Source organism: Rhodoferax sp. GW821-FHT02C08 (genome assembly GCF_059421805.1).
Window position 1 is genome coordinate 1 of record NZ_JBWKVR010000019.1, and the last position, 114,406, is coordinate 114,406.

At 63.1% G+C, this 114,406-nt stretch carries 102 protein-coding genes and 1 pseudogene; 45 read left to right on the forward strand and 58 right to left on the reverse strand.

All coding sequences use genetic code 11. The annotated features are described in order from the left end of the window. Positions 1 to 313: transposase (locus AC07VY_RS19850; protein ID WP_495099053.1), on the forward strand; the 313-nt coding region annotated here is incomplete at its 5' end. Positions 314 to 321: 8 nt separating this feature from the next. On the opposite strand, the gene AC07VY_RS19855 is transcribed toward AC07VY_RS19850, so the two are convergent. The 11 genes from AC07VY_RS19855 to AC07VY_RS19905 all read right to left on the reverse strand — a co-directional run bounded on the left by AC07VY_RS19855 (position 322) and on the right by AC07VY_RS19905 (position 13,387). Next, on the reverse strand, positions 322 to 672 hold the full coding sequence (locus tag AC07VY_RS19855; protein ID WP_495099052.1) for a hypothetical protein: 351 nt from the start codon (positions 670 to 672) through the stop codon (positions 322 to 324). An 80-nt stretch (positions 673 to 752) separates the two neighbouring features. Beyond that, entirely contained in the window at positions 753 to 2,213 is a 1,461-nt protein-coding gene (xylB, locus tag AC07VY_RS19860) for a xylulokinase (RefSeq protein WP_495099051.1), read from the reverse strand. Between the two features lie 146 nt (positions 2,214 to 2,359). Further along, positions 2,360 to 3,289: an AraC family transcriptional regulator gene (locus AC07VY_RS19865; protein ID WP_495073995.1), complete on the reverse strand. Its 930-nt coding sequence runs from the start codon at positions 3,287 to 3,289 to the stop codon at positions 2,360 to 2,362. A 16-nt stretch (positions 3,290 to 3,305) separates the two neighbouring features. Further along, positions 3,306 to 4,097, reverse strand: coding sequence for an L-iditol 2-dehydrogenase (locus AC07VY_RS19870; RefSeq protein WP_495099050.1), 792 nt, complete (start codon positions 4,095 to 4,097; stop codon positions 3,306 to 3,308). Next, entirely contained in the window at positions 4,094 to 5,503 is a 1,410-nt protein-coding gene (gene dalD / locus AC07VY_RS19875; protein WP_495099049.1) for a D-arabinitol 4-dehydrogenase, read from the reverse strand. Before dalD ends, AC07VY_RS19870 begins: the two co-directional genes overlap by 4 nt. A 13-nt stretch (positions 5,504 to 5,516) precedes the next feature. After that, a complete protein-coding gene (locus tag AC07VY_RS19880; RefSeq protein ID WP_495099048.1) occupies positions 5,517 to 6,560 on the reverse strand; it encodes an ABC transporter ATP-binding protein in 1,044 nt (347 codons plus the stop codon). Positions 6,561 to 6,570: 10 nt separating this feature from the next. Continuing rightward, entirely contained in the window at positions 6,571 to 7,383 is an 813-nt protein-coding gene (locus tag AC07VY_RS19885; protein WP_495074221.1) for a carbohydrate ABC transporter permease, read from the reverse strand. A gap of 17 nt (positions 7,384 to 7,400) precedes the next feature. Beyond that, positions 7,401 to 8,258, reverse strand: a complete 858-nt coding sequence (locus AC07VY_RS19890; RefSeq protein ID WP_495099047.1) for a carbohydrate ABC transporter permease — start codon at positions 8,256 to 8,258, stop codon at positions 7,401 to 7,403. Between the two features lie 112 nt (positions 8,259 to 8,370). Beyond that, positions 8,371 to 9,681, reverse strand: a complete 1,311-nt coding sequence (locus AC07VY_RS19895; protein WP_495074000.1) for an ABC transporter substrate-binding protein — start codon at positions 9,679 to 9,681, stop codon at positions 8,371 to 8,373. A gap of 592 nt (positions 9,682 to 10,273) precedes the next feature. Then, positions 10,274 to 11,299 (reverse strand): LacI family DNA-binding transcriptional regulator, encoded by a 1,026-nt coding sequence (locus tag AC07VY_RS19900; protein ID WP_495099046.1) that lies wholly within the window; start codon positions 11,297 to 11,299, stop codon positions 10,274 to 10,276. 132 nt (positions 11,300 to 11,431) lie between these two features. After that, entirely contained in the window at positions 11,432 to 13,387 is a 1,956-nt protein-coding gene (locus AC07VY_RS19905; RefSeq protein ID WP_495099045.1) for a beta-galactosidase, read from the reverse strand. A gap of 340 nt (positions 13,388 to 13,727) precedes the next feature. On the opposite strand from AC07VY_RS19905, the gene AC07VY_RS19910 reads away from it, so the two are divergent. The 8 genes from AC07VY_RS19910 to AC07VY_RS19945 all read left to right on the forward strand — a co-directional run bounded on the left by AC07VY_RS19910 (position 13,728) and on the right by AC07VY_RS19945 (position 25,463). Beyond that, positions 13,728 to 16,115: a beta-galactosidase gene (locus AC07VY_RS19910; RefSeq protein ID WP_495099044.1), complete on the forward strand. Its 2,388-nt coding sequence runs from the start codon at positions 13,728 to 13,730 to the stop codon at positions 16,113 to 16,115. Continuing rightward, complete coding sequence (locus AC07VY_RS19915) at positions 16,103 to 17,227, forward strand: ABC transporter ATP-binding protein (RefSeq protein ID WP_495099043.1); 1,125 nt, start codon at positions 16,103 to 16,105, stop codon at positions 17,225 to 17,227. The genes AC07VY_RS19910 and AC07VY_RS19915 overlap by 13 nt, the downstream gene beginning before the upstream one ends. A gap of 23 nt (positions 17,228 to 17,250) precedes the next feature. Further along, positions 17,251 to 18,459 (forward strand): maltose/maltodextrin ABC transporter substrate-binding protein MalE, encoded by a 1,209-nt coding sequence (gene malE / locus AC07VY_RS19920; protein ID WP_495099042.1) that lies wholly within the window; start codon positions 17,251 to 17,253, stop codon positions 18,457 to 18,459. Between the two features lie 45 nt (positions 18,460 to 18,504). Continuing rightward, positions 18,505 to 20,016 (forward strand): maltose ABC transporter permease MalF, encoded by a 1,512-nt coding sequence (gene malF / locus AC07VY_RS19925; RefSeq protein WP_495099041.1) that lies wholly within the window; start codon positions 18,505 to 18,507, stop codon positions 20,014 to 20,016. A 2-nt stretch (positions 20,017 to 20,018) separates the two neighbouring features. Beyond that, on the forward strand, positions 20,019 to 20,909 hold the full coding sequence (malG, locus tag AC07VY_RS19930) for a maltose ABC transporter permease MalG (protein ID WP_495099040.1): 891 nt from the start codon (positions 20,019 to 20,021) through the stop codon (positions 20,907 to 20,909). 90 nt (positions 20,910 to 20,999) lie between these two features. Then, positions 21,000 to 22,259 carry a maltoporin gene (locus AC07VY_RS19935; protein WP_495099039.1) on the forward strand — a complete coding sequence of 420 codons (1,260 nt, stop codon included), beginning with the start codon at positions 21,000 to 21,002 and terminating at the stop codon, positions 22,257 to 22,259. A gap of 200 nt (positions 22,260 to 22,459) precedes the next feature. After that, a complete protein-coding gene (locus AC07VY_RS19940) occupies positions 22,460 to 24,388 on the forward strand; it encodes a glycosyl hydrolase 53 family protein (RefSeq protein WP_495099038.1) in 1,929 nt (642 codons plus the stop codon). A gap of 82 nt (positions 24,389 to 24,470) precedes the next feature. Continuing rightward, complete coding sequence (locus AC07VY_RS19945; protein WP_495099037.1) at positions 24,471 to 25,463, forward strand: glycoside hydrolase family 53 protein; 993 nt, start codon at positions 24,471 to 24,473, stop codon at positions 25,461 to 25,463. A 58-nt stretch (positions 25,464 to 25,521) separates the two neighbouring features. On the opposite strand, the gene AC07VY_RS19950 is transcribed toward AC07VY_RS19945, so the two are convergent. After that, the gene (locus AC07VY_RS19950; protein ID WP_495099036.1) at positions 25,522 to 26,568 is read right to left on the reverse strand and encodes a histone deacetylase family protein; all 1,047 of its coding nucleotides are present in this window, start codon (positions 26,566 to 26,568) and stop codon (positions 25,522 to 25,524) included. Positions 26,569 to 26,693: 125 nt separating this feature from the next. Between AC07VY_RS19950 and AC07VY_RS19955 the strand changes: the two genes are divergently transcribed. After that, positions 26,694 to 27,188, forward strand: a complete 495-nt coding sequence (locus AC07VY_RS19955; protein WP_495099035.1) for an Lrp/AsnC family transcriptional regulator — start codon at positions 26,694 to 26,696, stop codon at positions 27,186 to 27,188. 64 nt (positions 27,189 to 27,252) lie between these two features. Here the strand turns inward: AC07VY_RS19955 and AC07VY_RS19960 are convergent, their stop codons facing one another. From AC07VY_RS19960 to AC07VY_RS19985, 6 genes are all read right to left on the reverse strand, one after another. After that, positions 27,253 to 28,095: an EamA family transporter gene (locus tag AC07VY_RS19960; RefSeq protein WP_495099034.1), complete on the reverse strand. Its 843-nt coding sequence runs from the start codon at positions 28,093 to 28,095 to the stop codon at positions 27,253 to 27,255. A 40-nt stretch (positions 28,096 to 28,135) separates the two neighbouring features. Further along, complete coding sequence (locus AC07VY_RS19965) at positions 28,136 to 28,465, reverse strand: CcdB family protein (protein WP_495099033.1); 330 nt, start codon at positions 28,463 to 28,465, stop codon at positions 28,136 to 28,138. Further along, positions 28,465 to 28,713, reverse strand: coding sequence for a type II toxin-antitoxin system CcdA family antitoxin (locus AC07VY_RS19970; RefSeq protein ID WP_495099032.1), 249 nt, complete (start codon positions 28,711 to 28,713; stop codon positions 28,465 to 28,467). The genes AC07VY_RS19965 and AC07VY_RS19970 overlap by 1 nt, the downstream gene beginning before the upstream one ends. Positions 28,714 to 28,799: 86 nt before the next feature. Next, on the reverse strand, positions 28,800 to 29,504 hold the full coding sequence (locus tag AC07VY_RS19975) for a hypothetical protein (RefSeq protein WP_495099031.1): 705 nt from the start codon (positions 29,502 to 29,504) through the stop codon (positions 28,800 to 28,802). Between the two features lie 136 nt (positions 29,505 to 29,640). Further along, the gene (uvrA, locus tag AC07VY_RS19980; protein WP_495099030.1) at positions 29,641 to 35,553 is read right to left on the reverse strand and encodes an excinuclease ABC subunit UvrA; all 5,913 of its coding nucleotides are present in this window, start codon (positions 35,551 to 35,553) and stop codon (positions 29,641 to 29,643) included. An 88-nt stretch (positions 35,554 to 35,641) separates the two neighbouring features. Next, positions 35,642 to 36,481, reverse strand: coding sequence for an IclR family transcriptional regulator (locus AC07VY_RS19985; RefSeq protein ID WP_495099029.1), 840 nt, complete (start codon positions 36,479 to 36,481; stop codon positions 35,642 to 35,644). A gap of 151 nt (positions 36,482 to 36,632) precedes the next feature. Between AC07VY_RS19985 and AC07VY_RS19990 the strand changes: the two genes are divergently transcribed. From AC07VY_RS19990 to AC07VY_RS20050, 13 genes are all read left to right on the forward strand, one after another. Continuing rightward, positions 36,633 to 37,394, forward strand: coding sequence for an SDR family oxidoreductase (locus AC07VY_RS19990; protein ID WP_495099028.1), 762 nt, complete (start codon positions 36,633 to 36,635; stop codon positions 37,392 to 37,394). 40 nt (positions 37,395 to 37,434) lie between these two features. Then, complete coding sequence (locus tag AC07VY_RS19995; RefSeq protein ID WP_495099027.1) at positions 37,435 to 38,958, forward strand: sugar ABC transporter ATP-binding protein; 1,524 nt, start codon at positions 37,435 to 37,437, stop codon at positions 38,956 to 38,958. A 33-nt stretch (positions 38,959 to 38,991) separates the two neighbouring features. After that, positions 38,992 to 39,993 (forward strand): ABC transporter permease, encoded by a 1,002-nt coding sequence (locus tag AC07VY_RS20000; RefSeq protein WP_495099026.1) that lies wholly within the window; start codon positions 38,992 to 38,994, stop codon positions 39,991 to 39,993. Positions 39,994 to 40,102: 109 nt separating this feature from the next. After that, positions 40,103 to 41,047 (forward strand): ABC transporter substrate-binding protein, encoded by a 945-nt coding sequence (locus tag AC07VY_RS20005; protein ID WP_495074011.1) that lies wholly within the window; start codon positions 40,103 to 40,105, stop codon positions 41,045 to 41,047. Positions 41,048 to 41,113: 66 nt separating this feature from the next. Beyond that, positions 41,114 to 41,968: a fumarylacetoacetate hydrolase family protein gene (locus AC07VY_RS20010; RefSeq protein ID WP_495099025.1), complete on the forward strand. Its 855-nt coding sequence runs from the start codon at positions 41,114 to 41,116 to the stop codon at positions 41,966 to 41,968. A 1-nt stretch (position 41,969) separates the two neighbouring features. Then, a complete protein-coding gene (locus tag AC07VY_RS20015) occupies positions 41,970 to 43,265 on the forward strand; it encodes an L-fuconate dehydratase (RefSeq protein ID WP_495099024.1) in 1,296 nt (431 codons plus the stop codon). An 82-nt stretch (positions 43,266 to 43,347) separates the two neighbouring features. Further along, a complete protein-coding gene (locus AC07VY_RS20020) occupies positions 43,348 to 44,118 on the forward strand; it encodes an SDR family oxidoreductase (protein WP_495099023.1) in 771 nt (256 codons plus the stop codon). A gap of 26 nt (positions 44,119 to 44,144) precedes the next feature. Further along, positions 44,145 to 45,740 carry a methyl-accepting chemotaxis protein gene (locus AC07VY_RS20025; protein WP_495099022.1) on the forward strand — a complete coding sequence of 532 codons (1,596 nt, stop codon included), beginning with the start codon at positions 44,145 to 44,147 and terminating at the stop codon, positions 45,738 to 45,740. A gap of 2 nt (positions 45,741 to 45,742) precedes the next feature. Further along, positions 45,743 to 46,081: an L-rhamnose mutarotase gene (locus AC07VY_RS20030; protein ID WP_495099021.1), complete on the forward strand. Its 339-nt coding sequence runs from the start codon at positions 45,743 to 45,745 to the stop codon at positions 46,079 to 46,081. Positions 46,082 to 46,206: 125 nt separating this feature from the next. Then, the gene (locus AC07VY_RS20035; protein ID WP_495099020.1) at positions 46,207 to 47,766 is read left to right on the forward strand and encodes an oleate hydratase; all 1,560 of its coding nucleotides are present in this window, start codon (positions 46,207 to 46,209) and stop codon (positions 47,764 to 47,766) included. Positions 47,767 to 47,835: 69 nt separating this feature from the next. Further along, entirely contained in the window at positions 47,836 to 49,308 is a 1,473-nt protein-coding gene (locus tag AC07VY_RS20040) for a CYTH and CHAD domain-containing protein (protein ID WP_495099019.1), read from the forward strand. A gap of 134 nt (positions 49,309 to 49,442) precedes the next feature. Then, positions 49,443 to 50,474 (forward strand): zinc-dependent alcohol dehydrogenase, encoded by a 1,032-nt coding sequence (locus AC07VY_RS20045; protein WP_495099018.1) that lies wholly within the window; start codon positions 49,443 to 49,445, stop codon positions 50,472 to 50,474. Between the two features lie 13 nt (positions 50,475 to 50,487). Then, complete coding sequence (locus tag AC07VY_RS20050) at positions 50,488 to 51,120, forward strand: hemerythrin domain-containing protein (RefSeq protein WP_495099017.1); 633 nt, start codon at positions 50,488 to 50,490, stop codon at positions 51,118 to 51,120. Here the strand turns inward: AC07VY_RS20050 and AC07VY_RS20055 are convergent. Continuing rightward, positions 51,105 to 52,784, reverse strand: coding sequence for an MFS transporter (locus AC07VY_RS20055; protein ID WP_495099016.1), 1,680 nt, complete (start codon positions 52,782 to 52,784; stop codon positions 51,105 to 51,107). The two genes, AC07VY_RS20050 and AC07VY_RS20055, sit on opposite strands and share 16 nt — an antisense overlap. Positions 52,785 to 53,011: 227 nt before the next feature. On the opposite strand from AC07VY_RS20055, the gene AC07VY_RS20060 reads away from it, so the two are divergent. Together AC07VY_RS20060 and AC07VY_RS20065 are read left to right on the forward strand one after the other, a co-directional pair. Beyond that, positions 53,012 to 53,320: a DUF485 domain-containing protein gene (locus tag AC07VY_RS20060; RefSeq protein ID WP_495074022.1), complete on the forward strand. Its 309-nt coding sequence runs from the start codon at positions 53,012 to 53,014 to the stop codon at positions 53,318 to 53,320. Then, positions 53,317 to 55,044: a cation acetate symporter gene (locus AC07VY_RS20065; protein WP_495099015.1), complete on the forward strand. Its 1,728-nt coding sequence runs from the start codon at positions 53,317 to 53,319 to the stop codon at positions 55,042 to 55,044. The genes AC07VY_RS20060 and AC07VY_RS20065 overlap by 4 nt, the downstream gene beginning before the upstream one ends. 9 nt (positions 55,045 to 55,053) lie before the next feature. On the opposite strand, the gene AC07VY_RS20070 is transcribed toward AC07VY_RS20065, so the two are convergent. From AC07VY_RS20070 to AC07VY_RS20115, 10 genes are all read right to left on the reverse strand, one after another. Then, positions 55,054 to 55,692, reverse strand: a complete 639-nt coding sequence (locus AC07VY_RS20070; protein WP_495099014.1) for a 2-hydroxychromene-2-carboxylate isomerase — start codon at positions 55,690 to 55,692, stop codon at positions 55,054 to 55,056. A gap of 26 nt (positions 55,693 to 55,718) precedes the next feature. Continuing rightward, complete coding sequence (locus AC07VY_RS20075) at positions 55,719 to 57,575, reverse strand: DUF3857 domain-containing transglutaminase family protein (protein WP_495099013.1); 1,857 nt, start codon at positions 57,573 to 57,575, stop codon at positions 55,719 to 55,721. An 87-nt stretch (positions 57,576 to 57,662) separates the two neighbouring features. Then, positions 57,663 to 57,818, reverse strand: a complete 156-nt coding sequence (locus AC07VY_RS20080) for a DUF1289 domain-containing protein (protein WP_495111365.1) — start codon at positions 57,816 to 57,818, stop codon at positions 57,663 to 57,665. Positions 57,819 to 57,877: 59 nt separating this feature from the next. After that, the gene (locus tag AC07VY_RS20085) at positions 57,878 to 58,384 is read right to left on the reverse strand and encodes a YbaK/EbsC family protein (protein ID WP_495099011.1); all 507 of its coding nucleotides are present in this window, start codon (positions 58,382 to 58,384) and stop codon (positions 57,878 to 57,880) included. Beyond that, positions 58,384 to 59,292 (reverse strand): hydroxymethylglutaryl-CoA lyase, encoded by a 909-nt coding sequence (locus AC07VY_RS20090; RefSeq protein WP_495099010.1) that lies wholly within the window; start codon positions 59,290 to 59,292, stop codon positions 58,384 to 58,386. The genes AC07VY_RS20085 and AC07VY_RS20090 overlap by 1 nt, the downstream gene beginning before the upstream one ends. Continuing rightward, positions 59,293 to 60,213 (reverse strand): 2-hydroxyacid dehydrogenase, encoded by a 921-nt coding sequence (locus AC07VY_RS20095; protein ID WP_495099009.1) that lies wholly within the window; start codon positions 60,211 to 60,213, stop codon positions 59,293 to 59,295. A gap of 57 nt (positions 60,214 to 60,270) precedes the next feature. Then, the gene (locus AC07VY_RS20100) at positions 60,271 to 61,344 is read right to left on the reverse strand and encodes a hypothetical protein (RefSeq protein WP_495099008.1); all 1,074 of its coding nucleotides are present in this window, start codon (positions 61,342 to 61,344) and stop codon (positions 60,271 to 60,273) included. A gap of 152 nt (positions 61,345 to 61,496) precedes the next feature. Beyond that, positions 61,497 to 62,675 carry an FAD-dependent oxidoreductase gene (locus AC07VY_RS20105; protein ID WP_495099007.1) on the reverse strand — a complete coding sequence of 393 codons (1,179 nt, stop codon included), beginning with the start codon at positions 62,673 to 62,675 and terminating at the stop codon, positions 61,497 to 61,499. Positions 62,676 to 62,805: 130 nt separating this feature from the next. Further along, the gene (locus AC07VY_RS20110) at positions 62,806 to 62,970 is read right to left on the reverse strand and encodes a rubredoxin (RefSeq protein WP_495099006.1); all 165 of its coding nucleotides are present in this window, start codon (positions 62,968 to 62,970) and stop codon (positions 62,806 to 62,808) included. A 221-nt stretch (positions 62,971 to 63,191) separates the two neighbouring features. Beyond that, a complete protein-coding gene (locus AC07VY_RS20115) occupies positions 63,192 to 63,677 on the reverse strand; it encodes a rubrerythrin family protein (RefSeq protein WP_495099005.1) in 486 nt (161 codons plus the stop codon). A gap of 198 nt (positions 63,678 to 63,875) precedes the next feature. Here AC07VY_RS20115 and AC07VY_RS20120 point away from each other — a divergent pair, with 198 nt between their 5' ends. Both AC07VY_RS20120 and AC07VY_RS20125 read left to right on the forward strand, forming a co-directional pair. Beyond that, the gene (locus tag AC07VY_RS20120) at positions 63,876 to 65,057 is read left to right on the forward strand and encodes a helix-turn-helix transcriptional regulator (RefSeq protein ID WP_495099004.1); all 1,182 of its coding nucleotides are present in this window, start codon (positions 63,876 to 63,878) and stop codon (positions 65,055 to 65,057) included. A 173-nt stretch (positions 65,058 to 65,230) separates the two neighbouring features. Further along, on the forward strand, positions 65,231 to 66,958 hold the full coding sequence (locus AC07VY_RS20125; RefSeq protein ID WP_495099003.1) for a hypothetical protein: 1,728 nt from the start codon (positions 65,231 to 65,233) through the stop codon (positions 66,956 to 66,958). A 65-nt stretch (positions 66,959 to 67,023) separates the two neighbouring features. On the opposite strand, the gene AC07VY_RS20130 is transcribed toward AC07VY_RS20125, so the two are convergent. Then, positions 67,024 to 67,686: an HAD family hydrolase gene (locus tag AC07VY_RS20130; protein WP_495099002.1), complete on the reverse strand. Its 663-nt coding sequence runs from the start codon at positions 67,684 to 67,686 to the stop codon at positions 67,024 to 67,026. Between the two features lie 114 nt (positions 67,687 to 67,800). Between AC07VY_RS20130 and AC07VY_RS20135 the strand changes: the two genes are divergently transcribed. The 3 genes from AC07VY_RS20135 to AC07VY_RS20145 all read left to right on the forward strand — a co-directional run bounded on the left by AC07VY_RS20135 (position 67,801) and on the right by AC07VY_RS20145 (position 72,655). Next, positions 67,801 to 68,493, forward strand: coding sequence for a response regulator (locus AC07VY_RS20135; protein ID WP_495074040.1), 693 nt, complete (start codon positions 67,801 to 67,803; stop codon positions 68,491 to 68,493). After that, on the forward strand, positions 68,490 to 69,929 hold the full coding sequence (locus tag AC07VY_RS20140; RefSeq protein WP_495074041.1) for a sensor histidine kinase: 1,440 nt from the start codon (positions 68,490 to 68,492) through the stop codon (positions 69,927 to 69,929). The genes AC07VY_RS20135 and AC07VY_RS20140 overlap by 4 nt, the downstream gene beginning before the upstream one ends. 179 nt (positions 69,930 to 70,108) lie before the next feature. Continuing rightward, a complete protein-coding gene (locus AC07VY_RS20145; protein WP_495099001.1) occupies positions 70,109 to 72,655 on the forward strand; it encodes a bifunctional diguanylate cyclase/phosphodiesterase in 2,547 nt (848 codons plus the stop codon). Positions 72,656 to 72,746: 91 nt separating this feature from the next. Here the strand turns inward: AC07VY_RS20145 and AC07VY_RS20150 are convergent, their stop codons facing one another. After that, on the reverse strand, positions 72,747 to 73,055 hold the full coding sequence (locus AC07VY_RS20150) for a Dabb family protein (protein WP_495099000.1): 309 nt from the start codon (positions 73,053 to 73,055) through the stop codon (positions 72,747 to 72,749). Continuing rightward, positions 73,052 to 74,053, reverse strand: a complete 1,002-nt coding sequence (locus AC07VY_RS20155) for a Gfo/Idh/MocA family protein (protein WP_495098999.1) — start codon at positions 74,051 to 74,053, stop codon at positions 73,052 to 73,054. The genes AC07VY_RS20150 and AC07VY_RS20155 overlap by 4 nt, the downstream gene beginning before the upstream one ends. A gap of 106 nt (positions 74,054 to 74,159) precedes the next feature. Between AC07VY_RS20155 and AC07VY_RS20160 the strand changes: the two genes are divergently transcribed. Next, positions 74,160 to 75,173, forward strand: a complete 1,014-nt coding sequence (locus AC07VY_RS20160) for a LacI family DNA-binding transcriptional regulator (RefSeq protein WP_495098998.1) — start codon at positions 74,160 to 74,162, stop codon at positions 75,171 to 75,173. Further along, complete coding sequence (locus AC07VY_RS20165) at positions 75,160 to 76,407, forward strand: YbiU family protein (RefSeq protein WP_495098997.1); 1,248 nt, start codon at positions 75,160 to 75,162, stop codon at positions 76,405 to 76,407. Before AC07VY_RS20160 ends, AC07VY_RS20165 begins: the two co-directional genes overlap by 14 nt. A gap of 71 nt (positions 76,408 to 76,478) precedes the next feature. On the opposite strand, the gene AC07VY_RS20170 is transcribed toward AC07VY_RS20165, so the two are convergent. From AC07VY_RS20170 to AC07VY_RS20200, 7 genes are all read right to left on the reverse strand, one after another. Beyond that, on the reverse strand, positions 76,479 to 77,594 hold the full coding sequence (locus AC07VY_RS20170) for an ABC transporter ATP-binding protein (protein ID WP_495098996.1): 1,116 nt from the start codon (positions 77,592 to 77,594) through the stop codon (positions 76,479 to 76,481). 4 nt (positions 77,595 to 77,598) lie between these two features. Beyond that, complete coding sequence (locus tag AC07VY_RS20175) at positions 77,599 to 78,459, reverse strand: carbohydrate ABC transporter permease (RefSeq protein ID WP_495098995.1); 861 nt, start codon at positions 78,457 to 78,459, stop codon at positions 77,599 to 77,601. After that, positions 78,452 to 79,318, reverse strand: coding sequence for a carbohydrate ABC transporter permease (locus AC07VY_RS20180; protein WP_495074049.1), 867 nt, complete (start codon positions 79,316 to 79,318; stop codon positions 78,452 to 78,454). Before AC07VY_RS20180 ends, AC07VY_RS20175 begins: the two co-directional genes overlap by 8 nt. 85 nt (positions 79,319 to 79,403) lie before the next feature. Further along, entirely contained in the window at positions 79,404 to 80,642 is a 1,239-nt protein-coding gene (locus AC07VY_RS20185) for an ABC transporter substrate-binding protein (protein WP_116608833.1), read from the reverse strand. Positions 80,643 to 80,938: 296 nt separating this feature from the next. Next, entirely contained in the window at positions 80,939 to 81,940 is a 1,002-nt protein-coding gene (locus AC07VY_RS20190; RefSeq protein WP_495119501.1) for a GlxA family transcriptional regulator, read from the reverse strand. Between the two features lie 18 nt (positions 81,941 to 81,958). Then, on the reverse strand, positions 81,959 to 82,909 hold the full coding sequence (locus AC07VY_RS20195; RefSeq protein ID WP_495098993.1) for an alpha/beta hydrolase: 951 nt from the start codon (positions 82,907 to 82,909) through the stop codon (positions 81,959 to 81,961). Positions 82,910 to 82,924: 15 nt separating this feature from the next. Further along, positions 82,925 to 84,112, reverse strand: coding sequence for a gamma-butyrobetaine dioxygenase (locus tag AC07VY_RS20200; RefSeq protein ID WP_495098992.1), 1,188 nt, complete (start codon positions 84,110 to 84,112; stop codon positions 82,925 to 82,927). A gap of 298 nt (positions 84,113 to 84,410) precedes the next feature. Between AC07VY_RS20200 and AC07VY_RS20205 the strand changes: the two genes are divergently transcribed. The 4 genes from AC07VY_RS20205 to AC07VY_RS20220 all read left to right on the forward strand — a co-directional run bounded on the left by AC07VY_RS20205 (position 84,411) and on the right by AC07VY_RS20220 (position 87,844). After that, positions 84,411 to 85,352 carry a choline ABC transporter substrate-binding protein gene (locus AC07VY_RS20205; RefSeq protein ID WP_495098991.1) on the forward strand — a complete coding sequence of 314 codons (942 nt, stop codon included), beginning with the start codon at positions 84,411 to 84,413 and terminating at the stop codon, positions 85,350 to 85,352. A 100-nt stretch (positions 85,353 to 85,452) separates the two neighbouring features. After that, positions 85,453 to 86,343: a 3-dehydrocarnitine:acetyl-CoA trimethylamine transferase CdhC gene (gene cdhC / locus AC07VY_RS20210; protein WP_495098990.1), complete on the forward strand. Its 891-nt coding sequence runs from the start codon at positions 85,453 to 85,455 to the stop codon at positions 86,341 to 86,343. Positions 86,344 to 86,382: 39 nt separating this feature from the next. Further along, positions 86,383 to 87,348, forward strand: a complete 966-nt coding sequence (locus tag AC07VY_RS20215; protein ID WP_495098989.1) for an L-carnitine dehydrogenase — start codon at positions 86,383 to 86,385, stop codon at positions 87,346 to 87,348. Between the two features lies 1 nt (position 87,349). Continuing rightward, positions 87,350 to 87,844: a thioesterase family protein gene (locus tag AC07VY_RS20220; RefSeq protein ID WP_495098988.1), complete on the forward strand. Its 495-nt coding sequence runs from the start codon at positions 87,350 to 87,352 to the stop codon at positions 87,842 to 87,844. Here AC07VY_RS20220 and AC07VY_RS20225 read toward each other — a convergent pair. The 7 genes from AC07VY_RS20225 to AC07VY_RS20255 form a co-directional block, all read right to left on the reverse strand. Further along, the gene (locus AC07VY_RS20225; protein WP_495098987.1) at positions 87,841 to 90,042 is read right to left on the reverse strand and encodes a beta-glucosidase; all 2,202 of its coding nucleotides are present in this window, start codon (positions 90,040 to 90,042) and stop codon (positions 87,841 to 87,843) included. The two genes, AC07VY_RS20220 and AC07VY_RS20225, sit on opposite strands and share 4 nt — an antisense overlap. A gap of 148 nt (positions 90,043 to 90,190) precedes the next feature. Further along, entirely contained in the window at positions 90,191 to 91,321 is a 1,131-nt protein-coding gene (locus tag AC07VY_RS20230) for a helix-turn-helix transcriptional regulator (protein WP_495098986.1), read from the reverse strand. 328 nt (positions 91,322 to 91,649) lie between these two features. Further along, positions 91,650 to 92,720 (reverse strand): ABC transporter ATP-binding protein, encoded by a 1,071-nt coding sequence (locus tag AC07VY_RS20235; RefSeq protein WP_495074052.1) that lies wholly within the window; start codon positions 92,718 to 92,720, stop codon positions 91,650 to 91,652. Positions 92,721 to 92,730: 10 nt separating this feature from the next. Further along, positions 92,731 to 92,919 carry a hypothetical protein gene (locus AC07VY_RS20240; protein ID WP_495098985.1) on the reverse strand — a complete coding sequence of 63 codons (189 nt, stop codon included), beginning with the start codon at positions 92,917 to 92,919 and terminating at the stop codon, positions 92,731 to 92,733. A gap of 46 nt (positions 92,920 to 92,965) precedes the next feature. Further along, on the reverse strand, positions 92,966 to 93,820 hold the full coding sequence (locus AC07VY_RS20245) for a carbohydrate ABC transporter permease (protein WP_495098984.1): 855 nt from the start codon (positions 93,818 to 93,820) through the stop codon (positions 92,966 to 92,968). Continuing rightward, positions 93,810 to 94,691, reverse strand: coding sequence for a carbohydrate ABC transporter permease (locus AC07VY_RS20250; protein WP_495074054.1), 882 nt, complete (start codon positions 94,689 to 94,691; stop codon positions 93,810 to 93,812). The genes AC07VY_RS20245 and AC07VY_RS20250 overlap by 11 nt, the downstream gene beginning before the upstream one ends. Positions 94,692 to 94,864: 173 nt before the next feature. Then, on the reverse strand, positions 94,865 to 96,115 hold the full coding sequence (locus AC07VY_RS20255) for an ABC transporter substrate-binding protein (protein WP_495074055.1): 1,251 nt from the start codon (positions 96,113 to 96,115) through the stop codon (positions 94,865 to 94,867). A 263-nt stretch (positions 96,116 to 96,378) separates the two neighbouring features. On the opposite strand from AC07VY_RS20255, the gene AC07VY_RS20260 reads away from it, so the two are divergent. Continuing rightward, positions 96,379 to 97,005, forward strand: a complete 627-nt coding sequence (locus AC07VY_RS20260) for a lysophospholipid acyltransferase family protein (RefSeq protein ID WP_495074056.1) — start codon at positions 96,379 to 96,381, stop codon at positions 97,003 to 97,005. Beyond that, positions 97,002 to 97,991, forward strand: a complete 990-nt coding sequence (locus tag AC07VY_RS20265; RefSeq protein ID WP_495098983.1) for a phosphatidate cytidylyltransferase — start codon at positions 97,002 to 97,004, stop codon at positions 97,989 to 97,991. The genes AC07VY_RS20260 and AC07VY_RS20265 overlap by 4 nt, the downstream gene beginning before the upstream one ends. A gap of 47 nt (positions 97,992 to 98,038) precedes the next feature. On the opposite strand, the gene AC07VY_RS20270 is transcribed toward AC07VY_RS20265, so the two are convergent. From AC07VY_RS20270 to nac, 12 genes are all read right to left on the reverse strand, one after another. Then, complete coding sequence (locus tag AC07VY_RS20270; protein ID WP_495098982.1) at positions 98,039 to 98,881, reverse strand: ABC transporter substrate-binding protein; 843 nt, start codon at positions 98,879 to 98,881, stop codon at positions 98,039 to 98,041. Between the two features lie 52 nt (positions 98,882 to 98,933). Further along, positions 98,934 to 99,668, reverse strand: a complete 735-nt coding sequence (locus tag AC07VY_RS20275) for an amino acid ABC transporter ATP-binding protein (RefSeq protein ID WP_495098981.1) — start codon at positions 99,666 to 99,668, stop codon at positions 98,934 to 98,936. Between the two features lie 23 nt (positions 99,669 to 99,691). Then, positions 99,692 to 100,441, reverse strand: coding sequence for an amino acid ABC transporter permease (locus AC07VY_RS20280; protein WP_495098980.1), 750 nt, complete (start codon positions 100,439 to 100,441; stop codon positions 99,692 to 99,694). A gap of 2 nt (positions 100,442 to 100,443) precedes the next feature. Further along, positions 100,444 to 101,145 (reverse strand): amino acid ABC transporter permease, encoded by a 702-nt coding sequence (locus AC07VY_RS20285; RefSeq protein WP_495074061.1) that lies wholly within the window; start codon positions 101,143 to 101,145, stop codon positions 100,444 to 100,446. Positions 101,146 to 101,182: 37 nt separating this feature from the next. After that, positions 101,183 to 101,935 (reverse strand): SDR family oxidoreductase, encoded by a 753-nt coding sequence (locus tag AC07VY_RS20290; protein ID WP_495098979.1) that lies wholly within the window; start codon positions 101,933 to 101,935, stop codon positions 101,183 to 101,185. A 212-nt stretch (positions 101,936 to 102,147) separates the two neighbouring features. After that, positions 102,148 to 102,921 carry a LamB/YcsF family protein gene (locus AC07VY_RS20295; protein ID WP_495098978.1) on the reverse strand — a complete coding sequence of 258 codons (774 nt, stop codon included), beginning with the start codon at positions 102,919 to 102,921 and terminating at the stop codon, positions 102,148 to 102,150. Positions 102,922 to 102,934: 13 nt separating this feature from the next. Further along, the gene (locus tag AC07VY_RS20300; protein WP_495098977.1) at positions 102,935 to 103,360 is read right to left on the reverse strand and encodes an acetyl-CoA carboxylase biotin carboxyl carrier protein; all 426 of its coding nucleotides are present in this window, start codon (positions 103,358 to 103,360) and stop codon (positions 102,935 to 102,937) included. A gap of 268 nt (positions 103,361 to 103,628) precedes the next feature. Next, positions 103,629 to 104,609, reverse strand: coding sequence for a 5-oxoprolinase subunit C family protein (locus AC07VY_RS20305; RefSeq protein ID WP_495098976.1), 981 nt, complete (start codon positions 104,607 to 104,609; stop codon positions 103,629 to 103,631). Between the two features lie 258 nt (positions 104,610 to 104,867). Beyond that, positions 104,868 to 105,551 (reverse strand): 5-oxoprolinase subunit PxpB, encoded by a 684-nt coding sequence (gene pxpB, locus AC07VY_RS20310; protein WP_495098975.1) that lies wholly within the window; start codon positions 105,549 to 105,551, stop codon positions 104,868 to 104,870. Continuing rightward, entirely contained in the window at positions 105,548 to 106,924 is a 1,377-nt protein-coding gene (gene accC / locus AC07VY_RS20315) for an acetyl-CoA carboxylase biotin carboxylase subunit (RefSeq protein WP_495098974.1), read from the reverse strand. The genes pxpB and accC overlap by 4 nt, the downstream gene beginning before the upstream one ends. A gap of 2 nt (positions 106,925 to 106,926) precedes the next feature. After that, positions 106,927 to 107,394 (reverse strand): acetyl-CoA carboxylase biotin carboxyl carrier protein, encoded by a 468-nt coding sequence (gene accB / locus AC07VY_RS20320; RefSeq protein ID WP_495098973.1) that lies wholly within the window; start codon positions 107,392 to 107,394, stop codon positions 106,927 to 106,929. 155 nt (positions 107,395 to 107,549) lie between these two features. Further along, positions 107,550 to 108,500 (reverse strand): nitrogen assimilation transcriptional regulator NAC, encoded by a 951-nt coding sequence (gene nac, locus AC07VY_RS20325; RefSeq protein ID WP_495098972.1) that lies wholly within the window; start codon positions 108,498 to 108,500, stop codon positions 107,550 to 107,552. A gap of 231 nt (positions 108,501 to 108,731) precedes the next feature. Between nac and AC07VY_RS20330 the strand changes: the two genes are divergently transcribed. The 7 genes and pseudogenes from AC07VY_RS20330 to AC07VY_RS20360 all read left to right on the forward strand — a co-directional run. Then, the gene (locus AC07VY_RS20330; protein ID WP_495098971.1) at positions 108,732 to 109,952 is read left to right on the forward strand and encodes an aspartate transaminase; all 1,221 of its coding nucleotides are present in this window, start codon (positions 108,732 to 108,734) and stop codon (positions 109,950 to 109,952) included. Between the two features lie 36 nt (positions 109,953 to 109,988). Continuing rightward, positions 109,989 to 110,660, forward strand: coding sequence for an RraA family protein (locus AC07VY_RS20335; RefSeq protein WP_495098970.1), 672 nt, complete (start codon positions 109,989 to 109,991; stop codon positions 110,658 to 110,660). A gap of 12 nt (positions 110,661 to 110,672) precedes the next feature. After that, entirely contained in the window at positions 110,673 to 111,674 is a 1,002-nt protein-coding gene (locus AC07VY_RS20340) for a 2-hydroxyacid dehydrogenase (RefSeq protein ID WP_495098969.1), read from the forward strand. Between the two features lies 1 nt (position 111,675). Continuing rightward, positions 111,676 to 112,245 carry a gluconokinase gene (locus tag AC07VY_RS20345; protein ID WP_495098968.1) on the forward strand — a complete coding sequence of 190 codons (570 nt, stop codon included), beginning with the start codon at positions 111,676 to 111,678 and terminating at the stop codon, positions 112,243 to 112,245. Further along, positions 112,242 to 113,015 (forward strand): glucose 1-dehydrogenase, encoded by a 774-nt coding sequence (locus AC07VY_RS20350; RefSeq protein WP_116608811.1) that lies wholly within the window; start codon positions 112,242 to 112,244, stop codon positions 113,013 to 113,015. The genes AC07VY_RS20345 and AC07VY_RS20350 overlap by 4 nt, the downstream gene beginning before the upstream one ends. A gap of 11 nt (positions 113,016 to 113,026) precedes the next feature. Further along, complete coding sequence (locus tag AC07VY_RS20355) at positions 113,027 to 114,061, forward strand: L-idonate 5-dehydrogenase (protein WP_495098967.1); 1,035 nt, start codon at positions 113,027 to 113,029, stop codon at positions 114,059 to 114,061. Between the two features lie 52 nt (positions 114,062 to 114,113). Beyond that, a pseudogene (locus AC07VY_RS20360) lies at positions 114,114 to 114,406 on the forward strand (NAD(P)(+) transhydrogenase (Re/Si-specific) subunit alpha); the annotation flags it as partial.

Genomic DNA, 114,406 nt, shown 5'->3' on the forward strand with positions numbered 1-114,406 from the left:
GGCGCTGCAGGCACTGCAGCGCTGTAAACCGGCCCTCAGCAAGGTGCAAAGCCTGCTATGTGACAGCGGCTACGTGGACAAACCCTTTGCCCAGGGCGTAGCAGACATCCTGGACGAGCACGTGGGAGTGCAGATAGCCAAACGCAGTGAGCTCCATACCTTCAAGGTCATGCCCCAGCGCTGGGTGGTGGAGCGCAGCTTCGCGTGGCTGGAGAAGAACCGGCGGCCGTGGAAGAACTGCGAGAGGCTCTTGAACACCAGCTTGCAGTTCATTCATCTAGCATTCCTGGCTCTGCTTCTCAAAATATTTTGAACAGGCTCTTAGCGCTCCACCTCCAGCGTGGAGTCGCAGCCCACGCCAGCGGCGATCCAGCGCCGAGCCCAGCGGCCTAGCCAGGGTACCGCCCAGTGCATGCGTGGACCCAGCACATCGGCGGGCTGGCTGATGGCGCCGCACAGATAGCGCGCCTGCGCATCGTCCCAACGCAAGGCCGCGCAGGCACCTTTACGCCGCCCCGACAGCAGAATGCCCAAAGGGCAAGGGGCTGACAGGCAGCACACACCACAGCCATTGCAGGACGCACCTAGCGCCGGCTTGGCCGGTGCCCCGGGATGGATGTGCAACACCTGCCATTCGGCAGTGGGGGCACGCGAATGCGAAGCTTGGGGCATGTGGGCAATTGCTATCTATTCAATAGCTACCTGCGAAGGTGATACCTGCGCTAGAGGCCTAAAACACATATAAACTTTTGTCAAGCTGGGAAGCTGCTGCGCAGGGTTTGGTACAGCGCCCGGAAACGGGCGTAGCGGGCCACTGCCGCCTCGGTCTGCGCCACGGGCTCGAAGCGCTGGGCGACGGGCGGGCTGGGGCAAACATCGGACTCAGTGCCGCCATCCGCCAGCCAGGCCAGGCGCGCTGCGCCCAGGGCGCCGCCAGTAGCGCCGCCTTCCTGCGTGACCAGAGAGACACCCAGGGTATTCGCCAGCTCTTGCGACCACCAGGCGCTGCGGGCGCCACCACCCACCACAGAAAGGGCATGCACCGGCTGGTCGGCGGCCAGCGTGCGCCAGCCGTCACACAGGCCAAAGTTCACGCCCTCGACCACGGCGTAGGCGAGTGCCGAGGCATCCACGCTGTGCGTCAAACCAAACAGTACGCCCTGGGCGTTCGGGTTGTTGTGGGGCGAACGCTCGCCCGACAGATAGGGCAAGAACAGCGGCGCCTGGGCCCGGGCCTGGGGCGACAGCTGGGCAGCCGCGGCCAGCAGCGCGGCTTCGTTCTCGAACTTGAGCAATTTGGTGGCCCAGGTCACGGCGCTGGCGGCCGACAGCATCACCGACATCTGGTGCCAGCGGTTTGGCAGCGCGTGGCAAAAGGCGTGCACGGCCTGCGCCGGGTTCGGGCGGAAACTGTCGGTGGCCAGGAACACCACCCCCGAGGTGCCCAGCGAGACAAAGCCCTGCCCCGGCGACACCACGCCCATGCCGACCGCGCTGGCCGCGTTGTCGCCGCCGCCGCCCGCCACTGGCAGGCCGGCGCGCAGGCCCCAGCGTTGGGCCAGGGCCGCAGACAAACCGGCAGACACCTCGCTACCCTCCACCACACGGGGCATATGCGACTCGGACAGGCCACAGGCGTCCAGCAGCTTGGGTGACCAACGCCGCGCGCCCACGTCCAGCCACAGCGTGCCCGAGGCGTCGGAGCAGTCGGTCACGGCCTCGCCGGTCAGCAGCAGGCGCAGATAGTCCTTGGGCAGCAACACGCGGGCGGTCTGGCGGTAGATATCGGGCTCGTGCTCACGCAGCCACCACAACTTGGGGGCGGTGAAACCGGGCATGGCCAGGTTGCCGGTGATCTGGCCGACTTCGGGCACGGCCCGGGTCAGGGCCTCGCAGGCAGCGCCGCTGCGGCCGTCGTTCCACAAAATCGCCGGGCGCAGCACCTTGTCCTGCGCATCCAGCAGCACGGCACCATGCATCTGGCCGGACAGGCCGATGGCCCGCACGGCGGACAAGTCGGCCCGGTGGCCAGCGGCCAGTTGGTCCATCACCGACTCCAGCGCCAGCCACCAGCTGTGCGGGTCCTGCTCCGACCACAGGGGCTTGGGCTGCTGTACGGTGAGCTGCGCATGGGCTACGGCGACCACGCGGTGGTCGTCGGCCAACAGCAAGGCTTTGAGTTCAGAGGTGCCTAAATCGAGTCCAAGATACATGGCATTGCCTTATGGATAGAAAGTACGGGGGAAAGTAGGAATTGGGTGACCTGGCTGCCTGGGGCTTGGCGCACCGCTTTAGTTCTAAGGACAAACTAACTCTACCGCATATTCTTCCTGCGCAAGCAGCTATGTTTTATATAGCACTAGGGGTTTTTACCACCAAATCGGGCTTCGGCCTGGCGGCGAAATTCCTTCGGCGTCATACCCTTGATCTGCATGAAACGGCGGTTGAAATTGGCCACATTATTGAAGCCCACGTCGTAGCACACATTGTTGATGTAGCGGTCTGTCTCCATCAACAGCTGGCAGGCGCGGTTGATGCGCAGGCGGTTCACGAAGTCGGTGAAAGTATTGCCGGTAGCGCGGCGGAAATAGCGCGAGAACTGGCTCTCCGTCATATTGACGCGGGCCGACACCTCGGCCATGGTGAACTGCTCGGCACTGTGTTCGGTCAGGAAGCTGACGATGCCGCTGATCTGCGCCAGCGAGGCGTCGTCGTCAAAGCTCTGCATCTGCACCGTGGACAGCAGCCGGTAGTCGGTGCAGCGGGCCAGCTTGTCCAGCAGCATCAGAAACTCGCCAAACCGGGCCAGGCCATGGCTGTGCTTGATGCGGACCAGGGCATCGCGCGCCATCTCGCTCATATCGAAGAACTCGATGCCGTGGCGGGCCCGCTCCAGCAGGGGTAACACGGCTTGCAGCTCCCCCACCTCGCTGCCGATCTGGCGCAGTGGTGCTTCGGAGAACTGCAGCACCATGTCGCGCAGATGCACCACCTTATCGGGGTCGTCGCCGGAAATCCAGTTGTGCGGCAGGCGCGGCCCGGTCAGCACCAGGTTGCCAGGTTCGAAGTGGCCGATGTAGTCGCCCACGAACAGCTTGCCCCGGGTCTGCACGATCAGGTGCAGCTCGCATTCCTCGTGCTGGTGCCAACGCACCAGCGGCGTGGGTATGCCGTGCTCCAGATAGCGCAAGCTGCTGTGGCTTTCATGCGGCTCGTAACCCAGGGTCGGGTCGCGGCCCATGTCATGCTCCAGCTCCGGTTCGCGGGCGCGTTGGCGCAGGCTGACCATGCTTATCTCCTTTGACTTAGCTCATCACATTACCACCGTCCACGTTAAGCGTCTGGGCGGTAATGTAAGAAGCCTCGGGGCTGGCGAGGAAAACCGCGGCCCGGGCCACGTCTTCGGGTGCGCCCATGTAGCCCAGTGGCACGGCCAAGCCCACGGCCTTCTTCTTCTCACCGATCTGCAGGCCTTCGGCTTTGGCGAACTGGGCGTCCACGTCTTTCCACATCGGGGTGTCGATCACGCCCGGCGAGATGCCGTTGACGCGGATGCCGTGCGGTGCCATGGCCAACGCAGCCGACTGGGTGTAGCTGATGACCGCGGCCTTGCTGGCGCAGTAGTGGGCGACCAGCGCCTCGCCGCGGCGGCCGGCCTGCGATGCGAGATTGGTAACGCTGCCCTTGCAGCCATCGGCCACCATCTGCTTGAGCACGGCCTGCATCACGAAGAACATGCCTTTGACGTTCACATTGAAGATCACCTCGTATTGCTTCTCGGTGATCTGCAAAATATCGCCCAGGCTGAACACGGCCGCGTTGTTCAACAACGTGGTGATGGTGCCAAACTTGGCCCGGGCAGCGGCCACCATGGCGTCTATGCTGTCCTGGCGCGACACGTCGGCGCTCAGGTACTGAAATTGATCGGGGTACTGCGCCTGCAGGGCTTGCAGGGCGGCCGAGGGCGTGGCAGCCAGATCGACGGCGGTGCAATGCGCGCCTTCGCGCAAGAAGGCGGTGGTCGCAGCCAGGCCAATACCGCCGGCGGTGCCGGTCAGCAAAGCATGTTGTCCAGCCAGGCGTTGGAGGGTGCTCATTTTTCGTCCTTGGTGAATTGCTTGACTTGGGTCGCGGCGTTATGCAGGGCAGCGACCAGGCGCGGATCACCGGCCAGCTCGCCCCAGAAGGGGACGTTACCCGCCAGTGCGAGGACCGGGTCAGCCGCCTCGCACATGGCGTGCGCCACGGCCGGGTCCATGGCCTGGTCCTGGTAAACATAAGACAGCTCGCCACGGTGCCAGCGCTGCAAAAAGGCCAAGAACAGCGCCGGTAGCACGGCCACGGCGTCGATCGTGGCGCCACGCACCAGGCACTCGCGCACGGTGGGGGCGATGAATCCGGGAATCTTGGAGAAGCCGTCGGCCGCCACGCGCTGGTTGGTGTCCAGAATGGCGGCGTTGCCAAAACGGTCCAGCACGGTATCGCGGTAGGCCGCCAGGTCCAGCGGGCTGGGGTGTGCTGGGGTGTCCAGACAGGGCATGACGTCGGTGGTCACGTAGTCATAGGCCATCTTGCGGATACGCGGGTCATGCGTACCTTCATGGATGTACTGGTAGCCGGCCAGCGTACCCGCCCAGGCAATGCAGCTGTGGGTGGCGTTCAGCAGGCGGATCTTGGCCTCTTCGAACGGCGCCACGGACGCCACCATCTGCACGCCCACCGTTTCCCAAGCGGGGCGTCCGTTGGCGAAATTGTCTTCAATCACCCACTGGATGAAAGATTCACCCATGATGGGCGCGGCATCGTCCCAACCAGTGGCGGCAAACACGCGCGGGCGCAGCTCGGGCGCCGGGCGCGGCGTGATGCGGTCTACCATGGCATTCGGGCAGGTGGTGTTGGCCTGTACCCAGGCGTGCAAAGCGCTGTCGCCCGCCAGTTGGATGAAAGACAGCAAGCCCTTGCGCACCCGGTCGCCGTTATGGCGCAGGTTGTCGCAGTTCAGCAGGGTCACGGCACCGCTGCCACGGCGCATGCGCTCGCGCAAGATGGCGGTCAGCGCGGCATAAATGCTGCCACCGGGTTGGCCTGCTTTGGCGCGCTGCAGATCGGCAGCCAGGTCGGCCACGCTGAGGTCGAGCGCGTCATGCGCATCCAGGTAGTAACCCGCCTCGGTGACGGTAAAGGAAATGATGCGGGTGCTGGCCGTGGCCCCTACGTCGATCAGGCCCGCCAGGCTGGGGTCGTAGGGCAGGATGCGGCGTATGGATTCGATGCGCTCGTAGCTGCGCTCGTTGGCCGGGGTCACGGTCTCCAGCGTATAGGCTCCACCCTGGGCTGCCAGCGCGGCCATGGTCTCCGGCATGTCGGGGCGGGTATTGCCACCGGCCAGCGACCAGCGCGTGTCACCGGAGGCCCGCAGGCGGTGCATATACAAAGCCTGGTGGGCGCGGTGGAACGAGCCCACGCCCAGGTGCAGCATCACATAGTTTTCGGTAGAAGACATGGCCACCACCTCCTTACGCCAGAGCGACCATGCGGCCGGCCTTGTCGAAGCAATGCAAGGTGTTCAGGTCGAACTCCAGGGACACGGGGTCGCCAATATGCAAGCTGGTGCGTTCGGCCTGGCGCGAGATCATGGGCGTGCCCATGACGTCCACGTGGATCAACGTGTCGGCACCCAGGGCCTCGATCAGTTCCACCTTGCCCGGTACACCAGCACTCCCCACGGGCAGCACCCGCACACCCTCGGGCCGCACGCCAATCAGGCCGTCTGCCGGAACCCGGCCCGCGGCCTGCCCGGCCAGCGCGCCAAACTGCGACAGCTGGGCCGCCTTGACGATGTTCATCGACGGCATGCCGATGAACTGCGCCACAAACTGGTTGGCCGGCTTGTCGTACAGCTCCAGCGGGGCACCTACCTGTTCGATAGCGCCGTCGCGCAGCACCACCACACGGTCGGCCAGGGTCATGGCCTCGACCTGGTCGTGGGTCACGTAGATGGTGGTCACGCCGAGCGCGCGGTGCAGCTTGTGGATCTCGACCCGGGTCTGGCCACGCAGGGCCGCATCCAGGTTGGACAGGGGTTCGTCGAACAAGAAGATCTTGGGTGCACGCACGATGGCGCGGCCAATCGCGACGCGCTGGCGCTGGCCACCGGACAACTCCTTGGGTGTGCGCTTCAAATACGGCGTGAGGTTCAGCTTCTCGGCCGCGCTCTCCACTTTCTGTTTGATTTCAGCAGCCGGCACCTTGGCGAGCTTCAGCGCGAACGACATGTTGTCGTACACCGTCATGTGCGGGTACAGCGCATAGCTTTGGAACACCATTGCCAGATCACGCTGTGACGATGGCAGGTGGGTGATGTCACGGCCGTCCACATGCAGCGAGCCGCCGTCTATGCTTTCCAGCCCGGCAATCATGCGCAGCAGGGTGGACTTGCCGCAACCGGAGGGGCCGACGAAAACAATGAACTCGTTCTTGTTGATATCGAGATCAATACCCTTGATGGCGCGGTGGTCGGCGAAGAATTTTTCAACGCCTCGGAGTTGTAAAAATGACATGGTGGTTCCTTTACTTGACGGCGCCGAAGGTCAAACCTTGGACGAGTTGCTTCTGGCTGAACCAGCCGAACACGATGATGGGGGCGATGGCCATCAGCGACGCTGCGGACAACTTGGCCCAGAACAAGCCCTCAGGGCTGGAGTACGAGGCGATCAGCGAAGCCAGCGTGCCCGCATTGGCAGAGGTCAGATTCAAAGCCCAGAAGGCCTCGTTCCATGACAGCACCAGGCACAGCAGACCGGTGGAGGCGATGCCTCCCATGCACAGCGGCAGGATCACCCAGCGGAACTCTTCCCACACCGTGGCGCCGTCCAGGCGCACGGCCTCCAGAATGTCCTTGGGCACTTCCTTGAACGCGCTGTACAGCATCCACACCATGATGGGCAGGTTCGACAGCGTGAACACAATGACCAGCGCGGTCAGCGAATCCAGCATGCCCACGGTCTGTGCCATCACATACACCGGCACCAACGCTCCCACGGCGGGCATCATCTTGGTAGACAGCATCCACAGCAGAATGTCGCGGGTCTTCCTGGTCGGGAAGAAGGCCATCGAGTAGGCCGCCGGCACGGCAATCAGAATGCCCAGAATGGTGGAGCCCAGGCTGGTGATCAGCGAGTTCTTGGCGAACAGCAGGTAGTCGCTGCGCACCTGGACTTCGACAAAGCTGGCAAGTGTGGGCGAGAAGAACAGCTGCGAGGCAATCGCCTGGCCTTCGGTCTTGAATGCCGTCAGCGTGAGCCAGAACAACGGGAAGAACAGGAACAGCGCTACGCCCCAGGCACACACGGTGCGGACGATGGGAAAGGGTTTGGTTTTCATCATGGTCGTGCTCCCGTTCAGTCCAGGTTCTTGCCTACCAGGCGCACCAAAAATACGGATGCGATGTTGGCCAGAATCACCGCAAACAGTGCGCCTGCCGAGGCTACGCCCACATCGAAGTTCATCAGTGCCTGTTTGAAAATCAGGAAAGCCAGGTTGGTACTTTCATTGCCCGGGCCGCCGCCGGTGGTGGTGAAAATTTCAGCGAACACACTCAGCAGGAAAATCATCTCGATCATGATCACCACTGCAATCGAGCGCCCCATATGGGGTAGCACCAGGTAGTAAAACTTGTCAAAGGCGTTGGCACCGTCCATGCCCGCGGCGTCCATCTGCTCACGGTCCAGTGACTGCAGCGAGGTGATGAAAATCAGGCAGGCAAACGGCAGCCACTGCCAGGACAGCATGATGATCACCGACAGCAACGGGAAGTCAGTCATCCAGTCAATCGGCGTGCCACCAAAGAACTGCCACACGTGGGCCAGCACACCGTAAATCGGGTTCATCATCATGTGCTTCCACAGCAAGGCATTCACCGTGGGCATAACGAAGAAGGGCGAGATCAGCAGCACCCGCACAATGCCCTGGCCAGGAAACGGCTCGTTCACCAGCAAGGCCAGACCTACGCCCAAGACCACGGTGATGACGATCACGGAGCTCAGCAGCTGCAGGGTGTGCAGCACCGAAGGCCAGAAGTCGGGGTCGGTAATGAAGTAAGAAAAGTTCTCCAAGCCGACGAAACCGGTCTCGCCGGGCTGCATCAAGTTGTAGTGGATGACGGAGAAATACAGCGTCATCACCAGTGGAACAATCATCCACAGGAACAGCGTGATGATGCTGGGCGCCATCAACGCACGGGGAATAAATCGGTTCATGGTGTTGCTTTCAAAAGCGGAGATAGGCCATGAAATCCCCATCCCTCAGGCGCAGTGGCGCAAGCGCCCTCTTCCGCGCGCGGAAGAGGGCTGGGGCGGGGGGCGATGGAGCCTACTTCTTGTAGTAGCCGCCCTTGGTCATTTCACGTTCAGCAGCGGTTTGCGACGTCTTCAGTGCGGCGTCTACCGTGACCTTGCCAGACAAGGCAGAGCTCATTTGCTGGCCGACAGCAATACCGATGGCCTGGAACTCAGGAATCGCAGCGTATTGCACGCCCACGTACGGCGACTTGGGCAAGGTGCTGTCGTTGGGGTTGGCGCTGTTGATGGCCTTCAGCTCTTCGGTCGCAAACTTGGCCACCTTTTGGAACTCAGGATTGGCGTAGGTGGATTTGCGGGTGCCGGTAGGCACGGCGTTCCAGCCTTCTTCCTTGGCCACCAGGTTCACGTAGTCCTTGGAAGTTGCCCAAGTAATGAACTTCTGCGCAGCGTCCGTCTTCTTGGAAGAAGCAGGGATCGCCAGGTTCCAGGACCACAGCCAGTTGGCGCCCTTGGCGGTCACGGCGGTGGGGGCCTGGGTGAATGCCATCTTGTCAGCCACCTTGGATTGCTTGGGGTCGCTGACGAAAGAAGCGGCGATCGTCGCGTCGATCCACACGCCGCACTTGCCTTCGTTCATCAAAGCCAGGTTTTCGTTGAAGCTGTTGGCGGAAGCACCGGGAGGGCCGTACTTCTTCATCAGGTCCACGTACTGGCTGATCGCGTCATGCCAAGGCTTGGTGTCGATCTGCGGCTTCCACGACATGTCGAACCACTGGCCGCCATAGGTGTTGACCATGGTGCTCAAGAAAGCCATGTTGTCGCCCCAGCCCGGCTTGCCGCGCAGGCACAGGCCGTACACGCCCTTGGCTGGATCGTGGATCTTGGAGACGATGTTGGCCATCTCGGTCCAGGTAGGATTGGCAGGCATGGTCAGGCCGGCGGCCTTGACCAGATCCGCCCGGTACATGGTCATCGAGCTTTCGCCGTAGAACGGCGCGGCATACAGCTTGCCGTCCAGCGTCAGGCCGTTACGGATGGCGGGCAGCATGTCGTCCACGTCATAGGCCGCATCGGTAACGATCGGTGCCAACCAGCCTTTCTTGGACCAGATGGGTGCTTCGTACATGCCGATGGTCATCACGTCAAACTGGCCGCCCTTGGTGGCGATGTCGGTGGTGACGCGCTGGCGCAGCACCCCCTCTTCCAGAGTAACCCACTTCACCTTGATGTCTGGATTGGCGGCTTCGAAGTTCTTGGTGAGCTTTTGCATGGTGATCATGTGGCCGTTGTTCACGGTCGCAATCACCAGTTCGGTTGCAGCGTATGCGCCGACGGATCCCAGCATCGCGACAACGGCGGCTGCGCAAATTTTCATTTTCATGGAGTGTCTCCTGAGGTTTTTGGACTAATCCCGCTAGCGCATTGATTGCACTGGATCGGTGCCGTGATCGTAGGAGTTAGCCCATGCCGCCAGCGATACCCAAAAGGAGACTTGTTGTACTTTGTTGCGGAACAAGGCTAGTAAAAACCCTTATTACCCAACTAAAAGTATCTGAATTTGATGCCTGCTCGGAGCCCTATGCTTCGCCGCACTCAGCCTCGCGCAGGCATATTTGACGGCAAGCCATCAAGACCCGTCCGATAAACTAACAGAAAAGGCGCCGGCACCGGCAAGCCGCTGCCGGCATTCAACCGCAGTACCTCGACTCAAGAACGCATACCCAGTGACCTCCGGGTTGAAGATTTTTCTCGCCCGCACGGGCATTTCCAAACCCCGGACCTGGGGAGATGCAGCCCTCTTATCTGCCTTCATGTGGCACCAGGCAGGCATTTATTTTTTGCTGAACATGGCAGAGGACCCGGCCTGGCTGGCCTGGGCCTTCTGCTGACGGGATATCAAGCCTAGGCAAACGACGCGTCTTTGTACGTACCTATACGCAGCCTGTGCTATCTATCGTTGATCCGCGCCGTATTTATCGAAGCACCGGCGCCCGCCCCGTAGAAGCGCGTACCACCAAACGGGGCGCGGAGGTGATCTTCATCTGGGGCGCGGTGCCGCTTTGCTGGTGAATGACATCCATCAAAATCGACACCGCCAGTTCTGCGGCCTCTCCAATCGGCACGGCGACCGTGGTGAGCGCCGGGCGCATCTGGTGCGCCAGCTGGATATCGGTGATGCCAATGACCGACAAGTCCGTGGGCACCTGCAGCCCCAGATCGGCGGCGGCTTGCAGCACGCCAATCGCAGGCAGGTCGTTGGAGGTAAAGATGGCGCTGAGGTTGGGCACACCTGCCAACAAGGCATGGGCCGCACTACGCCCGGCATCGATACTGTCACGGCCAAAGCGTGCTGACTCTGGACCATGCGGCACGCCTGCGCGCTCCAGGGCATCACAAAACCCCCGGTAACGCCAGATGTGGTTGCCGCTGGGCTCGCTACCCACCACCGCGCCAATCCGCTGGTGGCCCAGTTTGAGCAAATGCTCGGCAGCAATGGCGCCTGCCTGGTAGAAGTCCACGGCCAGGCAAGGAAGGTCCGGCGGTTCGCTCGGGCGCTCCCACATACATAGCACTACAGGCACGCCCCGCTTGCGCAAAGCCCGCAATTCATCCAACTGTACAAAGTCGGCATTCATCACCATCACGCCGTGGGCCAACGAGCCGCCCACGGCATCCAGGTAGGCGACTTCCTGCGCGGGATCGTCGTTGGTATTGCACACAAGCAAAAAGTAGCCCAGCTTACGCACGGCCTTTTCCACCTCCAGCGCAAACTCCGGATAAAACGGGTTGGCAATGCTGGAGACGATGAGCGCAATCGTCAGTGGCCGCCCTTCCACCAAAGCCCGCGCCGTCAGGTTCGGGCGGTAGCCCAGCTCCTGCACTGCAGCCAGCACCCGCTGGCGGGTTTTTTCGCCCACCTTGCCACGAGCACGGAGTACGTTGGAAACAGTAGCGGCCGTAACACCGGCTTTCAGGGCAACTTCAGCAAGCGTGGTCATAGGCAGCAAAAAATCAACAAGGTAGCCATTGCGCGCAGGTTGTGGGGTGGAGGGGGAAGGCTGGTCTGATCAGACCCCACTGTACCGTGGCTGGACTGCAGGACCGGTGCTTCCGGCACGCCAGTACGCGGCTCAACCAGCACAACGCCAAGCTGCCACACCCGCAGGCGCCAATTGGGCAGATCCCAGAATGAACTCAGCACCCGGCGGAGCCGGCACCTGAACCTCACCGGGCCCGTAGTGGACGGCAAACTGCACATCGCCTCGGCGCCGCAACCGCAAACCCCGTGGCAAAGCCTGTGGATGCAAGCCTGCATCCTCCGTGGCTTGGCGCAACAGGCTCTGCAACAATGGCGCATCCATCCAGCCCGCGAAATAGCGCATGCGCTCCAGGCGAAGCACCGCAGGGTTTCCGTCGCTGAATGCGGCATCTACCTGCACCCCGTCGCCTGGCTCCACCAGATCGCGCCAGCGCGTGCAGTAGCCCTGGGCCGCGCCATTGCCCAGAACGGCCTCTTGCACCCCTGGACGCAACGCATCGACACGCCATACCCGCAGCGGGAACAGACGGCTCAGTGGCCCGGGTGGCAGCGTAGCAGGTATCGCAAAGTCGCCAGTTTTACTGCCCGTGCGCGGGCCAAAAACAATGTGTGCAGAACAGTCTTGCAAGCGCTGCACCAGCGCGTCGTCCACCACCGCCAGGCTGGGAATCACCACCAGGGCATAGCCCGTCAGCGGGGCCGACGCCGGCAGGATGTCCACATCCAACCCCAACTGGCGCAGCCCGCTGTAGTAGGCGAACACCAGGGCCTGGTAATCAAAATCCGCTCCTTGTGGCTGGATGCCGAAGACCCACTGCGAGCTGTAATCCACGATGAGGGCCACGCGGGCCTGTTGCATCGCCGAGTGCGGCATCTGGATCAGCTCCCGAGCGACCTGCGCGGCCTCTTCACCGCCCATATCCAGCCGGTTGTCTGGCGTGTTCAGGCCGGAATGCATTTGCTCTTGCGCATAGGGCACTTGCCGCCAACGGAAGTAAGACACAAGCTCTGCGCCATGGGCAAAAGCCTCCCAGGTCCAGGCGCGCACCATGCCGGGCAAAGGGGCGGGATTCCACTGCGCCCAGTTCACCGGACCAGCCTGTTGCTCCATGACCCACCAGCGCCCACGGCACATGCCGCGCATCAGGTCATGGTGGAAAGCGGGAATGTCCGGGTGCCCGGTTCGCGCCCATAGCACGCGCTCATCATCGGGGATGAAGCGCGTGCTGTCCGTCAAGCCCAGCGGGTAGCTATCCCAGCTAGCAATGTCCAGATCAGCGGCAACTTCATGGTGCTCAAAGTCGGCATAGAAACCCATGAAGTTGTGCAACACATCACGTCCTGGCGCATGCTGACGCAGCAAGTCCACCTGCATGCGGTTGTAGCGACGCACGGTGTCAGAGGCATAGCGGCGGAAATCCAGTGCATGGATGGGGTTGACCTGCGCGGGCAGCCCCACCGGAAGCACCACATCTTCAAATCGGTGGACCTCCATGCTCCAGAACACATTGCCCCAGGTTTGGTTCAATGCGGCCACAGAGCCATAGCGCTCCGCCAGCCATAGCTGGAAGCCCTGCAACGCAGCAGGCGAGTAAGACAGCACGGTGTCATGGCAACCGTATTCATTGTCAACCTGCCAGGCGACCACCGCAGGATGCCGACCATAGCGTGCAGCCATGGCCACCACGATGGTGCGACTCGCATCAAAGTAGACGGGACTGGAAAAGTCGTAGTGGCGGCGCGACCCAAAGCCTTTGACCCGCCCCGCCGCGTCCACAGGCAGTATCTCGGGGTGGTGGGCGACCAGCCAGTGCGGCGGCGCTGCCGTGGGCGTACCCAGCACCAGCTTCAGCCCGGCATCGGCCAGCGTTTGGATAGCCCGATCCAGCCAAGTCCAGTCGTATTGGCCTGGCGCCGGTTCCATGCGGCTCCAGGCAAATTCGGCAATACGCACCACTTGGATGCCCAGTCGAACCATGTCCGCAGCATCCGTGGCCCATTGGGATTCCGGCCATTGCTCAGGGTAATAACACACACCCAGCTTCATTGAAATTGTCTCCTTGCACAGGGTTGTTTGGTGATTTTTGCCATTCATTTTTACAAAAAATTAATCGATTAACCATAGATTTCCAAAAGCCACAAAAAGTTCGCCCATCGAATAATAGGGATTTCCCCAGTGATAAAAGTGTAAAGCTGCGTGACCCCATAGGGATTTCACTGATTACACCGATCACATCGTGCCATGAGAATTCATTTAAGTTAAACGCTTAATCTAATTTCATGTGCCACTTTGACAGCTGCTTTTGCTTTGCCCCTGCTTCCATCCAGCAGGTGTTTTTTGGACGTGCCATGCTGCCGCGCAAGGGCCTGTGATGCAGGAAACCGCTGTGACCGTTCGCCTGCCATCCACGCCTGCCGCCGTGGAGCGCGACTACCTCCACCTGGGGCAGTACCCGTGCACGGGCCGCTCCTTGCAGATCAATAGCAGCTACCTGGAACGCGATGGCCAGGCCTGGCTGCCCATCATGGGCGAGTTCCACTTCTCGCGTTATCCCGAATCGGAGTGGGAAGAAGAGTTGCGGAAGATGCGCGCTGGCGGCATTGACATCGTTGCCAGCTACGTCTTCTGGAACCACCATGAAGAAGTGGAAGGCAGCTTCAACTGGGCCGGCCAACGCAATCTGCGCCGCTTTGTAGAGCTGGTCAAACAGGTCGGCTTGGACTTCTATCTGCGCCCCGGCCCCTGGGTTCATGCCGAATCGCGCAACGGTGGCTTTCCGGACTGGCTACAACACGGCGGCGCACTGCGCTGCAATGACGCGCTCTACCTGCAACGCGTAGCCGGCTTCTACGACCAGATCGGCGCGCAACTGCGTGGACTGATGTGGTGCGATGGCGGCCCGGTGATCGGCGTGCAACTGGAAAACGAATACGACCGCATCGGGCCAGGCTGTGGCGCGGAGCACATTTCAGAACTCAAACGCCTGGCGATTGCGGCTGGCTTGACCGTGCCCCTGTACACCGTAACGGGCTGGCCCACGCTGGACATTCCGCCACAAGAGGTCGTGCCTGTGTCCGGCGCGTATGCCGATGGTTTCTGGAGCGGCTCCAGCGAGGCACTGCCCGCCTCCGGCGTATTTCTGTTCAACACCAGCCGCAGCATCGGCGAAATGGGCAATGTGGGAGGTACCCCTGCCACGGCCTTGATCGACAAGCGGCATTACCCCTTTTTCCTGGCCGAAGCCGGTGGCGGCATGCATGTGTCCTACCACCGTCGCCCCGCGGTCAGCACCGACGACGTGGTCGCCACGGCTCTGGTACAGATTGGCTCCGGAGCCAATCTGTATGGCTACTACATGTACCACGGCGGCACCAACCCGCACAGCGCACACGGACGCCTGAACGAAACGCAGGACACCGGCTACCCGAACGATGTACCCGTACTCGGCTATGACTTCCGCGCGCCGCTAGGCCAGTACGGACAAAGCCGGGCCTCGTACGGTCGTCTGCGTGCCTTGCATTCCTTTACGGCCGCATTCGGCGCCATGCTGGCCCCAATGGAAGCCGTGGTGCCGACAGATGCACCCGTGGACCCCGCAGACCGCATGCATTTGCGCGTTGCTGCCCGGGGCGCTGGGCGCACAGGCTTCGTGTTTGTCAACAACCATGTGCGCCACCACCCCATGCCAGCGTTCAACGCGGTGCAGCTGCAGGTTACGTACGCGGACACCATGGTGCAGTTCCCCAAGGTACAGGTGCCGAGCGGCGCCAGCTTCATCTGGCCCGTGGGCCTGGACATGGGCAAGGCGGTATTGCGCTACGCCACGGCGCAGCCACTAACACGCTTGCAAGAAGATGGAAGCCACACCTTGGTGCTGTTCAGCCACCCGGATATTCCAGCGGAGCTGTGCTTCGACCGCCTTAGCGTGCAGCATGTGGAAGCCCCGGCCACCTGGCTGTCGCAGACCGCCGATACCTGGGTGGTGCGGCCACCCGCCTCCACGGCACCCCAATGGATCAAGCTGGTAGATGCGGACGGTGTGCGCCATCGCGTACTTTTGTTATCTCGCACCCTGGCCGACCAATGCCAACGCCTGTGCTTGCTGGGTCGCGAACGCCTGGTACTGTGTCCACACAGCCTGTATGTGCAAGAAGACGCGCTGGTGTTCTCATTGCCGCAAACGGCCACCGCCCACGTCAGCGTCTATCCCGCCAATGACTTGGGCGCAACAGCGAGCGATGGCTTCGTGGACTTCGTAGGCAGCGAGCCCTTGCGCCAGGTTTACAGCGCACAGGCCGAGTTGCTGCATCTCAACCCCCACCCGCCCACCGTGCGCATGGGGCCTCACATCTCTTGGCGGCAAGGCCCTGTGCCCCTGGCGCCAGACGATGCCGAGTTCGCAGAGGCCAGCCAATGGCGCTTGCATCTGGATGCCCAACTGCCCACAACGTCGGGTCGCGTCCTGCTGACCCTGGACTACGTGGGCGATGCCGCCCGGCTGTACGCCGACGGCGAACTGGTGGACGACCATTTCAACGATGGCGAGCCCTGGTCCATCGGACTGGACCGTTTTGTGCAGAACGGCCGTTGGCCTGCACTGACTTTGCGTGTGATTGCGGCCAACCGCGCACTGCCCATCTTTATGGAGGACTCTGCCTGGCAACGTCTGGCCGATAGCCCGGACAACGTGGCCCTACAACGCATACAGCTGGCCTGCATGCACACGGCACGGCTGGCATTCACCGCAACAGGGAGTTCCACATGGCTGGCGTAAGTCTGCGCGGCATTACCAAGGCATTCGAAGGCGCCGCACCGGTGGTACGTGATGTGTCCCTGGAGATTGCCGATGGCGAATTCTGCGTTTTCGTCGGCCCCAGCGGCTGCGGCAAATCCACACTGCTGCGCATGGTCGCCGGCCTGGAGGAAGTCGGCAGTGGCGAGCTGCACATCGGCGGGCAGCGCGTCAACGAGCTGGCACCGTCCGAGCGCAACATCGCCATGGTGTTCCAGAACTATGCGCTGTACCCACACATGGACGTGGCCAGCAATATCGCCTTCGGCATGCGCCTGGCCGGTTATCCCAAGGGTGAGATACAGGCCCGCGTGCAGCGCATCGCGGAAGTCCTGCAAATAGAGCCTCTACTGCAGCGTCTGCCACGTGCCCTGTCCGGCGGCCAGCGCCAGCGCGTCGCCATCGGCCGGGCCTTGGTGCGCGACCCCGGTGTATTCCTGTTCGACGAGCCGCTGTCCAACCTGGACGCCGCGCTGCGCACCCAGATGCGGGTAGAAATTGCAAAGCTGCACCGCGCCTATGGCAAGGCCAGCACCATTTACGTCACGCACGACCAGGTAGAGGCCATGACCCTGGCCGACAAGATCGTGCTGCTGCACAGCGGCGAAGCCACCGCCCGTTATGGCAGCGTGGCCCAGATTGGCGCGCCGCTGGAGCTGTATGCACGGCCCAAGAATCTGTTCGTGGCCAGCTTCATCGGCTCGCCCAAGATGAACTTCATCAGCGCGGTGGTGGACGAGATCACCCCGGATGGCGTGCAGGTCCGCACCGCAGACGGTCGCTTGTTGAAAGCCGCTGTAGGCGCAGGCGCCCTGCAGCCGGGCGCAGCCGTGACCCTGGGCGTGCGCAGCGAACACCTGCAGCTGCAAAGCGGCCCCGGCCACAACACCCTGTCCTGCCGCGTGCAATGGGTGGAGCGCCTGGGCGACATGACCTATGCCTACCTGGAAAGCCCGCAGCAAGCCCCGCTGACCGTTCGACTGGAAGGCGACAGCGCCGTCGTGGTGGGTGATGCGGTGCACCTACGGGTGCCCGCCATCGGTTGCCACTTATTTGACGCGGATGGCATGGCGCTGCCCGCACGCACTGCATAAACAAAACCCATAGGAGACATGACATGAAGCACACATCCCCCCGCCGCACTGCGGTTCGTAACCTGCTGGCATTGGTCGTTGCCACGCTGGGCGCCAGCGTGCCCGTACATGCCGCAGAAAAAGGCAGCCTGCTGGTCTGGATCAATGGCGACAAGGGCTACGAGGGCGTGGCCAAGATTGCGGAGAAGTTCACCAAGGACACCGGCATTCCCGTGAAGGTGGAGCATCCCGAGGATGCCATCGCCAAATTCGAACAATCCGCTGCCGCTGGCAAGGGCCCAGACATCTGGATCTGGCCCCACGACCGCGCCGGCAGCTGGGTCTCCGCTGGACTGATCTCCGCCGTCACGCCCACCAAGAAGACCGTGGACTCCATCGACCCGCTGGCCTGGAAGGCCTGGAACATGGGCGGCAAGACCTGGGGTTACCCATTGTCCATCGAAGCCGTGGCCCTGCTCTACAACAAGGCCTTGGTGCCTACCCCGCCACAGAGCTGGGAAGAAGTCATTGCCCTGGACAAGAAGCTCAGCGCCCAGAACAAGCGCGCCATCATGTGGCCCATGACCGAGATCTACTACTCCTACGGTCTGTTTTCTGCGGGCGGTGGCTACGCCTTCAAACGCAATGCCGATGGCACCTATGACCCCAAAGACACCGGCATGAACAATCCGGGTGCGGTGCGCGGCATGGAAACTCTGATGTCCCTGATCAAGGGCGGTGTCATGCCCAAGACCGCCAGCTACGCCGAGGCCGAAGCCGGCATGAACGAAGGCCGCATCGCCATGATGCTCAACGGCCCCTGGAGCTGGAACAACCTGAAAAAGAGCAAGATCGACTTCGGCGTGGCGCCCTATCCCAAGATCGACGGCAAACAGGGCGGCCCCTTTGTAGGCGTGCTGGGCGCCATGCTCAGCAGCTCCACCCCCAACAAGGAAGTGGCCAACGAATTCATGGAGAACTACCTGCTCTCCATGGAAGGCCTGAAAGCCATGAACGCCCACGTCCCACTGGGCGTACCGGCCAACAAGGCCTACTACACCGAGCTCAAGTCCGACCCGCTGATCGCCGGGACCATGGCCGCCGCCCAGAGCGGAACGCCCATGCCCAACAACCCGGAAATGACACGCTTCTGGACCGGCATGCAGGCCGCCCTGCTCAACATCACCCAAGGCCGCGAGACCGTGAAGGAAGGCCTGGACCGCGCTGCCAAGCGCATCCGGGGTACGGAGTAATCGGCGCAGCGTCGCCCACATTTGGTATTCAAAGAAAGTCGCGCCGTGAAGAAACGTTCCCTCCTGCACTTCGCCCTGGCCGCCCTGGGTGGTCTGGCTTTGTTGGCAGTGCTGGCCTTGGTGGTAGTGATGGTGATGGCCCGCCAGCATTGGCTGGCGGCCATCACCCTGGCCTTGCTGGGAGCGGCTGTGCTGGTGTACCTGTCACCCCGCCTGTATGCCTGGCGGTATGTACTGCCCGGCCTGCTGGCGGCGCTGGTGTTCATCGTGGTGCCCATGGGCTACACACTGGCCATCAGCTTCACCAACTACAGCTCGGCACATCTGCTGTCGTTTGAACGCTCCACCGAAGTCCTGCTGGGCAAGACCGAAAGCACGGGCGACACCCTGGGCGTGCAACTGCAGGCCCAGGGCGAACGCCACCGCCTGGTATTCACGACCGAAGACGGCGTGGTGTACGCATCGGACTACCTGCAGCTGGGTTCGGACTTGCGCGCCGCCTTGCAGCCCCTAAGTGAAGGCGCCGTGCAGGACGCACTCAGCCTGAAAGACATGATGGCCTTGCAGGGCGCCTTGAAGAAAGTCGTGGCGGTGCTGCCTGACGGTACCGAGCTGCGGCAAAGCAGCCTGCGCCGCTTTGCCGCCATGCGCCCCAGCTACCAGCGCGCCGCCGATGGAACCCTGCTGGACACCGCGGACCACAGTGTGCTACGGCCGGACTTTGCAGCCGGCTACTGGGTCCGCGCCGATGGCCAGCAGATAGAACCCGGCTTTCGCGCCGTGGTGGGTTGGCAGAACTATGTGCGCATCTTCACCGAGCGCAAGTTTCTGGACCCTTTCCTGCGCGTGTTTGCCTGGACCGTCAGCTTCGCAGGCCTGAACACATTGTTCACCTTTGCGATTGGCGTGGTGCTGGCCGTGGCCCTGAACTGGGACGCACTACGGTACCGCAACTTCTACCGCATGATGCTGTTCCTGCCGTATGCGGTGCCGGCCTTTATTTCCATACCGGTATTTCGCGGTCTGTTCAACGAAAACCTGGGTGAGATCAACATGATTCTGGATGCCTTGTTTGGCATCCGACCCGGCTGGTTTTCCGAGGCTAATCTGGCACGCGGCATGGTGCTAGTGGTGAACACCTGGCTAGGCTACCCCTACATGATGATTCTGGCCATGGGCCTGATCAAAGCCATTCCCGGCGAACTGTACGAAGCCTCGGCGCTGGCCGGTGCCGGTCCGCTGACCAACTTCTTCCGCATCACCCTACCCCTGATTGCCAAGCCGATTGCGCCCTTGCTGGTGGCCTCGTTTGCCTCCAACTTCAACAACCTGACGCTGATCGCCCTGCTGACCGGCGGCGCACCAGACTACCTGGACACCCAGGTGCCGGTGGGCGCCACCGACCTGCTGGCGTCCTACACCTATCGCATCGCATTCCAGGACTCGGGGCAGAACTACGCCCTGGCCTGCGCCATCTCCAGCATCGTATTCCTGCTGGTGGCCACCCTCGCCGTGGTGAATCTGCGGCTGTTCAAAGTCGGTAAAGAGGCAGTTTAAAAATGGCCATCGTCATCAAAAAATCCCAACGCTGGCGTGTGCTCATGGCGCACCTGGGTTTGCTGGCCTTTATCGCGCTCACGGTGTTTCCGTTCCTGATGATTTTGTCGATCTCGCTGCGCCCCGGCAACTTTGCCGGCGGCCACCTGATCCCCCGCAGCATCAGTTTTGAGCACTGGAAGCTGGCGCTGGGCATGTCCTATCTGGACGCGGATGGCCAGCTGGTCAAGCCGCCGTTTCCGGTGTTGCTGTGGATCTGGAATTCGCTCAAGGTATCGCTTATCTCGGCCACCGTGGCCCTGCTGCTGTCCATCACCAGTGCGTACGCCTTTGCCCGCCTGCGCTTCAAGGGGCGGGCCGCCATGCTTAACGGCCTGTTGCTGTTGCAGATGTTCCCCTCGGTACTGGCACTGGTGGCGATCTACGCCTTGTTCGACCGAATCGGCGAGTTCATCCCCTGGCTGGGCCTGAACAGCCACTGGAGCCTGGCCCTGGCCTACACCGGCGGTGTGGCCCAGCACATCTGGCTCATCAAAGGCTATTTTGAAAGCGTGCCGCGCGAGTTGGAAGAAGCTGCGGCGGTGGACGGTGCGTCGCCCTTCCAGGCCTTTGTGTATGTGCTGCTGCCCATGGCGGTGCCGATCCTGGTGGTCGTGTTCGTACTGGCCTTCCTGGGCGGAATGATCGAGTACCCGGTGGCCTCCGTACTGATGAACAACGAAGAAAACCTGACCCTGGCCATTGGCTCACGCCTGTTCCTGTTCAACCAGCGCTACCTCTGGGGCGACTTTGCCGCCACCGCCATCCTGGCCGGCCTACCGCTGACGCTGCTGTTTCTGGTGACCCAACGCTGGCTGGTCTCGGGACTGACCTCGGGCGCAGTCAAAGGCTGATTATTTTTTACCACAAGGTTAAACGCTTTACCCCACAGAGAGCCTCTCTGTAATACCACCCAGGCCGCTAGGCCCATAAGGAGACTGAAGATGAAGAAGAAGACCATACCCATGCGCGCCAGCGCAGCTGCAGTTCTGGTGCTGCTGACGGGCGCCGCCCAGGCCCAGTTCAGCACCGACGGCTACTTCCGGGCCGGCACCGGCGCCGGCGTCAAAGACAGCCCCACCAGCTGCTTTGGACTGGCAGGCGATGGCCTCAAATACCGCCTGGGTAACGAATGCGATAACTATGGCGAAATTAACCTGAAGAACACCGTCAAGGTCGGCGATCTGCAATTCAGTGGCAATCTGATGCCCGTGTACTGGAGCGCCGCCCAGGAGACCGCCAACCCTACCAGCCTGGGCCAGGCCTTCGTGGAAGGCAAAGGCTTTGACATCCTGCCCGAAGCCAACTTCTGGGCCGGCAAGCGTTACTACGGCCGTACCGATGTGCACATCACCGACACCAAGTACACCAAGCTCGACGGCACCGGCGGTGGCGTGGACAACATCGCCGTCGGCGGCGGCAAGCTGGGCTTTGGCTACTTCCGCCGCGACAAGGGCACCTTCGCCGGCTGGGGCACCGCAAGCCGTGTGAATGCCGAGTTCAGCACCAGCAAGATCAATGATGGCGGCTGGCTGCGCATCCTGGGCACCGTGGTGAGCAGCGAAGAAAGCGCGGACAAGGACAGCAACGCCCTGGAAGGACACAGCGGCATGGCCCTGACCATCCAACATGCCCAAGACAACCTTTTCGGCCTGGGCGGCGGCAACAACCTGTGGGTGCAGTTCGCCAAGGGTTCCGCGGGCCTGGACGGCAACTTCTCCAACGCCTACACCGGCACAGGCAACGACTGGGTCGCCAGCGACGCCAGCAGCAGCGCCACCTGGAGCGAGGTCCACAGTGGCCAGAACAGCTTCCGCGTGGCCGACGCACTGAGCTTCCAACGGGGCAACTGGGGCGGCCAGGTAGTAGGCCACATCCAGAAGGATCACCTGCTGGGCTATGAAACCACCCGCACTTCCATCGGCGGACGTGTGGCCTATGCCTTCACCAACAACTTCAAGCTGGTCAGCGAGCTGGGCTTGTCGCGCAAATCCCCCACCGGAGGCGATGCACAAACCCTGACCAAGTTCACCATTGCACCCACGCTGAGCACCGGCCGTGGCTTCTTCGAGCGGCCTGAACTGCGCCTGTTCTACACCCGCGCCAGCTGGAACACAGCCGCTGGCGCCGACACCAGCAACGGCCTGCCCAGCGGTCGCACCAGCGCCAACCGTTTTGGCCTGCAAGCCGAGTACTGGTGGTAACTAGGCTCACCCCCAGGCTGCGCTGCGCTTCGCCAACCCCCTTGCAGGGGGCGATACCAGCGGCCCGGTAAAGCCGGTTCCGCGGTATCCCTGGCGCAGACAGGCCAGCCAACCACCAGTGTTGGGAAACAAGTTGATTTGAGGTGCTCTTCCCCGGCGGAGGTGGTTTTATCCGCCGGGGTTTTTTCTTGGGACATGCCATGCATATTTTGAAAATCGGGGTGGCGGCCATCGCTACGGTGTGGGGCCTGACCGTGCACGCTGCGGGTGCCATCACCGTGCAGCCGGTCGCCGAGCTGCGCAACGACTTCGTGATGGGTGCCGACGTTTCCATGCTCGACCAGATGGAGCGCAACGGAGCCCAGTTTTCCGATGTGCAGGGCGTGCGCAAGGATGCGCTACAGATCCTGCATGACAACGGCGTCAACTGGATCCGCCTGCGCCTGTGGAACAACCCGGTGAATGACAGCGACGTGATCGAAGGTGGCCGCACCATCTCACGCCGGGGCGATCCGGTGGGTGGCGGCAACAACAATCTGGCCACCACCGTGCGCCTGGCCAAGCGCGCCAAGGCCATGGGTTTCAAGCTGCTGCTGGACCTGCATTACAGCGACTTCTGGGCCGACCCCGGCAAGCAGACCAAGCCCGCCGCCTGGGCCAAACTCAGCGGCACGACGCTGGAGCAAGAGGTCTACCGCTACACCAGCCAGGTGCTGGACAGCCTAAAAAAAGCCGATGCATTTCCCGACATGGTGCAGGTGGGCAATGAACTCAACGGCGGCATGCTCTGGCCCGACGGCAAGACCTGGAAGGAAAAACCGGGTGAAGTCATTGGCGGCGACGATGGCTTCGTGGCGCTGATGAACCAGGGCATCAAGGCCGTACGCGACGCCGACGACAAACGAGGTACGCCCGAGCACATCAAGGTGGCCGTACACCTGGCTGACGGCGGCAAGAACGAGCTGTACCGCCGCGTATTCGATCTGTTCAGCCAGCGCAATGTGGACTACGACATCATCGGCCTGTCCTTCTACCCCTACTACCACGGCCCGGTGGAAGACTTGCAGGCGAACATGGACGACATCTCGGCCCGCTACGGCAAAGAGGTGCTGGTGCTGGAAACCGCCTACGGCTACACCACGGCCAATGGCGACAGCTGGCCCAATCTGTTCAACGCCGACATGCAAAAAAGCGTGGGCTACAAGGCCAGCGTGCAGGGCCAGGCCAGCATGGTGCGCGATGTGATCCAGGCCGTGGCCCAGGTGCCCGGCGGACGCGGTCTGGGCGTGTTTTACTGGGAGCCCGACTGGTACCCCGTGCCGGGCGCCGGCTGGCGCACCGGTGAGGGCAACGCCTGGGACAACCAGGCCATGTTCGACTTCAACGGCAAGGCGCTACCGTCCCTGGAAGTATTCAAGCGCGTGCGCGACGCCGGCACCCTGGCCGACACCCCGCAGGTGCTGGATCGCGGCCCCATCCCGCTGAATGCCTTTGTGGGTGAAGTCTGGACGCCGCCTGAGTCCGTCAAGCTGGCCTACAGCGACGACGCCGAACGCAAGGTCTATGTGCAATGGAACGACCTGCCCGCCAACGCCCTGGCGCAGCCCGGACACTTCCGCCTGCAGGGCGAAGTCAGCGGCCAGCCGATCAAATTGGTGGCCGAGGTCAACGTCGTCCCTAGGCGTAACCTGGTGCAGGACCCCAGCTTTGAACGCGGCGACTTGAAGAACTGGACCATCACCGGCAACACCGCCGCCGCCAGCAACGAACGCAACCCTGGCAATGCGCACAGCGGGCTGCATTCGCTGCACTACTGGAGCGGCGACCCGTTCAAGTTCGAGGCGGTCCACACCTTCAGCGGCATACAGAACGGCAGCTACACCCTCAAGGGCTGGGCGGCTGGTGGCGGCGGCGAAAAGGCGCTGGAGCTGTTTGTGCGCGACTGCGGCCCCCAATCTCCCTCGGCCCGCTGGACCAACACCGGCTGGCAGAAGTGGTCGCAGGCCGCACTGCGCGGCATCAACGTGACCCAGGGCAGCTGCACCATCGGCCTGCGGGTAGACGGTGCTGCTGGCAACTGGGGCAACCTGGACGACATCGAGTTCATGCGCGAGGAAGGCAATCCCTGAACGCGTTCCAGCGCTAGGACGGCGGGCCCCACACGGCCCGCGTGGATGCAAGTGGTAGCAACAACATAACAGGAGACAGACCATGCAATTCAAAGCAATCATTCGCACAGCAGGCACCGGCATTGCCGGCCTGTGCCTGGCAGTGGCGGCCCAGGCCGCCACCTTCGCCAAAGGGGCTGACGTTAGCTGGGTAGACCAGCAGGAGTCGGCCGGCTATTCGTTCTACAACAGCAGCGGGGTCAAGACCGACCCGTTTGTACTGTTAAAGAACATTGGCGTGAATGCCATCCGCCTGCGTGTCTGGGTCAACCCCTCGGGCGGCTGGTGCAACGCGGCAGACACCTTGTACAAGGCCAAGCGCGCAGCGGCCCAAGGGCAACGCATCATGATCGACTTCCACTACAGCGACAGCTGGGCCGACCCCGGCCAGCAAACCAAGCCCGCCGCCTGGAGCAGCCACACGGTGGCCCAACTCAACACCGATGTGTATGCCCACACGCATGACGTGCTCAACTACCTCAAGAGCAATGGCATCAGCGTGGAATGGGTGCAGGTTGGCAATGAAATCAATGGCGGCATGCTGTGGCCGCAGGGCAGCACGTCCAACTTCAGCCAACTGGCAGGCTTCATCAACAACGGCTACAACGCCGTCAAGGCGGTGTACCCCAACGCGGAAGTGGTGCTGCATCTGGCCAATGGCTACGACAACGCTGTGTTCCGCTGGTTCTTTGACGGCGTGAAAGCCGCTGGCGCCAAATGGGACGTCATCGGCATGTCGCACTACCCGACGGCCAGTAACTGGGCCAATCGCAACATCAGCATCGCGAGCAATATGTCCGACATGGTCTCGCGCTACGGCAAGCCGGTGGTCATCTCCGAGGTGGGCATGGACTGGCAGCAAGCCAGTGCCTCCAAAAGCATGCTCAGCGACCTGATCAACCGCGTCTCGGCACTGGGCGGAAACGGCCTGGGCGTGTTCTATTGGGAGCCGCAGGCCTACCCCGGCTGGCAAGGCTACACCTTTGGCGCGCTGGACAGCTCAGGCCGCTTCACCATCGCCCTGGATCCATTCTGAAAAAACAGACTCTGGCGCAGGATACACCTGCGCTAGCAGCTATACATTCAATAGCAGGCTAACCCGCATGCTGGGCAAAGCCGTCCAGCACATTCACCGCGTTCACCCCCACCTCATCCACCGCGTAGCCGCCCTCGAACACAAACACCGTGGGCAGGCCGGTGGCAGCTAGGTCGGTGCCTACGCGCAGATAGTCTTCGCTGCGCAAATGGAAGCCCGAGATCGGGTCGCCCTCAAAGGTATCCAACCCTAGCGACACCACCAGCGCCTGGGCACCGCTGCAGGCTATCGCCTGCAGGGCCTGGCCCAGGGCTGCGCGCCAGCGTGCAAAGTCTGTGCCGCGCGGCAGCGGCAGGTTCAGGTTGTGGCCCGCCCCTGCGCCAGCGCCGGTCTCGTCGGCGTAGCCCAGGAAGAACGGGTATTCGGTGTGCGGATCACCATGCACGCTGGCAAAGAACACGTCACTGCGCTCGTAGAAGATAGCCTGCGTACCGTTGCCGTGGTGGTAGTCGATATCCAGCACCGCCACCCGCTCAGCCCCCGCGTCGCGCAAGGCCTGGGCCGCTACCGCCGCATTGTTCAGAAAGCAGTAGCCACCAAAAAAGTCAGCCCCCGCATGGTGGCCCGGCGGGCGGGTCAAGGCAAAAGCCGAACGTGCACCGGTGCTGACCAGTTGCGCCGCCGTCACCGCGCACTGCGCACCCGCATAGGCGGCTGCCCAGGTGCCTGCTGTCAACGGCGTGCCAGCGTCGTACGAGAACAAGCCCATGCGCGCAGCAAAGTTGGCGGGCAGTATGTCGGAGCGAAAACTGCGCACCGGCCATACCGACGGCAGCGCATCGCGCTCGGCATTGGTCGGGTCCAGCGCCACCCACTCGTTCCAGGCGCTCGCCAGAAAGTCCAGGTAGCGTGGGCTGTGCACCCGCTGCAAGACCTCCAGGCCATGGTCCTGCGGCGCACGCACATCGCCCTGGCCGCGCCGCTGCAGCTCCTGCAGCACGTAGTCCGCGCGCGCGGGCACTTCGAAACACGGCACCAACTGGCCGCGGTACATCTCGACTTTGCCCTGGTGCAGGGCGTGCTGGTGGTTGTAGACGGTGATCATGCGAAAGCTCTTTCCAAGCAGAAGTGAATGCTCGAAAGTATGCCGCTCCAGCGCTGAAATAGCTTTGCTTTATGCCCCCGCTTCAGGCTAGTATGCGCACAGAAACAAGTTTTTTATCGCACATCATGAGCACAAAATTACCCATAACCACGCTAGACAGCACAGATCGCACTATTTTGCGACTTCTGCAAAAAGACGGCAACTTGTCCACCCCACAGCTGGCCGAGCAACTGGCCCTGAGCACCACGCCCTGCTGGCGCAGGCTGAAGCGGCTGGAGGATGCCGGCTTCATCACCGGCTACGAGGCCCGGCTGGACCGGCGCAAGCTGGGCCTGGACATCCTGGCTTTTGTGCAAGTCACCTTCGGCGTGGTGACCGGCAGCGCCATCCAGCAGTTTGAAGACACCATCGCCCAGCGGCCCGAGGTACTGTCCTGCCACAAGGTGACTGGCCAGGCCGACTACCTGCTGCAAGTGGTGGCCCCCAGCCTGGATGCCTACAGCGACTTCGTGGAAACCGTGCTGCGCAGCCTGCCCGGCATCAGCCTGATCCATTCCAGCCTGGCGCTACGCGAGATCAAGGCATCGGGCCAGCTACCTGTACCCGCAGTCAATTTATAAGTAACAGACCGCTAACGCAGATAGTGCCTGCGCAAGCAGCTATGTTTTAAATAGCAAATCAGACTCAGTGGTACAAGCCCAGCACCATCGCCCCGGCGGTGATCAACACACAGGCCAGGCTGCGGCGCAGGGTCAGCGGTTCGCCCAGGAACAGCGCGCCGATCAGCGCGGCGAACAGCACCGAGGTTTCGCGCAGCGCCGACACCGTGCCCATGGGCGCACGCGCCACGGCCCAGATCACGATGCCGTAGGACGCCAGCGACATCGCTCCGCCGCCCAGCCCGGTCCAGACGGCGCGAGCCCCCAGATCGCGCGGCCAGGCGCGGTGCTGCCACCAGTACAGCAGCAGCATGGCCAGGCTATCCAGCACAAACAGCCAGCCCGCATAAGCCAGCGCATCGCCCGCCGCCCGCGCGCCCAGCCCGTCCACCACGGTGTAGGCGGCGATAAAGGCGCCGGTGGTCACCGCCGTCAGCGGCCCGGCCAGCGCCATGCCCCGGCGCAGCTCCGCCAGGCTGAAGATGCCCACCGAGATCAGCACAACACCCAGCCAGACCCACAGCCCCATGTTCTCGCCCACAAACAGCGCCGCGCCAATGGACACCAGCATGGGCGACGAGCCGCGCGCGATCGGGTAGGACTGACCAAAGTCGCCCACCTTGTAGGCCCGCACCAGAAACACGTTGTAGCCCACGTGCAGCGCCACGCCCAGCGCCACGTAGACCCAGCTGGCCGGCAGCGGAAACGGCCGCAGCAGCGCCAGCGGCAGCCCGCCCAGGCCTGCGCCCACCATCATCAGGGTCAGCACCGCCTTGCGGTCGGTACTGGCACTGCTTTTCAGCAGCGCATTCCAGCTGGCGTGGCAGAGCGCGGCGCAGAGCACCAGGAGGATGACGGTGGGGGTCATGGAATCTTTGCCGAAAGAAGCTATAGAGGAAGAATGGCGTTCATCCCCAGGACCGCGTGAGCAATTCGTCCAGCGCGTCGGCGATAACCTGCCCCTGGTCGGCCAACGAACCGACGTGTTCACCCAACTGGTCCAGCGCGACTGACACCATGTCCAGGGGATGCAACACCACGTCCAAATCCTGCACCCTGAACGCGGGGTTCATGCGAGATCCCACGGTCGGCGAGCTACCCGGCAAAGCACTGCGCAACACCAGCGGTACCACCATGCGTCGGCGGTAGCGATCAAATTGCGCTGACTGGACCAGAACGACAAATGGAATAGAAGCCCGCAACGCCCCTTTGTTGCGGTGCACGTCAAACTGGGCCATCAGAGCGTAGAGTGCTCGTCGGCAAACGAACCAATAGCCGCATGTACGGCATTCCAGTCCGCCGCGCAGTTATCTGCGAGCTGCTGGTGTGCACGGTGGGCTTGCTGCTGGCTCTCCACGTAACCGGCCAGCAAAGACTCCATGGTGGCGGAGAGATTGCTGGTGTAAGCCTTGGCCTGGGAGACCAGGTCTTCACTGAGGGTCAGATTTACGGGACGCTTGCGAGAAGTGGCGGCTACGGCGGGCATGGTGACGTCTTTGCAACATTAACTATGCGCACATTATGCGCATGAATCACATCCTACACACCATCAGAATCCATGCTCCCAAATACTTATGTACCTTGTTCTCGATAGAGCTCATTTACCAAGTCCGTCACGATCTCAAACGTCCGCAGCACAGAGGAGTGGAGCATGGCGCTGCCATGGGCATAGGTATTGCGGATACCCGGCAGAGCTTCTTCAAAGATGCCCAGCCAGTCATGCACATAATCTTCTGGCTGAGTTTGGATCGCTGATTCGTCATACTCAATTTGAGACAACCCGCTGACCTGCAGCTCCCGCATCCGCTCCATGGAAACCCGTTCGCGAGCATGCTGCAAAGCAAATATTTCCGTTGAGCGCTGGCCTTCATTCGTGATCAGCCGTTCCTTCCTCGCTCTAGCAAACAATGCCCGCAAAGTCGGATGCCTCTTTGCAGTCAGACCAAATTCCTCGGGGTACAAGTAGGTGAGTTTTTCGCGCAAAGCGAATTCAAGTGTTGCCAGCACATGTTTTTCCGCCACGGGGAAAAATCGATAAACAAACCAAGCATAGAGATAGAGATTCTTCGCAGTTTCAAAATGGACTCGAACATCCAATGGCACTGCATCGACCAGCACAAAATGGTTTATCAAATCATGTCTGTCGGCCAAATTAACTTGAGCGAACGCCCCATCAGGCCGCATGATTGATGTAGAGCCAGAGCGCGCATCTGGCAAAAACACTGACTCAGAATTGCGCAACTGGTCTGAGGCGCTCAGCTTCTCAAAATCGGCCATTCAAACTTCCAATTGATTCTGCAATGCAGACGTTATCCCGGTTTTTGCCCCCCACGCCAAGTCAAACCATCACTACAAAAAGGCTCCCAGCGCCTAATCCATAAGCGCCAAAAGCTACATTTAGCATAGCAACCAACTAACGCGCCAGCACCGGCTTCAGCGCCACGCCCGTCGCCGTGCCCAGCGCCACCACCTGCTCCGGCGGCGCGGCCGCCACGATGCGGCCGCCGGCGTTGCCGCCGTCCGGGCCCAGGTCGATGATCCAGTCGGACTCGGCGATCACGTCCAGGTCGTGCTCGATGACCACCACGCTGTGGCCGCCATCGACCAGGCGGTGCAGCACGCGTATCAGCTTTTCCACGTCGGCCATGTGCAGGCCCACGGTGGGTTCGTCCAGCACGTACAGGGTGTGCGGAGCCTTCTGGCCGCGGCGGGTGATGTCGTCGCGTACCTTGGCCAGCTCGGTCACCAGCTTGATACGCTGGGCCTCGCCGCCGCTGAGCGTGGGCGACGGCTGGCCTATGGTCAGGTAGCCCAGGCCCACGTCCTTCAGCAGCTGCAGCGGGTAGGCGATGACGGGCATCACGGCGAAGAAATCGACGGCTTCATCGACCTCCATCTGCAGCACATCGCCGATGCTCTTGCCGCGCCAGGTGACGGCCAGGGTCTCGGGGTTGAAACGTGCGCCCAGGCAGGTTTCGCACTTCACCTTCACATCGGGCATGAAGCTCATGGCAATGGTGCGCAGGCCCTGGCCTTCGCAGCTGGGGCAGCGGCCGTCGCCGGTGTTGAACGAGAAGCGCGCCGGGCCGTAGCCGCGAGCCCGCGCCTCCAGCGTATCGGCGAACAGCTTGCGGATGGTGTCCCAGAAACCGATGTAGGTGGCCGGGCAACTGCGCGGGGTTTTGCCGATGGGCGTCTGGTCCACTTCCAGCACGCGGTCGATGGCGGCAAAGCCGGCCACATCCGCACAGCCCAGCCAGGCCGGGCGCTGGCCGGCGGCCCAGCTGTCACGCCCGGCCTTGGTACTGCGCTGGACCACGGCGGTCTGCACATTGGCCAACAGCACGTCGCGCGCCAGCGTCGACTTGCCCGAGCCGCTAACGCCTGTGACCGCCACCAGGCGCTTGAGCGGAATCTGCAGGCTGACGTTCTGCAGGTTGTGCATGGTGGCGCCGCTGACGGTCAGCCACTGCAGCGGCTCGGCGATGGCCACGGCATCAAGGGCGGTGTCTGCTGCAGCCTTCTTCTTAGCTGCGGCCTTGGTCTTGGCCGTGGGTGCTTCGTAGGGCAGATCGGCCACCGGTGCCGCCACGGCGGCCGGGTCGAACGCCTCCACTGCACGCCGCGCCTTCAAGGGATGGCGCATGGCGTGCAGCAGGTAGCGGCCGGTCACGGATTCGCTGGCATCGGAAATATCGGCCACCTTGCCCTGCGCCACCAGCCGGCCACCGCGCTTGCCGGCGCTGGGGCCAATGTCGATGATGTGGTCGGCACGGCGGATGGTGTCTTCGTCGTGTTCCACCACCACCAGGGTGTTGCCCTTGCTGCTCAGGCTATGCAGCGCGTTCAGCAGGATGTGGTTGTCGCGCGCATGCAGGCCGATGGTCGGCTCGTCCAGGATGTAGCACACGCCTTGCAGATTGCTGCCCAGCTGGGCCGCCAGCCGGATGCGCTGGGCCTCGCCGCCGCTGAGCGTGGGGGCGCCACGGTCCAGCGTCAGATAGCCCAGGCCGACTTCTTCCAGAAACTCCAGGCGGCTCTGGATCTCGGGCACCAGGTCGCGGGCGATGTCGGTTTCGCGCTGGCTCATTTCACCGGCAACCTGCAGCGCCTGCACCCACTGGCGGATGTCGGTCACGCTGAGGCGCGCCAGGTCGGTGATGCCGACGTTGGCAAAGCGCACGGCCCGGGCCGTGGCGTTCAGACGCGTGCCCTGGCAGGTCGGGCAGGCCACGTCGTGCAGGTCTTCGACTTCGGGCTCGGCAAAGGTCTGCTCGCGGCCGCCCTGGTCGTCGGCACGTACCGAGTCGTCGAACACGGCGCGCTGGTCCTTGGTCAGCTTCACGCCCGTGCCCACGCAGTCGGGGCACCAGCCGTGCTTGCTGTTGTAACTGAACAAGCGCGGGTCCAGCTCGGCATAGCTGGTGCTGCACACCGGGCAGGCGCGCTTGCTGGAGAACACCATCACCTTGCCGATATGGGCGGTTGGCAGGCCGTCGGCCATGGCCTCCTTCAGGCCGTCGATGCCGACCAGCACATGGACCACGCCCTTGCCATGCTCCAGCGCCGTGGCCAGGCCTTCGCGCAGCCGCGCCTCGTTGCCGGGGCCGACATCCAGGCTCAGCACCGGCAGCTCTACCGTGTGCTCCTTGAAGCGGTCGATGCGCGGGAAGCCGGTGGTCGGCAAGAAGTCGCCGTCCACCCGCAGGTGGCTGTAGCCGCGCGGCCGCGCCCAGTCGGCCAGCTCGGTGTAGACGCCCTTGCGGTTGATGACCAGCGGCGCCAGCAGGCCTATGTGCTGGCCGCGAAAGGTTTTCAGCAGCTGGGCGGCGATGCTGTCCGGCGTTTGCGGCTGTACCGCCGCACCGTCTTTCACGCAATGCTGTATGCCCAGCTTCACGTAGAGCAGGCGCAGGAAGTGCCAGACCTCGGTGGTCGTGCCCACGGTGGACTTGCGGCCGCCACGGCTCAGGCGCTGCTCGATGGCCACGGTGGGCGGAATGCCGTAGACCGCATCCACCTCGGGCCGGCCCGCGGGTTGCACGATGCTGCGCGCATAGGCGTTCAGCGACTCCAGGTAGCGGCGCTGGCCCTCGTTGAACAAGATGTCGAAGGCCAGCGTGGACTTGCCGGAGCCGCTGACGCCGGTGACCACATTGAACTGGCCGCGCGGAATGTCCACGCTCAGCGACTTCAGGTTGTGCTCCTTGGCGTTGACGATCTGGATCGCATTCGGCGGCACTACGCGCGCCGCCTGCTTCGCCAGCCAGGCCGGCGTCTTTTCTTTCACCACCTGGGCGCCGGTGCCCAGCGTCGACTCGTACTCGCGCAGCGCGGCACCGGTGTGGGAGGTGGCGTGCAGGCGCACCTCCTCGGGCATGCCCTGGGCGACCACCAGGCCGCCGCCATAGCCGCCCTCGGGACCCATATCGATCAGCCAGTCGCTGGCGCGGATCACGTCCAGGTTGTGCTCGATCACCACCATGGAATGCCCGGCGTCCAGCAGCTTGCGCAGCGCGCGCATCAGCTTGGCGATGTCGTCAAAGTGCAGGCCGGTGGTCGGCTCGTCGAACAGGAACAGCGTGCCCTTCTTGGCCACCGGCTGCCGGCCATTGCTTTTCGCCGCCTCGGCCAAAAAGCCGGCCAGCTTCAGGCGCTGGGCTTCGCCGCCGCTCAATGTAGGCACCGGCTGGCCCAGCTTCACGTATTCCAGGCCTACATCCACAATCGGCTGCAGCGCACGTATGACGTCGCGGTCACCTTCAAAAATAATAGCAGCCTCGGCCACCGTCAGGTCCAGCACATCGGCCACGTTCAGCTGGACCAGGCGGGCATCGGCCACGGCACGGCGCTCTATCGTCACCTCCAGAATCTCCGGCCGATAGCGCTTGCCATCGCAGTCCGGGCAGCGCAGGTACACGTCGCTGAGGAACTGCATTTCCACATGTTCAAAGCCCGAGCCGCCGCAGGTGGGGCAACGCCCGTCGCCGCTGTTGAAGCTGAACTTGCTGGCCGTGTAGCCGCGCTGGCGCGACAGCGCGGCGTTGGCAAAAATCTCGCGGATGGCATCCCAGGCGCCCACATAGCTGGCGGGGTTGGAGCGCGCAGTCTTGCCGATGGGTGACTGGTCCACAAACACCACTTCGCTGAGGTAGTCGGCACCCAGCAGCCGGTCGTGCAGGCCCGGGGTTTCGGTGGCCTTGCCAAAGTGGCGCATCAAAGCCGGGGCCAGCACGTCCTGGATCAGCGTGGACTTGCCCGAGCCGCTGACGCCGGTGATGCACACCAGGCGCTGCAGCGGGAATTCAACCGACACGTTCTGTAAATTGTTTTGCCGCGCGCCTTCCAGCACCAGGCGCGGCGTGGCGTCGGTCACCAGCTTCTTGAAGCCCATGCCTATGGTCTTGCGGCCGCCCAGGTAGGCACCGGTCAAGGTGTTGGCGTGGCGCAGGTCGTCTGTCGAACCATCGAAGACGATTTGCCCACCGCGCGCGCCGGGGCCCGGGCCCATGTCGATCATGCGGTCGGCGGCCAGCATCACCGCCGGGTCGTGCTCGACCACCACCAGGGTGTTGCCGGCATCGCGCAGGCGCTGCATGGCTTCGATGATGCGGTGCATGTCGCGCGGATGCAGGCCGATGCTGGGCTCGTCCAGCACGAACAAGGTGTTCACCAGCGAGGTGCCCAGCGCCGTGGTCAGGTTGATGCGCTGTACCTCGCCGCCGCTGAGGGTGCGGCTTTGCCGGTCCAGCGTCAGGTAGCCGATGCCCACGTCGCACAGGTATTTGAGACGGGTGGTGATTTCATCGAGCAACAGCTTCAGCGCCTGCTCGTCACCACTTTGGCTGCTGCGCTCGGTATGCATGCCCAGGATGCGCTCGGCCTGCAGATCAAAGAAGCGGCGCAGCCGGTCTATGGGTAGCAGCATCAGGTCGTGCAGGCACAGGCCGGGCAAGGCCTCCAGCTGGGCGCGGCTCCAGGACACGCCCTGGGGCAGATGGCGCTTGGCGGGGTCTAACACCGCATTCGCATCCTCCACACTGCCCAGGCGCCACAGCAGGCTCTCGGTCTTCAGCCGGGCGCCCGCGCAGGCAGAGCAGGTGGTGTAGCTGCGGTATTTGGACAGCAGCACCCGGATGTGCATCTTGTAGGACTTGGTTTCCAGGTATTCAAAGAAGCGCTTCACGCCGAACCAGTGCTGGTTCCACTTGCCGTTCCAGTTGGGTGACCCGTTGATCACCCAGTGCTGGTGCTCGGGTGTGAGCTTGTAGTACGGCGTGTCGCGCGGGATGCCGGCCGCCTCGGCGTGGCGCATCAGGTCGTCCTGGCATTCCTGCCAGGCGGGGGTCTGCATGGGCTTGATGGCGCCGGAGCGCAGGGTCAGCTTGTCGTTCGGGATCACCAGGCCGTAATCCACGCCGATCACGCGGCCAAAACCCTTGCAGGTCTCGCAGGCGCCCACCGGCGAGTTGAAGGAGAACATCGACGGGATCGGGTCGGTGTAGCGCACATCGCTTTCGGCGCAGTGCAGGCCGGTAGAGAACTTCCACAGCTGGGGTTCAGCGCCCTCCTCGGGCGGCAGCACATACACATTCAGGCGGCCGCCGCCGCGCTTGATGGCCACCTCAATCGCTTCCAGCGCACGGGACTTCTCGGCGCCAGCAATGCGAAAACGGTCGGCCACCACGTCCAGCACCTTGCGGGTGGCCGGGGCCACGGCCTTCTTGCTGGGTTTGGCGGGCGTGGCAGGCGCCTCCACCGCCACTTCACGCTCGGCCTGCACGCGGGTGAAACCGCTGGCCGACAGCCATTGGGCGACTTCTTCGGCCGTTGTATTGCCCGGCAGCTCCACCGGGAAAGTGAGTACCAACCGAGGGTCTTGTGCCGCCGCCGCGCGTTCACACAGTTCGGCGTAGATGCTCTCTGGCGTGTCGTGCCGCACCGGCTGCGCGGTCACGCGGTCAAACAGGTTGCCGGCACGGGCGAACAACAGCTTCAGATGGTCGTTCAGCTCGGTCATCGTGCCGACGGTGGAGCGGCTGGAGCGCACCGGGTTGGTCTGGTCGATGGCGATGGCCGGGGGCACGCCCTCGACCTTGTCCACCGCCGGCTTGTCCATGCGGTCCAGGAACTGGCGCGCGTAGGCCGAGAAGGTCTCTACATAGCGGCGCTGCCCCTCGGCGAACAAGGTATCGAACACCAGGCTGGACTTGCCTGACCCGCTGGGGCCCGTGACCACCGTGAGTTCACCGGTGCGGATGTCCAGGTCGATGTTCTTCAGATTGTGCTGGCGCGCACCGCGAATGCGGATGGTTCCCTGGGTCATAAGTGGGTGCTCGGATGGGTAAGGCGGACCATTGTAGGGAGCGCCCGACACGCAGCGAGACCAGGGGGTTATTGCCTTAAAAAACCCACTAACGCACCATGCCCTGGGTGAACGACAAGGCCTGGGCGGCCTCGCGCAAATATTCGCGCACATCATCCAGACCAGGACCTACGTGGCGGTCGATACGGCGGATGTACGGACATGTCAGCGTGGCCAGCGCGGTGTAGTCAGGCCCCAGGATAGGGAAAGAAATATCCACCACGCCGAAGGACTGGGCACTTTCGCGCTCCAGATAGCCCCGTTCGCGGATGGCAGCCAAGGTCTGCGCCAGGTTGTCCGCAGAGATGGGCACCTCTCCATCCAACGGAGTGTGCTCGGCCAGCATGGCATTGAAACGCCCCTCGTCCGCGTAGGCCAGCAGCAAATGGCCGGAAGCCGTGTCCAGCAGGCCCACGCGTGCGCCGCGCTGCACTGCAAAGCTCCAGCCGCTGGGACTGTTGATTTGCGCGCTGATGAGCACATTGCCCCGGTCGTACACCCCCATGTGGCAAGACTGCTCGGCACGGCGGGTGAAGTCGTCCATGATGGGCAAGGCCTGGTTGATCAGACGGCTTAGCGGCGGGTGCATGTTCGCCAGGGCAAACAGTTTCAGGCTCAAGGCGTAGCGGTCGCCCGAGGGCGTGCGCATCACGTACTGGCGCACGACCAGCCGCTCCAGCATGCGGTAAATCTCACTGGCACTGCGGTCCATTTCTTTCACGATTTCAGCGCGCGTGAGACCATGCGGCTGGGTAGCCAGCAACTCCAGAATATCCAGGCCCTTGTCCAGTGCGGGCGCGCGGTAGCGCTCGTCGGCGCCCGGGCCTGCATCTGGGACTTCTTCGACTTTGGGACGGCGGCCGCGGGGTTTGCTTGCTGTGGCGGACATGGGGTGATCTTTACATGGGCTGACGGTTTTTATAGCAGACGCCACAAGCCCTAGGGAAACTACCAGGGCTGCCGAGGCGTAACATGCCTATCATTATTCTTCATATATGAATTGTTTGTTCATATTTGAATTAAATAAAACGGAGCGAAAAATGGGTCAAGGCAGACTGCAAGGCAAAACCGTGCTGATTACCGCAGCAGCGCAAGGCATAGGGCGTGCCAGTGCTCTGGCGTGTGCGGCCGAGGGCGCCCGCGTGATTGCCACGGACATCAACCAGGCCCTGCTGGACAGCCTGGCAGCCGAACACAGCAGCATCCAGGTAGAGTTGCTGGACGTACGCAGCGATGCCGCCGTGACCGCGCTGGCCGCCCGCACACCCGCGCTAGACGCCCTGTTCAACTGCGCCGGCATGGTGGCCAATGGCAGCATGCTGGAATGTACCGAGGCCGACTGGGACCTGAGCTTTGACCTGAATGTGAAAAGCATGTTCCGCATGACCCGCGCATTTCTGCCAGCCATGCTGGCCAAGGCCGAAGCCACACAGGGCAGCGTGTCCATCATCAACATGGCCTCCATGGCGTCCAGCATCAAGGGCTTTGCCAACCGCTGCGCCTATGGCACCACCAAGGCGGCAGTGATCGGCCTCACCAAATCACTGGCAGCCGACTATGTGAAAGCCGGTTTGCGCGCCAATGCACTCTGCCCCGGCACGGTGGACACGCCGTCGCTGCGCGGTCGGATCGCCAGCGCAGCCGACCCGGTACAGGCCGAAAAAGACTTTATAGCCCGCCAGCCCATGGGGCGCTTGGCCAGCGTGGACGACATCACGCCCACGGTGGTCTACCTGGCCAGCGATGAATCGCGCTTCGTCACAGGGCAAACCCTGCTGGTAGATGGCGGCGTAACCATTTAAATCGGGTGTCTACACCCTCGGCCACGCAGCAAGGCATACCGTGACACCTCTGGTTTCCGTCAACAATCTCAGCAAATCCTTCCCTGGGGTCAAGGCACTGGACAATGTGCGCTTCGACCTGCTGGCGGGTGAAGTGCATGCCCTGATGGGAGAAAACGGCGCGGGCAAATCCACGCTGATGAAAATTCTGGCCGGCGTTTACAGCAAGGACAGCGGTGAAATGCTGCTGGACGGCAAGCCGGTAGACATACAGAGCCCGGCACACGCGCAATCTCTGGCGATTGGCATCATCCACCAGGAACTGCACCTGATGGGCCACCTGACCGCCGCACAAAACATCTACCTGGGGCGCGAACCGCGCAAGGCGGCCGGACTCTTCCTGGACGAGAACAAGCTCAACCAGGATACGCAAGCGCTGTTCAGCCGTATGAACCTGGCGCTGGCACCGACCACACCGATTGGCGAGCTGACGGTGGCCAAGCAGCAAATGGTGGAGATTGCCAAGGCGCTATCCCATAAATCGCGCGTGCTGATCATGGACGAGCCCACCGCCGCACTGAACAATGCGGAGATTGACGAGCTGTTCCGCATCATCCGCCAGCTCAAAAGCGAGGGCGTGGGCATTGTCTATATCTCGCACAAGATGGACGAGATCCAGCGCATCGCCGACCGCATCACCGTGATGCGCGACGGCACATATATCAACACCGTGCCCGCGGCCACCCCCATGTCGCAGGTGATCGCCATGATGGTCGGCCGCAACCTTGAGCAAGCCGAAAAAAGCATCCCCGATACCAGCGCCAACGAGGTGCTGCTGGATGTACGCGGCCTGAACCGTGGCCGGGTAATACGCGATGTGAGCTTCAACGTGCGCCGCGGAGAAATCGTCGGCTTCGCCGGCCTCATGGGCGCCGGGCGCACCGAGGTCGCCCGCGCGGTGTTTGGCGCAGACCCCATCGATTCGGGCGAGGTGCGGGTACGCGGCCAGGTCATACGACTGAACTCACCGGAAGACGGGGTACAGGCCGGCATTGGCTATTTGTCCGAAGACCGCAAGCACTTTGGCTTGGCCACCGGCATGGACGTAGCCGCCAACATCACCCTGCCCAGCCTGCGCCGCTGGCTGAAATGGGGCGTGTTTCTCAACCAGTCGGCCATCCGTAGCATTTCACAGCAGATGGTCGAGAAGCTGCGCATCAAAACCCCGTCCATCACACAAACCGCCAAGCTGCTATCGGGCGGCAACCAACAGAAGGTGGTGATTGCCAAATGGCTGGTACAAGACTGCGAAATACTGATTTTTGACGAACCCACGCGTGGCATCGATGTAGGCGCCAAAAGCGAAATTTACAAGCTGCTCAACGAGCTGGCAGCCCAGGGCCGCGCGATTGTGGTGATCTCCAGCGAGCTACCCGAGGTGCTGCTACTGAGCCACCGTGTGCTGGTGATGTGCGAGGGCCGCATTACAGGCGAAGTACGCGGTGACGAGGCCACCCAGGAAAGCCTGATGGCACTGGCCACAAGACGCGAGACGGATGCCAGCGCCCAAGCCGTATTGCACTGACCCACCACCGATTCATAAAAACCAGGTCCATCCATGTCTGAACCCACTTCCTCTGCATCCTGGGTGGCACGCCTCACGGGCGGACAAGCCAAACAAAAGCTGCTGGCGTTTGCCAGCCTGATTGCACTGCTGGCCATCTTCACGGCCCTCAAACCCGATGCCTTCATGACGCAGGACAACATCATCGGGATTCTGCAGTCCACCACGGTCATTGGGGTGCTGGCCATCGCCAGCACGTTCATCATCATTACCTCGGGCATCGACCTGTCGGTCGGCGTGCTGATGACCTTTTGCGCCGTGATGGCCGGCATATTTCTGGTCAACCTGGGCATGCCCCTACCGCTGGGCATTCTGTGCGCTCTGGCCATGGGCGCCTTATCAGGCTGTATTTCAGGTCTGGCCATCACCAAGCTCAAAGTGCCTCCTTTTATTGCCACGCTGGGCATGATGATGCTGCTCAAAGGCGTGTCGCTGATCATCACCCACACCCGCCCCATCTACTTCAATGATGTGGAGGGTTTTGACCAGATCGCGCTGGGCTCGCTGATCGGCGACCTGATCCCCAGCCTGCCGATTCCGAATGGCGTGTTGATCATGTTTCTGGTGGCAATCGTGTGCGCCGTGATACTGAACAAGACCGCCCTGGGCCGCTACACCTTTGCCCTGGGCAGCAACGAAGAAGCCGTACGTTTATCCGGCGTGAATGTGGACCGCTGGAAGGTCATCATCTACACATTCAGTGGCGGTATCTGCGGCATTGCCGGCCTGCTGATTGCATCCCGCCTCAACTCGGCGCAACCCGCGCTGGGCCAAGGCTATGAACTGGATGCAATTGCTGCCGTTGTAATTGGCGGCACCTCGCTCAGCGGTGGTGTGGGCACGATTCTGGGCACCATCATCGGCGCCTTCATCATGAGCGTGCTCATCAATGGCTTGCGCATCATGTCGGTCGCCCAGGAATGGCAGATGGTGCTGACTGGACTGATCATCATTTTGGCCGTCTACACCGATAACCTGCGGCGCAACAAGAAATAAGGAGATTGCCCGACACCCACCACCGACCTTACGCCCGGCTTGTACTGGACACCGTTTCGTTTCGCTTCATTCATTTTTACAACCACACCGTTCCATCAGGAGACAAACCATGAACGCAAAGAGAAAACTGCTCGCATTGACCGCTGGCTTGGCATTGGCTGGCTTCAGCAGCTTCGCATCGGCCCAGGAAATCTACATCCCCCTGATCTCCAAGGGCTTCCAGCACCAGTTCTGGCAAGCAGTCAAACAGGGCGCAGACCAGGCCGGCAAGGATTACAAGGTGAAGGTCACCTTCGAAGGCCCGGAAACAGAGCAACAGGTGGACAAGCAAATCGACATGCTGTCTGCCGCACTGGCCAAGAAGCCAGCAGCCATTGGTTTTGCCGCACTGGACAGCAAGGCCGCCATTCCATTGCTGAAAAAGGCCCAGGCTGCCAAGATTCCGGTGATCGCATTTGACTCGGGAGTCGACAGCGACATCGCGCTGACCACGGCACAGACCGACAGCAAAGCCGCTGCGGCACTGGCGGCCGACAAGATGGCCGAAAAAATTGGCGGCGAAGGCGAAGTCGCCGTGATTGGCCACGACCAGACCAGCACCACCGGCACCGGCCGACGCGACGGTTTTGTGGACCAGATCAAGGCCAAATACCCCAAGATCAAAGTAGTGGACATCCAGTACGGCGGTGGCGACCACCTCAAGTCGGCTGAAATCGCCAAGACCTTGCTGCAAGCCCATCCCCAGCTGAAGGGCATCTTCGGCACCAACGAAGGCTCGGCCATTGGTGCCGGCAAGGGTCTGAAAGAAGCCAAGAAAACCGGCGTGATCATCATCGGCTTTGACTCAGGCAAGGCCCAGAAAGACATGATCAACGACGGCACCATCGCTGGCGCCATCACGCAAAACCCGGTGGGTATTGGCTACAAGACGGTGGAAGCAGCCGTGAAGGCGCTCAAGGGCGAGAAGCTGCCGAAGATCATCGACACCGGCTTCTACTACTACGACAAGAGCAATATGAAAGACGCCAAGATCGCGGCCGTTCTTTACGATTGATTCGTCTGTGGGCAAGCGGATGCGGGGGCATCCCTTGCCCATTTTTTTGACTGCAAAGGAAGCACAGTGAAACTTTTACGCTACGGATTGCCAGGCCAGGAAAAGCCTGGCGTATTGGACAGCCAAGGCCGTGTGCGCGATCTGTCGGACGTGATCGCCGATGTCGCAGGTGCAGCCTTGCTGCCCGAAAGCCTGGCGCGTCTACGTGGCGTGAACCTGGACAGCCTGCCCTTGGTAGCGGGTATGCCCCAAAAAGACCTGCGCCTGGGCCCCTGCGTGGGCAGCGTAGGCAAGTTCATATGCATTGGCCTGAACTACTCGGACCATGCTGCCGAAAGCGGCATGCAAGTACCACCGGAACCCGTGGTATTCAACAAATGGACCAGTGCCATCGTCGGACCGAATGACCAGGTGGAGATTCCGCGCGGCTCGGTCAAGACAGATTGGGAAGTCGAGCTGGGCGTCGTCATAGGCCAAGGCGGTCGCTACATCAGCGCAGCGGATGCCCTGTCGCACGTGGCCGGCTATTGCGTGGTCAACGACGTGTCCGAGCGCGAATACCAGCTGGACCGCAGCGGCACCTGGGACAAAGGCAAAGGTTGCGACACCTTCGGCCCCATCGGCCCCTGGTTGGTCACAGCAGATGAAGTACCTGACCCACAGGCCCTGAAGATGTGGCTGGAAGTGGACGGCAAGCGCTACCAGAACGGCAGCACATCGACCATGGTCTACGGCGTACAGTTTTTGATTGCCTACCTGAGCCGCTTCATGAGTCTGCAGCCCGGCGACGTGATTTCCACGGGCACCCCACCCGGCGTAGGCATGGGGCAGAAGCCTCCCGTGTATCTACGCGCTGGGCAATCCATCCACCTGGGCATTGATGGCCTGGGCACCCAAACACAAGTCACCGTACAAGCCTGACATGAGCAAAGTCACCAATCTGCGCGTCCTGGACGTGCGCTTCCCCACCTCGCAACACCTGGATGGCTCGGATGCCATGAATCCGGACCCGGACTATTCCGCGGCCTACGTTATTCTGGAAACCGACCAACCTGGCCTGGAAGGCCACGGCCTGACCTTCACCATTGGCCGAGGTAACGAAATCTGCTGCGCCGCCATCGAGGCCATGCGGCATCTGGTGGTGGGCCTGGACATGGACTGGGTCGCCGAGGACATGGGGCGCTTCTGGCGCTACATCACCTCCGACAGCCAGCTGCGCTGGATTGGCCCGGACAAGGGCGCCATCCACCTGGCCACCGGTGCCGTGGTCAACGCGGTCTGGGACCTGTGGGCCAAGCAAGAAGGCGTGCCGGTATGGAAACTGGTTTCGCGCATGAGTCCCGAGGAGTTGGTCAAACTGATCGACTTCCGCTACATCACCGACTGCATCACACCCGAAGAAGCGCTGGCGCTGTTGAAGAAAAAAGCCGTCGGAAAGGAAGAACGCTGGGCCACGCTGGAGCGCGAAGGCTACCCCTGCTACACCACCTCGGCCGGCTGGTTGGGCTATGACGATGACAAGCTGCGTCGCCTGTGCAAAGAGGCCACCGACGCGGGCTTCAACCACATCAAGCTGAAAGTCGGCCGCGACAAGGCTGACGATATCCGCCGCCTGCGTATTGCCCGCGAAGCGCTGGGACCAGACCGCCACCTGATGATTGACGCCAACCAGGTCTGGGAAGTCAATCAGGCCGTGGAATGGGTACGCGAACTGGCATTTGCCAAACCCTGGTTCATTGAAGAGCCGACCAGCCCCGATGACATCGAAGGCCACCGCGTGATCCGCGAAGGCGTGCACCCGGTCAAGGTCGCCACCGGCGAGATGTGCCAGAACCGCGTCATCTTCAAGCAGCTCATCATGCGCGGCGCCATCGACGTGGTACAGATCGACTCCTGCCGCCTGGGTGGCGTGAACGAAATCCTGGCCGTGATGCTGATGGCGGCCAAGTACAACTTGCCGGTGTGTCCGCATGCCGGCGGCGTGGGCCTGTGTGAATACGTGCAGCACCTGTCCATGATCGACTACCTGTGTATCGCAGGCACCCGCGAAGGACGTGTCATCGAGTATGTAGACCATCTGCACGAGCACTTCCTGGAGCCCTGCGTGATCCAGAACGCAGCCTATATGCCACCCCAGGCGCCAGGTTTCTCCATCGAGATGAAGGCGGCCTCGTTACAAGAGTACCAATTCAAGCCCAAGGCCCGCACCACGGCCTGATGCAGCGCAATGCCTGCCGCAGCCAAAGCCCACAAGCAAGGGCCACGGCAGCGGCCCAACGACAACTGGATAAAGAACGCATATGGATTTGCATCTGAAAAACAAGGTAGTCATCGTGACCGGTGGCGCCAGCGGCATAGGCGCAGCCATATCACTCACGCTGGCACAGGAAGGCTCCATTCCGGTGATCTTCGGCAAAAGCCCCATGCCGGCCGACTTTGCAGCGCAGCTGCAGGGCCACACGCATGCATTCTTCCAGGTAGAGCTATCCGACGACGCAGCCTGCAAGAACGCGGTCGCGCAAACCCTGGAGCGCTTTGGTCAACTAGATGGACTGGTGAACAACGCAGGCATCAACGACAACATCGGACTGGACGCCGGGCGAGACGCCTTTGTGGGCTCGCTGGAACGCAACCTGATCCATTACTACGTGATGGCCCACTACTGTGTGCCGCACCTAAAGGCATCCAAAGGCGCCATCGTGAACGTGTCGTCCAAAACTGCCATTACCGGCCAGGGCAATACCAGCGGCTACTGTGCGTCGAAAGGTGCGCAGCTATCGCTGACGCGCGAATGGGCGGCCGCTTTGCTAAACGACGGCGTGCGGGTGAATGCGGTCATTCCGGCCGAGGTAATGACGCCGCTATACGAGCGCTGGATCAGCAGCTTTGACAATGCGGCCGAAAAGCTGGCGTCCATCACGGCCAAGATTCCGTTGGGCCACCGCATGACCACATCCGAGGAACTTGCGCGCATGACCGTCTTCCTGCTGTCCGACGCCTCATCCCACACCACCGGACAATGGATTTTCGTGGATGGCGGCTACACACATCTGGACAGAGCCCTGTCCTGATACCTGCGGTCAAAGGAGCCTGTGCCATGAAAGTGTCGAATGCGAAAATCTCCCACATCCTGTTCGCCGGATTTGGCCTGATGCTGCTGGTGTACCTGCTCTCCAGCGCATTGAATGCAACGATGATGCGCAGAATGCAGGCGAATCTGGAGACCATGGAAAAGCACAACAATGTGCAGATTGCCATCGCATATGACCTCTACAAATCGGTGGCAAAAATCAGCCTGTCGGTGCGCAAAATCATCTTGCTCAACAGCGACGCCGAGATTGCCGAGGAAATCAAAGCCTACAAGAACGAGCTGGACCACTACCAAGCCATCCGTCAGCGACTGAATGCTTCCAGCCAGGGCGCGGACATTGATGCCTCCTGGAAGACGGTGGACGCGGCCTTTCAGAAGTCGGCGCCACTGCTTGCCAGCCTGTATGCCAGCGTGCAGGAACACAAGGACTCCGAAGCCATCAAGACACTTGATCTCGTAGGGAATGCGATAGACGCCTGGCAGCAATCGCTGGACGCGGGCATGCTGCACCAGCAGCAGGAAAACGCAACCGCATTCAAAAGCTCCAGTGACGCCTACCAGGCCGCCCTGATCCAATCCTTGTCGGTGTGCGTGGCCAGTATCGTCATTGCCCTGGTGCTATCAGTTGGCATCGTCCGCCTGCTGTCGTCACAACTGGGCGGTGAACCCAAGGAAGCCACTTCAGTGGCGGTGCGTATTGGTGCCGGGGACCTGACCCAGGCCATCCCCGTCCAGGCGACAGATACCCGCAGCCTGATGGCGGCCATGGACGGTATGCAGGCCAGCCTGACGCAGGTGGTGGTCAGCGTGCGCAATGGAGCGGAATCGGTCGCTATGGCCAGTACAGAAATAGCCAAAGGCAACCAGGACCTGAGTACCCGCACCGAGCGGCAAGCCAGCGCCCTCGAAGAAACCTCGGCGTCCATGGAAGAGCTGGACTCCATCGTCAAGCAAAACGCCGAAGGCGCACGCGAAGCCAATCGCCTGGCACAGCAAGCCTCCACTGTCGCCTCGGAAGGCGGTGCCGTGGTAGGCCAAGTGGTAGAGACCATGCGCGGCATCAACACGGCCTCACGCAAGATCGAGGACATCATTGGCGTGATCGATGGCATCGCCTTTCAGACCAATATCCTGGCGCTGAACGCGGCAGTGGAAGCCGCGCGGGCCGGCGAGCAAGGCCGGGGCTTTGCCGTGGTGGCATCCGAAGTGCGCTCGCTGGCCGGGCGCTCCGCCCAGGCCGCCAAGGAAATTAAAAGCCTGATCGGCTCTAGCGTAGAGCGCGTGGCAGTAGGCAGCCAGCAGGCAGACAAGGCCGGCGCCACCATGGAGCAGGTTTTGACAGCTATCCAAAGAGTCACGGGCATCATGGCCGAAATCAGCGCCTCCAGCGCGCAGCAAAGCCAGGGTGTGTCGCAAATCGGCGAAGCCATCCGCGAGATGGACCAGGTCACGCAGCAAAACGCGGCCCTGGTAGAGCAGATGGCGGCGGCGGCCAGTAGCCTGCAAAACCAGGCCAGCGATCTAGTGGGAACCGTTGCACAGTTCCAGGTCGTCTCCTCCGAGCCCGACCGCCAGTACGCATTGCTGACGCACAAGCTGTAAGCATGCGCTACGCCCTGGCACTGGACCTGGTGGACGATGCCGAGCGCATTGCCGAGTACGAACGTGCCCACGTAAAAATCTGGCCAGAAGTCCACGCACACTTGCGCACCCAGGGCGTGCTGGGCATGGAGATTTACCGCCTGGGCACCCGCCTCTTCATGGTGATGGAGGTGGACCCAGCGGTCTACAACGCAGAGCGCATGGCGCAGGCATCTCTGACCAACCCAGCCATCGTGCGCTGGGAAGAGCTGATGTGGACCTACCAGGCCCCCACACCCTGGACGCCAGCGGGCGAAAAATGGGTGCCCTTGGCGAGAATATTCGACCTGGCCAGCCAGTAGAAACAGCGGCTTACCCTCAGTTGCCAATACGCAGATGATTGGCAATCGTATTGCTTGACCTTTCTCAATGGATCTGGCGCCCAGCCTGGCTAGCATGACTCCTTGTCAAAAGAGGAAGCATGCGTATGCAAGCATATTTTGTCGGCGGCGGTATTGGCTCTCTCGCCGGGGCCGCGTTCATGGTCCGAGATGCGAAAGTCCCCGGCTCCCGCATCACCATCTTCGAGAGCACCCCGCTGCTAGGCGGCAGCCTGGATGCGGCCCTCCGCCCCGAGTCGGGCTACTCGCTGCGCGGCGGCCGCATGCTCACGACCGACCACTATGAATGCCTGTGGTATTTATTAAAGACGATACCGTCACTCGATCACCCGGGCGAATCGATCTACAGCGAAACCGTGCGCTTCAATCAGGCGCACCCTGCCCACTCGCGGGCGCGTTTGGTAGACCACAACCGCTTCAAACAAGATGTGTCTTCCATGGGCTTCAGCAACGCAGACCGCATTGAGCTGCTGAGACTGGCCGAAACCTCCGAGGAGACCCTCGGCACAAGCCGCATCACCGATTGGCTTTCGCCGTCCTTCTTTCAAACCAATTTCTGGTGGATGTGGCAAACCACGTTCGCCTTCCAACCCTGGCATAGCGCCGTTGAACTCAAGCGCTATCTGCACCGCTTTATGAACGAGTTCCCGCGCATCGCATCGCTGGCCGGCGTAAAGCGCACCGTCTACAACCAGAACGACTCCATCGTGCAGCCGCTGGTGACCTGGCTGCGCAAACAAGGTGTGCGCTTCGAGCATGGCACGACCGTCACCGACTTCGACCTGCACGATGCAGCGGGCAAGGTCCACGTGCAAGGCATGACACTGCGCAATGCCCAAGGCGTGCAGCAGCTGGCCGCCGGGTCCGATGATCTGGTGTTTTTCCAGAATGCATCGATGACCGATGCCTCCAGCACTGGCTCAATGGATGCACCAGCGCCGCGGCTCACCAAGGCGGATAGCCATGGCTGGACATTGTGGGAAAAAATTGCGCGCGGCCGGCCCGAGTTTGGCAACCCGGCGGCTTTCAACAGCAGTATCAGCGAATCCTACTGGGCCTCGTTTACAGTGACCTGCACACAACCCGCCTTCTTTGACCGCATGGAGGCGTTTTCAGGCAACGCCGCGGGTACGGGAGGGCTGGTGACCTTCAAGGACTCGCGTTGGCAGATGTCTATCGTGCTCTACCACCAGCCGCACTTTCGCGACCAGCCAGCGGACCAGCAGGTATTCTGGGGCTACGCACTGCAGCCCGACCGCATCGGCGACTTTGTCGCCAAACCCATGAGCGAGTGCAGCGGTGCAGAGATACTGCAAGAGTTGCGCGGCCATCTGAACTTCGACCCAGAGGTTTTAACCGGTGCCAACTGCGTGCCTTGCCGCATGCCCTACATCACCAGCATGTTTATGCCTCGTGCCAAGTCCGACCGCCCCTTACCCGTGCCACTTTGCTCGCACAATCTGGCTTTTGTGAGCCAGTTTGTCGAAATTCCCGACGACGTGGTGTTTACCGTGGAGTATTCGGTGCGCGCGGCACAGATGGCGGTGTACCAACTGCTGAAAGTGCAACGCGCTGTGCCGCCCGTCACGCGCCACGACCACTCGCCCAAGGTTCTGCTGGATTCACTGGCGCAATCATTTAGCTGACCGGCGCCGCGCACGGCGGGAGTGCTGTGGCCGCAAAATACAGCTCCCGCACAGCCGCCACAGCATCCCATGGAAATCGAACTCAAACTCGCTCTGCCCTGCGCCGACCCGGAAAACCTGGCGCAGCGCCTGGCCCGCACTCCACCTCTGGCACGACGCAAACCCCAGATACTGCAGCTGCACAACGTCTACTACGACACACCCGACCAGCGCCTGCGCCAACAGCGCATTGCCCTGCGTATTCGCAAAGTAGATGGAAGCGGCACGCCACAATGGCTGCAAACGCTGAAAACTGCCGGCAACAGCGCCTCCGCCCTGAGCCAGCGCGGCGAATGGGAAACGCCCGTGCCAGATGAAAACCTGGTACGCGCCGCACTGAACAACACGCCCTGGCCCGAGCTGGACCCGGACGACAGCCTTTTCGCTGCGCTGCAGCCCTGCTTCGCCACGACCTTCGAGCGCACGCTGTGGACCGTACGCCAGCGCGACGGCAGCGTGGTCGAAGTAGCCCTGGACCGTGGCAAAACCATAGTCAGGGACCAGCAAGCTCCCATTTGCGAACTGGAGCTGGAGCTGCTTGCCGGCCCGCCACAAGCGCTGTTCGACCTGGCAAGGAAAATTGCCCATACGGTAGCGGTATTGCCGTCACAAACCAGCAAAGCCGCACGCGGCTACCAGCTCGCCCAGAACGCGCACGACGCCCCGCTACGTGCCAAGCCCCTGGCACTGTCAAAAAACCAGCCCGTTGGCGAAGCCGCTCGCCAACTGCTACGCGAAATGCTGGGCCAGTGGATGGCCAACCTGGACGCGCTGCGCCGCAGCGATGATCCAGAGCTGGTCCATCAGGCGCGGATCGCTTGGCGCCGCTTCAACAGCTTCTGGCGGCTGTGCAAAAAACAGTTCCCAACCGAAGCCGTACCCTCATGGGCAGCATTGCAGCCCCTGGTGGCCACCCTGGGGCGACTGCGCGATCTGGACGTGGCCCGCACCAGCAGCTTGCCGGCATTGCACACCACATACACCCAGGGCCACGCACGGCGCACACCCGGCTGGCTCAAACTGATGTCGGACCTGGAACAAGCCGCACATGTGCAGCGCCAAGCCGCACGAAAACTGCTGGAAGACCCGCGCACGGGCGCCTGCCTGCTAGCCATGGTGGAGTGGTTGGAAAGCCCCTCCCATCCAGTGGAGCCCATGGCAAAACCTGCCCCACCCCTGTCCGGCTGGGCCCGCAAGCGCATGCAGCGCCTGCACAAGAAACTGGAACAAGCCCAACAAGCCCCATCCACGCTGGACGGCCAGCACCGTCTGCGCATTCTGGCCAAGCGACTGCGCTATGGCATCGAAGCATTGCGCAGCGTGCTGCCGGCTAAACGGGCGCAGCAATGGCACGCACGAGCCCTGCAACTGCAAAGCCGATTGGGCGCCGCGCGCGACGTGGCGCAAGCTGTGACGCTCGCGGAACAGTTGCAAGCAGACCCCGTACTGCAGGCTTTTTTGCACGGCGTGGTTGTAGGCCAGACGACCGCATCGCAGCTCTGAGAGCCTGCTCAAGGTCTTTTCATGGTCTAAACCTTGATCCAGCGCAAAGCGCTGCTCGCCTGACCGGCCTAAAGTGGGCCATATGCCACCGGACTAGCACCGGCTGGCGTCCCTTGCCGCAACAGGAGCCCGCCATGCGCACCATGAAAGCTGCCGTAGTCCATGCCTTTGGACAGCCTCTGCAGATCGAAGAAGTCGCCATTCCCGAGGTGCCCGCCGGCCAGGTGCTGGTCAAGGTCGTCGCGTCTGGTGTATGCCATACCGATTTACATGCCGCCGAGGGTGACTGGCCGGTGAAACCCAGCCTGCCCTTCATTCCCGGCCACGAAGGCGTGGGCTTTGTCGCCGCCGTGGGCGCGGGCGTCAAGAACATCCGGGAAGGCGACCGCGTGGGCGTACCGTGGCTGCATACCGCCTGCGGCCATTGCGAGCACTGCATCACCGGCTGGGAAACCCTTTGCGACAGCCAGCAAATGACCGGCTATACGGTCAACGGCGGCTATGCCGAATACGTATTGGCCGACCCAGGCTACGTGGGCCATCTGCCAGCCAATGTAGGGTTCGCAGAAATCGCTCCGGTGCTGTGCGCAGGAGTCACCGTTTACAAGGGTCTCAAGGTACTGGATTGCAAGCCCGGCGACTGGGTCGCCATCTCCGGCATAGGCGGGCTGGGGCATCTGGCGGTGCAATACGCCAAAGCCATGGGCTTCCATGTGATTGCGGTGGACATCGATACAGCCAAGCTACAGCTTGCCGAGCGTCTGGGCGCCGACATGGTGATCCATGCAGCACAGCAGGACCCGGTACAAGAGGTGCAGCGCGCACTGCGCGGCGCACACGGCGTGCTGGTCACGGCCGTGTCCCGCTCCGCTTTCGCACAGGGTCTGGGCATGCTGCACAAGCGCGGCACCATGTCCCTGGTCGGCCTGCCTCCCGGAGATTTTGCCCTGCCTATTTTCGACATGGTGCTCAACGCCAAGACCGTGCGCGGCTCCATCGTCGGCACCCGCATGGACCTGCAGGAAGCACTCGCCTTTGCCGGCGACGGCAAGGTCCGGACCATTTACTCAGAGGACAAGCTAGACAATATCAACGCTGTATTCGACCGCATGCGCAGCGGCAATATCGAAGGCAGGATCGTCATGCACATCGCCGATGCCACCTGAGACGGAGTCTCGCGTGCCACAAGAGATGGGTGAATACCGGCTGCCCCCCAGCCTGCAGATGCTACGCAACGAACATGCGGAACTAGCATGCGTTCTGCGTGCCATGAAGCGCCTGCTCGACCGCGGTCCGCAGGACGAGCCCGAGCGCTTTTTCGACCTGCTGCGTGCCATGCTGTTTTATATCGACGAACTCCCGGAAAAACTGCACCATCCCAAGGAGTCGGACTTTCTGTTTCCGCAACTGCTGCGCGTGGCGCCGCAACTCTTCCCGGACGTAGAAAAGCTGGAGAAAGAACACGTTCGCGGTGACGCCCTGGTGCGCTCACTGCAGCACACCCTGATCGCCTGGGAAATAATGGGAGAGCCACGCAGTGCCGCTTTCAATGAAGCCGCCTACGAGTACATCGCGTATTACCAGGCGCATATGCAGCATGAGGAGCGCGTGATCTTCCCGGCTGCCGCCCGCCTGCTACGTGCAGAGGACTGGAAACATATCGATACGGCCTTTGGCCTGGGCTACGCACCGCTGTCAGGCAAGCCCCCAATGCAAAGCGGCTACGAGCGCCTTTACTTCAAAATCATGGCCGGTGCAGCAACAGAGCCGCACCGGCCGGAGCTGGCTACGCAGTCTCAATCGTTGGCGTAAATATCCACGTCCTTGGTTTCCTTGACGAACAGCATGCCGATCACAAAGGTGCCGGCTGCGACCACCACGGGGTACCACAGACCATAGAAGATATCGCCGGTGGCCGCCACCATGGCGAAAGCCGTGGTCGGCAGCAGGCCGCCAAACCAGCCATTGCCGATGTGGTAGGGCAGGCTCATCGAGGTGTAGCGGATGCGGGTCGGGAACATCTCCACCAGCATGGCCGCGATCGGGCCATACACCATGGTCACCAGGATCACCAGGTAGACCAGGATCAGCAGCATCATTGGTTTGTTCATCGCGGCGTTGTCGGCCTTGACGGTCAACCCAGCGGCCTTGGCGGCATCCACCACGGTCTTGCGGAAAGTATCGATTTCCTTCTTGCTGTCGGCCGAGAAGGCGTCGCGCTTCTCGTTCAACGCACCGGTGACTGACGCGATTTCCTTGTCACCCAACTTGATGTTGGCCGTGCTGCCTGGCGCGCCATTCACATTCGTATAGGGAATGTAGTTTTGCGTCAAAGTGCGTTTGGCGATGTCGCAGGAACTGGTGAAGTCGATGTCGCGCGCGATCGGACTGCCCTGGAAGGAGCACTGCGCCGGGTCGGCTGTAATCACCACCGGAACCGACTTCTGTGCGGCCACCAACGCGGGGTTGGCGTACTGCAGCAGGGCCGGGAACACCGAGAAATACGTCACCGCAGCCAACAGGCAGCCACCCATGATGATGGGTTTACGGCCCACTTTGTCCGACAACGCACCGAAGAAGATGAAGAACGGCGTGCCAATCAGCAGAGCCACGGCGATGAACAGGTTGGCCGTGGTCGCGTCCACCTTGGCGATGGTCGTCAGGAAGAACAGTGCATAAAACTGCCCGGTGTACCAGACCACAGCCTGGCCAGCAGTCAGGCCAACCAGGGCCAGGATCACGATCTTCAGGTTCTTCCACTGGCCAAAGGATTCGGTCAACGGCGCCTTGGAAGTCTTACCCTCGGACTTCATCTTCTGGAAGGCGGGTGATTCGTTCATGCTCAAACGGATCCACACCGACACACCCAGCAGCAGAATGGAAACCAGGAAGGGCACGCGCCAGCCCCAGGTATCAAAGTCCGCGCCCAGGGCTTCCCGGCAGCCCAGGATCACAATCAACGACAGAAACAGACCCAAGGTCGCCGTGGTCTGGATCCACGAGGTATAGGCACCGCGTTTACCGTGCGGTGCATGCTCGGCCACGTAGGTGGCGGCTCCCCCGTACTCACCGCCCAGCGCCAGGCCCTGCAGCATGCGCAAGGCTACCAACACGATGGGAGCGGCAATGCCGATGGATGCATAGCTGGGCAGCAGCCCCACAATGAAGGTGGACAAGCCCATGATCAAAATGGTGACCAGGAAGGTGTATTTGCGCCCGATCATGTCGCCCAGACGGCCGAACACAATCGCCCCGAAAGGCCGCACCAGAAAGCCCGCGGCAAACGCCAGCAGCGCAAAGATGTAGCCAGAGGTGGGGTCCAGCCCACCGAAGAATTGCTTGGCGATGATGGCCGCCAAAGAACCGTATAGATAAAAGTCGTACCACTCAAACACGGTACCTAGCGACGAGGCGAAGATGACCTTCTTCTCTTCACCTGTCATGGGCCTGGGTGTTGCTCCCGCGATTGTTGCCATAGCTTGTCTCCTTTGTTGTGCGGACCTCCTCCAAGGGTGGTCTCGAAGCATTTTTCGAATACCACCTGACCATTTCCTTACAAAAGCACACATCCGGGGATAAACCCTGAGCGAAGCTGCGCAGCCGAAAAAGTCAGTTCCCGGTCAGCCCCTCTGCCCACACTCCGCAGCGCTGACATATATCCCCTCACCCTGGTGCGGGCCACAAAGAACCACTGGAGACCAGCATGACAGACCCCGTCGTGGCCCGTATCGAGGCCAATCCCAAGTACCACGAACTGCGGCGCAAGCGCGGCAGCTTCGGCTGGACACTCACCGCACTAATGATGTTGGTGTACTACGGCTACATCGCCCTGATTGCTTTCGACAAGCCTTTCCTCGCACAGCCGATAGGCAACGGCGTCACCACCCTGGGCATTCCCATCGGGCTGGGCGTGATTGTCTTCACCATTCTTATCACTGGCTTGTACGTGCGCCGAGCCAACAGCGAATACGACCGCCTGACCGCCGAAATCCTGAAGGATGCAGCCCAATGAAATCCCTGCTCAAAACCTTCTGCGCCTTCGCGCTCATGGCAGCAACCGGTGCGGTACTGGCTGCTGGCGCAGACCTGGGTCAGGTGGACAAACAACCCACCAACTGGGTGGCCATCACCATGTTCGGCATCTTTGTGGTGGGCACGTTGTTCATCACCAAATGGGCTGCCGCCAAGACCAAATCGGCCTCTGATTTCTATACCGCCGGCGGCGGCATCACGGGCTTCCAGAACGGCTTGGCGATTGCGGGTGACTATATGTCGGCCGCTTCCTTCCTCGGTATTTCTGCCGCCGTGATGGCATCAGGCTATGACGGACTGATCTACTCCATCGGCTTTCTGGTGGGCTGGCCGGTCATCACCTTCCTGATGGCCGAGCGCCTGCGTAACCTGGGCAAATTCACCTTTGCCGACGTGGCGGCCTACCGCTTCCAGCAAACGCCGATCCGCATGTTTGCCGCCTCCGGCACGCTGGTGGTGGTGGCGTTCTACCTGATCGCGCAGATGGTGGGCGCTGGCGCACTGATCAAGCTGCTATTCGGTCTGGACTATTGGCTGGCAGTGGTGATCGTCGGCGCGCTGATGATGGTTTACGTGCTGTTCGGCGGCATGACGGCCACCACCTGGGTGCAGATCATCAAGGCCTGCATGCTGCTGGCCGGCGTGACCTTCATGGCCGTGATGGTGCTGGCGCAATTCGGCTTCAGCCCCGAAGCCCTGTTTGCCAAAGCGGTGGAAGTGAAAACACAGATTGCCGCCAACGACGGCAAGATGCCCGAAGAGGCCGCCAAGATCGGCCTGGCCATCATGGGCCCGGGTGGCTTCGTGAAAGACCCGATCTCGGCCATCTCCTTCGGCATGGCGCTGATGTTCGGCACCGCCGGCCTGCCCCACATCCTGATGCGCTTCTTCACCGTACCAAACGCCAAGGAAGCGCGTAAATCCGTGCTGTGGGCCACCACCTGGATCGGCTACTTCTACCTGCTGATCTTCATCATCGGCTTTGGCGCGATCACCCTGGTGCTGACCAACCCCGAGTTTGCCGACACCATCAAGGGCGTCATCAAAGGCGGCGGCGGGTCCTCCAACATGGCTGCGGTGCTGGTCGCCAAGGCGGTGGGCGGCAACATCTTCTTCGGCTTCATCTCGGCCGTGGCGTTTGCCACCATCCTGGCCGTGGTCGCGGGCCTGACGCTGTCGGGCGCCTCTGCCGTGTCGCACGACTTGTACGCCACGGTGTTCAAAAAGGGCAAGGCCGACAGCGCCTCCGAGCTGAAGGTATCGCGTATCACCACCGTCGCCCTGGGCATCGTGGCCGTGGCCCTGGGCATCGCCTTCGAGAAGCAGAACATTGCCTTCATGGTCTCGCTGGCATTCGCTATTGCGGCCTCGGCCAACTTCCCGGTGCTGTTCATGTCGGTGCTCTGGAAAGACTGCACCACGCGCGGCGCGGTCATTGGTGGCTTCATGGGCCTGATCTCGTCGGTAGGCCTGACCGTGGTGTCGCCATCGGTCTGGGAAGCCACCTTGGGCCACGCCAAGGGCTCGGCGCTGTTCCCCTACACATCGCCGGCACTGTTCTCCATGACCATCGGCTTCATCGGTATCTGGCTGTTCTCGATACTGGACCGCAGCCCGCAAGCAGACAAGGAGCGCGACGCGTTCAAGGCGCAGCAAGTACGCTCGGAAACCGGCCTGGGCGCATCCGGCGCATCTGGCCACTAAGCAACTGCGTTAACCTTTGCCAGCCGCCTGCGCCACGCGGCTGGCAGCCTCCCACGCGGGGCCGTCGAACCAGGCGTCCCCCGCACAGTAAGCGCGCAGCATGGGCAAGGCATCCATGCCCCAGAACAGCTTGTCATCCACTTCAAAAGTGGGCACACCAAACACCCCTTTTTGCAGTGCCGCATCGGTGGCCTGTTTCAATGCAGTCTTGACCTCGCCCCCCATCGGGTCGCGCAGCAGCGGCCGTTGCTGCTGCAACGCGGCAAAGCGGACTGGATCGGCCGCATCCGCACCACCGCACCACACGTGCTGAAACACAGCCTCGGTCAGATGGCGGCTAGGCAGCCCCTGCGGGTCGCAGGCCAGAGCCAGGCGCAGCAGCGGCAGCGGGTTGAATGGGTGCACCACCGGCAGGTCCAGCGCAATGCCCTCGGCATGCGCCAGCCACTGCACATGGCGGTACAGCCAGTCACGCTTGGCCGGCACCTCGGCCGGGCCGCGCACGCCGTGGTACTGCAGCAACCCGCCCAGAAACACCGGCTGGTAGGCGACGGAATAGCTCAGGCCCTGCAGCGCCCGTGGCAGCTTGTGAAACGCCAGGTACGCATAGGGAGAGACGACATCGAAATAAAAGGTAATGTGCTTCATCGCATCCCGAGACCGCCAGTGGAGGCCTATTGCTGGTAGATCAGCTGTTGACGCAGGTTTTTCGCAATCGCCTGCATGGAGGGCTTGCGCTGGGCATACAGAGCAACATCGCACACCATGGACGGATTGCGATCCACAAACTCGCGGTCGCCTTGCAGCACCTGCTTGTCCAAACTGTAGTGGGCGTTAAAGCGCAGTCCCTCTCCCTCGAAGGCCAGATCCTTGGGTGGATGCTGCAAGGTAAACAAGGGATCAAACTGCAGCTTGAATTCTTCGCGCACCCACTTGGGCAGACAAGGCATGGCAAAGCGCCGCTGCTCCGTGCTGAAATTCCCCAGGTTGTCCAGGATATACACCTGCAGATTCGGGATGCTCGGGTTGGCACGCAGACTGCCCGCTTCCGGGTTCGACACGTAGTGCGGAATCAAAATGTCCAGCTCCAGCGTCTGCTCGGCGCGATCCCGGTCCAATGGCGGGTATCGCAGGGTGCCGGTGCCGGTGATCTTTGCCGCCTCCAGCCAGCCTCGCACCGCTTCGCCTTCTTTACCCGCAGGTATCTGCGCCAAACGGTCTTGCAACCACAGCGCGGCCTGCCCGCTTGCGGCAATATGCACAGAGCCCTGGAGCGCGCCCTCCGCACTGATCTGAAAGTCGCTGCGGCTTTCCATCCGGTTGCGCTCGGGGGTCAAAACCGGTGTCTGCCCCACGCTGCTGCCCTGTACGCGCGCCAGCAGCACCGGTTTGCCATACACGCCCCTGGGCAAGGAGCCGAAAGGCACCGAGGTGCCCGTGGGGTCCAGATAAAGATCCTGCGCAGGCACGTACACGATGACATGGTTGAAACCCGCCGCGACCGAGTTCAGCGTGTAGTCGCCCCCCGTATTGATCAATGCGGGAACGGCCTCCACGTCCACCGCCTTCAACAAACCGATCAGCAACAGCATATGGTCTTTGCAGTCGCCGTAGCGGGTATCCAGAATATGCGCCATGTCGTTGGGCTCCCAGCCACCGGCCCCCAGGTAGACGGCGTTGTAACGGATGTTCTTGCGCACCCAGTCATACAGTGCCTTGGCCTTCTCCGCGGGCTCGGTCAGCCCTTTCGTCTCGCGCTCGGCAATGTCGCGCAGTGCGGAATGGGGAGCCAGCTTGGGCTGCACCACCCGGGCAAAGCGATCCGCCAGCGCCTCATTGCTCACCAAGGAAGACACCAGCACCCGCGCCACGGTGGTAGACGCATTGCTGGTGCCCGGGTCGTAGGCCCTGGCGGCTACCTGACCGGTAAAGCGCTGGATTTGCAAACCATCCGCCTCGCTGCGGCTGACTTCAACACCTTGCGTCTCTACCGCCAGGGCCAGGTCCTTGGGTGCCTGCACTTCGACCAGCAACTTTTCCGTGTTGACGTTGTAGTTGGCAAACCAGCTGAAGCTGCGCCAGCCAGGTAACAGGGGCTTCAGCTGCGTCTGCTTGTGGTGCAGCACAACGCGGTCGCCCACTTGCACATCGGGGAATTTCAGCTGCCAGACCCGCAACTCGGGCCAGGTCATGCCTGTGCTGCCTCCCAAAGCGCCACTTTGCTTCTGAATGGCATCTGGTGACACCGGCAGGCGCCGACCATCAGGCTTGAGGGTGTATGCCTCCACCAGCTCGAGGGCCTGCCAACCGTCCTGGTAACTCAGTGGGACGCTGCTGATACTTTGCGCGCCCTCGGGCGACAGCACCCGGTACACCAGGCGCTGCTCCAGCACACTGGTGTCATCCGCCAGAAAGCGCCAGGTTTGCCGGTCTTCCTCTATCACCAGCTTGCTGGCCTGCGCACGGGCTCCTTGGCACACAAGCACCAGGCAGAAGATGCTGAACACGTGAAACAACCGGTGGAGATGCATGGCGAGCCCGTGGCAATGTATTCAAGAGGCGCATCATACGAGTGCAAGCCCAGCCCCGCACACCCCCGTGACCTGGTGCCCCGGACTTTACAAACCCGCCGAGGCCAGCCGCACCCAGACCGCGCGCTTGGCCGCAACATCCATGCTGCTCCAGGCGGCAATCTCGTCCAGGGTGCGCAGGCAGCCTATGCACAGGGCACCTGCTGTGTCCAGCTGGCAGATGGACACGCATGGAGATTCCACATCAAATTGGCCGCTGGCGCAGATAACACCTGTGCGAGCAGCTATCAAATCCGCAGCATTCACACCACAGACTCGGCCAGTGCCACATCGGCCACCGGCGCACCAGTGAGGTGCCGCAGGTCCGCCGGAGCCAGCGCGAACACCGCGTGCGGATGGCCGGCGGCGGCCCATATTTCGGCAAAGCGGAACAGGTCCTGGTCTATCAGTGTCACCGGGGGCGTGGCATGGCCCAGTGGCGCCACACCGCCGATGCTGAAACCCGTGCGCGACTTCACAAATGCCGCATCGGCCCGGCCCACCGCGCCGACCAGTGCCACCACCTTGGCTTCGTCCACACGGCGGTCGCCCGAGGTGACGACCAGCACCGCCGCATCGTCCGACAGGCGGCGGAAGATGATGCTCTTAGCGATCTGCCCCAGAGCAATGCCCAGCGCATCCGCCGCCTGCTGGGCCGTGCGCGCGGCGTCCTCCAGCATGCGCGGCATATGCAAGTGGCCCTGGGCCTGCAGCGCGGCGGCCACCCGTTGCACGCCCTCGGGCAGGGGTTTGAGTTCAGCTCCACACATCACGCCGTCCTTTTATTCCATAAAGCCGTGGCCGCGCGCGACTGCGATTTGCGGCCCAAAAAATCACTGATGTAAACACCCGCATCGACCAAGCCATCCAGGTCAATACCGGTATCTATGCCCATGCCATGCAACATATAGACCACGTCCTCGGTAGCCACGTTGCCGGTGGCGCCCTTGGCATAGGGGCAGCCGCCCAGGCCAGCCACCGACGCGTCAAACTGCCACACACCCAGCTGCAGCGCGGCCAGCGTATTCGCCAGTGCCTGGCCGTAGGTGTCGTGGAAGTGGCCAGACACGGCGTCCAACGCGAAATGCTGCAAGGCTGCCTCCAGCGCGCGCTGCACCTTCAGCGGCGTGCCCACGCCAATCGTGTCGGCCACACCCACGTGCTGCACACCGATCTCGCGCATCAGCCGCGCCACCATGGCCACGCGCTCGGGCGCCACTTCGCCCTCGTAAGGGCAGCCTACCGCACAAGAGATGGCGCCGCGCACCGCCACGTTCTGCGCCAGCGCCGCCTGCACCACCGGGCGGAAGCGCTCTATGCTTTCTTCGATGCTGCAGTTGATGTTGCGCTGGCTGAAGGCCTCGCTGGCGGCGGCAAACACCACCACCTCGTCCGGCCGGGTCGGCAGGGCCGCCTCCAGGCCACGCAGATTGGGCACCAGCACGCTATAGCGCACACCGGGCTTGCGCACGATGCCGGCCATGACCTCGGCGTTGTCGGCCATCTGCGGCACCCACTTGGGGCTGACAAAGCTGGTGACTTCGATCTCGGTCAGGCCGGCCTGCTGCAGGCGCTGCACCAGTTCGATCTTGACAGCCGCCGGCACCGGCTGCTTTTCATTCTGCAGCCCATCACGTGGGCCGACATCGACGAGTTTTACGCGGGATGGCAAAGACATTCAATAACCTCTTTCGCGTTCCACCACGCCCGCCACGGGCAGGCCTTGCAGCAGGGCCTGCAGCTTGGCGATGATCTGCGCCAGGCTGTCGGGCAGCAGGGTGCGAGCTGAAATATGCGGGGTGATGTGGATCTGGGGGCGGCCCCAGAACGGGTGTTGCGATGGTAGCGGCTCGGTGCGGAACACGTCCAGCGTGGCGCCGGCCAGGTGGCCGCTGTCCAGCAGGGCCAGCAGGTCGGCATCCACCAGGTGGGCGCCGCGCGCCACGTTGATCAGATAGCCGCCAGGCTTCAGCTGCGACAGGGTGTGCCGGTTAAGGATGTTCTCGGTATCCTGCGTGAGCGGCAGCAGGCACACCAGCACCCGGCTGGCGGCCAGAAACGCATCCAGCTGCGCTGTACCGGCAAAGCACTGCACGCCGTCCACCGCCCTGGGCTGGCGGCTCCAGCCCCGCACCGGGAAGCCAAAGCCGTGCACCGCCTGCGCCACCTGCGTGCCCAGCACGCCCAGGCCCATCACGCCCACCGGGAAATCGCTGCGCAACGCGGGTTCGCGCCGGACCCAGCGGCCGGCCCGGGCATCGGTCTGATAGCCATCCATATCGCGGAACAGGCGTAGCAGCGCATGGCACACAAACTCCACCATTTGCGCGGCCATGCCGGCGTCGTCCAGCCGCACCACCAGGGTCTGCGGCGGAATGCGCAGGCGCATCAGCGCGTCCACCCCGGCGCCCAGGTTGAACACGGCTTTCAGCCCCGGCTGTTCGTCAAAAAATGCCTGCGGTGGCGCCCACACCAGTGCGTAGTCGGCCGGCGGGCTGCCGGGCTCCCACAGTGCCACTTCGGCCTGCGGCCACACGGCGTGCAAACCATTTATCCAAAACTCCAGCGGCCCATCCGGCTGGTACAAGGCAATCCGCATCCACGTCCCCTCTTGTCTGAAAAACCTATTGTGTATGCGGACAGACCGGGCCGAGGTTCAGGGGGCTTTCGCGGGTGTCGCAGGCTTGGCGGGGGGTACCCAGACCACCACGTTGTCCACGGCGTACAGCTGGCACGGCGTCTGGCTGGCACGGCGGCAGCGGGCCAGGGCGCGCTCGGCCGGGTCGTGCGGCTCGGAGGCATCGTCGGGGTCGCGGCCCACGCTGTAAATCACTTTCTGGCTGGACAAGACGAACGCGCGCGGCAGGGGTTGGCCCAGCCAGTCGCGGTAGGCCTTGCGCACGTGCTCGGCGTTGTAGGGCAAGGCGTCCAGATCGTCCAGCTTGGCATAGCCGGATGCGCGGTAAGGCACGACGACCCGGCTGTCATCGGCAGACGCGGCCGGTACCGGGGCAATCGCCTGGGTAGGCTCCGCCACCACAGCACGCGCCGGAATGGGCGGCAGCTTGACCTCGGTGCTGCGCTTCTCCATGAAGCCGCGCAGCAGGTCGGGCAGCTGCTTGGCCCAGGCGATCATTTCTTCGTCGTTCTCCACGGCCTGGGCGGGCACGAACACCCGCACCCGGCCGTAGTCATTGCGGCCGTACTTGGTGTAGACCACTTCGTAGGCGGCGCCGGGCGGCGAGATGGACTGCGCCTGCAGCCATTGCTGTGCCTGGATGTAGAACTCACCCTGCGTGCCCAGCAAATGGCCGGACCGCTGGAAGACCTGCAGGCATTCCGATTCCTTCCAGTTGCTGCCAAAGCTGTCGCTGAACAAGGGGTTGCGCAGCTTGCAGGTCTCGGCATCCCAGTCGGCACCGGCCACGCTGCGGGCCGGCATCTCCAACACCACACCGGCACGCATATGGCCGGCCTGCGCATCCAGCGCATAGGCGGCAAACACAGCCAGCCGTGGCGGCGGGCCGCGCTTCACGCTCCACTGGGCCTGGGCTACGTAAGTCCAGTTGCCGTCGGGCAGTTGCAAGGTGCGGGAGCCTATGCTGAGCTGCTTGTCGGCCACCGGCTGCGCGGGTGGTCCGGCGGTCACGTCGATGGCGAACGCGGGCACGGCCAGCGCCGCCAACCCCAGCGCGCACAGCCAGCGCGGGATGTTTCTCACAATGTCCATGGTGTCTCCAGATATTCTGGAGGGCGAGTATCCCACCGGCCAGCAGCCCGCCTGGGTGCGACGCAGGCAATCCAGGCGTTTGCTATATTTTCAGGAGCTGCCAGCGCAGGTATCTTCTGCGCTGGCGGCCGATTTCATTACAAACCCTAGCTTCAGGCCGCAGCCGCCATTTGCTTTACCAACGCCATGCGCTTGCTGGTGTGGCTGCCGGTAAGCACAAAGCCGTGGTGCGTGTCCGCCGTCTCGGCCGAGGCGAACCACCATTCGCCCAGTACCTGCTCCACCCACTGGCCCAACTGGCCGGGTGCGGGCGGATGCGCCACGATGGGCAGGGCCGGGGTTTTGATGGCCACGGGCATGGCCTGGAATGCCAGCGCGGTGTCGGTGCCATGGAGGTTGGCGGCCAGTGCCTTGGCGGCCGCCATGATGGGCATCACATAGGGCAAGGTGCGGCCAGTGGGTGCGCCTGGGCTGGCGGCGCTGGCGTACTGGGCGGCATCGCCCAGGGCCCAAACATGGGCGGCGCTGGTGCGCAGCTGCTTGTCCACCAGAATGCCGCGCTCCACCGCAATGCCGCTGGCCTGGGCCAGCGCCATGTCGGCGCGCAGGCCGACGGCGCTGAGCACGATGTCGGCGCCGAGCGTCTGGCCGTTCGAAAGCCCCAGGCGCAGCCCATCGGTGGCGACATCCACGCTCTGCACCGTAGCGCCCAGCTGCCACTGCACCGAGAGTTCGGATAGGGCGGCCTGCAGCTGCGTGCTGGCCGTAGGCGGCAGCAAGGCGGACAGGGGCCGGTCGGACGGGTCGATCACCGTCACCCGGTAGCCCGCGCCGGCCAGGTCGTTGGCAAACTCGCAGCCGATCAGACCGGCGCCCATGATCGCCACACGCGCGCCCTCGCCCAGCGCGGTCAGGCGCTGGTGGAAGACGGCAAAGTCGTCCAGCGAGTTGACCGACAGCACGCCATCGGCTGCATCACCCTGCAGCGGTATGCGGATGGGCTGGGCGCCGGTGGCCAGCACTAGGTCGCGGTAGGGCAAGGGGCCGGCGCCGGTGTGCAGCGTCTGCGTGGCCGTGTCGATGGCCGTGACCTGGGTATGGGGCAGCAGCGTGACGTTCAGCGTCTGGGCAATGCTGACGGCCGGCGTGGTCACCAGTTGGGCTGGGCCGCGCTTCTGGCCAAAGGCATTGGACAGCGTGGGTTTGGCATAAAAGTCACCGGAATTTGCCGTCACCAGGGTGATGGGCGTGGTGGTGTCGAGCTTACGGAACTCGCGTGCGGTTTGCCAGCCGGCCAGGCCGGCGCCAATGATCAAAACGGGATGGGACATAGGGCTTGGATATGGAAAAGGCTTGCTGCCGCGACTGCCGGCGAAACACACGGCGCAGAGCGGGGGAATAAAAAATGGCTGCAGGGGTAAGCACCACCAGCAGCCATTTTCGCTTGCGGAAGCTGGATTCTTAAATCTCTACCGCTTCAAAGTCGGCCTTGGCCACGCCGCATTCCGGGCATTCCCAGCTGGCAGGCACGTCGGCCCACAGGGTGCCGACGGCAATGCCGTCTTCCGGGCGGCCGGTGGCCTCGTCATAGATGAAGCCGCAAACAATGCAGATATAGGTTTTCATGGTGGTTTCCTTATTGTTCACCCCCAGGCTACAGTGCTGCGCACTTTCCGCCTCCCCCTTTGCAGCGGGCAACACCAGCAGCCTGGCAAAGCCAGCTCTGCGGTGTTTTTGGTGGGCGTGCGTCTCAGCTGAAGACTGGGTTGGTGAAGTTGGTTAATGGTCTGTAAAAATGCCTCTAGCGCAGATAAATCGAGCGCAAGCAGCTATGAAAAATGCAGCAATTATGCCGCCAGCGTGGCCAGCTGCGCCTTGTAGTGGTTGGCGTGGCGCTCCTCCACCTTGGCCAGGGCGGCAAAGCGTTTCTGGGCTTTTTCCAGCACGGCCTTGAACTGGGCGGCATGGACCTTGGACTCTTCGATCTGCTCGTCCATCTCGGCCACGGCAGCGGCGTTGCCCTCGGCTTCGGCGGTCGCGCGGAAGCCGGGGTACATCTCGCTGTACTCATAGGTTTCACCGTCGATGGCGATCTGCAGCGCCTTGGCGGGCGTCATGCTGGCCTTGGGGTAGAGCAAGTCCAGGTGGCCGAAGGCGTGCATCACTTCCTGGTCGGCAGTGGCTTCAAAGGCCCGGGCCGTAGCCTCGTCACCGGCTTCGCGCGACAGCTTGGCGAAGTAGCGGTACTTGATATGGGCCATGGATTCGCCAGCGAAGGCGGCTTCGAGGTTGGCGAAGGTCTTGATTTCGGGGCGTTGGGCGGGCGTGGTCATCGTGGGCTCCTGTAGGTTGGTATTGCGATACAGGAGCAATCTTACGGGTCACGCGGCAAAAAAGACAATTGATAAAACAAAATCGATTGATAGGAACTATTTAGACATCCCCAGCCCTGGCCTGCAGCATGTACGAAAACATATCTGATTCGTAACAGACTCATTACAATTCCCAGCGTCTTTGCCTATGGAAGCCAGATGACTGCACGCTCGCTTGCACTACTTAACGATTTGCTGGGCCGCCTGTATGACGGCGTCATGACATCCGAGGGCTTCCAGTCCTTCATCGAAGCGCTGCGGGAGCTTTTCCAGCTCAAGGGCGTATCGCTGATGGTGCGGCATGCAGAAACGCAGGAAATTCGGGGCATATGGCTTTGCGGTATCGCCCAGTCGGAGATAGAAAGCTACGTCCTGGAATATGCGGACGAAGACATGCTGGCGCAACACATCATGCGCTCGCCCGTGGCCCACTTCTACGCCAGCAACCTGGATGTACCCCACCCCGAACGCATTCCGGAAAGCCGCTTCTACAAAGAGTGGGTGATCCCGCAAGGCATGGCCTATGCTGCTGGGGCGATTGTGTTGCAAGAGGGTCCCTGGTCCACCCTGCTATTTGTGCAAAAAGCGCCATCGCACCCGCCTTTCGTCCGTGCGGAAATGGAGGAACTCAACCTGCTGATACCGCATCTGCAGCGCGCCATCCAGATGCGCCAGCGCTTCACCGAGCTGCAGCTGGGTCAGAACTTCCTGATCGCAGGCCTGGACGTGCTGGCCATGCCCACCTTTTTGCTGGCGGAAGACGGCCTGGTGGTGCACCACAACCGCAGCGCGACCACGATGCTGGCGACGCTGCCGGACATACGTATAGACCAGGGACACCTGCAAACCAACGACCGGGCCACCAACCGCAAGCTCAACTGGGAAATTGCCCAGGCCGTACGCACGCGCCTGGACCACCGCAATGAAATGAATGGCGTGGTGTTGATGCCCCGCAGTGGCCACCAGCCGCTGATGCTCATGATTACCCCGCTACCGCTGCCGGAACCCTCCACCGTGCGCGGTGCGGCACTGATGTTTGCCTTCAACCCCGAGGCCACGCCCCGCGCCACGCTGGACCTGGTGCGGCGGCTGTTCACGCTCTCCAACGCCGAGGCGGAACTGGCCGTCGCCCTGTGCAGCGGCAAGGCGCTGGACGATGTGGTGGAGGACCGAGGCACCTCCATCAACACGGTGAAGAGCCAGCTCAAGAACATTTTTCTCAAAACCGGCACCAAACGCCAGTCGGAACTGGTCGCCCTTCTGCTGTCCAGCCCCGCCTATTTTCTGGCGACCGAGTACCCCGCGCTTCCCGCGCAAGCCATCTTGGCGGCCGGGTTCTAGATCCATCTTTTTAAGGGCCACTCACCCGTTCGGGTGATAGCGCGTTCGCGCCCGCTGATACACACTTGGTTACATGTGAGCCATCCCCCTGGGAATAGCTCCATCGGGCGACTGCAACCGCCCGTTCCAAGAGGGCATAGCGCGCCCGGATATCTATCTAAAAAGGACACACGATGCATCTTTCTCGCAAGCAACTCGGTCTGGCCCTGGCCTCCTCAGCGCTGCTGGGCCTGGCCGCCTGTGGCGACGGTGGCAGCAGCCCTACCACGGCTGCAGCGACCACGACAACCTTCAGCGGCACCGCCGCCACCGGCGCCGCCATGGCAGGCGCCACGGTTTCCATCAGCTGTGCTGCCGGCTCCGGCACCGCGATCACCTCCACCACTGGCAGCTATACCGCCAGCCTCACGGGCGTAACGCTACCCTGCGCCGTCAAAGCCACCAGCAGCGATGGCAATACCGTGCTGTATTCTGTTGTCGCGCCCGGCACCAGCACCACCCAGGTGGCCAATATCACGCCTCTGACGCAGCTGCTGGTCGCCAGCCTGGCCGGCACCGACCCCGCCAGCTTCTTCAGCAACTTCAGCAGCAGCGCCAGCACAGTGACAACCAGCAGCGTCAGCGCCGCCCAGACCGCGGTACTGACCACGCTGAGCAACGCCGGCCTGGATGTCTCCAGCCTGACGGATCTGCTGACCGGCACCTTGGTGGCAGCGACCTCCAGCACCAGCGGCAATGCCTACGACCAGGTACTGGACGCACTGAAGACCCAGCTCACCGCCAGCGGCACCACCTTGGACACACTGACCACCACCGTGGCCGCGGCATCGCCATCTGCCAGCACCACGACAAACGCCAGCAACAACATTGCCAGCCTGCCTGCCGCCCTGCTGCTGAAGGCTGCAGATAACAACTGCTCGGCATTGCGCAGCGGCGACTACTGGGTCTTCAGTCCCACCATGAATGGCAGTATCAGCGACCAGATCGCCAGCGGCAGTTTTGACGCCACCAGCCAGACCATGACCAACCTGGTCGGCAGCTCAACCGTGCTCAGCGCCAATGGTGCCAGCTGCCGCTATCTGGCGGCCGACGGAGTCAGCGACGTAGTCGTGTCCCAGGCCGGCGTGCTGATGGCCAGGGTGCTGAACAATGGCGTTTACCGCCTGCGCTTCGCCATCCCCAAGCAGACCATTGCCGTGTCTGACCTGGCCGGCAACTGGAACGGCCTGGGTTTTGAGCTCAACAGCGGGGGAACAGCCTACGCCACTGACACTTTCACTGCCACCGTCGACAGCAGCGGTGTATTCAGCTCGGTCCTGGCCTGCGACGGCGCCAATAGCAGCGCCACCTGCACCAGCAACGCCAGCCCGTCCATACACTTCAGCAGCAATAGCGCAGGCGGGTTCGACCTGGCCAGCACGGCGGCGAACGATACATGGACCGACCGTGCGTTCGCCTACCGCGCCGGCAATGGTGACCTGATGCTGGTGCAAATCGCCGGCGACGGCAGCGTATCGACCTGGACGCACAAGCGCACTCTGAGCCTGCCTGCCGTGAACTCCGTAGGCCCTGCCGGCTGGTCGGTGCGCGCCAGCAACACCCTGGTGGCGAACACCTTGTCCTCCGACGTGGGCTACACCGTCACCGCCGTCGATAGCGCCACCAGCAGCGTCACGCGGACCCTGCTGGTCAGCGCCAGTGGCACCGACACCTTCCAGCAAACCATCGTGCAGAACAACCCGCGCGATGGCTACAACTTCCGCGCCGCCACCACGGCCACCAGCGCGGCCAATGCCAGCGTGACGGTACGTGAGCGCACCAGCCTGAACCTGCGCGGCATGGGCGTATCGGTGCAGTCGGTACCCAACTTCAATGCCTTCCAGATCAGCATAGACCAGTAAGGTCAGCGCAAGCTCTATCCAGGCCCGGCCCGCTCAGGCGCGCCGGGCCTGGCTGTTTTTGCACCTCAAACCAGCAGCTCCGCCAACTGATCCATGCCCGTAAAAGTGACTGCAGCCCCCGCCTCACGCAAGGCCTGGGCATCCACATGGCCAGAGGTGTCTGGCGCATAGCCGAACACCGTGGCCCCAGCCGCCACCCCGGCACGCACACCGGTCACCGTGTCTTCCACCACCGCACAGTGCGCGGGCCTGGCTTGCAGGGCTGCGGCCGCCGCCAGGTAGACATCGGGCCATGGCTTGGACCGGGGCATTTCATGGCCGCTGAAGACGCGGCCCTCGAAGTATTCAATCAAACCCACCTTGCGCAGCTGCAACTCCACCTTGATGCGGTCTGCCCCGGACGCACAGGCGATGCGGCCGGCGTAGCCTGTGTGGATGGCGTGTACCGCCGTGTGGATATGGGGCACGGCCTCCAATTGGTCTTGCAGAGCCTGGTTGCGCCGGGCGCGGAACTCCGCCATCCAGGCTTCGGTCACAGCTTGGCCGGTGTTGGCCTGGATCGCGGCGACCTCGTCCATCACCGCCTTGCCCACAAAGAAGCGCATGCACTCCGCCGCCGTCATCTCCCAGCCCTGGGCCGCCAGCATGTCGCGCAGCACGCCATTGGTCAGTGGCTCGGAATCCACCAGCACACCATCACAGTCAAACAACACCGCTTCAAATTTCATGGTTTCGCTCCTTGCGGGCGATGGTAAACGCGCTGGCCAAGAGGCGTAACCGACCGGCTAGTGCCACGGGCAAGCCTGGGGGGAATTCCAGCCACATTCATTTATGCTCGGGACATGGCCCATTTATTGATTGTGGAAGACGACGATTTGCTGCGTGACGGCCTGGCCGCCCAATTGGGGCAGGCTGGCCACCAGGTGGCCACGGCCGCCAACGGCGCTCTCGGACAAACCCTGCTGGAAAGCACACGCTTTGACGGCGTCGTGTTGGACCTGGGGCTGCCGGTGATGGACGGCATGCACCTGCTGCGCTGGATACGGCAACGCCAACTGGCCCTGCCAGTGCTGATACTGACCGCACGCGACGGTGTGGAAGACCGGGTGGAGGGCCTGAACGCCGGCGCCGACGACTATCTGACCAAACCCTTCAGCATGGCCGAGTTGGAAGCCCGCCTGGGCGCCATGCTGCGGCGCTCTCGCCTGCCGGCATTCGGTGGCTCGCTGGAAATGCCCACCGGGCGCCTGCGCCTGGACGCCACCCAGCCTCTGGCCTGGCTGGACGACGAACCGCTGGAGCTGACCCAGCGCGAATGGTCCCTGCTATCGCTGCTGGTCGCCAATGCCGGCCAGGTGGTGGGCCGCGAGGAGGTGCTGGCCGTGTGGCAGTCCGACCCCAACGACGGCACCAACACCGGGTCCAACGCGCTGGAGGTATACGTGCACCGCCTGCGCCGCAAGCTGGCCGATTCGGGCCTGAACATACGCAACGTACGCGGCCTGGGCTACATGCTGGAAACCACGGCACCATGAGCCTGCTGGGTTTACCCCCAGGTCTGCAAAAAGACAAAGCCCCTGGTCTATCGCTGAAACGCCAGCTCCTACTGTGGCTGCTGCTGCCCCAGCTGGTGCTCTGGCTGGTGGGCGGGCTGCTGGCCTACCGCATTGCGCTGAACTACGCCGAAAAAGGTATAGACCAGTCGCTCACCCAATCGGTGCGCTCGCTGGCGCGCCAGGTCAAACCTATGGGCTCGGGCCTGCTGGTGGACTTCCCGCGGGCCGCGCGCGACATAATTGAACAGGACCCGAACGACCGGGTCAGCTATATGGTGTCCTCACCGCCGGGCCAGTTCGTGCTGGGCAACAGCCAACTGCCCGACCCGCTGCTGGACGTGCATGTGGAGCCAGGCGAACCGCTGATCTACGAAGCTCTTTTGGACAAAAAGCCGGTGCGGGTAGCCCTGCTGGAAGTCAACTACGGCGACGCCGACGCCCCGCAGCGCCTGCGTGTGCAAGTGGCCAAAAGCCTAGCCGTGCAGCAGCGCATCGCGCGTGAGCTGGTAGCCGATATGCTGCTCCCCCTGCTGCTGCTGGGGGCGCTGCTGGGCATCGTGGTGTACATCGGCGTGGGCCGCGGCCTGCAGCCCCTGAATCGACTGGAGGCTCTGCTGGGCGACCGCACCCAGCGCAGCTTCACCACCCTGTCGCCGATCGAACTCACCCAGGCGCCGCAAGAGGTCCACTCCCTGGCCGAGGCCGTGAACCATATGCTGGCCGCCGTACGCCGCAGCCTGGGCCAGGAAAAGCGCTTCATCAACGACGCTGCCCACCAGCTGCGCACACCGCTGGCCGGCCTGATCAGCCAGACCGAGCTGGCCCTGACCGAGCGCGACCCGCAGGCCTTGCAAGACCGGCTGACCAAGGTGCACGCCGGCGCCTTGCGCAGCGCCCACCTGGTACACCAGCTGCTGTCGCTGGCCCGGACCGAGGCCGACATCCAGCAGCGGCCACTGGACGTTGCCGCCCTGGCGCGCGAGGTGGCCCGCGAATGGACGCCACGCGCCATCGCGGCCGGTATCGACCTGGGATTTGAAGGGGACGACAAACTGCTCACCCAAGGCGAGAAACTGTTGCTACGCGAAGCCCTGAGCAACCTGATAGACAACGCACTGCACTATGCAGGCCGTGGCGCCACCGTCACCTTGCGGGTGCAACAGTTGCACAACCAGGCGGTGGTGGAAGTGGAGGACAACGGCCCTGGCCTGCCGGAGCTGGCAGAAGCCGACCTGCCCCGCGTATTCGAGCGTTTCTGGCGTGCCAGTGAGATACCCGGTGGCTGCGGCCTGGGCTTGTCCATCGTGGCAGAAATCGCCCTGCGCCATGGCGGCTCGGCACAGGCCTTGAACGTGCTACCCCGGGGGTTGTGCGTACGCCTAAGCCTGCCGCTGGCTGAGCCAGCTCCGACATAGGACCTGGAATAGGTTCTCAGGCGGCCCGGCAGCGCAATTTATGGCCTCATGAGCGACCTGCGTGTGGGATACTGAATTTTGACGGGACCGTCGGCGGACGGTGGCCCCACACATCCCGACCTGCAACCGACGGCCACAGCAAACCTATCGACGCAAGCCCCGTTCCCCTAGATTTGTACATGCGTATTTTTCGCCCATCCCTCAGAGTCGCGATCACCGTGCCGTTTGCGCTGATCCTGGTGGTGACCGTGGCCCTGCAGGCGCTGACGCAACAAGAAAACACCGCCAGGCTAATCGACAAGACCAGCACCCGCATACTGGATGCCCTGATGGTGGCCGCAAGCAATCGGCTGGCCAGCTTTTTAGACGAGCCGTTTCGCATCCAAGCCGATATTGCCGACGCGATCAGTCGCCACGGGCTCTACACCCCCAATGACATGGGCCCCATCTACCGCCATTTGCGCGGCGTATACCAAGACCGCTACATGGACCAGACGCAGATGAGCGTGTTGGACTTTGGCAGCGAGGCGGGTGAGCTCGCCGGCATGCGCCGCGAAGGCGCCGGAGCCAATTTCGCGCTGATGCTCAAAGACGCCTCGACCCAGAACAAGCTGCTCATTTACAAAGGCGACCACCCGGACAGCGAAGTCATCGCGTCCTACGACAAATACGATCCCCGCGTGCGTCCCTGGTACGCGCCGTTTGCCCAGTCCGGCAAGGCCGGCTGGTCCGACATCTATGCCAACTACGACGAGCGGGCCGAAATCACCATCTCGGCGGCAAGCCCCGTCAAGGTCGGCACGAAGCTGATCGGCGTCATAGAAGCCGATGTCAAGTTGGACGGTCTGAACCATTTTCTACACGAAGAGCCTCTGCGCGGCACCGGCATCATCGCCATTACCGATGTTGAGGGGCGCCTGGTGGCGCATTCAGAACCCGGCTCGGTGCTGGCGGATGGCAACAACGGCACACCCCGCGGCGAACGCATGCGTCTCCAGGAGGCCGACAACCCGGTGCTGCGCGCCGCCGCACCGGCCGTTGCGCAAGCCCCCAAGGGAAGCGCCACAGGCTTTCAGCTAACGGTCAACGGCCAGCTGTACATCTGCCGGGTGGCGCCGTATTCGGACATCCGCGGGCTGAACTGGCGCATCGTGACCCTGGTGCCGGAGTCCGATCTGCTGGGCGACATCCGTGCTTCGAGCCAGCGCAGCCTGGTAGGGATTGCGGGCTTTGCCACCCTGGGCTTCCTGCTCGGACTATGGGCGATCAACTGGATTACCCGCCCCATCCACCGCACCGCGCAGGCAGCCAACCAGCTCGCGCTAGGCCAATGGGATACCAAGATCGACAAAGGCAGCGCGGTCCAGGAAACCGACACCTTGGTGCAGGCCTTCAATGCCATGGCCCAGCGCCTGCAACACTCCTTCAACGATATGCGCAAGCAGTTGCGCTACGACCACCTGACGCAGCTGCTGACGCGCCAGGGCTTGCTGGAAGAAGTGAACTGGAGCGATGCCCGGCCTGCGGTGCTGTGTCTGGTCGGGCTGGATGGTTTCCGGGCAATCAACGACAACGTGGGGCATGCCACTGGCGACCACTTGCTGCAAGCCATCGCCGAGCGCATGCGGACCCGCTTCCCCGCCCCAGTGCTGCTGGCGCGCGTGGGCGGCGACGAGTTCGTCTTGCTGCACTGGGGCACCCTCCACTCCGCAGCCGAGATGGGCGTACAGATAGGACATTTGTTCACCACCCCGTTCGCCTCGGGCGGCGACGAGGTCAGAGTCACCGCCTCGGTGGGCGTGGTCCAGGGGCGCTTGCTGGCGGATGGCCTGCCCGAATGGCTGCGCAATGCGAGCGTGGCGCTGGGCGAGGTCAAGCGCCGCAGCCGCGGCGCCTGCGTGGTGTTCGAGCCCGGCATGATGGAGCAATCGCTGGAGCAGGCGCGGCTGGCCAATGAGCTGCGCCAGGCACTGGAGCGCGGCCAGTTTCTGGTGCACTACCAACCCGTGATCCATATGGCCACGGGCAGCGTCAGCGGCGTCGAAGCCTTGGTGCGCTGGCAGAGCCCGACACGCGGTATGGTGCCCCCCGGCATCTTTATCCCGATCGCCGAGACCTCCGACCTGATCCTGGCGCTGGGAGACTGGGTGCTGCGCACAGCCACCCGCGACATCGCCCAACACCTGACGCAATTGCCAGCCAACTTCGAGCTGCACGTGAACGTATCGGCGCGCCAGCTGATCCAGTCCGACTTCAGCGCCACATTGCAACAGGCCTTGCGCGACAGCGGCCTGCCGCCACACCACCTGACGCTGGAGCTGACCGAATCGGTGCTGATCGAACAAGACGGCCAGACCGAAGAGCGGCTGCGCGAAATCCGCGCCCAGGGCGTGAAGATCGCCATCGACGATTTCGGCACCGGCTACTCCTCGCTGGCCTACCTGGGCCTGCTGCCATTCGACTGCCTGAAGATCGACCGAAGCTTTGTACGCAACCTGTGCAACTCCAGCCAGGACGCGGCCATCGTGGCCGCCGTGCTGCACATGGCCGAGGGCTTTGACGTCACCGTCGTGGCCGAAGGCGTGGAAACCGAGGCCCAGGCACAACGCCTGCGGCACATGGGCTGCAGCCACGCGCAAGGCTATTGGTTTGGCCGCCCGGTGCCGTGGGAAAGCCTCGACTGGGGAACGCGGCACCTGCCACAGGGCGACGCCGGTGCGGCCTAGACCGCCACAGCCATGTGCTTGAATCCATAAAGAAAAACGGCCTCTAACGCAGATATTACCTACGCTAGCAGCTATCAAATACGCAGCATACTCAGGTATCCAGGTCAAACACCATCAAGCCCTGCACACCGCCCTGCGCTGCCTGCACCAGCTTGGCGCCAGTAGCCTGGTGGGCCGGATGGGCCTGGTAAGCGGCCAGCGCCCGCTGGTCGTCGAACACTGCGATGAAGCCATCGGCAAACCCGTGGTCCAGGTCTTCATAGCGGGCATTGGCACCGGCGCGCACCTCGTGCAGGCCGGGTATTACGCCCACCAGCGCCTGCAGCTCGGCCCACAAGGCCTGCTTGGTAGCCGCGCTGATCTCGGGCCGGAAGCGGATGAAAACGCTGTGGTGGATCATGCTGCGGCCCCCGGGTACTGCACCGCCACGCTGCGGCCGGTCTGCGCACTCTCCAGCACCGCCAGCGCTACGGCCAAGGAACGCACGCCCGCCGGGCCGTCGGCCATATCGTGGGGCTGCCCCTTTACCGCCAGATGGAAGTTCTGCACGCCACGGCTGTACAGATCTACCTGGTCCAGCGGCAAGGCCTGCTCGCCCTGGGCGTTCTTGAAGTCGAGCCGACCGTCCGGCCCCTGGTGCAGGACGCCCACGCCTTTCAGCGAACCCTGGGTGCCGTGGACTTCCAGCCCTACATCGGCGAATGGCGTATTGAAGCCCTGGTGGGTGAAAGCGGTCAGCCCGCTGGGGAAACGCCAGACCGACATGGCGTTGTCTTCCATGCCTTCGGCCATGCCGCTGTTGCTGGTCATGGCGACCACCTCGGTCGGGTACTCGCCCAGCAGAAAGGCCAGCGAATCGGCGTTGTGCACCGCGATGTCCAGCACCACGCCGCCGCCCGCGCCCTTGTCCTTCAAGCGCCAGCCCTGCAGATGCGCCGGCAGGTACACCGAATGGTTGACGCGCGCCGACACCAGCCGGCCCAGTGCGCCCTGCTGGATCTTGTCGCGCATCTGCCGGTGCGCGCTGTTGTGGCGCAGATGGTGGTTGGTGCCCATCACCACGCCGGCTCTGGCGCAGGCCTGCACCATGCGCTGGGCTGCGGCCAGCGAGGTTGCCAGCGGCTTCTCGCACAGCACATGCAGCCCCAGGCTGGCGGCGTGCAGCACCGAGGCCTCGTGCTTTTCGTTGGTGCTGGAGATGTAGACCGCGTCCACGCCCAGGCTGGCCAGCGCGGCTTCGTCGTCGGTGGCGTGGGCGATGCCGTGGCTGTTGGCAAAAGCCCGGGCCCGCGCCAGATCGCCGGAGACCACGACCACCACCTCGTCGCCGACGGAACGCACGGCGGCCACCATCCACTCGCCAGCAATCGTGCTGGCTCCGATAAATGCCCAACGCATAAGGTCTCCTGTATTTTTTAAAATCAAAATGATAACGTTTACATTTAGCCGAGTCAAAGCTTGACAAGCCATGTACACGTTTACATAATTTGCACCAGGAGACAAGATGCAAGCCAGAAAAGCCAGTATTACCACCTTGGCCAAGGCCACCGGCCTGTCGTCGGCCACGGTGTCGCGCGCCCTGGCCGGCCTGCCCAGCGTGCTGCCCGAAACCCGCGACAAGGTGCTGCAGGCCGCCCGCGAACTGCACTATGTACGGGACCGCGCGGCGGTGCGGCTGAAGACTGGCAAGACCCATACCCTAGCCTTCATCCAGGACCGGCAGGACGCCACCCAGCTGGGCTTCAAGGACTTTCTGCTGGGCCTGGGCGATGCGCTGCAAGACACCGACTACCACCTGATCGTGCTACCCCAGCTGGCTGGCCACGACGCGCTGGACAGCGTGCAGTACGTGATCGAGCGCGGCCTGGCCGACGGCCTGGTGCTGTCCTATACCGCGCCGCAGGATGCGCGTGTGCGCTGGCTGCAGCGCATGGACTTTCCTTTCATCAGCTATGGCCGCACCCAACTGCCGGCGCACGACAGCGTGGACTTTGCCAACGAGCGCTTTGCCGACATGGCGGTGGAAACCTTGGTGGCGCAGGGCCGCAGGCGCCTGGGTATCCTGCTGCCGGCGGCAGACGCCAGCTTCCACCAGCATTTGGCCGACGGTTTCGCGCAGGCCTGCGTGCGCCTGGGCGTAGCCGGTGAATGCATACAGGCCATCAGCCTGGACGACCCGCCGGATGCCATCTACCAATGGACCCGCGCCCACGCCAGCGCATTCGACGGCCTGGTGCTGACACGCGAGGCGCCCATCCTGCCCCTGCTCAGCGCCCTGGCCGACAGCGGCCTGCAGGTCGGCCCGGGCGCCAGCCAGCCAATGGAGCTGGTCCTGCGCTACAGCAGCCCGCTGCCGCAGTACATACGCCAACCGTTCTGGGCCTGTTTTGAAGACATGCACCGCGCCGGCCACGCGCTGGGCAGCCGCATGCTGGCGCGCTTTGCCCAGCCCGATCTGGCGCCCCGCCAGCAACTTTTCACCCCGCCACCTCTGGAGCTATTCCATGCAACAAGCTGACACCAACCTCGACTTCCAAAGCCAGATCATTGCCGCCAAGCGCCAGCTGCGCGCCCAGATTCCCGACCTGAAAGAACGCTTCGAAGCACTGACGCGCAATATCGAAGCCCAGGTGGAAGCGATAGAGCGCGAGCGCGCCCAGGGCCTGCAGCCCGTACCCGAGGTGCAGTTCAGCCAGCTCGACACGCTGGACGCGGCGCAGATCGCCCGCATCAAGCAGCGCGGTTGCGTGGTGATACGCGGCGTGTTCGATCCGGCCCGCGTGGCCCAATGGAACGCGGACCTGGCCAGCTACATCAGCGACAACCACTACCTGGACAAACAGGTCAGCAAGCGCGGCATCGACAAGTACTTCAGCGCCCTGGCCAGCTCCAAGCCGCAGATCTACGGCATCTACTGGTCCAAGCCGCAAATGGATGCGCGCCAGTCGGTCGAGCTGGCCCAGACCCGGCGCTGGCTGAACCGGCTTTGGAACAACCTGCATGACGGCAAGCCGGTGTTCAACCCCGACCAGGAATGCACCTACTCCGACCGCGTACGCCAGCGCGAACCGGGTGACGCCTCGCTGGGCTTGTCACCCCACATGGACGGCGGCTCCATCGAACGCTGGATCGACCCCGGCTACCAGAACGTCTTCCGCCACGTGTTTGGTGGCGACATTAGCCAGTACGACCCGTTTGCCGCGGCCTACCGCACCGAAACCCACGAGATCCCCTCGCCCGCCGTGTGCAGCATGTTCCGCACCTTCCAGGGCTGGACTGCGCTGACGCCGCAAGGCCCGGGCGACGGCACGCTGAACCTGGTACCCATCGCCAACGCCATGGCCTGGATGCTGTTGCGCGCGCTACAGGACGACATCGCTGAAGACCAGTTGTGCGGCGCCCGCGCCGGCCGCGCCCTGGTCGCATCGCCCGAACACCACGCGCTGCTGCTGCGCGCCTACGGCCCCATCCCCAAGGTCAACGCTGGCGACACCGTCTGGTGGCACCCCGACACCATCCACGGCGTGGAAGACAAGCACTTGGGGCAGGGCTACAGCAACGTGATCTACATCGGCGCCGCCCCCGACTGCGCCAAGAACCAAGCATTTCTGGCCAAGCAGCGGCCGGCGTTCGAGGCCGGCAAGTCGTCACCCGACTTTGCGCCCGAAGACTACGAAGTGGATTTTGAAGGGCGATTTACACCCGCGGATTTGACACCACTGGGGCGCAGGCAAATGGGGTATGGCAGCTGAAATACTACAGAATTGATAGCTGTCAGCGCAGGTACTACCTGCGCTGACAGCTTATTTAGTTCGCAATTTCTTCACGCAATCAGTTGCTCGGTCTGCACATCGAAGCAGACCAGCTTGCCCAGATCGACCAGGAACTGCGTCTCCTGGCCCGGCGTCAGCGGCGCGTCGGGCTCGACCCGGGCGGTGAACTCATGGCCGCCCACATTCAGCACCACCAGGGTGTCGGCGCCGGTGGGCTCTATCACTTCGACACGAGCCTGCACCAAACGGTGCATGGCATTCTGGGTCGCGCCGTCGCGCACCAGGTCGATCGCCTCGGCGCGGATGCCGGCAATCACTTCCTTGCCGCGGTAGGCGTTCAGTCCGGCCGGCACCGAGGGCAGAGCGATGCGCACTGTCGGGCGGTCGCCCTGCTGTATCTCCAGCGCCAGGCCGGCACCGTCTTCCAATACACGGGCCTTGGCCAGGTTCATGCGCGGCGAGCCCATGAAGCTGGCGACAAAGGTATTCGCTGGGCGGTTATAAACCTCGTGCGGCGTACCCAGCTGCTGGACCACGCCGCCCTTCATCACCGCGATGCGCGTGGCCAGGGTCATGGCCTCGATCTGGTCGTGGGTCACGTAGACGATGGTGGCTTTCAGGCGCTGGTGCAGCTTCTTGATTTCGGTGCGCATGTCGAGTCGCAGCTGGGCATCCAGGTTCGACAGCGGTTCGTCAAACAAATACAGCTTGGGCTCACGCGCCAGGGCCCGGCCGATGGCCACGCGCTGGCGCTGGCCGCCTGACAGCTGGCGCGGCTTGCGCTCTAGCAGGTGCTCTATCTGCAGCAGCTTGGCGACGCTGGCGACGCGCTCGGTGCGCACGTTCTTCGCCACCTTGCGCATCTCCAGCGGGAACTCGATGTTTTTGGCCACCGTCATGTTTGGGTACAGCGCATACGACTGGAACACCATCGAGATGTTGCGCTCGGCCGGTGCCACCTGGGTGATGTCCTGGCCGTCCAGGCGCAGGCTGCCGGCAGTCGGGTCTTCCAGGCCGGCGATGACATTCATCAGCGTGCTCTTGCCGCAGCCGCTGGGGCCGACCAGCACCAGGAATTCGCCATCGGCCAGCGAGATGGTGATGTCGTGCAGTATCTGAACGCTGTCGAAACTCTTTTTGATGTGAACCAGATCTAACGAAGCCATGTGATTAACCTTTGACAGACCCGGCCATCAGGCCGCGGACGAAATATTTACCCGACACCAGGTAGACGATGAGCGTGGGGATCGCGGCGATGAAGGCGCCGGCGAAATGCACGTTGTATTCCTTGACCCCGGTGGAGCTGCTCACCAGGTTGTTCAAGGCCACCGTCAGCGGAAACGAGGTGTAGTCGCTGAACGAAGCGCCGAACAAGAACTCGTTCCAGATGTTGGTGAACTGCCAGATCACCGTGACCACGATGATGGGCGTGCTGTTGGGCAACAGGATGCGCCACAGCACGCCGAAGAAGTTGGCACCATCCATGCGCGCCGAGCGGATCAGCTCGGCCGGAAAGGCCGCGTAGTAGTTGCGAAAGAACAGCGTGGTGAAGCCGATGCCGTAGACCACGTTGACGAAGATCAACCCCTTCACCGTGCCGGCCAGGCCCAGAAAACCCAGGGTCTTGGCCATCGGGATCAGCACGATCTGGAACGGAATGAACACCGAGAACAGCATGGCCGCAAACAGCGCGTGGGCAAAGCGCATCTTGAACTGGGTCAGGATGTAGCCGTTCAACGCGCCGATCAGCGTCGAGATCACCACTGCCGGAATCACCAGCAGAAACGAGTTGATGAAATACGGCTTCAAGCCCGTGGCCTGCACGCCGATCTGCGCCGTGCTCCAGGCGCTGCGCCAGGGCGCCAGCGTCCAGTCCATCGGCAAAGACATCAGATTGCCGCTGCGGATTTCGTCCAGTGGTTTCAGCGAATTCACCACCATCACATACACCGGCAAGATGAACAGCAACGCCGTCCCGACCAGCACCACGTACAGCGCAATGCGCAGAAAGCGCGACAAGGTTTTATCCATTTTTGACCTTCCGCATTTCGCCGTACAAGTACGGCAGCACGACCACGCCGATGGCGATCAGCATCAGCACAGAGCTGGCCGCACCGACGGCCATTTCGTTGCGGGTAAAGGTGTACTGGTACATGAATACCGAGGGCAGCCAGGTCGAGCGGCCGGGGCCGCCATTGGTCAGCGCGATTACCAGGTCGTAGGACTTGATGGCCATGTGCGCCAGGATCACAAAGGCCGAGATGAACACCGGTCCGAGCTGCGGAATGATGATGCGCTGGTAGATCTGCCAGCTCTTGGCGCCGTCCAGGCGGGCGGCGTTGATCTGCTCAGAATCAACCCCGCGCAGGCCGGCCAGAAACATGGCCATCACAAAGCCGGTGGTCTGCCAGACGGCGGCAATCACCACGCAGTAGATCGCCATCTCCGAATCCTTGATCCAGCCGAAAGTGAAGTTGCTCCAGCCCAGGGTCTGCATGGTGTGCTCCAGGCCCACGCCGGGGTCGAGCAGCCACTTCCACGCCGTGCCGGTGACGATGAAGGACAGCGCCATCGGGTACAGAAACACCGAACGCAAGCCGCTCTCGGCACGCACTTTCTGGTCGATCAGAATCGCCAGGGTCAGGCCCAGTGCCATCGCAATCACGATGTACAAAGACGCGAACACCCACAGATTGGACAAGGCTACCGACCAGTTCTCCAGCCCCATCAGGCGGACGTAATTGGCCGTGCCCACCCAGTCGTACTGTGGCATCAGCGTTGAGGCGGTGAACGACAGATACACCGTGAACATGATGTAGCCGTAGACGCAGACCAGCACCAGCAGGGCACTGGGCGTGATCAGCAGCTTGGGTAAAAAACCAGCTTTCATTCCGAACCTTACGAAGGAAATGGAAAGGCCGACGCTAGCGCGTCGGCCCGCACAAGCACAGGGCGAAAACCCGCCCTGTCAGCGCTTAGGACTTGGCTGCAGCGGCCAATTCAACAACGGCCTTTTTCGAGTCGATCTGGCCGTTGAAGTGGCGCGTGATCACGTCGTAGAAGGCGTTCTTGATGGAAGCCGGCACGGCGTGGCCGTGGGCCATGGAGCCGACCAAGGTGTTCTTGGTATTGGCTTCGGCGAAGTCTTTCATGCCCTTCTTGCCGCAGTCGTCAAAGTCCTTGTCGGACACATCGGTACGCGCAGGCACCGAGCCCTTGACCACGTTGAAGGCCGACTGGAAGCCAGGGTCCATGATGGCCGAGGCCAGCTTGGTCTGGGCCGCCACCTTGTCGGCGCCAACCTTGAACATCGCAAACTGGTCAGAGTTGAACGACACCACGCCTTGCGTGCCGGGTACGCGGAAGCAGGAGAAGTCCTTGCCCGGCACCTTCTTCGCGCCGATGAATTCGCCCTTGGCCCAGTCGCCCATAATCTGGAAACCGGCCTTGCCGCTGATCACCATGCCGGCAGCCACGTTCCAGTCGCGGCCGGAGAAGTCTTTGTCGACCAGCTTGCGCAGCTGTGCCATGCGGTCAAAGGCCTTCAGCATGGTCGGCGAATTCAGCGATTTGGGGTCCAGGTCGATGAAGGCCTTGCGATAGAAGTCCACGCCGCCGGTGGAGATGACCACGCCGTCGAACATGGTGGCCTCTTGCCAAGGCTGGCCACCGTGGGCCAGGGCGATGAAGCCGGCCTTCTGCAGCTTTTCGCCGTCGGCAATGAATTCGTCCCAGGTCTTGGGGTCGGCGGTGATGCCGGCCTTGGCCAGCACTTCCTTGTTGGCCCAGACCCAGTTGGTGGAGTGCACGTTCACCGGTGCGGCCACCCACTTGCCATTGAATTTGGAGAAGCGTTGCAGCGCGGCGGGCACGGTCTTGTCCCAGCCTTCTTTGGCGGCCACGTCGTTCAGGTCGGCCAGCACGCCTTGCTTGGCCCAGTCCTGGATGTCGAAGCCCAGCATCTGCACGGCGGTGGGCGGATTGCCGGCGGTGACGCGGGCGCGCACGGCCGTCATGGCTTGCTCGCCGCCGCCACCGGCGACCGGCATGTCATTCCACTTGATGCCCTGCTTTTCCAGGTTGCCCTTGAGCACGCCCAACGCCGCCGCCTCGCCACCCGAGGTCCACCAGTGCAGCACTTCCACGCTTTGTTGTGCCATGGCCGGAACGGCAAAGGCCGCGGTGACCGCCAGCCCGATGAGTGTCTTCTTCATGCCTTGTCTCCTATCTCGTTATGGTGAGGGCACAGCACAGGCGGCGCCCGTTGGATCCGGGCTTGCAATGCAGCGCCGAACTCATTCATTGTTCATTAATTAACACCAGCAGCAGCAAGTGTTTTCCCTGTAAATGCGGCAATTTCGCCCGCGAGTACTACCGCCCCTTTTCCAGCACCTGCACCACTACACCGCCAGCCCCCAAAACATTCGCAAAAATATGGCTGACCGTCTATCTGTAGCCATCGCCCCCGCACCAGCTTGCACCAGATGCAGCGCAACCAGTTGCCGCAGATTCAACGCCGCCCAGACAATTGACTGCCGCCGCGGTCGTCCTTGGGGCTGACGGCAAAACGGGTGCGATACGCCCGCGAAAAATACGAAGGCGACTCGAATCCACACGCCACGCTGATGGTCAAAATGCCCATATCGGTCTGCTGCAGCAATTGGCGAGCGCGGTCCAGCCTCAAGCACAGATAGAAATGCGAGGGGGTGTCTTTGAGGTGGGTGCTGAACAACCGCTCCAGCTGCCGGCGCGTCACACCGATGGCCGCGGCCAGGGCATCCGCCGACAGCGGCTCCTCGATATGCTGCTCCATCACACCGATGACCTGTATGGTCTTGGGATTGTGGACACCATAGCGTGCGGCAATCTGCATGCGCTGGTGGTCCGAGGGGTTGCGTATACGCCCCAGCACAAACTGCTCGGACACAGCCGTGGCCAGGGCATGCCCGTGGCGGCGCCCCATCAGGTCCAGCATCATGTCTATGCATGCCGTACCACCCGCGCAGGTGATACGCCGCCCGTCGATCTCAAACAACTCCTGCGTCACCACCCGCCCTGGGAAACGCTCGTGAAAAGCCGATATCGCCTCCCAATGCAGTGTCAGCTTTTGGCTCTTCAGCAATCCGGCTTCGGCCAAGATAAAGCAGCCGGTGTCAATAGCCCCCAAGGTGGTACCCGCCCGGTCCAACAGACGCAGCCAAGCCCCTAGTGCCGGGGTGTAGTGGTCCATGGGATTAAAAGCAGAAACCACAAACAGGGTTTCTGCCTGCTCAACCGATGCAAATGCGCCGTCAGCATGCAGGGACATGCCGTTGCTGGCCGTCACCGGGCCACCATCCGCACTCAAGATATGCCAACGGTACAAGGGGCCACGGAAGCGGTTGGCCACCCGCAGCGGCTCCAATGCGGACACAAAGCCCATCATGGAGAATTCCGGCAGCAGCAAGAAGTGGATTTCCTGCGGAGAGGTGGATGGCATGACCATAGCCGTATTTTGTAGCAGGTAGTCCATGGGACAGGTCAGAAAAGATCAAACCGGCTTCGCCTGAAAGCGGGCTATCGCGGCGACCAATGCCGCGTACAAATCGTCCACTGCGCCACACGCTCCGCGGGCACGCAGGCAGCCATGTACCAGCCCTGCGCCCCAATACAGTTCTGCCCTGCCTCCCGCATTCTGCAAGTGCTCTACGTAGGCCACACCTTCATCGCGCAAGGGGTCAAACTCGGCAACAGCCACAAAGGCCGGCGGTAAGTCCACATAGGAAGCAGCGGCCAACGGTGCGGCCCGTGGGTCATTCCGCATCGTCAAATCGGGCAGATACAGCCGTAAAAAATCGACCATGTCCGCAGCCCGCAACAGCGGTGCATCCGCGTGCTCGGCATAAGACGGCTGCGTGCAAGGGCCGACCAGCGCCGGATAGAGCAGCGCATGCCCGCAAGGGCCGGGCAATCCCTCCCGGGCCAAGGCCAGGCACAGAGCCGCAGCCAGATTGCCGCCAGCGCTGTCCCCGGCCACCACCACGCGCCGCGGGTCCAGGCCCAGTTCATCATGCCCGGCGTGCACCGCCAGCCATGCGGCATAGCTGTCTTCAAAGGCCGCAGGAAAAGGGTGCTCCGGCGCCAGTCGGTAGTCCACGGCAATCACCATGGCTTGCAGGCTGGCGGCCAACGCAGCTGTCAGGAACTCATGAGAATCCAGTCCGCCCAATACCCAGCCGCCCCCATGAAAGTACAGCACGCAGGGCCAACCCGAATCAGGTGCGGCTCCCTCTGGAACATAACGACGGACCGCCACGGCGTGCCCTGCCGCGGCCAGTATCTGGTCCGTGGCAATAACACCGGCAGGACGCGGCGGCGTGAATACCTCGCACATGCGTTGGTAGGCCGCGCGCTGTGCAGCCAGGTCGTCGGCATCGGAAGTCAAGGCCTCGGTACGCGCCACGAATTCGGCCAAACCAGGGGCTAGCAAATATGCGGACATGGTGTATCCAGAAACTCAGGACGCCCGTTGCTGGGCACGCTCCAGTATGCGGATACGCGACAGCAACTCGTCCCGGTCCACATAGCAGCCCTGCAAATGGCGCGCACCGCTTGCCGGGTCGAATGCGGTGCGGGCATGCAGCACACGCCGATTGTCAAACACCCACATATCGCCAGGCTGCAGGCGCCGGCTGACGCAGAACCGTGGCTCCCGCGCCAGCTGGGTGAAACGGCGGTAAGCCCGGTACAGCACGGGCATCTGCTCGGCAGGCACATCGAACGGGGCGCGCAGAAAATTGGCACACCGGACTTCCACAATCGTGCCAAACGGGTCCAGCTGGATGATGGGCGCGGTGCAGCGGTAGTCGGTATGCGGCTCCTTGTTGCGAAACTCCACCGGCGTACCGCTCAGCACCGCGAAATCGTCCGCATGGTGCTCCCGCAATGCGCTGGCGACCGCAAAGCCATCGACAAACAGACTGTCGCCGCCCACCGCCCCATTCACCAGGCAGTGCAGAAACTGCAAACCCGGCTGCAGCTCGCGTGTCGGCAAATCGGTGTGCGGCGGCAGATTGAAGGAGGTGTAGGCATTGCTGTCCGGCTTGGGCTTGGACGCCACATCGAACAACAAGCCGAAATTGCTTTCCCGGATAAAAGAGATACGTTTTGCGGCACGGCCTACCGTGCCCAGCTCGGTCGGGCAGCCGCGCAACAAACACAGGCCCACATCACGCACGGCCAGCAACCATGCGTGTAGCGCGCTGTCGTCCTGCATGATCTCCTGGAAATCGAAGCATGGCAAAGACTGGTTGCGCTCCGCACCCCAGAGCTGCCGGGAAGCCACGGCCCGACGCCGCTCGGCGCGCGATTCGGCATCGTAGGCATGTGCACGCAGCCAGCCGACATGGAAGGCACTGGCATGGCCATCCTCCCACGCAATCTGCAGCCCACCCTGGGCATCTAGCGACACCTGGCGAGGAAGCAAGTCTTCGGGCATATCCGGCACCTCGAAAACCTGCTCGCGTGTCACCGGATAAACGCAATGCGCACAGGGACAGTTGTCGCGCAGCCAGACAAAGTGGAATGCGCTGGAGCGCCCGTCCGTCCACCGCACCCGCGCTGCATCTCCCTCCACGGTTACGTCCGCCACGGCATGCGTCACGGGATAGGTCCGCCAATCGGCCACGGTGGCTACTGCTTGCATTTCGCTACTCCTTCCAGGTTGAGGACTGCAAGGTACGTTGCCTGGCCGCGGCTTGTTCGCCCGATAGCGACCTTTCGTAGCCTTGGTGCGACGCTGGAGGGGAAATGAGAGGATGCCTTGTTGACGATTGCGCATACGGGTCGCACCAGGGCTACGAAGGGTCGCTATGGAGCGATGCCAAAGGCGCTGCCCCCCTTACCTTTAGGCCAACGCGGTCGACATTGAAGAAACGCGTTCCCCCCGTTGGGGCTTTACCACCCAGTTCCTGCCAAACCCTTGTTATTTCTACGGAGCAATTATGAAAACGCTTACCCGGTATGCCTGTTTCCTGTTCACAGCTCTGCTCACCCTGCCAGCCTTGGCGGATGAGCCGGAAAGCTGCCGCAACGTACGCTTTGTCGATATAGGCTGGAGCGACATCACCGCCACCACCGCCCTGGCCAGCACGGTATTTGAAGGCCTGGGCTACAAGCCCAGCAAGACAATGGCATCGGTGCCGATTTCTTTCGCCGGCCTGAAAAGCAAGCAGATCGATATTTCCCTGGGCTACTGGAGCCCCATCCAGACCCAGATGGTGGAGCCATTGGTGCAGTCCAAAAGCCTGCTAGTGCTGGACCCACCGAATCTGGTCGGCGCCAAGGCCACCCTGGCTGTGCCTGCCTATGCCGCCGATGAGGGGCTGAAGGACTTTGCCGACATTGCCAAGTTCCAGAAAGAGCTCGACGGCAAGATCTACGGCATAGAAGCCGGCAGCAGTGCGAATGCGCACATCCAGGCCATGATTGACAAGAACGAATTTGGCCTGGGTGGGTTTAAGCTGGTGCAGTCCAGCGAGGCCGGCATGATGTCCGAGGTGACCCGCGCGGTCCGGCAAAAGAAGAAAATCGTCTTTGTGGGCTGGGAACCGCACCCCATGAATATCGAGTTCAAGATCAGCTACCTCAGCGGTGGCGATGCGGTATTCGGCGCCAACTTTGGTGAGGCCAAGGTCTACACTCTGGTGGCCACAGACTATCTGGACCGCTGCCCCAATGCGGGCAAGCTGGTCTCCAATCTCCAGTTCAGTACCGATATGGAAAGCCGCTTGATGATCCCCATCATGGCCAAGGTCAACCCGTCGACCGCCGCCAAGGACTACCTCAAAAAGAACCCGCAGGTGCTAGATAAATGGCTGATCGGCGTCAAAACCGTGGATGGCAAAGACGGCCTGCCCGCTGTCAAAACCTATCTGGGCCTTTAAGCCACAGCTGAACTTCCCCGTCGGCAAGCCCGCCGACCATCCCCCATATCAACACGGCAGCCAGGGCCGGCTCCGGCCAGCTGCCAATGGAGAGTATTCCGTGAACCATGAAATCATCGTCACCTGCGCCGTCACAGGCGCAGGCGACACTGTAGGCCGCCATCCGGCCGTGCCCGTGACCCCCCGGCAGATTGCCGATGCCGCAGTAGAGGCGGCCAAGGCAGGAGCCACGGTCGTGCACTGCCATGTGCGCGACCCCGAGACCGGCAAGGGCAGCCGCAATCCAAACCTGTACCGCGAACTTGTGGACCGCATCCGCTCTTCAGGCGTGGACATGGTGCTGAACCTGACCGCAGGCATGGGTGGTGACCTGGAAATTGGCGCGGGTGAAGACCCCATGCACTTCGGCAAGGGCACGGACCTAGTCGGCGGCCTGGCGCGGCTGATCCATGTGGAGGAGCTGCTGCCCGAGATTTGCACACTGGACTGCGGAACCCTGAATTTTGGCGATGGAGACTACATCTACGTGTCCACGCCAGCCCAGCTGCGCGCTGGCGCCAAGCGCATCCAGGAGCTGGGCGTGAAGCCAGAGCTGGAGGTGTTTGATACCGGGCATCTCTGGTTTGCCAAGCAGCTGCTGAAGGAAGGCCTGCTGGACGAACAGCCCTTGTTTCAGCTCTGCCTGGGCATTCCCTGGGGTGCCCCGGCCGACACTACCACCATGAAAGCCATGGTGGACAACCTCCCCCCCGGGGCGATATGGGCAGGCTTTGGCATAGGCCGGATGCAAATGCCCATGGTGGCCCAAGCCATGCTGCTGGGCGGCAATGTGCGCGTGGGCCTGGAAGACAACCTCTGGCTGGACAAGGGCGTCTACGCCAGCAATGGCAGCCTGGTAGAGCGCGCAATAGACATCATCCAGAAACTGGGCGCACGCCCTCTGACACCCGAAGAAGGCCGCAAGAAACTGGGCCTCAAAAAGCGCGGCTGAACCACCTTGCCGCCCCCGCAACCCTTGGAAAGTCACCGCATGACCGTCATCACCTCCATCAAGACCTTTGCCGCACTGGGCGTAGGCGTTATCGGCAGCGGCTGGGTCGCTCGCGCCCTGGCCCACGGCCTGGACGTCACTGCCTGGGACCCGGCCCCCGGCGCAGAACAGCAGCTGCGCAGCAATATTGCCAATGCCTGGCCTGCATTGGAGCGCGCCGGCCTGGCCCCGGGTGCATCGCCCCTGCGGTTGCGCTTTGTGGACACCATCGCAGACTGCGTGAAAGACGCCGACTTCATCCAGGAAAGCGCCCCCGAGCGCGAAGACCTGAAGCGCCATTTGCATGCGCAAATCAGCGCCGCAGCCAGGCCGGACGCCATCATCAGCTCCTCCACCTCGGGCCTGCTGCCGTCCGACTTCTATGCCGATGCCCTGCACCCGGAACGCTGCGTGGTAGGCCACCCGTTCAACCCGGTTTATCTACTGCCCCTGGTGGAGGTGGTGGGCGGCCAGCGCACGGCACCGGAAACCATCGCCGCTGCTATCAAAATCTATAGCACGCTAGGCATGCGTCCTCTGCATGTGCGCAAGGAAGTGCCCGGCTTTATTGCTGACCGGCTGCTGGAAGCCCTGTGGCGCGAGGCCTTGCATCTGGTCAACGAAGGTGTGGCCAGCACTGGCGAAATAGACGACGCCATCCGCTTCGGTGCGGGAATCCGCTGGTCCTTCATGGGCAGCTTTCTCACCTATACCCTGGCCGGTGGCGATGCCGGCATGCGGCACTTCATGGCCCAGTTCGGCCCGGCGCTGCAACTGCCATGGACCAAGCTGGTGGCGCCTCCGTTGACAGATGCCTTGATCGACAGCGTGGTCGAAGGCACGACGCAACAGCTGGGCGAGCACTCCATCAAGCAACTGGAACGCTACCGGGACGACTGCATCCTCAGCGTGCTGGACGCGGTGGCCGCCGCCAAGTCACGCCACGGCCTGCGCAGCGGGGAGTGAGATGGACAGTCTTGCAGCCGCCCCCCTGCCCCTGCTCACACAGACGGTCCAGCCTGAATGGGTGGACTACAACGACCATTTGCGCGACGCCTTTTACCTGCTGGTCTTCAGCTATGCCAGCGATGCGCTGATGGGCCAACTGGGGCTGGATGCCGCCGGCCGGGAGCGCCTGCACAGCAGCATCTACACGCTGGAGTGCCACATCAACTACCTGCACGAGGTCAAGCTGGGCAGCGAGCTGCAGGTGGACATGCAGCTGCTGGCGCATGACAGCAAGCGCCTGCACATCTATTTCAGCATGTACCGACCGGACCTGAGCGAGCCGGTGGCCGTGAGCGAGCAAATGCTGCTGCATGTGGACACCCGGGGCCCCAGGTCCGCCCCCTTCAGCGCCGAGGTGCTGGCGCGTGTGCAGGCCCTGTACGTCGCGCACCGCCAGCTGCCCCGGCCCCGCCATGTGGGCCGGACCATGGGCCTTCCCCCGCAAGCCACCTAGCTGCGCACCAGCACCGTGGACTGCGGCGTGTCGCGCGAGGAGCCGCCCACCAGGAAGTTGTAGCTGCCGCTAGGGATTTGCCAGCGGTGGGTGGTGGCGCTCCAGATGCTCAGGCGCTCGGGCTTGAAGGTAATGCTGACGGCCTTGCTCTCGCCGGCTGCCAGTTGCACCTTTTCCCAGGCCACCAGGCGTTTGGGCGGCTCGCCGACCGCTGCCGGCAGGCCGGCGTATACCTGGGCCACCTCGGCGCCGGCACGCGCGCCGGTGTTCTTCAGCGTGAAGCCTACCGTCACCGAGCCGTCGCTGTTGGAGCGGGTGCTGATGCCGCTGTAGCTAAAGCTGGTGTACGACAGGCCATGGCCGAAGGGGAACAGCGGCGTGATGTTCTGCGCGTCGTACCAGCGGTAACCCATCTTCAGGCCTTCGCTGTAGTTCACCGTCAGGTCGGTCGCCGAAATGGATGCCTGCAGCAGGTCGCTTTCGCTTTGCGGGAAGGTCAGCGGCAGCTTGCCCGAGGGGTTGACGGCGCCGAACAACACGTTGGCAATCGCCGGGCCGCCCTGCACGCCGGGGTACCAGGCCTCGACCACCGCGTTCACATTCGCCAGCCAGGGCATGGTGACGGCGGTGCCGGTTTCCAGCACCACCACGCTGCGCTTGGCGGCGGCGGCCACGGCAGTGATCAGGGCGTTCTGGTCATAGGCCTGGTTGGCCGGGTCAGCAGCGTTGTTGGGCAGGCTCAGGTTCGGTAGGTCCACGCCTTCGGTTTGCCACTGGGTAGCAAAAACGATGGCCACGTCAGCCGCTGCGGCTGCGCTAGCCGCAGCGGCGGGGTCGCTGCCGTCCAGGTAGGTGACTGTGGCGTTGGGAGCCATGGCCCGGATGGCGGCCAGCGGTGCGGACTTGTACCAGACGGCACACGAGCCGAACGTGCTGGTGTTGGGCACCAGGCAAGTGACGGCATTGCCATCGCGGGCGGGCACCGCGCCGGAGCCGCCGCCCGAGATCACGCCCGCATCCGCATGGCCGCCAATGACCACAATGGTTTGCGCCGCCGTGGTACTCAGCGGCAGCACATTGGCCGTGTCGCCGCTGGCCACTGCGTTCTTCAGCAGCACCATGGACTGTTCGGCGACCTTCTGGGCCACGGCATTGCCTGCGGCCTGGTCAACGGTACCACCGGCCTTGGGGGGCGATGCCATTACACCGCTGGCGTACAGGGTGCGCAGCTTGCGCAGAACCATATCGTCCAGGCGGGCCAGCGGCACGGTACCGGCTTGGACGGCGGCCTTGAGCTTCTGGTTGAAGCTCGTGGCAGGCAAAGCGAAACTGCCAAAGGAGGTAGGGGTGTAATCGTCGGCACTGCCAGCTTCTTCTTCGTCCAGCCCGGCGTTGGCGGCACGCACGGTATCGGTCACCGCAAAGAACCAGTCGGACTGGACGATGCCTTTGAAGCCCCACTCGGTCTTGAGCACATCCGTCAGCAGATACGCGCTTTCGCAGGCTTTGACGCCGTTGAGCAAGTTGTATGCGCACATCACGTTACCGGGCGCGCCATCTTTGACACCCATCTCGAAGGGCAGCAGGTACAGCTCGCGCAAGGTGCGTTCGTCAATCACCGAATTGGAAGTGAAACGGTTGGTTTCCTGCTCGTTGCCTGCGAAGTGCTTGATGGTGGCAATCACTTTTTGCGACTGCGTGCCCAACGTGCGCTGCGTAATCATGTTGCCCGCCAGTACCGGGTCTTCGCCCATGTACTCAAATGTGCGGCCATTGCGCGGCTCACGTGCCAAATTCACACCGCCGCCCAGGCCTTCGGCAAAGCCCAGGGCCCGCAGTTCGGTGGCGATGGCGCTGCCGTAGCTGTGGGCCAGCGTTGGGTCCCAGCTGGCGGCCAGGGCGATGGGGGCCGGATACGGCGTAGCGTTCGAGCCCACCACGTTGACCCCGCCGGCCGAGTCGGCATTGGTCAGATTGGGTATGCCCAGGCGGGGAATACCTTTCACCACGCCTGCGCCGCCGAGAGCGTCCGGCACGCCATAACCCTCGCCGTGGACCAGCTGGATTTTTTCGTCCAGCGTCATCTTGGCCAGCAGCGCAGCGGCTTGTTGGTCTACGGTGGGGGCATCGTCGCCGCCGCAGCCGTAGAGTAGTCCGGCGGTAACAAGGGCGATGACGAGGGGGCGTTTGAGGTGCACGGTTTTGTCTCCTGATGGTGTGTGATCCGCGCCCGGCACGGGCGGGTCAGCGGCACTGTAGCCAGGGGAGACACCGCAGGATTGACCTGCGGGAGCAGCACTTTACCCAGAGGTGCAGGATTGCAAAGAAAAGTGAAACAAGATGAAGCTAATGGACGGTGGCATCCGCCGCCTGCTTGCGAAACTGCGATGGCGACACGCCAAACGCGCCCGAGAAAAACCGCGAGAACGCACTCAGCGACGAGAAACCCAGTAGGTCGCTGATCTCGGAGATCGGGCTCTGCGCCTGCAGCAGCATGCGCCGGGCCTGGGCCGCACGCACGCTGCCCAGCACCTCCTGGAAATGCGTGGCCTCCAGCTGCAGCCGCCGGTTTAGCCCCCAGCGTGAAGTATTGAAATGCGCACAGGCCTGGGCCAGCAGCTGGCTGCCACTGCCGATGGCGTCACCCGCCGCAATCGCCTGCGCCAGAAAGCGCTGCAGGCCCAGGGCAAAGGTCTGCGCCGGCTCCAGCCGGGCCTGCTCGGCCCGCGCCTGGCCCAGGAAGAAGGCGTACAGGTTCGGGTTGTGCTGCGCATAGGGCTGGTCGCAGGCCGGGGCCTGCAACTGCAGGCGGTTGCGCGCCTGGCCGAAACGCACCTCGCAGCCCATCGCTGCACGCAACTGGGCGGCCGGTGCGAAGGCCTCGCCGGTCAGCTCCAGCACGCAGGCACGGCCGCCCTCCGGGTCATAGTGGCGCACGATGCCGTGCAGCAGGAAGAAGTTGCCAAAGGCGCTGAAGGCGTTGCTGCCCTGGTCGTCCAGCTGGTAGTCGAACTCAAACTGCGTGCCCTGGCGCAGGCAGCGGATCAAGTCCACATTGCCGATCAGGCTGCGGTGGTGAAAGTAAGCCCCCAGCCCGGCCGCCAGATTCGGCGCATTCGCCACCACCGCGTACAGCGTGGGAAAGGGCTGCAGGCAGGCCTGGATGTCGAACTGCCAGTAGTCGCTGGGCATGGGCATGTGCTGCACCAGGCGCATCACTGCCAGGTGTTTGGCGGCGCAGATGCGGGCCTGGGGCGACTCCAGCTCCCAGGCGGCGATGCCGGTCAGGCGCTGGAACTCCTGCGGACCGATGCCGTGTTGCTCGGCTCCGTCCATGCACAAGCGCACCAGGGTGCTGGTGACCGAGCGCTGCTCCGGCATGCGCCAGGCATCCAAAGCGGCGCCGCAGTCCCAGGCGGGCGCCGCACCGTCCATGGCCGGGTCGGCATAGTCTTGTTGCCAGTCTCGTTGCCCCATCGCTTGTCTCCTGTCTCGCTGCCTGCGGGCGAACCGACTGGCAGAGCCTCCAGATTCTTGTATTTTGGAGGAGGCGTTTTCCCTGAAAACCGTTTAAGCCAAATCAGGCTCTAGCGCAGATGGTAGCTGCGCCAGCAGCTATTGAATCGATAGTGCAGGCGGGTGGTGCAGCGGCGCTGAGCAAACCCACACCGCGCCCGCCAAACCGATAGAAAGTACCTGGTTACGCAATTTCATAGCAAGTCCGTCTGACGAAGGGTCTGCCCCAAGGGGCGTACGCAGGCCACCGGCGGTGGCCGCGAAGATGCGCAAAAAAGAAGCGCAGTGCTTACAGGCGCACGCCGGTCTTCTCGTCGAACCAGCTGACCTGGGCGGCCGAGACCTGCAGGCCGACCTGCTCGCCCGGCTGGAAGCGCGCCTGCGGCGAGGTGCGCACGGTGACGTTGCCGGCCTCGGTCTTCACCACCACATAGGTGTCGGCGCCGGTGGGTTCCACCACGCTGACCTCACCGCGCCAGGCGGCGTTGTCCACCAGCTCGATGTGTTCGGGGCGCAGGCCCAGCAACGCGTCCTTGCCCACCGCCGGGCAGGCCAGGGGCAGGCTGCCGCCCTTGAAGGAAAATTGGCCGCCAGCGCCCGCATTGCCTGCGCTGCCAGCTATCAAATTCATAGTCGGCGAGCCGATGAAGCCGGCCACATAGGTATTGGCTGGGCGGCTGTAGATGTCGTCTGGGGTGCCCAGTTGCTGCAGCACGCCGTCCTTCATCACCGCGATGCGGCTGCCCAGGGTCATGGCCTCGATCTGGTCGTGGGTCACGTAGACGCTGGTGATGCCCGACACCTGGTGCAGGCGCTTGATTTCGGCCCGCATTTCAACGCGCAGCTTCGCGTCCAGGTTGGACAAAGGCTCGTCGAACAGGAACAACTGCGGCTGGCGTGCCAGGGCCCGGCCCATGGCCACGCGCTGGCGCTGGCCACCGGACAGCTGCGCGGGGCGGCGGTCCAGCAGGTGGGTGATCTGCAGCATGGCGGCCACTTCGTTGATGCGCTTTTCACGCTCGGCCTTGGGCACCTTGCGCATTTCCAGCGCGAAGCCGATGTTCTCGGCCACGCTCATGGTGGGGTACAGCGCATAGCTCTGGAACACCATGGCGATGTCGCGCTGGGCCGGCGGCACGCCGACCACATTGCGGTCGCCAATGCGGATGGCGCCTTCGGTCGGCTCTTCGAGGCCGGCGATGATGTTCAGCAGGGTGGACTTGCCGCAGCCGGACGGGCCGACCAGGATCAGGAATTCACCCGGCGCGACGTCGATGTCGATGCGCTTGAGCACCTCGACCATCTTGTCGCCGTTGCCGAAAGTTTTACGTATGCCTTGGATGTGGAGTGCGGATGCCATAACTTTTATCCTAGAGAAAGTAGTTGGACACGCCCGAGGGTGCTGCTGGGGACGTGACTGAGAAGGCGAGACAACGCAGCGGGCTCATGCCCGCCAGGCGGAGCAACGCACTCAGGTGCGGCTCCAGTAGTGCCATCGGGTGTGTAGCGTCGCAACGCAACGACAGCTGGACTAGGCGCTGGAAAGGGGTAAGACACATAAGTCGCTCTTTGAAATACGCAAGCGGTCAACTGCTTTTTCTAGGATCAACCCTTCACAGCACCGGCTGTGAGTCCTTTAACGAAGAATTTGCCTGCCAACACGTAGATCAGAATGGTGGGCAGGCCCGCGATCACGGCAGCCGCCATGTCCACGTTGTAGTTTTTCACGCTGCTGGTGGTGTTGACCATATTGTTCAGGCCCACGGTGATGGGCTTGCTGTCGGCGCCGCTGAAGGCCACGCCGAACAGAAAGTCGTTCCAGATATTCGTGAACTGCCAGATCAGCGTGACCATCACGATGGGCGTGGACAGCGGCACGATGATGCGGAAGAAAATGCGCCAGAAACCGGCACCGTCAATCCGCGCAGCGTTCACCAGCTCTTTCGGAATGGACGCGTAGTAGTTGCGGAAGAACAGCGTGGTACCGGCCAGACCGGCCAGGCAGTGCACCAGGATCAGACCGTAGACCGAGCTGGAGATACCCAGCCAACCCAGGATCTGGCTCATCGGCAGCAGCACCACCTGGAACGGCATGAACACGCCAAACAGCATGAAGCCAAACAGCAGCTCGCTGCCCTTGAACTTCCACAGGCTCAGCACATAGCCGTTGATGGCGCCCCACAGCGTGGAGATGATCACCGCCGGGAACACGATCAGCACCGAGTTCCAGAAGAAGGGCTGCAGGCCACGGCAGTCGGTGCCGGTACAGGCGGTGGACCAGGCCAGTTGCCAGGCCTCGAAGTTCAGCGCGTGCGGCAGGCTCAGCAGGTTGCCGCTGCGGATTTCCTCAGCGTCCTTGAACGAGGTGGCCAGCATCACATACATGGGTGCCAGGAAGAAGAAGGCTGCCAGCAGCAGCACGCCATAAATCAATACACGGGACAGGTTCTTAGCGATCATGGGGCTTGCTCCGCAGTTCACTGTACAAATAGGGCACCACGATCGCGGCCACAGTAGCCAGCATCATGGTGGCGCTGGCCGCACCCAGGCCGATCTGGCCGCGGGTAAAGCTCATCACATACATGAAGGTGGCGGGCACGTCGGTCGCATAGCCGGGGCCGCCGCCGGTCAAGGCCATCACCAGGTCGAAGCTCTTGATCGACAGGTGCGATAAGACCATGATGGTGGAGAACACCACCGGGCGCAGAATGGGCAAAATAATGCGCCAGTAGATGCGCGGCAAACTGGCGCCGTCGATCTGCGCGGCCTTGATGATGCTGTCGTCGATGCCGCGCAGGCCGGCCAGGAACAAGGCCATGGCAAAGCCGGCGGACTGCCAGATACCGGCAATCACCACGCAGTAGATGGCGGTGTCGCTCTGCACCAGCCAGTCGAAGCTGAAGCTGGTCCAGCCGATGTCATGCATCAGTTTTTCCAGGCCGAGGCTGGGGTTCAGCATCCACTTCCAGGCGGTACCGGTGACGATGAAGGACAGCGCCATGGGGTACAGATAGATGGTGCGCAGCAGGCCTTCGGCGCGGACCTTCTGGTCCAGCACGATGGCTAGCGCCATGCCGATCAGCATCGCGCCGCCCACGTACAACACGCTGAAGATGCCCAGATTCTTCAGCGCCAGCCACCAGCGGTCCATCTCCCACAATTTGGCGTATTGGGCCAGGCCGACAAACTCGTCGTAGTTGGGCAGCATGCGCGATGCGGTCAGGGACAAAACCCCGTTCCAGATCATCAGCCCGTAGATGAAGGCAAAGCCCAGCACGAAGCCGGGCGCAATCACCAGCTTGGGCAAGGCCTGCTCAAAATTCGGTTTCATGGGAGTGGCTCTCAAAAAATAAGGCCCCACTCCGCCGTGGCGGATGGGGGAAGAATGCCCAAGGATGTGCCGGACCTATTCCAGGGAACCCAGGGAACCGGCTTTGCCGGGCCCTAGGGTTCGCCCCCTGCAAGGGGGGTGGCGGCCACGCGCAGCGGGCAAGCCTGGGGGTGTTACTTGGTGGCTGCGGCGGAAGCGATGTTCTTCACAGCAGCGTCGATGCTGATCTTGTCATCGTTCCAGAACTGGCTGACCGCGTCCTTGATGGCGCCTTCAGCTGCAGGGCTGACGGCCATGCCGTGGGCAATCGAAGGCACCAGGCTGCCAGTCTTGGCGGTGTCCACGAAGTCCTTGGCGGACAGCTTGGCGCAGTCGTCAAACTTGTCCATCTTCATGTTCAGACGAACCGGGATGGAACCCTTGTTCAGGTTGAAGATTTCCTGGAACTCAGTGCCCATGATGGCGGCAGCCAGGTCGCCCTGGGCCTTTTGCGCATCCTTGTCCTTCAGCTTGAACATGGCAAACGAGTCCACGTTGTAGGTGTAGGAAGTTGCGGTGCCAGGAGCAGCTGCGCACAGGAAGTCCTTGCCGGGCACCTTGCCAGCAGCCAGGAACTCGCCCTTGGCCCAGTCACCCATGAACTGGAAGCCGGCCTTGCCTTGCATCACCAGGGCGGTGGTCAGGTTCCAGTCGCGGCCTGCGGAGGCAGCGTCGGTGTAGCCCTTGATCTTGCGGAAGGTTTCCAGCGACTTCTTCATGGTGTCGCTGGTCAACGCCTTGTTGTCCAGCTTGACCAGTGCGTCGCTGTAGAACTTGGCACCGCCCACACCCAGCACCACGGTTTCAAAGGTGGTGAAGTCTTGCCAGTTTTGGCCACCGTGGGCCACGGCGATGAAGCCGGCAGCCTTGATCTTGTCGGCGGCAGCGAAGAATTCAGCGTAGGTCTTGGGCATGCCGGTGACGCCAGCCTTCTTCAGCACTTCGGGGTTGGCCCAGACCCAGTTCACGCGGTGCACGTTGACCGGAGCTGCAACGTAATTGCCCTTGTACTTCATGCCATCGGCCACGGCCTTGGGCAGCAGGCTGTCCCATTTTTCGGCCTTGGCGGTAGCGTCCAGGTTGGCCAATACACCTTCGGCAGCCCATTCCTGGATCGCTGGGCCCTTGATCTGGGCTGCGGCAGGGGGGTTGCCCGAGACCACGCGGCTCTTCAGCACGGTGGCGGCATTGTCGCCACCGCCGCCAGCCACAGCGAAGTCCTTCCACACATGGCCCTTGGCCTGCATGATCTTCTTCAGCTCAGCCACCGACTTGGCTTCGCCACCGGAGGTCCAGTAGTGCAGTACTTCGACCTCGCCGGCCTGGATAGCACCTGCGGACACCACTGCAACCATGGCGAGCGCCAATTTGGAAAGCTTCAACATCTATGTCTCCTGGATTTGCCGCCCCCGACTTTAGGCGGATTGGTACGGCAAAGGGTTGGCTCAACCGGGCACCGCGCCCCGCTGATTCATTAATTTTTCATTAATTAATGAAAAATGAACACTAGGGATTTCCCTGGGACTGCGTAAAGACTTCTCCTCGAAAATCAAAATTGATAGCGCCCTGCGCAGACAAAATATGCGCCAGAGGCCATTTTCGTTCAGTAAAAAATAAGCGGAATAGCCCGGCGTTTATGATCGCCGCCATGCTTGCAAAGATCATGGGGTTTGTTTTACTAGGCCTGGTGCGGGTGCTGACAGGCGCCCAAGCCCGCTGGTACGGCTGCCCGCCCAAGGCTGAGCAGCGCATTTATTTTGCCAACCACCAAAGCCATGCCGACCTGGTGCTGATCTGGGCCGCCCTGCCCTCCGAGCTGCGCAGCATCACCCGCCCCATTGCCGCCAAGGACTATTGGACCGCCTCGCGCTTCAAGCTGTGGCTGACCACGGCCGTATTCAATGCCGTTTACGTAGACCGCAGCCGCACCAAGGATGCCAGCGGTGTGGAGCAAGATCCGCTGGAGCCCTTGGTCGAGGCACTGGAGAGCGGCGACTCCATCATCCTATTCCCCGAGGGCACACGCGGCCATGCCCCCGAGCCCCAGGCCTTCAAGGCCGGGCTGTACAAGCTGGCGCAGAAATTCCCGCAGGTGGTGCTGGTGCCGACCTGGATACACAACGTGCAGCGTGTCATGCCCAAGGGCGAGGTGATTCCGGTGCCGGTGCTGTGCTCGGTCACCTTCGGCACGCCGATGCAGCTGGCGCCCGATGAAGACCGCCACGCCTTTCTGGACCGGGCACGCGCCAACGTCATCGCGCTGAGAGAGATATGAACCAGTTCCTGCGCAGCCTCAGCGGTACGCAACAGGTGGGGGCGATGTTCGTCCTGGTGTTTGGCGTGCTCTTGCTGGCCAGCGGCGCGCTGCTGCTGTTGTCGCTGCGCGAGCGCGACGACAACGCGTTTGGTGCGGCCTTCGGAGCCGAGCTGGACAATTTGCGCCGGGTGCTGAAGAACACCTGGTTCATGGCCGGTGTGTTCTGGCTGTGCTGGGCCGTGGGCGGCTGGGTGGCGATTACGCTGTTCGCCCTGGTGGCCTTCTTCGCGCTGCGCGAATTCATCACCCTGTCGCCCACCCACCGGGGCGACCACCGCAGTCTGATCCTGGCCTTCTTTGTGGTGTTGCCGGTGCAGTTCTGGCTGGTGGGCGGCAAGCACTTCGACCTGTTCACGGTGTTCGTGCCGGTCTACGTCTTTCTGGCCCTGCCCATCGTGGGAGCCCTGGCCGACGACCCGCACCGTTTTCTGGAACGCAATGCCAAGATGCAGTGGGGCATCATGGTCTGCGTCTACGGCACCAGCCACGTGCCGGCGCTGGTGCGGCTGGACTTCCCGGGCTACCAGGACAAGGGTGCCTTCATGGTGTTCTTCCTGGTGCTGGTGGTGCAGACCTGCATGCTGGTACAGCACCTGGCCACCCGCAAGCTCAAGCGCGCGCCACGCGCGCCCCACATCAGCCAAAGCTTCAACTGGACCAGCTGGGGCATAGGCGTGGCCGCAGGCGGCCTGCTGGGTGGGCTGCTGGCCGGCATCACCCCGTTCAAACCCGGCCAGGCCCTGGCCATGGCGCTGATTGCCTGCGTGGCCGGCTCGCTGGGCCACCTGGTGATGAAGGCGTTGAAGCGCGACCGCGGCATCACCAACTGGGGCAGCGAGGGCCAGTCCATCACCGGCGCCAGCGGCCTGCTGGACCGGGTGGATGCCCTATGCTTTGCCGCCCCCATCTTTTTCCATTCGGTTAGATGGTATTTCCGGGTGTAGCTGCCTTGGTTCGCCAGGATGCGCCATGGGTGGCGACAGACTTTCACTCAAGGCAATAGTTCAAATTTCAGGTCGGCCAGCGGCGTCACTTTTTCTTCACGCACCAGCTTGAACTCGGTGTTCGGGCCGATCCACTTGGCCCAGATCTGGTCGATCTCGCCGGCCTTGTCCATGGCCAGCAGCGCAGCATTGACCTTGGCCAGCAGCACGGGTTCGTCCTTCTTCATGCCGACGCCGATGGGCTGGAACACCATCGGGTCCTTGATCATCTTCAGCTCGACGCCGGTGGTCTTGGACTGGTTGACCAGCTTGGTGATGGTCATGGTGTTGGCGACAACGCCCACCGACTTGTTCTGCTGCACGGCCATGTAGGCGGAGCCAGTGTCCTGGAAGGTGACGGGGTCGGAGCCGTTCATCTTGATCGACAGCTCCGAGGTCGAACCCTTGGTGGAGCTCAGCCGCTTGCCCTTGAAGTCAGCCTTGGTGGTACCCGGGTCGGACGCCTTCACCGCCAGCATTTCCTTGGCGATGTAGTAGGGGTCGCTGAACTGGATCTGCTCACCGCGGCTCTTGGTGTAAGCCAGGTTGGCCACGGTCAGGTCGACCCGGCCCATCTTGACCTCGGGCACGCGGGCCTCAACCGACAAGGGCGTGATCTTGGCCGTGAGACCCAACTGCTTGGCGATGGCATTGCACATATCGACATCGAAGCCCACCATCTCGCGGGTCTTGGGATCGGGGGCAGCAAAAGGAGGCACATCGGCGAAGGTGCCGCACTTGAGCTCCTTGCGCTGGACCATGTCCTGCCACTGGTCGGCCTGGGCGGCAAAGCTGAGAGCAAGCAGAGCGGCGACCGCCGTCATGCGGGAGAGACGATAGGTATGGAACATGGTGAACTCCTGGAATAGAAAAAACGTGGAGGAAACTTGGAAGCTGCGGTGGCTAGTGCGCCCGCAGGTCGGACAGAAAACGCTTGGCACGCGGGTGCTGTGGGTTGCTGAAAAACTCCTTCGGCGTTGCAGTCTCCAGAATGCGGCCGGCATCCATGAACCAGATCTGATCGGCCACTTCGCGGGCGAAGTTCATCTCGTGGGTCACGCACATCATGGTCATGCCGTCGTTGGCCAGGCTACGCATCACCGACAGCACCTCACCCACCATTTCCGGGTCGAGAGCGCTGGTAGGCTCATCGAACAGCATTGCCGGAGGCTCCATGGCCAAGGCCCGTGCGATCGCCACACGCTGCTGCTGGCCGCCCGACAGCTGCGCAGGGTAGGCGCCGGCCTTGCTCGACAAGCCCACACGGTCCAGCAGTTGCTGCGCCTTGGCCTTGGCGTCGCTGCGGCCCACGCCGCGCACCCGCATAGGCGACATCATGATGTTCTCCAGCACCGATAGATGCGGGAACAGATTGAAGCTCTGGAAGACGAAGCCGATTCGGCTACGCAGGCGGTTCAACGCCTGGCTGCTCATCGGCGCGTGGATGTCGCTGCCATCAAAAAGCAGCTGACCCGACTTGATTTCTTCCAGCCGGTTGACTGTGCGGATCAGCGTGGACTTGCCCGACCCCGAGGGGCCGCACACCACCACCACCTCCCCCTTCTTGACCTCGGCATTGATGTCGATCAGAGCATGGTAGCTGCCGTACCATTTGTTGATTTCGTTGAAACAGATCATGGTGGTCTCTTTGGACGGAAAGTTCAGGATTCAACCGCTGCGCCCGCGGGCTGCAACGCGGCAGGTGCGGTGCCCAGCAGGCCCCGGCGCTTGCGCGCCACGCGCCGCTCCAGCCAGTGCGCCAACTGGGTGAGGCTGTAGCAGACCACGTAGTAAGTCACCGCCAGGATGAAGAACACGTGGAAGGGCTTGGTCAGCAGCTGGTTGTTGATCTGGTTGGCCGCGAATGTCAGTTCCTGCACATTGATCACATAACCCAGCGTGGTCTCTTTGATCGCCGACACGAACTGGCTCAGCAGGCTGGGCAGCATGTTGTAGAGCGCCTGCGGCAGGATCACGCTCCACATCGCGCCGAGGTAGCTATTGCCCAGAGCCCGGGCGGCTTCCAGCTGGCCCTTGGGCAGGGCCTGGATGCCGGCGCGTACCACTTCAGACAAGTACGCACCTTCATAAATCACCAGCGTACACAGCATGGTGGTGAAGCCAGAGACGTTGCGGCCGATCATCAGAGGCACCAGGAAGTACACCCACAGAATGACCATTAGCAGCGGCACGCCGCGCACCACGTAGACCAGGCCGGTGGTGGGCCAGCGCAGCACGCGCCAGGGCGAGAGCCGGGCCAGCGCAAGTAGCACGCTCAGCGGGAAGGCCAGCACAATGCCCAGTACCGACAGCACCAGCGTGCAGACAATGCCGCCCATCGGGCCGTTCGGATACTGGCCGACCAGCAGCAGCAGCCAGTTGTCGCGCAGGATGTTGAACAGATCAATCATGCTTACCTCGCCCCGGCAATGCTGTAGCGCTTGGACAACCAGGCGCCGGCGGCCATGATCAGCAGCGAGAAGCCCAGGTAGACCACCGTGGCGACGAGGTAGGCCTCAAAGGTGCGAAAGCTCTGGCTTTCAATTTCCTTTACTGCGTGGGTCAACTCGGCCACACCGATGGCCATGGCCAGGCTGCTGTTCTTGAACAAAGAGACGCTGTGATTCACCAGGGCCGGGACTGCATTGCGCACCGCTTGCGGCAGGATCACGTAGCGCATCGCGCTGAGATAGCTGTGCCCCAGGGCGCGAGCGGCCTCGGTCTGCCCGTCGGGTATGGAACGAAGCCCGGAGCGCAGGTCTTCGCTGAAGTAAGCAGCCTGGCACAGGCCGAGCGCGACGATGGCGAACAAAGCCTCGCCGTTGTGTTCCGACAGCCAGCTCTGCAGTTCGTCGGGCAAGAGGCTGGAGATGCCGAAGTACCACAGCATCAGCTGCACCAGCGTGGGCACGTTGCGGTGGTAGGACACATAGGCCTCCACGGCACGCTCCGTGACGCGAACGGGCATCAGGCGCACGACCAGCAGCACCACCGCCAAGGCCATCGCCAGAAGCCAGGAGCCCGCGGCGATTTGCAGAGTCATCCGCACGCCTTTGAGGAGCATGGCACTGAACTCAGCGTTCAGCAATATGGCCATCAGATCGAAGTTTTTCATGCGTGGCTTCTACCAGGCTGGTGGTGCAGCTGCGGCCTCAGACTTGCGGGCGTTCGGGGCGTGTCGTCGACAGCCCGCCAGGCACCTGCAGCGTCGGGGTGATTTCCATGTGGCCGACGTTGACGGCAATCGGTGCAGCAATGGCGAAGGCGATGGCGTTGGCGATGTCTTCGGCCTGCGGTAGCTCGAAGCCTTCAACAAAGCGTTCGTGGATCTCAGCGCTGTCGCCGTGCACATGGGCAAAGATGTCGGTGGCCACACGGCCGGGGCAAATTTCGGTGACGCGCACGCGTTTGCCAAAAGCATCGATGCGCAACTGGCGCGACAACATGCTGACCGCGGCCTTGGTTGCGTGGTAAGTGCTGTTACCGCCGAAGTTGTAGGCCCCGGCAATGGAGCTGATGTTGATGATGTGGCCGCGGTCGCGCGCCACCATGCCAGGCAGGGTCAGTCGGCAGATGTGTAGCACGGCACGCAGGTTCACATCGATGAGCAGGTCGATGCCTTCCGCGTCGGCCTTCAGGATCGAGCCTGGCCGGTCCACGCCGGCATTGTTGACAACCACATCGAATTCGATTTCCTGGGCCAGGCGCGTCACGCTGGCCAGGTCGCTGACATTGATGGCGTGGGGAATGCAGCCGGTACGCGCGGCGAGTTCGGCCAGCTTGCCGGCGCTGCGCGCCAGGGCGTGGACCTGCAGGCCTTCGGCGCAAAGGCGTTCGACGGTGGCCGCGCCGATGCCCGAGGAGGCTCCGGTCACGAGGGCAGTTTTGTAGTCAGAAAAAGGCATGTCGGGTTTCTTTCTTGTGGGGGGCCGAGGCCTGGATACCTGCGTCGTGCAGGCGGCGTGACCACGAATGGACTGACTTTATCGACGCGGTGTCGATAGCGCCAAGACGGATTGGCTGTGAGGCGATAAGCTGCCCTTATGTTGCTCCGCTACAGTGCACGGCCAGGCAGAAAAACGCCACATTGGTGCCCTATGGGGTGGAGTGCGGGTCTTCATGGCGACTGCCGCGAGATCGGCACAATGCGCCCGCCAGTGGCTTCGATCTTGGCCCGCACGGCCTCGGCCAGGGCCACCGAGCCAGGGGTGTCGCCATGCAGCAGGATAGAGCTGGCCCGCATGGGGATCTTGCGTCCGCTGTAGCTGGTGACCGTACCTTCTTCCAGCAGTTGCGTCACCCGCTCAAGCACTTTTTCGCTGTTGTGGATCACCGAATCGGGCAGCTTGCGTGGCACCAGCAGGCCGTTGTCGTCGCAGGCGCGGTCTGCCAGGAAGCTGCTGGCCACGCGCAGCCCGTGGTGGTCGCCCGCGCGTTCGATGGCCACGCTGGCCGACGAGCTGATGATCAGTCCCGCATCGAAGCGGGCCACGGCTTCGACCAGCACCATCGCCAGCGCCGGATCGGCTGCAGCCATGTTGCCGAGCGCGCCATGGAAACTCATGTGTGTCATGCGCCGGCCGCAGGCCTGGGTGATGCCGGCCAGTGCACCCAGTTGGTAGATCACATGGCTGGCCAGCTCGGTCGGGTCGATCTGCATCTGCCGGCGCCCAAAACCCATGAGATCGGCGAAGCCGACATGCGCGCCGATGTCGATATCGATGCCGCGGGTGGCCGCCAGGCGCACCGTGCGCTCCATGATGACCGGGTCGCCCGCGTGAAAGCCGCAGGCGATATTGGCCGAGGAAATGATCTTCAGCAAAGCTTCGTCGTCCCCCATGCGCCAGGGGCCGAAGCCTTCACCGAGATCCGCGTTCAAGTCGATGTCCATTGCAAACTCCTCCTTAAATTGCGTCGGCCACAGGCTCGGTGTCGATGTCCAAAAGCGTCGTGCCATAACCGACCGTGCTGCCCGGTGGCACCTGCCATTCGCCCGGCCAGCCGTCGCAGGGGGCGTGCACCGGCAGCAGCAGCGGCCCGACCTGCAGCAGGCCAAGCAGGCTGCCGGCCTGGACAGCGCTGCCAGGCAACCACAGTGGCGTGGCGCGGCCGGGAATGCGGTCCAGCAGCACGCCGACGGATGTGGCGCGGACCGGCGTGTGGGCCGTGTGTGTTGGTATTGCCGCGGGTTGCGTCGGCTGTGCGATGGCCGTGTTGGCGCTGCCGTCTCGGTGGATCTCGACCTGCACGTCCGGACCATGCAGCTCCAGGAAGTCGATGTCGGTCTCGGCCAGCCATGCGGCCAGTTGGCTTATGTCTTGGGTCTGCATCGTTAGGGCCTGTTCACACTATGGATGCAAGTGCGAACGTGGTTAAAAAAGCGCCAATCAAGGCGCGGGACAACGGCCAGGCTGGCCGCCTGGCCTAGGACTGCAACGCGGAGTGGCGGTTTTTTAACCACGTTCCCTCCGAGTTGCAGCCCAAAAGACCAGCCGCAGCGTTGCAAAGCCTTGCCGGGGTTTACCCCGGCTGCGTTTTGCGCCTCGCCTCTGGCCCTTTGAACAGCAACGCATCTTGTATCCATAGTGTGAGCAGGCCCTAGTTCCTTTGCAGCGCCCAGCGCTGCAGATCGATCATCCGGCCGACCTCGTCCAGCCAGACCTGTACCTCGTCGAGGGCGGCCACGGCCACCTCGTAGTCGACCTCGACGAAACGCATACGGCTGCCAATCGCGGCCTGACCGAGCCGCCAGAGGTCGGCCTCGATCACGGTACCGAACTTGGGGTAACCGCCCGAAGGTTGGGCGTCGCGCATCTGCACGATGGGCTGGCCGCCCGAAGGCACCTGGATCACGCCGGGCACGATGCCGTGCGAGCGGATCTCCATCGTCTCGATCGGCACCAGCGGCGTGCCCTGCATGCGGTAGCCGTAGCGGTCGCTTTGCGCGGTGATCTTCCATTCGCCGGCCCAGAAGGCGGCGCGCGAATCTTCCTTGAAGCAGGCGTATTCCGCCGCGGGCAGCACCCGCACGGCGGGCAGGCCGTCGCGTGCCAGCGGCAGGGCGATGGCCGGGGGCAAAACGCCGAAGTCCACCGCAGGCTCACCCCCCGGTCTGGCCGCACGCAGCACGTCGCCTTGCCGCACGGAGCGGCCATTCAAGCCACCGAAGGCGCCGCGCAGCTGGGTGCTGCGCGAGGCCAAGACTTCGGGCACGTCGATGCCACCAGCCAGCGCGAGATAGGCCCGGCTGCCCGAGCCCACCAGCGGCAGGCCCAGCGTCAGCACCTGGCCTTGGCGCGCCTGGTGGACCCACCAGGGTGCGAGCGCGCGTTGGTCCAGCCGGGCCTGGCAATCGGCGCCGGTGAGCGCAAAGGCGCAATCCTCGGTGAAGCGAACCTGGAACGGATAGACGGGGATTTCCAGCGCGGCAGCACCTACAGGATTGCCCAGCAACAGGTTGCCGACGGCCAGTGCCAGCTGGTCCATCGCGCCGGCGGTGCCAACGCCGAAGCGCAGGCTGCCCAGGCGGCCCGCGTCCTGCACGGTGGCGAGTGCGGTGGAGGAAAGAATTTCAATCATCTAGGGCCTGTTAACACGATGGATGCAAGTGCGAACGTGGTTAAAAAAGCGCCAATCAAGGCGCGGGACGACGGCCAGGCTGTGGCCGCCTGGCCTAGGAGCGCAACGCGGAGTGGCGGTTTTTTAACCACGCTTCCTCCGGGTTGCAACCCAAAGGACCAGCCGCAGCGTTGCAAAGCCTGGCCGGGGTTCACCCCGGCTGCGTTTTGCGCCTCGCCTCTGGCCCTTTGAACAGCAACGCATCTTGTATCCATGGTGTTAACAGGCCCTAACGATGTCCTGAACGCGGAAGCGAACGCTGTCGCCCGGCTGCAGCACGGCCGGTGGGTCCTGCTCCGGGTGGAAGAAGTCCATGGTGGTGCTGCCGATGGTGTTCCAGCCGCTCGGGCCGGCCGAGGCCGACACGCCGGTCTGCACCCCGCCGATCGACACCGAGCCGCCGGGCAGGTTCACGATGGGCACGGCGCGGCGCGGCGTAGCGATGCGCTCGTCCATGCCGCCCAGGTAGCAGTAGCCGGGATGGCTGCCCAGCGCATACACCGGATAGAGTGGCGCGCAGTGCAGCGTCACCACTTCGTCGATGCTGAGCCCGGTGTGCGCCACCACGTCCGCCAGGTGCGGGCCGCCAGCGCCGCCATAGACCACCGGCAGCTCGATGATGCGCCCCTGCAGCGGCAAGGGCTCGGTTTCCTCCCAGGCCTGCAGCACGCTGGCCTCGAGCGCCTGCAGCGCGGCCAGTGTGCGCGGCGCCCGGGCGAAGGTCAGCATCAGGTTGTTCATGCCGGGCACGGCTTCGCGCACTTCGGGCAGGGCCTGCAGCCGGGCCGCCATGGCCCAGATGCGCTGTTGCGGCGCCAGGGCCAGCGGGCCGGGCGCCTCGAACAGCAGCGCCGTGGTGCCGAGCAGGGTCAAGTTCGGAGAGTGGGTCTTGGCGCGGTTCATGTACGCTCTTTTTCGGTTGCACGCCCCGTGGCGCGCCGCTGCAGCCAGCGTTCAAGGTGGTGGATGTCGACGCCGCCCTGCTGGAAGCCGGGGTCTTCGATGATTTCGCGGTGCAGCGGCAGATTGGTGGCTATGCCTTCGATATGCATCTCGGCCAGCGCAAGGCGCATGCGGGCCAGGGCGTCGGCGCGCGAGCTGCCGTGCACGATCAGCTTAGCGATCATCGAGTCGTAATAGGGCGGCACGCGGTAGCCCGCGCCCACGTGGGAATCCACGCGCACGCCAAAGCCGCCCGGGGGCTGCCAGGCGGTGATACGCCCCGGCGCCGGGGCGAAGGTTTCGGGGTTCTCGGCGTTGATGCGGCATTCCAGCGCGTGGCCGAAACAGCCGACCTGGTCTTGCGTCAGCGCCAGTTGTTCGCCGCGCGCCATGCGGATCTGCTGCTGCACGATGTCGATGCCGGTGGTCATCTCGGTGACCGTATGTTCGACCTGCAGCCGGGTGTTCATCTCGATGAAGAAGAACTCGCCGTCTTCGAACAAAAACTCGAAGGTGCCCACGCCCACGTAGCCGATCTGCCGGCAGGCATCGGCACAGCGCGCGCCCACCTTGGCCAGCAGGATGCGGTCAATGCCCGGTGCCGGGGCTTCCTCCAGCACCTTCTGGTGGCGCCGCTGCAGCGAGCAGTCGCGGCTGCCGAGCCACAGCGCATGGCCGTGGCGATCACACAGCACTTGGATCTCCACATGGCGCGGATGGCCCAGGAATTTCTCGATGTAGACCTCGGGGTTGCCGAAGGCCCGGCGGGCTTCCTCGCGGGTCAGCGCCATGGCGTCCAGCAGCTCGGCCTCGGCTTGCACGATGCGCATGCCGCGCCCGCCGCCACCGCCAGCGGCCTTGACCATCACCGGGTAGCCGATCTCGCGTGCGATCTCCAGGATGGCCGCGTTGTCGTCGGGCAGCGAGCCGTCGGGCCCGGGCACGCAGGGCACGCCGGCCGCCCGCATCGCGCGCTTGGCGGCCACCTTGTCGCCCATGGTGCGGATGCATGACGACGACGGCCCGATGAAGCTCAGGCCGGCCGCTTCCACACGCGCGGCGAAACCGGCGTTCTCCGACAAGAAGCCGTAGCCCGGATGGATGGCCTGCGCGCCGCTGAGCTTGGCGGCATACAGCAGTGCGGCCTGGTTCAGGTAGCTCTGCGCGGGCGAGGCCGGGCCTATGCACAGGGCCTGGTCGGCCTGGGTGACGTAGACCGCATCGCGGTCGGCCTCGGAATAGACTGCCACAGTGCGCAGCCCCAGGCTGCGGCAAGCGCGCTGGATGCGCAAGGCGATCTCCCCCCGGTTGGCGATCAAAACGGTGTCGAACATGATCAACCCAGACTCAACAGCGGTTGACCGGCTTCGACCTCGGCACCCGACTCGACCAGCAGGGCCAGCACCGTGGCATCGACGTCAGTGCGGATTTCGTTGAAGACTTTCATGGCTTCGACCACGCACACCACCTGGCCCGCCTGGATGGCCTGCCCCGGCGCGACGAAGGGCGGCGCATCAGGCGATGGACGCCAGTGCACGACGCCATACAAGGGCGTGGTGATGGCGTTCGGCGCCGGCGTGGCCGCAGCGGCCGGCGGTGGACTCTGGCGCCGGGCGCGCGCTGGCGCAGGTGTTGACGCGGGTGTTGCCGGCTGCGGCTCTGGCGCCTGCTGCGGCGCGGGGGCGCCGGACGCCGCTTTTCTGCGCACCAGACGCAGCTGCGTACCGTCGCGGGTCAGCGCCATTTCGCTGAGGTCCGACGCAGCCATCGCATCGATCAGTGCCTTGATTTCCTGTAGGTTCATCTCGGGTTTCCTGCCCTCGCGGGCGGCGTTCACGCGCTGTGCATCAGCGTGTTCAATGCCGTTAAGTTACCCAGAGATGGGCCGCGACGCCAAGACCGTTTGGCTTTGCCGGGATAAGGGCGTCTTATGACGCTTGGCGCGCCTGCTTGGGGCGCTCAGGACGCGGACGCCAGTGCCATGGCTTTCTCGGACGGGAAGCCCGGGTCCGTATCGACATGAAGATCACTCACCAGCTCGAGCAGGATCTCGCGCACCGCCTGCGCCGGCTCCGACAGGGGCAAGTGGTCCGACTGGCACAAGGCCAGCGGCGCCTCGATGACAGGCTCGACGATGCGGCTCTGCCAGGCCATGCCCGAGGCCACGAAGCCACGCGCCATGGAGGCCGGCAGGATGGTCGAGCCGAGTCCGTCGGCGATGGCCGCAGTCAAGGTGATGGCCGACTCCACCTCGGCCACCACGCGCGGCGTCATGCCGGCGCGCATGAAGGCCTCGTTCACCAGCTTGCGCACGATGTTGTAGGGCCGCGGCATCAGCAGTTGCACCTCGCGCAGGTCTTCGAGGCGGATGTTCTCGCCGGGCTGGGGCTCGGTAGCCGGGCCAACCAGGTACAGCGCTTCCTTCACCAGGGGCAGGAACTTCAGGCCGTGGATGGCCTTGTCGCCATAGAGCACGGCCAGGTCCATGCGGCCGTTCATGATGAGTTCGCTCAGCGTCGTACCGTAGCTCTCGTTCAGGTAGAGCAGGATGCCCGGGTGGCGCGCGCGCACCCGGCGCAGCAGCGGCAAGGCCAGCGTGGCGGCGGCGGTGCCGGGCGCCATGCCCACCGACACCTGGCCCGAAAGCCCCTGGCCGGCGGCGGCCATATCGCTCATCGCCTGGTCGCATTGGCGCAGGATGATCTGGGCGTGGCGGTACAGGGCCTTGCCGGCCTCGGTGGGGGTGACGCCGCGTTGGGTCCGCACCAGCAGTTGCTGGCCAACTTCGGCCTCAAGGGTGGCGAGTTGCTGGCTCAGCGCCGGCTGGGCGATGAACAAGACCTGGGCGGCCTGTGTGAGGCTGCCGATGTCCACGATCTTGACGAAATATTTGAGTCGACGCAGGTTCATTCAGCGGAGAGCAAGCAAAAGGCGAGCCTAGCATCGACCCACCCGTGGCGGCCAGAGTGCTAACCCGGTGGGCTCTGGCGGGAAAACTCTGGGCAACGCCGGTCATAAGCTCTACCTATATCGCCAGAGCGAACTTGTCTTGGCTTTCCAAAACGACTGCGCGTAACGTTCAGGCCTGTCCATCCAGCCATCGCCATGGCTACGCCGATCTCACAGCCCAAAGGAAAAGCCGTGTCCCGCTCCCCCTCCGACTCCCGCATTGCCGCGCGAGTGCGCCGCATCAAACCATCGCCCAGCAGTGCCGCAGCAGACCGCGCCAACGAGCTGCGCCGCCAGGGCCGCGACATCGTCAACCTGGTGGTCGGTGAGCCCGACTTCGACACGCCTGCGCACATCCGCCAGGCAGCCTGCGCCGCCATCGAGCGCGGCGAGACGCGCTACACCATGTCGGCGGGTACGCCGGCCCTGCGCCAAGCCATCTGCGACAAGCTGCTGCGCGAAAACGGCCTGGGCTACAAGCCTGGCAACGTGGTCGTGACCTGCGGTGCCAAGCACGCGATCTTCAATGCCTTGTCGGCCACGCTGGAGCCCGGCGACGAGGTCGTCATTCCCGCGCCGTACTGGGTTTCCTATCCGGACATGGTCCTGGCCTGCGACGGCACGCCGGTGGTGGTGGCCTGCGATGAGTCCGATGGCTTTCGCTTGACCGCCGCCGCGCTCGAGGCCGCCATCACACCCAACACGCGCTGGCTGCTGCTCAATTCACCCACCAACCCGACGGGCGCAGCCTATAGCGCGGCGGACTTGCGTGCCCTGGCCGATGTGCTGTTGCGCCATCCCCAGGTGCTGCTCATGACCGACGACATCTATGAACACATCCGTTTCGACGGCGAGGCCCTTCCGCACATCGTGGCCATAGAGCCGCAACTGCACGAGCGCAGCGTGGTCATCAACGGCGTGTCGAAGACCTATGCCATGACCGGCTGGCGCATCGGCTACGCGGCCGGCCCGGCAGACCTGATCGGTGCGATGGAAACGCTGCAGTCCCAGTCCACCAGCAATGCCTGCACCATAAGCCAGGCCGCGGCGCTGGCGGCGCTGCAGGGCGACCACGGTTTCCTCAAAGATTTCGTCGAGACCTACCGCCAGCGCCGGGATCGCGCGCTGGCGCTGATCAACGCCATCCCGGGCCTGGGCTGCCGCACGCCGGGCGGTGCCTTCTACCTGTTCGTCAATTGCAGCGGTCTCATCGGCCGCACCACTCCGGGCGGCAAACAGATCGACAGCGATGTGGACGTGGCCCTGTACCTGCTCGACGCAGAAGGCGTGGCAATGATCCCGGGCTCGTCCTATGGCGTAGCACCGTATTTCCGCATGTCGATCGCCACCAGCATCGAAGTCATCGAAGAAGGTTGCGCCCGCATCGGGCGTGCCGTGGCCGCCTTGCATTGAATCTTTCCTGTTGAAACCCGCTCCGAAAGCCCACCCATGGAATACAAAGCCCTGCGCAAGAATGCGTCTGCCGACCAGGCCGATACCAAAATCCTCGAAACCCTGCGCGCACTCCCGCTGGCTGCGCTCAGCGACAGCATGCACCGCAATATCGGCACCTCGGGTCTGAGCCCCTACCACCGTCCCGGCAAGGAAACCATGGCCGGCACGGCCGTCACGGCGCGTTCGCGCGGCGGCGACAACCTGACCTACCTGCGCGCCCTGGAGTTCTGCCGCCCCGGCGACGTGCTGGTGATTGACGCCGGCGGAGACCTGAACAACGCCGTCGTCGGCGGCATCTTGTCCTTCTATGCAGCCAGGATCGGACTGTCAGGCGTGGTCATCGACGGCGCGATCCGCGATGTGGCCGAGATCCGCGAGCGCGACTTCCCGGTGTACGCTCGTGGCGTGACCCACCGTGGCCCGTACAAAGACGGCCCTGGCGAGATCAACGTGCCGATCAGTGTGGGCGGCATGGTGGTCAACCCCGGCGACATCCTGGTTGGCGACCAGGATGGCTTGCTAGCAATCCCTCCCCAAGGCGCCGAACAGATCATCGAGAAGGCCCGTGCGGTGCTGGTGGCCGAAGAGAAAACCATGGCCGCCATGCGTGAAGGCCGCTGGGACCGGAGCTTCATCGATGCACTCGAAGCACGCTGCAACAACTGACCCCCAAACACCATGCGACCTTCCGTCCTGGCCACCCGTGCCACCTTCCCAGACATCGCCGACCGCCTGCGCCAGTATTTCGATGTCACCGACAACCCTTCCGACACTATCTGGAGTCCGACTGAACTCATCGAACGCCTGCAGGGAAAATCCGGCGTGATGAGCACCGGCAGCGAACGCATCGATGCAGCCCTGCTCGACGCCTGTCCCGAGCTCAAGGCGGTGTGCAACGTCGGCGTCGGCTACAACAACATCGACGTGGCGGCCTGCACCGCGCGCGGCGTGGTCGTCACCAACACGCCCGACGTGCTGACCGAGACCACCGCCGACTATGGCTTCGGGCTGATGATGGCCACGGCCCGCCGCATCGCCGAATCCGACCGCTTCGTGCGTACCGGCGCATGGACCAAGACCGGCATCCACGACCACTTCGTCGGCGGCGACATCCAGGGCGCGACGCTCGGCATCCTGGGCATGGGCCGCATCGGCCGCGGCATCGCACGCCGCGGCGCACTCGGCTTCGGCATGCGGGTGATCTACCACAACCGCTCGAAACTCGACGCCGCACAGGAGGCCGAAGCCGGCGCACAGTATGTCGACAAGCAGACGCTACTCAAGGAGGCCGACCACCTGGTGCTGGTGCTGCCTTATTCGCCAGCCGCCCACCACACCATCGGCGCAGCCGAAATTGCACTGATGAAGCCCACGGCCACACTCACCAATATCGCGCGCGGCGGTATCGTCGACGACGCGGCACTGGCGGCGGCACTGCGCACGGGTACCATCGCGGCCGCCGGCCTGGACGTTTTCGAAGGCGAACCCCAGGTGCACGCCGACTTGCTGGCCGCACCCAACACGGTGCTCACAGCCCATATCGGGAGCGCCTCGGTACGCACCCGGCGCGCCATGGCCGCATTGGCCATCGACAACCTGATCGCATCGCTCGGCTACGGCCCTCAGGCCGGTGCGCCGCTGACACCGGTGAATGCGGTAAGGCCGCATGTGCGGAGCTGACGTGGCCGCACATTTGGCGAACGGACCGACCTGCCGGTTGCTGGTGATGGGGGTTGCCGGCTGCGGCAAGTCCACACTGGCCGCCCAATTGGCGCAGGGGCTCGGTGGCCAGCTGATCGAAGGCGACGACTACCACCCGGCTACGAACGTGGACAAGATGCGGCGCGGCATCGCGCTCGACGACGCCGACCGCCTACCTTGGCTCGACCTGCTCGGGACGCGTCTGGCGGCCTCGAGCGGCCCCGCCGTGCTCACCTGCTCCGCGCTCAAACGCAGCTACCGAGAACGGCTGCGCGCCGCGGTGCCGGGCTTACGCATCGTCTTCATGGAGCTCGACATGGAAGAAGCGACGCGGCGACTCGGCGCACGCCAGGGCCATTTTTTCCATCCTCAACTGGTTGCCAGCCAGTTTATGGCGCTGGAGCCGCCGGTCGGCGAACCCGGCGTCTTCCGGATTTCATCCATGCTACCTTTGCCGAAGCAGATGGAGGCGGTCTCGAACTGGCTGCTGTCGACCGCGCAAGCGGGCCTATCCATGGCTTCTTCACACTCCGACCGGGCTTATCCGTGAATACATTCATTCAAAAATTCGACCTGACCGGGCGCACCGCCCTCATCACCGGTTCCAGCGCGGGCATCGGATTCGCGCTGGCGCGCGGCCTGGCACAGGCGGGCGCCGCCGTTGTGCTCAATGCGCGCAGCACCGAGAAGCTGGAGGCCGCGGCCGCTACGCTGCGCGCTGAGGGCGCGACTGTCCATACAGCAGCCTTCGATGTGACCGACGGTGCGGCCGTAGCCAAGGCGGTGGCCCAGATCGAGCGTGATATCGCACCCATCGACATCTTGGTCAACAACGCCGGCATGCAGCGCCGCGGCCCGCTTGATCAGTTCGAGGAAGCGCAGTGGCACGAACTGATGAAGACCAATGTAGACAGCGTCTTCCTGGTCGGACAGGCGGTGGCCCGGTGCATGATTCCACGCGGGCGCGGCAAGATCGTCAACATCTGCTCGGTACAGAGCGAAATGGGCCGCCCCGGCATCGCGCCCTACACCGCCAGCAAAGGCGCGGTGAAGATGCTGACCAAAGGCATGGCCATCGACTGGGGGCAGCACGGCATCCAGGTCAACGGCCTCGGCCCGGGCTACTTCAAGACCGAACTCACCGATGCGTTGGTGAAGAACGCCGAGTTCACCCAGTGGCTGGTCAACCGCACACCTTCGCGCCGCTGGGGCGATGTGGAAGACCTCTGCGGCGCGGCAGTGTTCCTCAGCAGCGCGGCCTCCGACTTTGTCAATGGCCACATCCTGTACGTGGATGGCGGCGTGACCGCAACGCTCTGAAAGAAACTCCTATGGAAGCACTCGTCATCCACGCACCAGGCGACCTGCGCGTCGAAACTTTTCCCACCGCCGAACTCGGCCCCGGCCAGTTGCGCGTGCGCGTGCGCTGCGGCGGCATCTGCGGCTCGGACCTGCATTACTACAACCACGGCGGTTTTGGCACTATCCGTATCCAGGAGCCTATGGTGCTCGGCCATGAGGTCGCCGGCGTCATCGACGCCGTGGGTGACGGCGTGGTCGGCTTTGCCGTCGGCGAACGCATCGCTGTAAGTCCGAGCCGCCCCTGCGGCCTGTGCCGCTACTGCCAGGAAGGCCTTCAAAACCATTGCCTGGACATGCGCTACTACGGCAGCGCCATGCGCAATCCGCACGTGCAGGGCGCATTCCGCCAAGAAATCGTGGTCGAGACCCACCAGGCGCACAAGCTGGCCGACCGCGTGAGCGACGGCGAAGGCGCCATGGCCGAACCGCTGTCCGTGGCGCTACACGCTGTGCGCCGCGCCGGCCCGCTGCTGGGTAAGAAGGTGCTGGTTACTGGCTGCGGTCCGATCGGCGCGCTGATCATCATCGCCGCACGCCGCGCCGGCGCCGCCCACATCGTGGCCACCGACATGAGCCACCATCCCCTGGGCAAGGCGCAGAAGGTGGGCGCCGACGAAATCATCAACGTAGCCGAAGAACCGGACGGCCTGAAGCGTTTCACCGCCGACAAGGGTACATTCGACGTGCTGTTCGAAGCCAGCGGCAACGAACGCGCGCTGCGCGGCGCCCTGGATACGCTGCGCCCGCGCGGCATCATCCTGCAGGTGGGCCTGGGCGGAGACATGAACCTGCCAATGAACGTCATTGTGGCCAAGGAATTCGACCTGCGCGGCGCCTTCCGCTTCCACGAGGAATTTGCCATGGCAGTGGAGTTTTTGAACAAGGGCCTGGTGGATGTGAAGCCGCTGATCTCGGCCACGCTGTCGTACCGCGACTCTGCCCGTGCGTTCGCCCTCGCGGCCGACCGCTCGCAGGCGATGAAAGTGTTGCTGAACTTCGATTGACTTCGTGGCGAATCCATACGCCATGGTTTTCAAATTCTTCAAGGAGACAAGAATGCTGATAGGCGTGCCGCAAGAGACGGCGACCGGAGAAACCCGAGTTGCCCTGACCCCCGAAACCGCCAAGAAGCTCGCAGCGCTTGGCCATACGGTACGCGTACAAAGCGGTGCCGGCATCGCCGCCAGCGTGACCGATGCCGCCTATGCAGCTGCCGGGGCCGAGATCGTGGACGCCGCCGGCGCCTTTGGCTGCGATCTGGTACTCAAGGTGCGCAGCCCCTCGGACGCCGAAGCCGCGCTGATGCGCCCCGGCACCACCCTGGTCGGCATGCTCAACCCGTTTGACGC

Coding starts and splice junctions, on each gene's coding strand:
- AC07VY_RS19905 (WP_495099045.1), bottom strand. CDS start 13,387: ATGAAGCTGGGTGTGTGTTATTACCCTGAGCAATGGCCGGAATCCCAA.
- AC07VY_RS20240 (WP_495098985.1), bottom strand. CDS start 92,919: ATGTGTCTTACCCCTTTCCAGCGCCTAGTCCAGCTGTCGTTGCGTTGC.
- AC07VY_RS20115 (WP_495099005.1), bottom strand. CDS start 63,677: ATGACCACGCCCGCCCAACGCCCCGAAATCAAGACCTTCGCCAACCTC.
- AC07VY_RS20015 (WP_495099024.1), top strand. CDS start 41,970: ATGAGCAAAGTCACCAATCTGCGCGTCCTGGACGTGCGCTTCCCCACC.
- AC07VY_RS20265 (WP_495098983.1), top strand. CDS start 97,002: ATGAACCAGTTCCTGCGCAGCCTCAGCGGTACGCAACAGGTGGGGGCG.
- AC07VY_RS20025 (WP_495099022.1), top strand. CDS start 44,145: ATGAAAGTGTCGAATGCGAAAATCTCCCACATCCTGTTCGCCGGATTT.
- AC07VY_RS19960 (WP_495099034.1), bottom strand. CDS start 28,095: ATGACCCCCACCGTCATCCTCCTGGTGCTCTGCGCCGCGCTCTGCCAC.
- AC07VY_RS20180 (WP_495074049.1), bottom strand. CDS start 79,318: ATGAAAGCTGGTTTTTTACCCAAGCTGCTGATCACGCCCAGTGCCCTG.
- AC07VY_RS20000 (WP_495099026.1), top strand. CDS start 38,992: ATGTCTGAACCCACTTCCTCTGCATCCTGGGTGGCACGCCTCACGGGC.
- AC07VY_RS20125 (WP_495099003.1), top strand. CDS start 65,231: ATGCATCTTTCTCGCAAGCAACTCGGTCTGGCCCTGGCCTCCTCAGCG.
- nac (WP_495098972.1), bottom strand. CDS start 108,500: ATGAACCTGCGTCGACTCAAATATTTCGTCAAGATCGTGGACATCGGC.
- AC07VY_RS20300 (WP_495098977.1), bottom strand. CDS start 103,360: ATGCAGACCCAAGACATAAGCCAACTGGCCGCATGGCTGGCCGAGACC.
- AC07VY_RS20005 (WP_495074011.1), top strand. CDS start 40,103: ATGAACGCAAAGAGAAAACTGCTCGCATTGACCGCTGGCTTGGCATTG.
- xylB (WP_495099051.1), bottom strand. CDS start 2,213: ATGTATCTTGGACTCGATTTAGGCACCTCTGAACTCAAAGCCTTGCTG.
- AC07VY_RS19990 (WP_495099028.1), top strand. CDS start 36,633: ATGGGTCAAGGCAGACTGCAAGGCAAAACCGTGCTGATTACCGCAGCA.
- AC07VY_RS20340 (WP_495098969.1), top strand. CDS start 110,673: ATGCGACCTTCCGTCCTGGCCACCCGTGCCACCTTCCCAGACATCGCC.
- AC07VY_RS20195 (WP_495098993.1), bottom strand. CDS start 82,909: ATGTCCGCATATTTGCTAGCCCCTGGTTTGGCCGAATTCGTGGCGCGT.
- AC07VY_RS19855 (WP_495099052.1), bottom strand. CDS start 672: ATGCCCCAAGCTTCGCATTCGCGTGCCCCCACTGCCGAATGGCAGGTG.
- AC07VY_RS20235 (WP_495074052.1), bottom strand. CDS start 92,720: ATGGCATCCGCACTCCACATCCAAGGCATACGTAAAACTTTCGGCAAC.
- AC07VY_RS19955 (WP_495099035.1), top strand. CDS start 26,694: ATGAGCACAAAATTACCCATAACCACGCTAGACAGCACAGATCGCACT.
- AC07VY_RS20200 (WP_495098992.1), bottom strand. CDS start 84,112: ATGCAAGCAGTAGCCACCGTGGCCGATTGGCGGACCTATCCCGTGACG.
- AC07VY_RS19870 (WP_495099050.1), bottom strand. CDS start 4,097: ATGAGCACCCTCCAACGCCTGGCTGGACAACATGCTTTGCTGACCGGC.
- AC07VY_RS20280 (WP_495098980.1), bottom strand. CDS start 100,441: ATGATTGATCTGTTCAACATCCTGCGCGACAACTGGCTGCTGCTGCTG.
- AC07VY_RS20090 (WP_495099010.1), bottom strand. CDS start 59,292: ATGTCTTTGCCATCCCGCGTAAAACTCGTCGATGTCGGCCCACGTGAT.
- AC07VY_RS20110 (WP_495099006.1), bottom strand. CDS start 62,970: ATGAAAACCTATATCTGCATTGTTTGCGGCTTCATCTATGACGAGGCC.
- AC07VY_RS20160 (WP_495098998.1), top strand. CDS start 74,160: ATGCAAGCCAGAAAAGCCAGTATTACCACCTTGGCCAAGGCCACCGGC.
- AC07VY_RS20140 (WP_495074041.1), top strand. CDS start 68,490: ATGAGCCTGCTGGGTTTACCCCCAGGTCTGCAAAAAGACAAAGCCCCT.
- AC07VY_RS19965 (WP_495099033.1), bottom strand. CDS start 28,465: ATGGCCCAGTTTGACGTGCACCGCAACAAAGGGGCGTTGCGGGCTTCT.
- pxpB (WP_495098975.1), bottom strand. CDS start 105,551: ATGAACCGCGCCAAGACCCACTCTCCGAACTTGACCCTGCTCGGCACC.
- AC07VY_RS19880 (WP_495099048.1), bottom strand. CDS start 6,560: ATGTCATTTTTACAACTCCGAGGCGTTGAAAAATTCTTCGCCGACCAC.
- AC07VY_RS20130 (WP_495099002.1), bottom strand. CDS start 67,686: ATGAAATTTGAAGCGGTGTTGTTTGACTGTGATGGTGTGCTGGTGGAT.
- AC07VY_RS20155 (WP_495098999.1), bottom strand. CDS start 74,053: ATGCGTTGGGCATTTATCGGAGCCAGCACGATTGCTGGCGAGTGGATG.
- AC07VY_RS20095 (WP_495099009.1), bottom strand. CDS start 60,213: ATGCGGATTGCCTTGTACCAGCCGGATGGGCCGCTGGAGTTTTGGATA.
- AC07VY_RS19890 (WP_495099047.1), bottom strand. CDS start 8,258: ATGAACCGATTTATTCCCCGTGCGTTGATGGCGCCCAGCATCATCACG.
- accC (WP_495098974.1), bottom strand. CDS start 106,924: ATGTTCGACACCGTTTTGATCGCCAACCGGGGGGAGATCGCCTTGCGC.
- AC07VY_RS20220 (WP_495098988.1), top strand. CDS start 87,350: ATGGACAGTCTTGCAGCCGCCCCCCTGCCCCTGCTCACACAGACGGTC.
- AC07VY_RS20270 (WP_495098982.1), bottom strand. CDS start 98,881: ATGTTCCATACCTATCGTCTCTCCCGCATGACGGCGGTCGCCGCTCTG.
- AC07VY_RS20215 (WP_495098989.1), top strand. CDS start 86,383: ATGACCGTCATCACCTCCATCAAGACCTTTGCCGCACTGGGCGTAGGC.
- AC07VY_RS20355 (WP_495098967.1), top strand. CDS start 113,027: ATGGAAGCACTCGTCATCCACGCACCAGGCGACCTGCGCGTCGAAACT.
- AC07VY_RS20165 (WP_495098997.1), top strand. CDS start 75,160: ATGCAACAAGCTGACACCAACCTCGACTTCCAAAGCCAGATCATTGCC.
- AC07VY_RS20075 (WP_495099013.1), bottom strand. CDS start 57,575: ATGCATCTCCACCGGTTGTTTCACGTGTTCAGCATCTTCTGCCTGGTG.
- malG (WP_495099040.1), top strand. CDS start 20,019: ATGGCCATCGTCATCAAAAAATCCCAACGCTGGCGTGTGCTCATGGCG.
- AC07VY_RS20275 (WP_495098981.1), bottom strand. CDS start 99,668: ATGATCTGTTTCAACGAAATCAACAAATGGTACGGCAGCTACCATGCT.
- AC07VY_RS20190 (WP_495119501.1), bottom strand. CDS start 81,940: ATGGACTACCTGCTACAAAATACGGCTATGGTCATGCCATCCACCTCT.
- AC07VY_RS19895 (WP_495074000.1), bottom strand. CDS start 9,681: ATGAAAATGAAAATTTGCGCAGCCGCCGTTGTCGCGATGCTGGGATCC.
- AC07VY_RS20185 (WP_116608833.1), bottom strand. CDS start 80,642: ATGAAGAAGACACTCATCGGGCTGGCGGTCACCGCGGCCTTTGCCGTT.
- AC07VY_RS20335 (WP_495098970.1), top strand. CDS start 109,989: ATGGAATACAAAGCCCTGCGCAAGAATGCGTCTGCCGACCAGGCCGAT.
- AC07VY_RS20120 (WP_495099004.1), top strand. CDS start 63,876: ATGACTGCACGCTCGCTTGCACTACTTAACGATTTGCTGGGCCGCCTG.
- AC07VY_RS19970 (WP_495099032.1), bottom strand. CDS start 28,713: ATGCCCGCCGTAGCCGCCACTTCTCGCAAGCGTCCCGTAAATCTGACC.
- AC07VY_RS20245 (WP_495098984.1), bottom strand. CDS start 93,820: ATGATCGCTAAGAACCTGTCCCGTGTATTGATTTATGGCGTGCTGCTG.
- AC07VY_RS19940 (WP_495099038.1), top strand. CDS start 22,460: ATGCATATTTTGAAAATCGGGGTGGCGGCCATCGCTACGGTGTGGGGC.
- AC07VY_RS20145 (WP_495099001.1), top strand. CDS start 70,109: ATGCGTATTTTTCGCCCATCCCTCAGAGTCGCGATCACCGTGCCGTTT.
- AC07VY_RS19975 (WP_495099031.1), bottom strand. CDS start 29,504: ATGGCCGATTTTGAGAAGCTGAGCGCCTCAGACCAGTTGCGCAATTCT.
- AC07VY_RS20030 (WP_495099021.1), top strand. CDS start 45,743: ATGCGCTACGCCCTGGCACTGGACCTGGTGGACGATGCCGAGCGCATT.
- AC07VY_RS20065 (WP_495099015.1), top strand. CDS start 53,317: ATGAAATCCCTGCTCAAAACCTTCTGCGCCTTCGCGCTCATGGCAGCA.
- AC07VY_RS20105 (WP_495099007.1), bottom strand. CDS start 62,675: ATGTCCCATCCCGTTTTGATCATTGGCGCCGGCCTGGCCGGCTGGCAA.
- malE (WP_495099042.1), top strand. CDS start 17,251: ATGAAGCACACATCCCCCCGCCGCACTGCGGTTCGTAACCTGCTGGCA.
- AC07VY_RS20040 (WP_495099019.1), top strand. CDS start 47,836: ATGGAAATCGAACTCAAACTCGCTCTGCCCTGCGCCGACCCGGAAAAC.
- AC07VY_RS20250 (WP_495074054.1), bottom strand. CDS start 94,691: ATGAAACCGAATTTTGAGCAGGCCTTGCCCAAGCTGGTGATTGCGCCC.
- dalD (WP_495099049.1), bottom strand. CDS start 5,503: ATGTCTTCTACCGAAAACTATGTGATGCTGCACCTGGGCGTGGGCTCG.
- AC07VY_RS20060 (WP_495074022.1), top strand. CDS start 53,012: ATGACAGACCCCGTCGTGGCCCGTATCGAGGCCAATCCCAAGTACCAC.
- AC07VY_RS20175 (WP_495098995.1), bottom strand. CDS start 78,459: ATGGATAAAACCTTGTCGCGCTTTCTGCGCATTGCGCTGTACGTGGTG.
- AC07VY_RS19945 (WP_495099037.1), top strand. CDS start 24,471: ATGCAATTCAAAGCAATCATTCGCACAGCAGGCACCGGCATTGCCGGC.
- AC07VY_RS19865 (WP_495073995.1), bottom strand. CDS start 3,289: ATGGTCAGCCTGCGCCAACGCGCCCGCGAACCGGAGCTGGAGCATGAC.
- AC07VY_RS20150 (WP_495099000.1), bottom strand. CDS start 73,055: ATGATCCACCACAGCGTTTTCATCCGCTTCCGGCCCGAGATCAGCGCG.
- AC07VY_RS20020 (WP_495099023.1), top strand. CDS start 43,348: ATGGATTTGCATCTGAAAAACAAGGTAGTCATCGTGACCGGTGGCGCC.
- AC07VY_RS19985 (WP_495099029.1), bottom strand. CDS start 36,481: ATGTCCGCCACAGCAAGCAAACCCCGCGGCCGCCGTCCCAAAGTCGAA.
- AC07VY_RS19900 (WP_495099046.1), bottom strand. CDS start 11,299: ATGACCACGCTTGCTGAAGTTGCCCTGAAAGCCGGTGTTACGGCCGCT.
- uvrA (WP_495099030.1), bottom strand. CDS start 35,553: ATGACCCAGGGAACCATCCGCATTCGCGGTGCGCGCCAGCACAATCTG.
- AC07VY_RS20070 (WP_495099014.1), bottom strand. CDS start 55,692: ATGAAGCACATTACCTTTTATTTCGATGTCGTCTCTCCCTATGCGTAC.
- AC07VY_RS20100 (WP_495099008.1), bottom strand. CDS start 61,344: ATGGACATTGTGAGAAACATCCCGCGCTGGCTGTGCGCGCTGGGGTTG.
- AC07VY_RS19885 (WP_495074221.1), bottom strand. CDS start 7,383: ATGAAAACCAAACCCTTTCCCATCGTCCGCACCGTGTGTGCCTGGGGC.
- AC07VY_RS20035 (WP_495099020.1), top strand. CDS start 46,207: ATGCAAGCATATTTTGTCGGCGGCGGTATTGGCTCTCTCGCCGGGGCC.
- AC07VY_RS20295 (WP_495098978.1), bottom strand. CDS start 102,921: ATGGACATCGACTTGAACGCGGATCTCGGTGAAGGCTTCGGCCCCTGG.
- AC07VY_RS20230 (WP_495098986.1), bottom strand. CDS start 91,321: ATGGGGCAACGAGACTGGCAACAAGACTATGCCGACCCGGCCATGGAC.
- AC07VY_RS20305 (WP_495098976.1), bottom strand. CDS start 104,609: ATGATTGAAATTCTTTCCTCCACCGCACTCGCCACCGTGCAGGACGCG.
- accB (WP_495098973.1), bottom strand. CDS start 107,394: ATGAACCTACAGGAAATCAAGGCACTGATCGATGCGATGGCTGCGTCG.
- AC07VY_RS20290 (WP_495098979.1), bottom strand. CDS start 101,935: ATGCCTTTTTCTGACTACAAAACTGCCCTCGTGACCGGAGCCTCCTCG.
- AC07VY_RS20085 (WP_495099011.1), bottom strand. CDS start 58,384: ATGTGTGGAGCTGAACTCAAACCCCTGCCCGAGGGCGTGCAACGGGTG.
- AC07VY_RS20205 (WP_495098991.1), top strand. CDS start 84,411: ATGAAAACGCTTACCCGGTATGCCTGTTTCCTGTTCACAGCTCTGCTC.
- AC07VY_RS20255 (WP_495074055.1), bottom strand. CDS start 96,115: ATGTTGAAGCTTTCCAAATTGGCGCTCGCCATGGTTGCAGTGGTGTCC.
- AC07VY_RS20045 (WP_495099018.1), top strand. CDS start 49,443: ATGCGCACCATGAAAGCTGCCGTAGTCCATGCCTTTGGACAGCCTCTG.
- AC07VY_RS19935 (WP_495099039.1), top strand. CDS start 21,000: ATGAAGAAGAAGACCATACCCATGCGCGCCAGCGCAGCTGCAGTTCTG.
- AC07VY_RS20055 (WP_495099016.1), bottom strand. CDS start 52,784: ATGGCAACAATCGCGGGAGCAACACCCAGGCCCATGACAGGTGAAGAG.
- AC07VY_RS19915 (WP_495099043.1), top strand. CDS start 16,103: ATGGCTGGCGTAAGTCTGCGCGGCATTACCAAGGCATTCGAAGGCGCC.
- AC07VY_RS20135 (WP_495074040.1), top strand. CDS start 67,801: ATGGCCCATTTATTGATTGTGGAAGACGACGATTTGCTGCGTGACGGC.
- AC07VY_RS20260 (WP_495074056.1), top strand. CDS start 96,379: ATGCTTGCAAAGATCATGGGGTTTGTTTTACTAGGCCTGGTGCGGGTG.
- AC07VY_RS20285 (WP_495074061.1), bottom strand. CDS start 101,145: ATGAAAAACTTCGATCTGATGGCCATATTGCTGAACGCTGAGTTCAGT.
- AC07VY_RS19950 (WP_495099036.1), bottom strand. CDS start 26,568: ATGATCACCGTCTACAACCACCAGCACGCCCTGCACCAGGGCAAAGTC.
- AC07VY_RS20170 (WP_495098996.1), bottom strand. CDS start 77,594: ATGGCTTCGTTAGATCTGGTTCACATCAAAAAGAGTTTCGACAGCGTT.